The sequence below is a fragment of the Dactylosporangium sp. CS-047395 genome (genome assembly GCF_050942185.1).
Taxonomy (GTDB): domain Bacteria; phylum Actinomycetota; class Actinomycetes; order Mycobacteriales; family Micromonosporaceae; genus Dactylosporangium.
In genome coordinates this window covers 3564037-3675289 of record NZ_CP192015.1, presented here as the reverse complement: position 1 = coordinate 3675289, position 111253 = coordinate 3564037, and the positions used below count along the sequence as shown (strand labels likewise).

Below are 111253 nucleotides of genomic sequence, written 5' to 3'. Positions count from 1 at the left end.
GGCTGCGAGGCCGACCACACCGCCGCGCCCGGGGGTTCCGCGTCCGCGAAGGCGCCGCCGCTCACGCAGGCCTGGCAGCGCACCGATCTCAAGCCCGCCGGGCAGTTCACGGCCGTCGGTGGGGTCGCCGTCGGGTACGTCGCCGACGCCGGGCGGCTGCAGATCGTCGCGCTCGACCCCGCGACCGGCAAGACGCTCTGGGGGCGCGCCGCGTCGCCCGGGGAGGTGGCGCTCGGCACGCCCGTGGTGGTGCACGTCGTGGACGGGAAGGTGGCGTACTTCCGGGCCGATCCCAAGGGGAACCTGTTCGCCCAGCTGGTGGTGGCCGATCCGCGCACCGGCGACGACGTCGCCGTCACCGCGCCGACGCTGTTCGGCTCGCCGCCGCTCGCCTGCTCGAACGGGACCGACGTGTGCACCACGTCGCGGGCCTCGTACAAGGACAAGGCGACGCCGCACCGGCTGCGGATGAGTGACAAGCAGTACGTCGCCGAGAACACGGGCGCGCCGGCCGGGTCGCGGTCGGTGGGCAGCAAGGGCCTCACCGATCTCGGCACCCGCGATCCGGAGAAGGTCGCCCTGATCCGCGACGGGAAGCTGGTGTGGCAGCGCAACCTCGGCGACGCGTTCCCGGCCGGGTTCACGTCCGACCTCGGGTGGAGCTGGTCGCTGTACTCGCAGCCGAAACTCTACGTCGGCTCCGTCTACGGTGGAGAGACCAGCTCCGGCGCCGGCGGGTTCACCCGGGACCTCGCGGCCGGGTCGGCCACCGCGGCGCTGTCGGAGGCCGACGGCTCGGTGGTGTGGCGCGACGCCGGCAGCGCGCTGGGCTGCCAGGGCACCGTCGAGGTGCCGGTCGACCCGGCGAACCCGGAGAGCGAGAGCATCCCGGTGCGGTGCCGGTACAAGGGCACCTCGACCTGGTCGGCGGCGTCGAAGTCCATGTCGCGCTCCGGGCTCGACGTCGTCGTCGAGGGCTTCGACCCGGCCACGGGCAAGACGACGTGGTCGGTGCCGGTCGGCGCGGCCGAGGAGCTCGTCACGCTGACTGCGGGACGGGCCCTGACCGGCCCCGGGCGGCTGCTGGTCAGCGGCGGGACCGGCCCGATCGTCATCGACCTGACGACCGGCCGGACCGAGAAGCCGGCCGCCGACGCGACGTTCTGGTGCGGGACGCGCGCGGAGTTCGAGTACGGCGAGGCCTACTACATCGACGGCAAGCCCGAACATCAGCGGATCGGCGGCGAGCTCGGCGCCCCCTGCGGCATCGACGCCAAGCCGGCCGACCGCGTCCCCAGCCCGGAGTCGACCCGCGCGTTCGGCACCGTGCTCGGCGCCGACGTGCTCGTGGCCAAGTCCGGCGGGGTCATCGGCTATCACCAGGGCTGACGCCCGTCCGGGGAGGGCGCCGGAGGGCGGCCCGGCCGGCCAGGAGCAGCAGCAGGACGTACACCACCGTCATCGCGGCCGACGTCCAGGCGTACGGGTCCGCGAAGCCGATGTCGGCCGTCCAGGAGCCGTCGTCGTCCGGGGAGAGCGTGGTGGAGGACGACGAGCCGAGGAAGCCCAGCGGCAGCAGGGCCGGGCCGCCGTACATGGCGATCAGCGCGAACGGCCACAGGCAGACGGACAGCACCGCCGTGCGCAGCGGGCCCGAGCCCGTCAGCCCGAGCAGGGCGGCGGTCGTCAGCAGCAGCACCGTGCGCATCACCATGAACCCGGGGTTGTTCAGGTGCAACAGGTCCAGCAGCTCGTACGTGTCGTTCGCGAGCAGCGTGTAGCGCGCGGCGAGCAGGCGGTACACAGTGGACAGTAGGCCCGTACACGCGACGGCGGTGAGCAGCGCGACCGTGAACTTCCTTGCCGCCCAGGCGATCCGGGACACCGACTGGGTTTGCACGAAATCGGCTCTATCGGTGGCGAACAGCGGGATGCCCAGGAGCAGGCCGAGCACGGACGGGACGAACGCCGCGATCAGTTCCATGACGAGGATCGCGCCGCCGCTGGAGTAGCAGCGGTTGGGGTTGACGCAGCCGGGCAGGCCGCGCGCGTCGAGCTGGTGCTGGACGACGGCCGAGCCGGCCACGAGCGCCACAGTGGACAGTGCGGTCAGCGCCGCCGCCGTCAACAGCCAAGGGCGCAGCAGTCGTACCGCCAGCCAGATCACGACTGCCCCGCAGGTAGGCGAGCACGAGGTCCTCCAGGCTCGGATGGTGCCAGGCGAGGGTGCCGGCCGGGACGGTCTCGCCGATGCGGACCAGCGCCGTGAAGCCGGTCCGGTCGCGGCGCAGCTCGACGACCTCGGCGCCGTCGAGCGCGGCGAAGTCGTCGGCGGCGCCGTTGACGAGGCGGTGGCCGGCCAGGGCGGCGTCGACCTCCACCGCCGCGCGGACGTGGCCGTGGTAGAGCACCACCACGTGGTCGCACACGCCGGCCAGGTCCGCCACCGCATGGGTCGACAGGACCACGGTGGTACCGCACCCCGCCGCGGCCCGCAGCAGCGTGGTCTTGCCGGCCCCGTTGCGCCCGACCAGGGCCGTGACCGAGCCGGCCGGAACGGCGAACGAGCAGTCGTCGAGGGCCGTGCGGTCGCCGAAGCGGTGCGTGACGGCGTCGACGATCAGGGCCGGCTCAGCCGTCGACACGGCAGGCCTCGTCGAGCAGGGCGTGCAGGTCGGCCCGGTCCAGCCCGGCCGCGGTGGCCCGGGCGACCCAGGCGGCCAGCTCCTCGCGCAGGTCGCCCAAATCCAACGGCCGTTGGTCGAGCACGTAGGTGCCCGAGCCCTGCCGGGCCTCGACCAGCCCGGCCGCCTCCATCTCGCGGTAGGCCTTGAGCACCGTGTTGGGGTTGATGCCCAGCCCCTCGGCGACCTCGCGGGACGTCGGCAGCCGATCGCCCGGCCGGAGCCGCCCGACCCGGACGGCCTGGCGGACCTGCTGGACCAGCTGGGCGTATACGGCCGTGCCGCCGCGCCGGTCGACGCGGAACAGCGTCAAAACCGTCATTGCACTAGTGAACTAGCGCAATTTCGGATTGTCAACGCTTGCGCAGGGCGTCCGCCAGCAGCTCGACCAGGTGCTTGCCCGGTTTCTGGGCCAGGTCCTCGGCCTGTGTGCGGCACGAGAAGCCGTCGGCCAGGAACACGTCGCCGGGCTCCGCCCGGTCCAGGGCGGGCAGCAGCTGCTGCTCGGCGACCTGCACCGACACCTCGTAGTGGCCGCGCTCGACGCCGAAGTTGCCGGCCAGGCCGCAGCAGCCGCCGAGCCGCTCGACCGTCGCGCCGGTGGCCTTGAGCAGCTTGGCGTCGGCCTCCCAGCCCATGACGGCGTGGTGGTGGCAGTGCGGCTGGGCGACCACCTTCACGCCCTCCAGCGACGGCGGGGTCCAGCCGGGCGTCCGGGCGAGCAGCTCGGCCACGGTCACGGTCGCCGCGCTCACGGCCCGGGCCGCGTCGGAATCCAGCAGCTCGACGAGATCGCTGCGCAGCACCCCGGTGCACGACGGTTCGAGGCCGACGATCGGGATGCCGCGGTCGACGGCGCCCTGCAGCGCGCCGACGGTGGAGCCGAGGATGCGCTTGGCCGCGTCGAGCTGGCCGGTGCTGATCCAGGTCAGCCCGCAGCAGGCGGACTCGCTGGTCAGCTCGGGCGCGTAGCCGGCCGCGGTGAGCACCTCGACCGCCGCCTTGGCGATGTCCGGCGCGAAGTGGTCGGTGAAGCTGTCCACGAACAGCAGCACCGGCTTGCCCTCGAACGTGCGGCGGCCGAACCAGCGGCGGAACGTCTTGCCCGCGAACCGCGGGATCGAGCGGCGGGCGTCGACGCCGGCGGTGTACAGGGCGAGGTTGCGCAGGCCGGGGGCCGAGGTGAGCGCGTTGGCGATCCGCGGCATGCGCGAGGCGAGCCGGGACCACATCGGGAGCTTGCCGAGGGAGTAGTGCGAGCGCGGGCGCAGCCGGCCCTTGAAGCTCTGATGCAGCACCTCGGCCTTGTAGGCTGCCATGTCGATGCCGGTCGGGCAGTCCGAGGCGCAGCCCTTGCAGGACAGGCACAGATCCAGCGCGTCGTGTACCGCGGGCGCGCGCCAGTCGGGGGCGAGGTCGCCGTCGAGCATCTCCTGCAGCACCCGGGCCCGGCCGCGGGTGGAGTCCTTCTCGTTGCGGGTGGCCAGGAACGACGGGCACATGACGCCGCCGAGCGCGGTGGTGTCGGCGCGGCACTTGCCCACGCCGGTGCAGCGGTGCACGGCCTGGTTGAAGTCGCCGTGGTCCGCGTGATATCCGAACGCCAGCGGCTGCTTGACCGGCCGCCCGGCCGCCACCCGGATGTCGGCGTCGACCGGGTCGGGCTCGACGAGGACGCCGGGGTTGAGCAGGTTCTCGGGGTCGAACGCGTGCTTGATGGCGCCGAAGAGGGCGATGGCCTCAGCGGAGTACATCCGCGACAACAACTCGCTGCGGGCCCGGCCGTCGCCGTGCTCGCCCGACAGCGAGCCGCCGTAGCTGACGACGAGGTCGGCCGCGTCCTCCAGGAACGCGCGGAACTTCCCGGGGCCGCCCGGCTTGTCGAGCGGGAAGTCGAGCCGGACGTGCACGCAGCCGTCGCCGAAGTGCCCGTACGGCATGTTGCTCAACCCGTGCCGCTCGCACAGCACGTCGAAGTCGCGCAGGTAGTCCCCGACGCGGGCCGGCGGCACGGCCGAGTCCTCCCAGCCGCCGTGCGCGGGCAGCCCGGACGGCGCCCGCCCGGCCAGCCCGGCCCCGTCCTCGCGGATCCGCCACAGCGGCGCGGCCAGGGCGGCGTCCTCGACCACGAGCGCGTCGACCGCCCCGGCCCCCTCGGCCAGGCGGCGGGCGCGGTCGCGGCACTCGTCGAGGTCGTCGCCGGCGATCTCGACGAACAGCCACGAGGTGCCGCCCGGCAGCGGCGGGACGGCATCGGGGCCGCGGCGGCTGCGCACCACGTCGACGATGCGGGAGTCGATGCCCTCGCAGGCGGTCGGGTCGAAGCCGAGCACCGTGGGAGCGGCGTCGCCGGCCGAGCCGATGTCCGGGTACCCGAGCACCACGAGCAGGCGGTGCCTGGGGTCGACGACCAGCCGTACCGTCGCCGAAGTCACGATCGCCAGGGTGCCCTCGCTGCCGACGAGCAGCCCGGTCAGGTCGAAGCCGCGCTCGGGCAGCAGATGCTCGACGGCGTAGCCCGACACCTGCCGCGGGAACGTGGCGAACTCGGTGCGGGCGACGGCGAGGCTGCCCTGCACGACGGCCTGCAGCTGGTCGGCGATCGCCTTGGCGCCCTCGAGGGTGGGGCGCCCGCGCTCGTCACGCCCGGTCGACAACCGCTCGCCGTCGATCGTGAGGGCCTCCAGCCCGACGACGTTGTCCGAGGTCCGCCCGTAGCCGAGGGTGCGCGACCCGCACGAGTTGTTCCCGATCATCCCGCCGATCGTGCAGCGGGTGTGGGTGGACGGGTCCGGCCCGAACCGCAGCGCGTGCGGGCGGGCGGCCGCCTGGAGGGTGGCGTGCACGGCGCCGGCCTGGACGCGGGCGGTGCGGCTGCCCGGGTCGACCTCGAGAATCCGGTCCATGTGCCGGCTGAAGTCCAGCACGACACCGCGGCCGATCGCGTTGCCGGCGACCGAGGTGCCCGCCCCGCGCGCGGTGATCGGCACGCCGAGCGCCCGGCACACCTCGAGGGTCGCCGCGACCTCCTCGTCGGAGCGGGGGCGGACGATGGCCCGCGGCACGACCCGGTACAGCGAGGCGTCGCTGCCGTACGCGGAGCGATGGGCCGCGTCGGTGAGCACGTCCCCGACCCCGGCCCGGGCGAGGCGAGCCACCAGGTCGTCAGCAATGTCGGGCGCCATTTCGGCAATCGTACCGGCTCAGCCGAACGGCCCTCCTAGCACCCGTCGTGCGGCTAATGTACCATTTTTGCACTTTGTCGCAATCATGCTCGCCGCCGCCGCGATCGTCGGCGTGCCCGGCACCCCGGCCCTGGCCGCCGAGTCGGCGACCCTGAAGGGGTACGCCGGCAACACGTTCGGCAACTCGGTGTCGGTCATCGACCTCGCCACCGGCGCCGTGGACACCACGATCGCCCTCGGTAACGGCCGCCGCCCGCAGGACGTCGTGGCGCTGCCCGACGGTTCCAAGGTCTACGCGATGAACTACCGCGACGCCGACGGCAACAGCTCGGTGTCGGTCATCGACCCGGAAACCGACGCCGTCGCGACCACCCTCCCGATGAGCACCATGGTGACGAGCGGCGCCGCGCTGCCGGACAGCTCCCGGGTGTACCTGGTGGAGCCCACCGCGAGCAAGGTCCAGGTCCTCGATACCGCGACCGACACGACCGGCCCGAGCATCCCGGTCGGCACGCTGCCGGTCGGGGTCGCGCTGTCCCACGACGGCAGCCGGCTCTACGTCGCCAGCCAGGTCGGGCAGAGCGTCACCGTCATCGACACCACCACGAACACGGTCACCGCGACGATCCCGATCGGCGCCGCGCTGTTCGGCATCGCCGTCTCCCCCACCGCCCCGCGCGCGGTCGTCACGCGCACGGACGGGACGATCTCGGTCATCGACACGGCCGCGAACCAGGTCATCGGCAGCCCGATCACGGTCGGCGCCGCGCCGGTGCGCGCGGCGTACACGCCGGACGGCTCGATGCTGTACGTCAACAGCCAGACCGGCCACGAGGTGATCGAGATCGAGGTGCCCTCGTACTCGGTCATCGGCAGCATGTCCACGGGCGCCGGCGCGCCGTTCGGCCTCTCGGTCAACCCGGCCGGCGACACGCTGTACGTCACGTTCCCGCAGCAGAACGCCATGCGGAAGATCGACATCGGCGGCGGCACGGTCGGCGCGCCGATCACGCTGGGTGACTCGCCGTACGGCGTCGCGGTCGCCGCCGTTCCTGGCCTGACCATCGCGCCGGCGTCGCTGCCGGCCGCCGTGGCGGGCACCGCGTACAGCCAGCCGCTCACGGCCAGTCACGGCAGCGCGCCCTTCACGTGGGCCGTCACCGCCGGCACCCTGCCCACCGGCCTGTCGCTGAACCCGGCGACCGGCGCGCTGACCGGGACGGCGACGAGCGACGGGACGTACCACTTCACGGTCACCGTGACGGACGCGGCGAGCCGGACCGCGCAGCAGGCGTACACGTTCACGGTCTCCGAACCGGCCGTCCCGGACGCCCCGACACAGGTCACGGCGACCGGTCAGGTGTCGTCGATCCTGGTCAGCTGGGCGGCGCCGGCCGGCTCCGGAGTGACCGGATACACGGCGACCGCCGCGCCGTCGGGGTCCACGTGCGCGTCGACCGCGCAGACTCCGACGTCGTGCGTGCTCGGCGCGGAGGCGGGCAAGCCCCAGACGGTCACCGTCGTCACGCACTCGGCGGCCGGGGATTCCGCGGCCAGCGCGCCGTCGGATGCCGCAACCGCAACCGCGCCAGTTGTACCGACTGTGCCCCCGGACACGTCGCTCACGCTCACGAGCGACCGCGGCAGCCAGGTGTCGACGATCGGCGCCGGTGAGCGGATCACGTTCCTGGGGACCGGGTTCGCGCCGCACTCCACGGCGGTGGTCACGATCTGGTCGGCGCCGGTGAACCTGGCCACGGTGCTGACCGACGCGAACGGCGACTTCTCGGCGCCGGTGACGATCCCGGTGGGGCTCGCGTCGGGGCAGCACCGCGTGGTCGCGCAGGGCGTCGCCCCGGACGGCACGGCGCGCGCGATGGCCCTGAGCGTTTCGGTCGCCGGCACGGTGCCCGCGGCGGGCGGGCGGCTGCCGGTGACCGGGGCCGGGGTGGTGCCGATGGCGCTGACCGGGCTGGCGCTGGCGGCGCTGGGCCTGGCGCTGGCCCTGTTCGGGAGGCGTCAGTCGCTGCCGGTGTACCGGTAGACGCTGAACACGTAGTCGGGGCAGACGAGCTGGCAGGCGGTGCATCCGGTGCAGCCCTCGTGCAGCAGCGGGAACCGGTAGCCCAGCTCGTTCACCTCGCTCGACATGGCCAGGACGCTCGGCGGGCAGGCGGCGATGCACAGCTCGCAGCCCTTGCACTTGTCGGCGTCGATGACGAGCGTGCCGCGGCTCGTGCGGTTCATGCGTCACTCCCTTCCACGACGCGCGCCGCGTCGTCCCAGCCGTCGTCGTCCGCAGTCGGGTGCTCGGGAAACACGCCACGGTTGCGCAGCGCGGCGATCGCGTTGCCGGCGGTGAGGCGGATGTGGGCCAGGGCCGCCTCGCCCGCCGCGGCGGGGGCCCCGGAGCGCAGCGCCAGAAACTCGGCGTGCAGCGCGGCCCGCTCCTCGGCCAGGTTGTCGTCGATGGCGAACCGGGCCGCGACCGGCACCAGGCCCGAGAACGTGCGCAGGAGCGCGCGGAGGTGGTTGCCGGCGCCGGCCACGTTCACCACGCGGCGGAACTCGCGGGCGAGCGACTCGTACTCGTCCGGGTCGTCGCAGCCGGCCAGCGATTCGTCGAGCTTGGTCAGCGCCTCGAGCACCTCCGGGTCGCGGCGGCGGGCGACGCGGCGGTTGGTGAGGGCGCTGAGCATGCCGTACAACTCGAAGGCTTCCCGGACGGTCGCGTCGTCGAACTCGGCCACGAACGCGCGCTTGTAGTGTGCGCGTTCGACCAGTCCGTCGCGTTCGAGCTGGATGAGCCCCTCCCGGACCGGCACCCGGCTCACCCCGAGCTCCTCGGCGATCGCGTCGAGGTCGAGGCGCTGGCCGCTCCTGAGCTCGCCGGCGAAGAGCCGCCCCAGCACGTACGCCGCGACGGCCTCGCTCGTGTTGGCCCGTTCGAGTTTCATGATGTCCGCAGTTCTCCCAGCCGGTAGGTCTGCTCCATCGTGCCCTGCTGATACGACGGGCCTTCGGCGGTGGGCACGAACCAGCCCGTCGGGCACATCGTGAGGATCTCCACCAGCGAGAACCCGCCGCCGGCCAGCTGCGTCTCGAACGCGCGCTTGATCATGCGCTTGGTCTGCAGGACGGCGCCGGCGGTCGAGACCGCGCCGCGCGCGACGTAGCCGACCCCGCGCAGCGAAGCGATCAGGTCGGCCACCGGAATGGGGTAGCCGTGCGTCTCCGGGTCGCGCCCGTCGATGCTCGTCTTCGTGCGCTGGCCGAGCACGGTGGTCGCGGTCTGCTGCCCGCCGGTGTCGCCGAACACCCCGTTGTTGAGCATCACGCAGGTGATGTTCTCCCCCCGCGCGGCCGCGTGCAGCACCTCCTGCAGCCCCTCGTTGACCATGTCGCCGTCGCCCTGCAGCGTGAACACCGCGACGCCGGGCCGCACGCGCTTGATCCCGGTCGCGCAGGACGGTGCCCGGCCGTGCAGGCACTGCAGCACGTCGACGTCCATGATCCGCACGAAGCTGCCGTAACAGCCGTGCCCCACCACGCCGATGGTCTTCTGCACGATGTCGAGCTCCTGCAGGACCTCCAGCAGGATGCGCAGCGCGACGGGCTCGCCGCAGCCGGGGCACAGCGAGTGCTCGCCGAGGATGAGGCTGGGCTTGAAGTCGGCGACCTGCTTGGCCTCCCGGGTGGGGGGCCGCGTCGTGTCGATGTTCACAGGGCCCCCAGGATGCGTTGGCGGATGACCGGGGCGTCGAGCAGCGGACCGTACGAGAGCCCCGACTCGGCGATGCTGACCCCGCCGATGAACTGCACCGCGCGGCGGTCGTGGGCGTGCATGCGCACATCGTCGAGCATCTGCCCGCCGTTGAGCTCGAACACGAGCACCTTGCGCGCGTTGCGGGTGGCCGCCGCGAGCGCGTCGCCCGGGAACGGCCACAGCGTGATCGGCCGGAACCAGCCGATGTCGTGGCCCTCCGCGCGCAGTTCGCCGGCGACGTGCTCGACGAACTTGGCGGCCGAGCCGAACGCCACGACGACCGTTTCCGCGCCGGTGTTGTCCGACTCCTCGAACCGCTGCTCGAGGGCGCCGATCCGGTCGAACTTCTCGGCGATCGCGCGCCAGTGCCCGTCGGGCCCGGGTCCCGGGTCGGTCGCCTTGCCCATCGCCCACGTCCAGATCTGGCGGCTGTGTCCGGTGCCGCCGCCGGTACCGTCGAGGGCCCAGTCCTTTTCGGGAAGCGCGCCGAAGTCCTGGCGCGCGATGTCGACCCCGACGCGGGTCTGCGCGAGGAGCGGGTCGCCGTAGAGCACGACGGGCGCGCAATGCTTGTCCGCGAGGTGGAACAGCAGCTGCGTGTGCTCGACCGCCTCCGGGATGTCCTTGGGCGCGAGCGTGATCGTGCGGTAGTCGCCCCAGCCGCCGCCCCGGGTCGCCTGGAAGTAGTCCTGCTGGTTGCGCGCGAGGTTGAACACGACGAACGGCGTCTCGTTCAGCGCGGCCTCGGCGATCGCCTCCTGCATGAGCGCGATGCCCTGCCCGCACGAGCCGGTGGCCGCCCGCGCCCCGGCCGCGGCCGCGCCGAGGGTCATGTTGACGCCCTCGATCTCGCTCTCGGCGTTCAGGCAGACCCCGCCGGCCTTGGGCAGCCGCTGCGACATCTGCTCCAGCAGCCCGGTGAACGGCGACATCGGATACCCGGCGAAGAACCGGCATCCGGCCGCGATCGCCGCCTCGGCCATCGCCGCCGACCCTTCGAGCAGTTCGAGCGTCATACGGTCACCCCCTCCAGGGCCTGTTCGCCGGCCTCGATCGCGCGGGCGTTGGCGGCGGCGTGCTGGCGGCGGTACGGCGGCAGCAGCTCCTCCATCGCCGACACCAGCGCGGCCGGCGCGACCATGCCGGTCAGCGCGTTGTACGCCCCGAGCAGCACGAACCCGGACGCGTTGGGCGCCTCGACCCCCTTGGCCACGGCCATCGCGTCCACCGCGAACACCCGCAGGTCCGGGCGGAACGCCGCGGGATCGACCAGCGGCGTGTTGGCGAGGACCAGCGCACCGGTCCGCAACCGGTCCTCCACCCCCTCGCTGTGCCGGTGGTGCGCGAAGATGGCCGACCACGCCGACGGCAGGATGGGCAGCGCCTTGAGCGGGGCGTCGCCGATGACCACGCCGGCCTTGGACGGCCCGCCGCGCATCTCCCCGCCGTAGTCCGCCGCGAGCATCGCGTAGCGCCCCTGCCGCGTGGCGGCGAGCGCCAGCGTCTTGGCGAGCAGCTGGATGCCCTGCCCACCGATGCCCGTGACGAGCACTTCCCGCTCCACGCGCGGCTCCCTTCGCCGTCGCCCGCGATCCGGCCTTGACGCCGTTTGAATATTGAATACAAAATCTGATTCAGGCGTCAAGGGAGGTCGTGGATGCGGGCACTGGTTCTACGCGGATTCGGCGACGCGGCCGTCGAGGAGGTCCCCGACCCGGTCCCGGGCCCGGGCGAGGCCGTCGTCGACGTGTCCTGCGTCCAGCCGAGCGTCACCGAATGCATGCTGCTGGCCGGCGAGCCGATCGCCATGCACACCGTCCTCGCCGCGCGGCTGGAGGCCGGCCCGACCCGGTTCGGCGGGCACGAGTTCGCGGGCGTGATCAGCGCGGTCGGTCCGGACTCCGGCGACCTGGCCGTCGGCGACCGGGTCACCGCCGTGGAGACCGCGCCCTGCGGGCGGTGTGCCGCCTGCCGGCGGGCGCGGCCCGACGCGTGCCCCTCCCCGGCGGTGCTCGGCTTCACCGGGCCGGGCGCGTTCGCCGAGCGGGTCCTCGTTCCCGCGCGGACCGTCGTGCGCGTGCCCGACGGGGTGTCCGCGTCGCACGCGGCGGCCGTCCAGCCCCTCGCGGGCGCGATCCACGGGCACGCCCTCGCGAACGTCAAGCCCGGCGACACGGTGCTCATCCTCGGCGCCGGGGTGATGGGCGTCCTGCACACGCAGGTCGCCCGGCTCGGCAACGCGGGGCTGATCATCGTCACCGGCCGCAGCGCGGCCAAGCGCGACCTGGCCAAGCACTCCGGGGCCGACCTGGTGCTTGACGTCGGCCGCGATGACGTGCACGCGGCCGTGATGGAGGCGACCGACGGGATCGGGGCCGACGTCGTGTTCGAGTGCGCGGGCGAGTTCACGCAGGCGGCCCGCTGCGTCCGGCGCGGTGGCACCATCGTGATGGTGTCCGTGCTGCCCGATCACCATCCGGCTCCGCTCGCCCTGATGCGCGAACGGTCGGTCCTGCTCGTCCATCCGCGCTCGGGCGCCGGCGGGTACGCGCCGGGCAGCACGGTGTTCGAGCACGCCCTGCGCCTCGTGCAGCGCGGCGACGTGGACGTGCAGGGGCTGATCAGTCACCGGCTGCGGGGCGTGGCGGCGCTGCCGGAGGCGCTGGAGATCACCCGGCACAAGTCGCGGTACGGCACGCTCGGGCCGGCCCAGGTGGACCTCTTCGACTGGGGGACGCGCGCGTGAGCCTGCTCATCGGGGACATCGTGACGACGGCGGCGCTGACGGTGCCGGACGGGATCGCCGCCACCCTCGGGCCCGACCAGCTGACGTTCCGTGAGCTCGACGCGCGGGCCGACCGCGCCGCGAACGCGCTCGCGGGCCTGGGCGTGGGGCGCGGCGACACGGTGCTGTGGTGCGTGACGCCGACCCTGCGCTCGGTGGCGGCGTTCGTCGCGTGCGCGCGCGTCGGGGCGGTGTTCGCGCCCGTCAATCCCGGCCTGCCCGGCGAGGAGCGGGACCGCATCCGCTCCTACGTGGACCCGAAGGTGGTGCTGTCCGATGTGGACTTCTCGGCCGCGGTCCTGCCACCGTCCACCCTCGACGGCGGCGCGCCTGGCTTCGCCCGGGTGGCGGTGGACGACCGGGAGCCGCACATCCTGTACCTGACCAGTGGCAGCACCGGCGCGCCCAAGGGTGCCCTGGTCAGCCACCGCGCGAGCTGGCTGCGCGCGGCCCCGGGCGGCGGCACGTTCACCAGCGGCCTGCGCGGCGACGGCGGCGTCGTGTGCACGTTCCCGCTGTACCACTACGGCGGCTGGCACTACGTGATGGAGGCCTGGCAGCACCGCACCGCTGTGCACCTGGTCCGCCGGGCCGACGCCGCCGACATGATCGACGTCGTGGAGCGCCGCCGGCCCTCCGCGCTCTACTGCATCCCGGCCGTGTGGGAACGGCTGCTCGACCACGAGCACCGCCACGCCGACCTGCGCTCGCTGGTGCACGCCGACACCGGTACGTCCGCCGTCGCCGCCGACCTGGTCGAGCGCATCAAGTCGCGGCTGCCGGGGACGACCACCACGATCCTGTACGGCTCCACCGAGGCCGGCCGGATGGCCGCCCTGCACGACTGGGAACTGCGCCGCCGCCCCGGCAGCGTCGGGCGCCCCGCGACCCCGAACGCCCTGTGGCTGGACGCCGACGCGGAGGTGTGTACGAGCGGCCCGGCCCTCATGAACGGCTACCTGGGCGCCGAACCCCTCGACGGCGTGTACCGCTCCGGCGACGTCGGCCGCCTCGACGACGACGGCTACCTGTACCTGACCGGCCGCACCCGCGAGGTGATCCGCACCGGCGGCGAGTCGGTCGGACCGGCCGAGGTCGAGCACGCCCTGCGCGGCCTGCCCGGCGTCCTGGACCTGGCCGTCGTCGGCGTGCCGGACGCGCGCTGGGGCGAGGTGGTCTGCGCGGTCCTGGTCGTGCCGCCCGGCACCGAACCGCCCACGGTCGCCGACGTCCGCGCGCACGTGGCCGGCCGGCTGGCGTCGTTCAAGCAGCCGCGCCGGGTGTCCGTCGTGGCCGCCATCCCGCGCACCCCGGCGACGGGCCAGATTCAACGCACCCGCCTGCGCGCGATCGTGCAGGACTAGGGCCGGTCGAGCCAGGCCGTGAGGCCGTCGACGTACTCGGGCACGTACTCCGGGTTCCACCTGGCGAAGTAGACCGCCGTCGCCAGGTTGTGGATGGCGGTGCCGAGCCGGACGCGCGCCTCCCAGTCGCCGGGCAGCGGCAGCACGGCGTCGTAGGCGCGCAGGAACGGATCGCGGCCCTCTGGATACGCGGCGAAGATGTGCTCGTCGAGCTTGCCGAAGTCCAGGAACCGGTCCCCCCAGCGGCCGTGCTCGAAGTCCAGGACGCAGCCGATGCGCCCGTCCCGGAGCAGGAAGTTGGGGCGCCACAGGTCGCCGTGGACGAGGGAGGGCACCGCATCGGACGGTACCGACGAAATGGCCGCGTGCAGCGCCGGACCTGCGCGGTCCAGGAGGTCCGCGGCCAGCACGCCGGGCGCCTTGGCCAGCTGCGCGTCGACCCGCGCGCGCAGGAAGTCGTGCACGGTGGTGAACGCCTCGCCGCCCGCGAGGATGTCGCCGAACCACGGCCCGGTGCACGCGTGGATGCGCCCGACGACGGTGCCGAGCTCGGCCGCGAAGCCCAGCCGCGCCGCGGGCGACATCGACTCCCAGGCGGCATCGGCGGGCGTTCCGTCCTGGAACTCCTGCACGAGCAGCGGCCCGCCGACGAACGCGGAGTGCGGCACCAGCGCCCGGAACCGCACCACCGGCACACCCCCGTCGGCGGCCCGGCGGGTCGCGGCGATCAGCCGGCGCATGTGCGACGGGTCGGGATTGCGCACCGGGGTCTTCGCGAGCAGCGGCCCCTCGTCGGTGTCGGCGACCCACTGCCGGCTGGTGTACCCGGCCTCGAGCGGGCGGATGTCCGCGACCACCAGCCCGGGACACGCCTCGAGCAGGGCCGAACGCACGTCCTCGAGTCCGATCACCGAGCCATCCTAGTGGCGCTGGTCCGCGGCCGCGGCACCCCCGATCTTGCGGTTGCGTCGCCGGCGTGGAGGATTGGCGGCGACACGTTCCCGGGAAGGAGCCCCCATGCAGGTCGGCGACGTGGTCGAGGACTTCGAACTCCCCGATGAGACCGGCACTCCGCGCAAGCTCAGCACCCTGCTCGAGGACGGCCCCGTCGTCCTGTTCTTCTACCCGGCCGCGCTCAGTGCCGGCTGCACCCGCGAGGCCTGCCACTTCCGCGACACCGCGGAGGAGCTGCGCGCGGCGGGCGGGCAGCCGGTCGGGATCAGCGGCGACGAGGTGGAGCGGCAGGCCCAGTTCGCGGCCAGACACAGCCTCGGCTATCCGCTGCTCGCCGACCCGGCCGGCGCGGTGCGCGAGCAGTTCGGGGTGAAGCGCTCGATCGGGCTGATCCCGACCAAACGCGCGACGTTCGTCATCGACACCGACCGCCGCGTGCTGGCCGTCATCAAGAGTGAGATCCGCATGGACGTGCACGCGGACAAGGCCATCGAGGCGCTCAACGCCCGCGCGGCGTCCTGAGCCTCAGCCGGTGCGGAGGCGCTGCCGCAGCTGCGCCTTCGCCACCTTGCCGCCCGAGCCGCGGGGCAGGTCGTCGACCAGTTCGAGGCGCTCGGGCCAGTTCTCCCGGGAAACCCCGCGCGCGTCCAGGTGCGCGCGCAGGCCGTCCAGGTCGAGCGTGGTGTCCGGGCGGAGCACCACGAACGCGCACACCCGCTCGCCGAAGGTCGGGTCCGGGACCGCCACCGCGGCGACCATGGCCACCGCCGGGTGGGTGCCGACCTGGTCCTCCACCGCCGCGGCCGAGATGTTCTTGCCGCCGCGGATGATGAAGTCGGACTTGCGGTCCACGACCCGCAGATAGCCGTCCTCGTCGACGGTGCAGATGTCGCCGGTGAGCATCCAGCCGTCGGCGGTGAAGAGCTTCTCGTTCGCCTCGGGGTCGTTGAAGTAGCCCAGGCAGGTGGCCGGGCCCGCGCACGCCGCCTGGCCCGGGCCGCCGATCGCGGTGACGTCGGTGCCGTCCTCGGCGAAGAGCCGGACGCGCATCTCGTCGATGACCTTCCCGGCGGTACGGAGCCGCTGGTCGACGGTGTCCGTGACCGAGGTGCGGGACAGGGCGCCGGTCTCGTTCGAGCCGAAGAACTGCAGGACCCGCGCGCCGGTGCGCCGCTCGAACTCGGCCGCGCGCTCGAACGGCACGGCCTCGCCGCCGGTGAACATGCAGCGCAGCGAGGACAGGTCGACCTGTTCGAGGATGGCCGAGTTGAGCATCATGATGAACTGGGTGCTCACGCAGCAGACCACCGTCACCCGCTCGCGCTCGATGAGCCGCAGCGCCTCCTCGGCCGAGAACCGCGGCATGACGACGGTCGGGGAGCCGAGCAGCGTCGGGGTGAAGTTGGCCGTCCACTGCGCGAAGCCGTACGGCGCCGGGATGAGCGTCAGGAACACGTCGTCGTCGCGCAGGTCGCCGCACTCGACCGCGAGCTCGTGGTAGTAGAACCAGCGGTTCTGGTTGTGCACCACGCACTTGGGCATCCCGGTGGTCCCGGACGTCGAGTTGAGCAGGTGGATGTCGCCCAGGCCGAGCTGCCGCCCGGCGAGCCCGGCGTCCGCCGGAGCCGCGTCCAGGGCCGAGGCGGCGCCGAACACGATGTGGGTGGCGATCCCGAGCCCCTCGACCAGACCGGCCACCGGCTCGCCGCGGTGGGTCTCCTGGCTCACCAGGGCCGTCGCGCCGCCCACGGTCAGCAGGTGCCGGACCTCCAGGCGCGCGGCCCGCGGGCCGATCGCGACCACGACCACGCCGGCCTTCATCGCGGCCAGGTACACCACGTGCACCTCGACGCCGTCCGGCAGGAGCACGCCGACCCGCGCGCCCCGGTCCAGGTCGGCGTCGACCAGGCGCTGCGCGAACGCGGTCGACCACGCGTCGAACTGCTGCCACGTCATGCGATCGTCGCCGGCGATGAATGCGGCCCCGTCGGGGTTCTTGGCCGCGTGCCGGCGTACGACGTCGGGGAGCGTCTCGTCGCCCCACCGTCCGACGTCGGCGTTGCGGTCCGCGACATACCGTTCGTGGACACTGCCCGCCACCGGAGCCGTACCGGGTGGGAACTGCACGAGCCGCCCCTTCCGCACTACCAAACAAGCGCTTGGTTGTGCCATTCTGTGTCGGTCGGAGAGACGGTGTCAAGGCGGGAGGGTGCACGTGGTCGACATGTGGGAGGCCCCGATCGGTGAACCTCTGGAGCTGGCGGTGACGGCGGGCCTGCCGCCGGTACCGCTGCCGGAGCACTGCCACGTCGAGCAGCTGATCTGGCACGGGGACCCGCTCACCGGCCCGCTGCGCGTGTGCGTCGCGGCCCGCGGCGCGAACGTGCTGACCCTGCGCATCGCGAGCCCCGACCGGATCGTCGCCGACGTGCGGGTGCGCCGCGGACCGGCCCGCACGCCGCGCCCGCACGCCCTGTTGCGCACGGACCTGCGCCCGGGCGTGCAGTACACGCGGCTGTTCGCGGTGACCAAGGACGTGACGACGGACCACGTGCCGGACGCCGAGCCGGTGCTGAGCACCCCGTCGCTGATCGCGTTCATGGAGGACACCGCGGCCGACATCCTGCGCGCGGTGTTCGCCCCCGGCACCGCCTCGCTCGGCACCTGGATCGGCATCCGGCACTCGGGACCGGCCAGCGCCGGGCAGTCGGTGACGGTCACCGCGGTCCTCGCCGACGTGCGCGGGCGCCGCTACCTGTTCGACGTGCGGGCCACCGTGGACGGCCGCGAGATCGGCGACGGCCAGGTGGCCCAGACCCTGATCAGCCAGAATCCGTGACCCCGTAGCGGGCGGCGGCGTCGGCGCGCAGGGCGGCCTTGTCCACCTTGCCGCCGGTGCCCAGCGGCAGGGCCGGCAGCTCGACGAGGTGCTCGGGCCAGTTCTGTTTGCCGACCCCGGCCGCGTCCAGATGCCGGCGCAGGTCGTCCAAAGTGAGCGGACCGCGGGTGACGACATACGCGCAGGCGCGTTCGCCCAGCACCGGATCGGGCGCGGCGACCACCGCGACGGCCGCGACCGAGGGATGGCCCGCGACCGCCTCCTCGACGACGAGGGCGCTGACGTTGTGCCCGCCGCGGATGATGAAGTCGGCGATCCGGCCGGTGATGGACAGGTACCCGGCCGCGTCGATGGAGCCGATGTCGCCGGTGCGCAGCCAGCCGTCCGGACCGAACAGCACCGCGTTGGCCGCCTCGTCGTCGAGGTAGCCGGGCGTGCAGCCGGGCCCGTTGACGGTGATCTGCCCGCCGTCGGCCAGCCGCAGCCGCATCTCCGGAACCGGCCGCCCGGCCGTGGTCAGGCGGGCCTCCGGCGGGTCGTCCACCGTGGTCACCGAGATGGGGCCGGCCTCGTTGGAGCCGTAGAACTGCAGCACCGCGCAGCCGGTGCGCTGTTCGAACTCGCGGGCCCGGGCGAGTGGCACCCGCTCGCCGCCGGTGAACATGACGCGCAGCGAGGACAGGTCGGTCGTCGCGAACGCCGGGTCGTTGAGCAGCATGATGAACTGGGCGGTGACCGCGCACAGCACGGTCACCCGGTGCCGTTCGATGAGCCGCAGCGTCTCGGCGGCGTCGAACTCGGCGGTGAGGACGGTCGGGTAGCCGTACATGGCGGGGACGACGTGCGCGCTCCACAGCCCGAACCCGTAGGGCGCCGGCAGCACGCTGGCGAACACCTCGTCCGGCCCCATCCGGCCCGCGGCGTGGGCGAGCGGCCCGAAGTACTTGCGGTTGTCCAGGGTCTGCCGGACCACCTTGGGCAGGCCGGTCGTGCCCGAGGTCGAGTTGAGGAAGAAGATGTCGCCCGGGCCCAGCGGAGCCCGGCCGTCCGGCAGCGGCCCGGACGGCAGCGCGGGCAGCGCGTCCAGGTCCAGCACCAGGTGCCGGGCCGCGCCGCAGCGGGCCGCGATCTCCGCACCGGGGCGGCCGCGGTGCGTCGCGCGGGTCGCGAGGGCGGCCCCGGTCTTGCGCAGCAGGTGCGCGATCTCGGCGTCGCCGGCCCGCGGGCCGATCCCGACCGTGACCAGACCGGCCTTCTGGGCGGCCAGGTAGGCGATGTGGGTCAGCGCACCGCCCGTCAGCAGCACCGCCAGCCGCGAACCCGGGACAAATCCCGTATCCACATAGGACCGCGCCAGCCGGGAGGACAGGTCGTCGTACTCCGCCCACGTGAACGTGCCCTCCGGCGCGTGGAACGCCACCCCCGCGTTGCGCGCCACGTAGTCGGCGATCGTCTCGTCAGACACCCGCTCCCCCGTCCAGCCGCAGCACGGCCCCGGTGGCGAACCGCGCCTCCGCCGACCCCAGATACGCGATCGCGGCCGCGACTTCGGCCGGATCGGCCACCGGCGGGTCGATGAGCGCACCGCCGATTCCCGCCAGACGCGGATGCGGATTCGGTACCGGACTGAGCCCCGCCCGCAGCGGCGTGTCCACCGACCCGGGGCAGACGCACGTCACCCGCACGCCGGACGGCGCCAGTTCGACGGCGAGCGACCGGGTCAGCGCGACCACGCCGCCCTTGGCCGCCGAGTACGCGGCGCTGTACCGCCACCCGCGCACCCCGGCCAGGGACGCCACGTTGACGATCGCACCGCGCGCGGCCACCAGCGGATCGAGCGCCGCCCGGGCGACCAGGAACGTGCCGGTCAGGTTGATGCCGATGATCCGCTGCCACTCGGCCAGCGTCACCTCGGACGTGTGCTGGTAGGACGCCACCCCGGCCACGTTGGCGACCAGGTCGAGCCGCCCGCCCCAGTCGGCGGCGGCCCGCACGGCCTCGGCCACGGCGGTCTCGTCGCGCACGTCGACGCGCAGCGGCAGGACGTCCGCGGACTCCTCGACCGGGTCGACGTCCAGCGCCGCGACCCGGGCACCCTCGCGCACCAGGCGGCGGACGGTGGCCGCCCCGATGCCGGAGGCGGCCCCGGTGACCAGGGCGACGCTCCCGCGGTACCGGAGCGCGCTCATGACGACGTGTCGCGCATGGACCTGGCGTCGTGCCCGCCGAGCGCGTCCTTGCCGACCTCGGCGTTGTGCGCGTGCGCGACGTGGTGCAGGCCGAACACCGAGTCCATCCCGGCCCGCAGCCCCATGAGGTCCTCGGCCTGGTTGACCGCCTTCTTGGTCAGGGCCAGGCCGAGCCGGGGCATGGCCGCGACGCGGTGCGCGATGTCCATCGTGGACGATTCGAGGTCGGCCCGCGGCACGACCCGGTTCACCATGCCGAGCGCGAGGGCGCGGTCGGCGGGCACCCGCTCGCCGAGGAACAGGAACTCCTTGGCGTAGCGCGGGCCCATGACCCACGGGTGCGCGAAGTACTCGACACCGGGGATGCCCATCCGCACCACCGGGTCGGCGAAGAACGCGTCGTCGGCCGCGACGAGCAGGTCGCAGCACCAGGCCAGCATCAGCCCGCCGGCGATGCAGGCGCCCTGCACCATGGCGATCGTCGGCTTGGGCAGCTCGCGCCAGCGGCGGCACATCCCGAGGTACACCTCGGACTCCCGGGCGTAGCGGCTCTCCGCGCCCTCCTTGCCGACGTGGTCCCACCACAGGCCGGCCCGGCGCTCGAAGCTGGTGTCGATGTCGCGGCCGGGGGTGCCGATGTCGTGCCCGGCCGAGAAGTGCTCGCCCGAACCGGCCAGGACGATCACCTTGACGTCGTCGTCGGCGGCCGCGCGGTAGAACGCGTCGTCGAGGGCGTAGGTCATGGCCGAGTTCTGCGCGTTGCGGTACTGCGGCCGGTGCATGGTGATGACCGCGACCGGGCCATCGGTGCGGTACAGCACGACGTCGTCGCTCATTGGACGTCCTCCAGGAGGGATACGGCGAGGCGGTCGAGGCGGGTGCCGGTGTCGGCCAGGGCTTCCAGGGCCCAGGCGCGTTTGAGGTACCGGTGCAGCTCGTACTCCACCGTGTAGCCGATGGCGCCGTGGCACTGCACCGCGTGCCGCCCGGCGTCGTGCGCGGCCTCGGCGGCGAGCACCACGGCGGCGTCGACGGCGCGCCCGGCGTCCACGTCGTGCTCGATCGCCCAGGCCGCCGCGAGCACCTCGGGCGCGGCGAACTCCAGGCCGAGCAGCGCGTCGGCGAGGTGGTGCTTGACGGCCTGGAAGCTGCCGACGGGCGCGCCGAACTGGTGGCGCTGCTTGACGTACGCGACGGTCAGGTCGAGCATCCGCCGCCCGAGCCCGACCAGCTCGGCGGCGAGCGCGAGCCCGGCCCGCAGCCGCGCCGCGCGCACGAGGGCGGCGTCCTCGGTGAGCACGCCGGCGCCGGTCGAGACGACCGCGTGCAGGGCGGTGTCCACGGTGGACACCGGCGCCCCGGCCGCGGCGCCGATCCGGGCGACGCCGTCGTCCAGATGCAGGATCCAGTCGGCGTGCGCCCCGAACGGGGTGAGACCGCCCGGCCCGGCCAGCGCGATGCGCGAGCCGTCGGTGCCGCGCGGATCGCCGAGCGCGGCCAGCAGCGGGCCGGCCACGAACGCGGTGGCGGAGAACGGCGCGTCGATCGCCGCATAGCCGGCCGCCTCGAGCACGCCGACGAAGTCGGTCGGTGCGAGGCCGAGGTCGGCGAAAACGTCCATCGCGGCGAGGGCCTCCCAGTCCCCGGCCGCGAGGGGGGCCCGGACCGCGTCGGCGAAGGCGAGCTGCTCGTCAGTTGGCGCGAAACGCATGGCGGGCCGACCTATCGGGGCAGGCCGAGCACCCGCTCGGCGACGATGTTGCGCTGGATCTCGTTCGTGCCCGCATAGATCGGGCCGGCCAGCGAGAACTGGAACCCGCGCGTCCACGGGGAGTCGAGCAGCGCCTCGGCGCCGAGCAGCGCCAGCGCGACCTCGTGCAGGTCGATGTCGAGCTGCGACCAGTACAGCTTGTTCAGGCTCGCCCGCGCGCCCGGCGGCCGCCCCTCGACGAGGCCGGTCACCTGGTGCAGCGTGAAGTGGCGGTACGCCCGGGCGCGCAGCCACACCCGCACGATCCGCTCCCGCAGCGCCGGCCGCAGCCGGTCGGGGTGCGCGACCGCCAGCGCGATCAGGCGCTCGGCGGCGTGCAGGAACCGGCCCGGGGAGCGCAGGGTCAGGCCGCGCTCGGAGCCGGTGGTCGCCATCGCCACCTTCCAGCCCTGGTCGACGCCGCCGAGGACGGCCGCGTCGGGGACGAACACGTCGTCGAGGAACACCTCGGCAAAGCCCTCGTCGCCGTCGAGCCGGCCGAACCCGCGCACGGTCACGCCGGCGGCGTCGAGCGGGACGAGGAAGTAGGTCAGGCCGCGGTGCCGGTGCGCGTCCGGGTCGGTGCGGAACAGGCCGAACAGGTGCGTGCAGAAGGCGCCGCGGGTCGTCCAGGTCTTCTGGCCGGACAGCCGCCAGCCGCCGTCCGCGCGCACCGCCCGGCTGGCGATCGCGGCCAGGTCGCTGCCGGCCCCGGGCTCGGACCAGCCCTGCGCCCACAGGTCCCGCGCGGCCGCCATCCGCGGCAGCAGGGTGTCCCGCTGCTCGTCGGTGCCGAACTCGAACAGCGTCGGCGCGAGCAGGAAGATGCCGTTCTGGGTGACCCGCTGCGGGGCGCCGGCCGCGTAGTACTCCTCCTCGAAGATCAGCCACTCCCACAGCGACGCGTCGCGCCCGCCGTAGGCCTCGGGCCACGACACGACCGCCCAGCGCGCGTCGAAGAGCCGCCGTTCCCATTCCAGGTGTACGGCGAAGCCCTCCCGCGTGTCGCCCGACGGCAGCGGCTCGGCCGGCACGTTCGCGCGCAACCAGTCGCGCGCCTCGGCCCGGAACGCCGCCTCGGCGGGCGAGTCGGCCAGGTCGACCGTGCTCATTGGCCGAACTCGTCGCGCACCCGGTCGGCGACCCCGGTGAGGTTGAGCTCGAAGGTGAAGCCCTGCTCGTACCGGTACGACCGCTTCGGATCCCACGGGTCGATGCCGTTGAGCGACTCCTTGGCCGCCCGGATCACGGTCGGGTCCTTGGCCGCGATGTCGCGCGCGATCGTCAGCGCGGCGTCGCGCAGCTCGTCGCGCGGCACGACCCGCAGCACCGACCCGAACGCGTGCAGCTCGGCGGCGGTCGCGGTGGCCGAGGTGTACATCATGGCGCGCATCTTGTGCTGCGGGACCAGCCGCGACAGGTGGGTGGCGGCGCCGAGCGCCCCGCGGTCGACCTCGGGCAGCCCGAAGGTCGCGTCCTCGCTGGCCACGATGATGTCCGCGTTGCCGCAGAGCCCGATCCCGCCGCCGAGGCAGAAGCCGTGCACGGCCACGATGACCGGAACCGGACAGTCGTACACGGCGGCGAACGCGGCCGCGCAGCCCTTGTTCACCCCGACGAGCGCGCCGAAGTCCTTGGCCGCCTGCAGCTCCTTGATGTCGACGCCGGCGTTGAAGCCGCGCCCCTCGGCCCGCAGCACGACGGCGCGCACGGCCGGGTCGGCGCCGGCGACGTCCAGGGCGGCCGCGAGGTCGAACCAGCCCTTGACCGGCAGCGCGTTGACCGGCGGGTTGTTCATGACGATCTCGGCGACGCCGTGCTCGTCCACAGTGGACTCGATCATTCGGTACCATCCGTTGCGAAGGTCGCCCAGCCGTACACGGCGACGGTGCCGTCCTGTGTGGTGCAGGTCATCTCGACGTCGAGCTCGCCGGGGCGGCGTGCGGTGATCGCACCGTCGCACGTCACGGTGTCGCCGGGAAACACCCGCGCGGCGAACCGGACGCGGAACGCGCGCACGTTCTCGGCCCCGAACCGGTCCGTGGCCCAGGTGGCCAGGAATCCGGCCTGCAGCATCCCGAGGGCGAGCGGCGCGGCCAGCCCGGACGCGCGCGCGAACTCCTCGTCGTGGTGGATCGGGTTGAAGTCGCCCGAGGCGCCCTGGTACCTGACCAGATCCGTCCGCGTGAGCGGCCCGACGACGAACGCGCTCATCCGGCCTCCACCCCGGTCAGCCTGGCCGTGGCGACCAGGCGGCCGGTGTCGTCGCGGAACTCGGTCACCATGACGGCGAACGCGAGCGGCCCCGAGCGGCCCTCCTTGCGCGTGACCGATTCGATCCGGGACACGCCGGTGAGCCGGGTGCCGGCCCGCGGCGGCGGGCCGTGGAAGACGAACTCCTGCTCGGCGTGCAGCCCCTTGTGCTGGTCCATGGCCACGGCCTGCCACGGGTCGGCCGCGCCGTGCTGCCAGAAGAACGCGGTGGTGAGGAACGTCGCCGGTACCACCGGATCGTCGCCCTCCAGATACGCCGGATTCGCCGAGTGCGTGGCCCGCGCGAACTCGCGGATCTTGCCGCGCTCGACGTCGAGCGTGAACGGTTCGCCGGTGCGGCCGGCGGCGCTGTCGTCAACCATGCGGTTCCCCTGCCTGCCCGACCCCTACGGATGCTGACTGCTGACCGAGACGACCTCGCCGGTCATGTACGTGCTGTAGTCGCTGGCCAGGAAGACGATCACGTTCGCGACCTCCCACGGCTCGGCCGGCCGCCCGAACGCCTCGCGCTGCGACAGCTCGGCGAGCAGCTCCTCGGTGGTCACCTTGGCCAGGTGCGGGTGCATGGCGAGGCTGGGGGCGACGGCGTTGACGCGCACCCCCGCCCGGGCCGCCTCGACGGCGGAGACCCGGGTCAGCGCCATCACGCCGGCCTTGGCCGCGGCGTAGTGGGCCTGGCCCTCCTGCGCGCGCCAGCCGATCACGGAGGCGTTGTTCACGATGACGCCCCGGCCGCGCGGCATCATGTGCCGCAGCGCCGCGCGCGTGCACCGGAACGTGCCGGTGAGGGTCACGTCGAGCACCGACGACCACTGCTCGTCGGTCATGTCCACGATGTCGGCCGTGCCGCCGAGCCCGGCGTTGTTCACCAGCACGTCGAGGCCGCCCAGCCGCTCGGTGACGGTGTCGAAGAGCCGCTGGACCTGGGCCTCGTCGGTCACATCACACGGTACGGCGAGCGCACCCAGCCGTTCCGCGGCCTCGGCGAGCCGCCGCTCGTGCCGGTCGCTGATCGCGACGGTGGCGCCCTCCTCGACGCAGCGCTCCGCCGTCGCGTACCCGATGCCGGTGCCGGCGGCCGCGGTGACGAGCACCGTACGCCCGGCGAGCAGCCCGTGAGCCGGGGGTTTCTCCACCATGGCGGTCACTCTACCAAGCGCTTGCTTGGTTCACCAGAGCCGCGGGCGACGTCCAGTGGCACCGACGTCCCGGCCCCGGTGGACAGGGACGGGCGGTCCGGCTCGATCGCCGCCAGGGGTGCACATTCGCGCAGGGAGGCGCGGCTGCGGGCGGCGAGTTCGCGGTACACCCGCGTGCCGTTGGCCTTCCAGGCGAGCTCCTGGGCCGTCAGCTCCCGGACGACCCGCGCGGGCGACCCGGCGGCCAGGGTGCGCGGCGGCACCACGAACCCGGCCTTCACGAACGCGTGCGCGCCGACGAACGCCTCCGCGCCGACCTCCGCGCCGTCCATCACGACCGCGTTCATGCCGACGAGCACGCCGTCGCCGATGGTGCAGCCGTGCAGGATCGCGCCGTGGCCGACGTGGCCGTGCCGGCCCAGGACCGCCTCGGTGCCGGGGAACGTGTGGAACACACAGGAATCCTGCAGGTTCGAGCCGTCGCGCAGGACGATTCGGCCGAAGTCGCCCCGCAGGCTCGCGAGGGGGCCGACGTAGCAGCCGGCCCCGACGTGCACGTCGCCGATGAGCACGGCGGTCGGGTGCACGTAGGCGTCCGGGTGGACGACCGGGATGACGCCCTCGAGCGAGTACGCGGGCATCAGGCGAGCCGTTTCAGCGCGGCCTCGGCCTCGGCCATGATCCGGTCGATCAGCTCGGCGCAGCTGGGCAGGTCGTCGATCAGGCCCGCGACCTGCCCGCTGGCCATCACGCCGGCGTCGGGACGGCCGTCGACCATCGCGTTGCGGATGAGCATCGGGGTGTTGGCGGCGGTCAGCACCTGGTCGTAGGAGAGGCCGTGGCCGCGCATCGCCCGCCCCTCGCGCAGCAGCGAGACCCACGAGCGGCCGGAGAGCTTCCGGAACGCGCGGGCGCTGCCGAACGCGCGCAGGAGCCGGCGACCGGGCACCGCCGGCGCGGACAGCGTGTCGACGAACGGGGTGCGCAGCACGCGCTGCGGCACGCCGTCGAGGCGGTCGGTGACGACGGTGTCGGTCACCGAGGCGGCCAGGTAGCGGCGCTTGACGTCCTCGGCGATCGGGCTGTCCGAGGTGAGCAGGAAGCGGGTGCCCATGGCGATCCCGGCCGCGCCGTACGCGAGCGCGGCGACCAGGCCGCGCCCGTCGTGGTAGCCGCCGGCCGCGACGACCGGGATGCCGACCGCGTCCACGACCTGCGGCAGCAGCAGCGAGATGGGCACCGGGCCGGTGTGGCCGCCGCCCTCGCCGCCCTGCACGACGACAGCGTCGGCGCCCCACGCGGCGACCTTCTCCGCGTGCCGGCGCGCCCCGACGGACGGCACGACCACGACGCCGGCCGACTTGAGCTTGTCGATGAGCTCCGGCTTGGGCGCGAGCGCGAACGACGCGACCCGCACCCCCTCGCGGATGAGCAGGTCCGCACGGCGGGCGGCGTCCGGTGCGTCGGCGCGCAGGTTCACCCCGAACGGCTTGTCCGTGCGCGCCCGCACGTCGGCGATCGCGGTGACGAGTTCGTCGTACGAGAGGGTGGCGCTGGCGAGGACGCCCAGTCCCCCGGCTTCGGCGGTGGCGGCGGTGAGCCGGGCGTCGGAGACCCAGCCCATGCCGGTCTGCACGATCGGGTACCGGATCCCGAACAGCGCGCAGATCGGCGTGTCGAGCGCCGCAGCACTCACCCGGCCACCTCCCGCTGGCGAGCGCCGCGGGGATCGATGACCTCGCGGATGAGGGCGAGTTCGGCGTCGGTGGGGGTGCGGGTTTCGGGGAGATCGGGCGGTACCACCAGATCGAACGCGGTGGCGGCGAGCACTTCGGCCACCGTCACGCCCGGATGCACGGACACGACGCGCATCCGGTGGTCGTCGGTGTTGAAGTCGAACACGCCCAGGTTGCTCACGACCCGGCGCAGTTCGTGGAACTTGGCCGCCGCCGGCGCCGTGGCCGCGCGGTCGTACCCGACGCCGCTGACCATGTCGACGGCCGCGACGAACGAGCGCGGGCCGTGCTTGGGCACCCAGTAACTGGTCGGGTGGCTGACCGTGTTGCCGGGCGCGCCGCGCACCCCGAGCAGCTGGCGGGTCGGGCGCGCGAAGTCGCCGATCGCGGAGATGTTCGCGTTGCCGTACTGGTCGATCTGGCTCGGCATCATCATGACGTGCCGGTGCCCCGTGTAGAGCAGGTCGAACACGGCGCGGAAGGGGATCCAGCCCTCGATCCCGGGCGGCGCCTCGCCCAGCGCCCAGGTGCCCCGCGCGAGCATCGCCTCGCCGTCGGAGAGCAGCAGGTCGGGCGCGAACGTGGCGCGGGCGAGGCGTACGCCGATGGTGGGCACGACCCCGGTCGGGCTGGCGAGGATCTCCCCGTCGCCGAGCCACGCCTCCGCGCACGCGATCGCGCAGATCTCCGCGCGGGTGACGTCGCTCATGCGGCCACGCTCCTGGACTCGACGGCGGCCCGGTAGGCGGCCTCGTCGCCGTTGAGGTAGCGCTCGTAGAACGCCTGCCACTCCTGCGGGTCGCCGGCGGCCTTGACGTACTCGCGCTGGAAGGCCTCGTCGCGGCCGTAATCGGGGTCACACGAGGTGAAGTGCGCACCGCCGGGCGCCTCGACCACGCCGTGCACCATCCAGCGCTGCAGCAGCAGGCTCTGCACCGGCGCGGCGCGGGTCAGCTCCTCGGTCGGCACGATGCGCTCGACGGAGACGTACGCCTGCTCGGCCGCCGTGCAGAAGAGGTCGTCGAAGTACGGGTCCGGCCCGAGGTACTGCGCGTTGCCGAGCACATCCGCGCGGTTCAGGTGGACCAGCGCGGCGTCGAGGTGCAGCGCGGGCACGGCGAGCAGTTCCTCTCCGCCGTACGGCGAGGCGACCGTGCGCAGCGCCGGGTTGACGGTGAGCACGTCGGAGCCGAGCCCGACCCGGCTGGGCAGGAACGGCAGCCGGCAGGTGGCCGCGTAGAGCGCCCACCTGAGCATGCCCTCGTCGTACTCGCTCACCTCCACCGAACCCGTCTCGCGCGCGGCGCGGAAATGCGGTTCGAGGGCGATCGAGTCGAGCGACACGAACCCGTAGATCAGGCGCCGGACCTTCTTCGCGGCCAGCAGCAGGCCGACATCGGGCCCGCCGTAGGTGACGATCGTGAGGTCGGTGAGGTCGGAGCGCAGGATCGCCCGGACGAGGGCCATGGGCTTGCGCCGCGACCCCCAGCCGCCGATCCCGATGGTCATGCCGGAGCGTAACCGGGACACGACCTCGTCGGGGGACATCTGCTTGTTCGCCATCGCTGTGTTTGGCCGCCTTACTCCCGCAGGCTGACTTGCCCCACGACCGTACCAAGCGCTTGCTTGATTACGCTACACTCGTTTTCTCGCGGGGTCGGTACACTCCGGCGGGATACATCTCCTTCTCTGTAAAGGACCATGGGATGGCGCGGGAGTCTGGGGAACGACGCGAGCGGATTCTCGCCAGCGCCGCAGCGTTGTTCGCGAACAAGGGCGTGGCGGCGACCACGGTGCGTGAGATCGCCGACGAGGTCGGCATCCTCTCCGGGAGCCTGTACCACCACTTCGAGTCGAAGGAGGCGATGGTCGACGAGATCGTCACCTCCTACCTCGAGGACCTGCGCACGCGCTACAAGCGGGTGCTCGCCGCGGACACCGATCCGCGCACGCGGCTGCACGACCTGATCGTGGCGTCGCTGGAGGTGGTGGAGGCACATCCGCACGCCACCGAGATCTACCAGAACGACGTCAACTATCTGATCCAGATCGAGCGGTTCGGCTACCTGCGCAACGCCGGCAAGGAGGTCCAGGCGGCCTGGCTGCAGGTCATCGAGGCCGGCATCGCCGACGGCGTGATCCGCTCGGACCTGGACCCGAAGATTTTGTACCGCCTGATGCGTGACGCCGTGTGGTTGTCCGTGCGGTGGTTCAAGCCGACCCGGGAGTACCCGATCACGCGCCTGGCCGAGGACTGCACCTCCCTGTTCCTGGACGGCCTCGCCCGCCGCTGACCCGGCTCATATCGCCAGCAGCCAACCGGCGCCGACGGCGCTCGCGACCAGCAGCCAGCGGACCAGGTGCTCGGCCCGGCCGCCGGTGCCGAAGCGCAGCAGGCGCGGGGTGCGCAGCCGGCGCCAGCGACGGCCGCCGATGGGCAGCGGGAACAGCGCCGGGACGCCCGTGTTGGTCATGGCGTCGCCGGCGATGTGCGCGAGGCAGCCGAACGCGACGGGCAGGCCGAGCCACCACCAGCCGTCCGCCGGCCCGAACGTGACCAGGGCGGCCGCCGTGAGCAGGCCGCCCAGGGTCGCCCCGAGCGTGCCGCGCTTGCGCTTGGGCCACAGGGCGCGGATGGCCAGGCCGGTCGTGGCGAACGTCACCACCGCGGCCGCCGCGATCCCGCCGAACCACCCGCCGACCGCCGCCAGCAGGCCCGTGACCAGGGCGAACAGCACGGTGTGGGTCAGCGTGCGGTGCCCGTCGAGGTCGCGCACGTCGAGCGGGGTGCGGGTGCGCGCGTGCAGGACGGCGCACGCCCGGCCGATCCGCCGGCACAGGAACCGGCTGACCGGCCCGAAGGTGTACGCCACGCACGAGCTCGGGTGGTCACAGTCCGGCAGCAGCGCGGCCCCGGCGGCGATCACGGTGCCCACGACGACGACCGGCGGGCCGACCGGAGCACCGGCCGCGGCCAGCAACGCACACCCGCCCAGCCAGCCGGCCGCCCCGGACACCGCGTGTGAGGATCCCATCACGCCCTCGATGGTGATCCATCAATGCAAGTCTCACGCCCGGTGCAGCCCGACCGGGCTGAGCGGGCCGACCTCGCCGGCCGCGAAGGCCGCGGCCACCGACGAGACGGTCCAGGCCGGGTTCAGGGTGCCGTGGCCCTGGACGGTCGGGTGGGCGACCATCGACAGCTCGTCGCCGTCGATGCGCACGATCTGCCCGTGCAGGCCGGCCGCGGCGTCCGAGAGCAGGTACACCACGGCCGGGGCGTTCTGGGCGGGCGGCTTGGCCACGTTCTGGCCCTGGGCCGCGGCGCCCAGGTAGGCCTCGTAGGCGTCGGCCATGCGCGTGTGGGCGTTCGGCGAGACCGCGTTCACCCGCACGCCGCTGCCGGCCAGGTCGGCCGCCCAGCAGTACGTCAGCGAGGCCACCGCGCCCTTGCTCGCCCCGTAGGCGCCCATCGCGGCCGAGCCCGCGTGCGAGCCCGAGGTCACGTTGACGATCGAGCCGGAGCCGCGGGGCAGCATGGCGCGGATCGCGTGCAGCCCGCAGTACGCGGTGCCGAGGACGTTGACCTCCAGCACCGCGCGGAACTCGTCCGGGTCCTGCTCGGCCGGGTTGGCGAGGCGGAAGATGCCGGCGTTGTTGACCAGGCCGTCGATCGCGCCGAACGCCTCCACGCAGGCGCCGATGATCGCGCCGGCGGCGTCCCAGTCGGCGACCGAGCCGGCGAACCCGGCCGCGGTGCCGCCGGCGGCGCGGATCTCCGCCACGACCCCGTCGGCCAGGTCGGCGTCGACGTCGTTGACGAGCACCGCGGCGCCCTCGGCGGCGGCCAGCCGGGCGTAGGCCGCGCCGAGCCCGCGGCCCGCGCCGGTGACCACGACTGCCTTGCCCGCGAGGTTCATGCCAGCCGCTCCAGGATCAGCGCCATGCCCTGGCCGCCGGCGGTGCACATGGTCTCCAGGCCGAGCTGCTTGTCCCGGAAGGACAGTCCATTGAGGAGGGTGGTGGCGATCCGCGCGCCGGTCATGCCGAACGGGTGGCCGACCGCGATCGCACCGCCGTGCACGTTGACCTTCTCCGGGTCGGCGCCCATCTGGCGGTACGACGGGATCACCTGCGCGGCGAAAGCCTCGTTGATCTCGATCAGGTCGATGTCCGAGATGGACATGCCGGCGTGCGCGAGGGCGCGGCGGGTCGCCTCGACCGGGCCGAGACCCATGATCTCCGGGCTGAGCGCGGACACGCCGGTGGCGACGATGCGGGCGAGCGGGGTCAGCCCGAGCTCGCGGGCCCGCGACGCGCCCATGACGACGACCGCCGCCGCGCCGTCGTTCAGCGGGCAGCAGTTGCCCGCCGTGACGGTGCCGTCGGGGCGGAACGCCGGCTGCAGCGTGCTCACCTTCTCCAGCGTGACGCCGGCGCGGGGGCCGTCGTCGCGCGCCAGCTCGGTGCCGTCGGGCCGGGTGACGGGCGTGATGTCGAGCTCCCAGAACCCGTCGGCCTGCGCCTTCTCGGCGTTGTTCTGGCTGCGCACGGCGAACTCGTCCTGCTCGCGGCGGGTGATCCCGCACATGCCGGCGACGTTCTCGGCGGTCTCGCCCATCGCGATGTACACGTCCGGCAGCTCACCCGCCGCCCGCGGATCGGTCCAGGTGAGCGAGGACGTGTGCTCGGGATAGCGCGGGTTCTTGGTGCCGGGCATGCCGTCGGCCTTGCCGGCCGGGTAGTGCGAGACGACCTCGGCCCCGGCCGCGACGAACGCGTGCCCCTCCCCCGCTTTGATCGCGTGGAAGGCCATCCGGATCGCCTGCAGCGACGACGCGCAGTAGCGGTTCACGGTGGTGCCGGGCACCATGTCGAGGCCGAGGTGCATGGCGACCTGGCGGCCGAGGTTGTACCCCTGCTCGCCGGCCGGCTGCGCGCACCCGAGGATCAGGTCGTCGAGGGTGGCCGGATCGAGCGCGGGCACCTTGGCCAGGGCCTTGGTGACGATCTGCGCGGCGAGGTCGTCGGCGCGCACCTCGGTGAGCGATCCCTTGTAGGCGCGGCCGATCGGCGAGCGCACGGCGGAGACGATGACGGCGTCCACAGTGGAACACCCCTTTCATTGGGAGACGGTCCAGCCCCCGTCCACGGGCAGCAGGACGCCGTTGACGTACGCGGCGGCCGGGGAGAGCAGGAACAGCACGGCCGCGGCGACGTCCTCGGGCCGCCCGGCCCGGCCCATCGGGTTGCGCTCGATGAGCGAACGGCCAAGGGCGGAGTCGGCGAATCCGGCCATGCGCGGCGTGTCGATGAACCCTGGTGCGACCGCGTTCGCGCGCACCCGCGGCGCGATCCGGGTCGCCAGATGTCGCGTGTACCCCGCGATCGCCGCCTTCCCCGCCGAGTACCACGCGGAGTCGGTGCCCACCAGGTTGCCCGCCACCGAGGCCACGTTGACCACGGCCGAACCCTCGGGCGGCCCGGTGGCCAGCCAGGCCGACGTCACCAGCTCCATGCTGCCGGCGGTGGCCGCGAGCCCGTCGGTGAACGCCAGCGCCGGGCCGCCGCTGGCCGGGCCGGCGTTGTTCACGAGGTAGCGCACCGGTCCGGCCGCGGCGAACGCCGCCGCGACCGCCTCCGGATCGCGCACGTTGACGACCGAACCGCCGTCGACCGCGACGAGATCCCACACGACGGCGCGCAGCCCCTGCTCGGCGGCGAGCCGGGCGACGGCGGCCCCGATGCCGCTCGCGCCGCCGGTGACGATGACGGTGTCCATGTCATGCCCTCCGGAGGGTCGTCTTGAGCACCTTGCCGCTCGCGTTGCGCGGCAGCGCGTCCACGAACACGAACGAGCGGGGTTGCTTGTAGTTGGCCAGCCGCTCCTTGCAGTACGCGGCGAGCGCGTCGGCCTGCACGGGCCCGCGCGACACGACGAAGGCGCGGGCGACCTCGCCCATCCGCTCGTCCGGCACGCCGATGACGGCGACCTCGGCCACGGCCGGATGGCGGGCGATGACCTGCTCGATCTCGGCCGGGTAGGCGTTGAACCCGCCGACGATGAACATGTCCTTCAGCCGGTCGGTGATGCGCAGGTAGCCCCGCTCGTCCAGGACGCCGACGTCGCCGGTGTGCAGCCAGCCGTCCGGGTCGATGGTGTCGGCGGTGGCGGCGGGGTCGTTGAAGTACCCCCGCATGATGTTGTAACCGCGGATCAGCACCTCGCCGCTGGCCTCGTCGACCCGCACCTCCACCCCGGGGACGGCGGCGCCGCAGGTCGTCGACACGGTGACCGGGTCGTCGTCGGGGCGGCACATGGTGGCGGTCCCGCACGACTCGGTCAGCCCGTAGGCGGTGAGCACGGTCTCCAGCGCGAGCTCGGCCCGCAGCCGCTCGATCATGACCACCGGGACCGTCGTCGCGCCGGTGATCGCGACGCGCAGCGTCGACAGGTCGTAGGCGGAGCGGGCGGGGTGGTCGAGCATCGAGGTGTACAACGTGGGCGGTCCGGGCAGCACCGTGATCTTCTCGCGCTGCACGAGCTCGAGGCTGGTCGGCACGTCGAACACGGCCTGCGGCACGATGGTCGCCCCGCGCAGGAGGCACGCGATGACCCCGGCCTTGTAGCCGAAGGTGTGGAAGCAGGGGTTGATGAGCAGGTACCGGTCTCCCTCGCGGAGTTGCGCGAGGTCGCTCCACGTGACGTACAACTGCGTCGTCTGGCTGTGGGTGATCATGGCGCCCTTGGGCCGCCCGGTGGTGCCGCTGGTGAAGAACAGGTCGGACAGGTCGTCGGGGTAGACCACGGCGTCCACGGCCTTGCCAACGGCCATGAACCGGTCCCACTCGGCGAACGGGACGATGTCGGTGAGGTCCGGGGTCGGCGTCTCGGTCGCGGCCTCGGCGAGCGCGGCGACGTAGCGGTTGCCGAGGAACCCGTCGTCGACGAGCAGGAGCCGCGCACCGCTGCGGGCGAGGATGTACGCCGCCTCGGGACCCTTGAATCGGGTGTTCAGCGGCACGAGGACGCCGCCGGCTGAGACGATGCCGAGGGCGGCGACGATCCACCGCCAGCCGTTCGGGGCCCACAGCGCCACCCGGTCGCCCTTGGCGACGCCGCGCGCCGCGAGCGCCTCGGCGCACCGGGTGACCTCGGCGCCGAGGTCGGCGTAGGTGAGCCGCACGTCGCCGTCGACGACGGCCTCGCGGTGGCGGTAGTGCGCGGCGCCGGCCCGTACCAGATCGGGAATGGTGCGGGCGTCCAGCGGTTCCATGCGAGGCACCTTACCAACCAAGCGCTCGCTTGGTAAGGTCTCGACCATGACGGAGGCTTATCTGGTCGAGGCGGTCCGCACGCCGGTCGGCCGGCGCGGCGGCGGGCTGAGCGCGATCCACCCGGCCGACCTCGGCGCGCATGTGCTCAACGCGCTGGTCAAGCGCAGCGGCGTGGACCCGGCGGCGGTCGACGACGTGATCTTCGGCTGCGTCGACGCGCTCGGCCCGCAGGCGGGCAACATCGCGCGCACCAGCTGGCTCGCGGCCGGGCTGCCCGAGCACGTGCCGGGCGTGACCGTCGACCGGCAGTGCGGCTCGTCGCAGCAGGCCATCCACTTCGCCGCGCAGGCGGTCATGTCCGGCACCGCCGACCTCGTGGTGGCCGGGGGCGTGCAGAACATGAGCGCCATCCCGATCTCGGCGGCGATGCTGGCCGGGCAGCAGTACGGCTTCGACGACCCCTTCCGCGGCTCGGCCGGCTGGCACGCGCGCTACGGCACCCAGGAGATCAGCCAGTTCCGGGCGGCCGAGCTGATCGCCGCCGAATGGGCGCTGACCAGGGAGGAGATGGAGCGGTACGCGCTGGAGAGCCACCGCCGGGCCGCCGCCGCCATCGACAGCGGCCGCTTCGAGCGGGAGATCGAGCCGATCGCCGGGGTGACCGCCGACGAGGGCCCGCGCCGCGACACGACGCTGGAGAAGATGGCGTCGCTGCCCACCCTCAAGCCCGGCGGCGTGGTGACGGCCGCCCTGGCCAGCCAGATCTCCGACGGCGCGGCGGCCGTCCTGGTCGCCTCCGAGCGCGCGCTCGCCGAACACGGCCTGCGCGCCCGCGCCCGCATCCACCACCTGAGCGTCCGCGCGGACGATCCTGTCTACATGCTCACCGGCCCGATCCCGGCCACCGAACACGCGCTGCGCAAGGCGAAGCTCACCATCGACGACATCGACCTCATCGAGATCAATGAGGCTTTCGTACCCGTAGTGCTCGCCTGGCACCACGAGACCGGCGCGGACCTGGCCCGCGTCAACCCCCTCGGCGGCGCCGTGGCCCTCGGCCACCCGCTCGGCGCGACGGGGGCGCGGCTGATGACGACCCTCCTGCACGAACTGGAGGCCCGCGGCGGCCGGTACGGTCTGCAGACCATGTGCGAGGGCGGGGGTACGGCCAATGTCACCATCATCGAACGCCTCTGAACCCCGCGCGGCGCTCGTCACCGGCGGCACCCGCGGCATCGGCCGGACCATCGCCACCCGGCTCGCCGCCGACGGCTACCAGGTCCTGGTCTGCGGCCGCAACGACCCGGGCGACCTGCCGTTCTTCCACCGCGCCGACGTCCGCGAACCGGACCAGGCGGCGGCCCTGGTCGCCGCGGCCGTGGCCACCTTCGGCCGGCTCGACCTCGTGGTGAACAACGCGGGCGGCGGCCCCCCGGCCCCGGCCGCGACGGCGTCGCCGAACCTGGTCACGGCCGTGGTCCGGCTCAACCTCCTGGCCCCGTTCTTCGTCGCGCAGGCCGCGAACGCCGTCATGCAGCAGCAGCCGTCCGGCGGCCTGATCGTGAACATCGGCAGCGTCTCGGCCCTGCGCCCGGCCCCGGGAACGGCGGCGTACGCGGCAGCCAAGGGCGGCCTCGAAGTGCTCACCCGCGCCCTCGCGCTGGAGTGGGCCCCGCGCGTGCGCGTCAACACGGTGACGGCGGGCGTGGTGCGCACCGACGACAACGCGGCCCACTACGGCGACGAGGCGGCCCTGGCGGCGGTCGCGGCGACGGTGCCCCTCGGACGCATGGCCACCCCGGACGATATCGCCGACGCCGTGCTGCTGCTGGCCTCCCCGCTGGCCGGCTACGTCACCGGCGCGTCGCTGCTCGTGGACGGCGGCGGCCAGCTGCCCCGCTACTCGGACGCGGCACACTCGTAACCTCCCGCGCCGCACGGCTGATCGCTGCGTCGCACGCGCGGCGACCCGGTGCTGGGGGCGTGGGGCGGCCATTACGATCCCGCGCATGGTTCGGTCCTCGCCGCTCGCGGTGCGCGTTGATGCGTTGCTGCGGGCCGTTGCCGCGTTCGACGTCGACGGGTTCTACGCTGCCCTGCCCGCGATCGCGCAGAGTGCCGAAGAGGCCGCGCCGGAAGAGATTCAAGCGGCTCTGGTACGGCTCGAGCCCGCCCTCCGCCCCGCCACGTTCGCGCTCGGCGGCGGCCTGGCGGGGCTGCTCGGGCAGATGGCGTGGAACGGCACCGATCCGGCCGCCGTCATGCCGCTGCTCGCCGATCGGGCGGCCGATGTGCTCGAACAGGCCGTGCGGTTCCGCGCGCTGTACCGCGACGCGTTCGGCGAACCGCCCGCGCCCCGCGAGCAGGAGGCGGCCGGCGCGGTGCTCGAGCGCTTCGCCGGGTCGGCCCGGCGGCGCGGGCTCGACCCCGACGCGGCCGAGATGCTGGTCCAGGCGTGGTTCTGCGCCGAGGAGTGGGTGCAGCCGGTGCTGTACCTGTGTCAGCGGGCCGAGGTCCGGGCGACGCTGCCGCAGCGCGAGCGGCTGACCGCGGCCGTCGCCGCCGCCCGTGAGCTCTACGGAACGGCATCCTGGCTGTGGGGCCTGCTGCGGGTGGTCGACCACGAACAGCTGATCGTGGTCGATCGCGATTTCGCTCGTACCGGCCGTGGTTTCCGGGTCACCGTCGGCGGCATCGGCGACAACTTCCAGCTGCACATCCTGCTCGCCGCGACCCTCATCGGCGACCCGGGCCGCGGCCTGCTGCCCGGACGGCGCCCGACCGCCGCCGAGTTCGCGGCCGCCACGGACGGCAACCCCCAGCCTCCGGGCGGCATCCGCGGCTGCTGGAACCTCGTCGACGCCCGCGGCGAGTGGATCTGGAACGAGGGCACCCCGGCCGACATCCCCCGCCTCGACGGGGTGCGGCTGATCGCGCTCGACCGCGAACCGTACGCCCGGACCTGGAACGCCGGCCGCTCCTATCCCCGCATGGCCCCGCGCCTGCTCATCGACGGCGCCCTCGCGCCCGGCGAGGCGGCCCACTGGCTCGCCCGGATCGGCGCCCCACGCGCCTGAATCCGGCTCCGCGGCGGCCTTCGTAACCAAGCAAGCGTTTGGTAGAGTACCGGCCGTGGAGCTGAAACTCGGGGTCATGCCGTCGCACGGCGGCGCCGATCCGGCCACCGTCGCGCGGTTCGTGCGGCTGCTGGAGGAGCTCGGCTGCGAGTCGGTCTGGGCCGTCGAGCACGTGGTGGTGCCGGACGCCTACGACAGTTCGTACCCGTACGATCCCACCGGCCGCATGAGCCTCGGCCCGGACGACGACATCCCGGACCCGCTGCACTGGCTGACGTTCGCCGCCGCGCACACCACCTCGCTGCGGCTCGGCACGGCGATGCTGATCCTGCCCGAGCACAACCCGGTCGACCTGGCCAAGCGCCTGGCGACCGTCGACGTGCTCAGCGGGGGCCGGCTCCTGGCGGGCATCGGCGTCGGCTGGCTGCGCGAGGAGTACGACGCGCTCGGCGTACCGTTCGCCGAGCGTGGTGCCCGCGCCGACGAGTACCTCGAGGTGATGCGAGCGCTGTGGACGCAGGCGCCCGCACGGTACAACGGCCGCTTTGTCGCCTTTGGCCCTGTGCACTCGCGGCCTCGCCCGACGCGCGGCACGGTCCCGATCGTCGTCGGCGGCCACAGCCTCGCGGCGGTGCGGCGCGCGGCCCGGCTGGGCGACGGCTGGTATCCGCTCGGCGTGCGCGGCGAGGAGTTCGCCCGGCTGCGCAAGGCCCTGCGCGAGGAGTGTGCCGCCGCCGGCCGCGACCCGGACGAGGTCGAGGTGACCGCGCGGGCCCCGGGCGACCGCGGCGAACTGGAGATGCTCCGCTCCCTGGGCGTCGCGCGGGTCGTCATCCGTGCGGACCCGAACGACCTGGTCGGGGTGCGGGACAAGGTGCGACGCTACCAGCGGGAGGTCCTCGGAGCATGAGAACGGTCATCATCACCGGCGCCGGCCAGGGCCTCGGCCGCGCCCACGCGCTCGCGTTCGCCGCGGCCGGCCATCACGTCGTGCTCAACGACCTCAGCGCGGAGCGGCTCGATGCCGTGGCCTCCGAGTGTACGCGCGGCAAGGTGACCGTCGCGCCCGGCGACATCGCCGACTGGTCGTTCGCGGCCGCGCTCGTGCGGACGGCGGTCGATGCGACCGGCCGCCTGGACGCGCTCGTGAACAACGCCGGGCTCGCGCGCGACCGGATGACCACGAACGTGACCGAGGACGAGTGGGACTCGGTCATCCGGGTCAATCTCAAGGGCCACTTCGCGCCGCTGCGGCACGCGTCGGCGTATTGGAAGGGGCTGGCCAAGGCCGGCACCCCGGTGGCCGCGCGGATCGTGAACACCACGTCGGGCGCCGGGCTCATGGGCAGCGTCGGGCAGGTCAGCTACAGCGCCGCCAAGGCCGCCGTGGCCGCGATGACACAGGTGGCCGCGGTCGAACTCGCGCGGTACGGCATCACGGTGAACGCGATCGCGCCCAGCGCGCGCACGCCGATGACCGAGGACGTGTTCGCCGACGCCATGCGGGCGCCCGCGGCCGGGTTCGACGCGATGGCCCCCGAGAACGTGTCGCCGCTGGTGGTGTGGCTCGCCTCCGAGGAGGCCGGGTTCGTCACCGGCCGGGTGTTCGAAGTCTCCGGCGGCAGCGTGAGCCTCGCCGACGGCTGGCAGCACGGTCCGGCCGCCGACGCCGGGCGCCGTTGGGACCCGAACGAGCTCGGCCCCGTCGTGCGCGACCTGCTCGCCCGCGCGCCCGAACCGGCGGCCGTCTATGGCGCCTGAGCACGAGGCGTTCCGGGCCGAGGTGCGGGCCTGGCTCGGCGAGCATCTCACCGGCCGGTTCGCGCCGCTGATCGGCACCGGCGGCCCGGGGCGCGAGCACGAGCACCTCGACCTGCGCGCCGAGTGGGAGCGGGAGCTCGGCGCCGGAGGGTGGATCGGGCTGGGCTGGCCGCAACCGTACGGGCGCGGCGCCTCCATCGCCGAGCAGGTCGTGTTCTTCGAGGAGTACGCGCGCTCCGGCGGGCCCGGGCGGCTCAGCCACATCGGCGAATACCTCCTTGCGCCGACGCTCATCGCGCACGGCACGCACGAACAGCGGGAACGCTTCCTGCCGCCGATCGCGCGGGCCGAGGAGTTGTGGTGCCAGGGGTACTCCGAGCCCGAGGCCGGCTCCGACCTCGCCGGCGTGCAGACGCGCGCGGAACTCGCCGGCGACCGCTGGCGCATCAGCGGCCAGAAGGTCTGGACGTCGCTGGCCCACATCGCCGACTGGTGCTTCGTGCTCGCCCGCACCGGGCCGGAAAAGCGCAAGGCCGGCCTCTCGTACCTTCTGGTGCCGATGCGGCAGCGCGGTGTCGAAGTGCGCCCGATCGTGCAGCTGACCGGCACCTCGGAGTTCAACGAGGTCTTCTTCGACGGCGCGGAGACCGGCGCCGACCTGGTCGTCGGCGCGCCCGGCGACGGCTGGCGGGTCGCGACGAGCACCCTGGCGTTCGAGCGCGGCGTGGCCACCCTCGGGCAGCAGCTGGGGTTCGCCCGCGAGCTGCAGTCCATTGTGGATCGTGCGCGCACCGTCGGTACCATCGAGGATCCTGTTTTTGCCGACCGGCTCGTGCAGGCCTGGGCGGGGTTGCAGGGCCTGCGCCACCACGCGTTGCGCACCCTGTCCGCGACCGGGCCCGACCCGACCGCGGCGTCGGTGGCCAAGCTGCTGTGGGCGAACTGGCACCGCGACCTCGGCGAGCTGGCCATGGCGGCGGAGGGGCCGGCCGCGACGGTCGCGCGGGCCGCGCCGTACGACCTGACCGACGCCCAGCGGCTGTTCCTGTTCACCCGCGCCGACACCATCTACGGCGGGTCGAACGAGATCCAGCGCAACATCATCGCCGACCGTCTCCTCGGCCGCGTCCCCCGATCGTAGGAGTGTCCACAGTGGAGCCGTTCGCCGGGGAGTTCACACCCGAACAGATGGCGCTGCGCGAGTCGGTGCGCGGGTTCCTGGCCTCGCCCGGCTACAGCTGGGCGCGGCTCACCGGCGAGCTCGGCCTCACCGCGCTGGCCGTCGGCGAGGAGCACGGCGGTTTCGGCGCCACCGCGGTCGAGGCCGGCATCGCCCTGGAGGAGGCCGGCGCCGCCCTGCTCTCCGCCCCGCTGCTGTCGACCACGGCCGCGATCCTGGCCCTGGACCCGGCCTCCGACCTGCTCCCGGGCCTGGCCGAGGGCACCTCGATCGGCGCCCTGGCCCTCGGCGGCACCGTCGAGGCGAGGCCGACCGCGCAGGGCACGGTCCTCGACGGCCGCGTCCACCACGTCCTGGACGGCGACGCGGCCGACCTGCTGCTGGTCGAGTGCGACGGCGACCTCTTCGCGACGGACGCCGCGGTCGTCCAGCCGGTGCCCACTGTGGACACCACCCGCAGCCAGGCGACCGTGATCCTGACCGCCGCCCCGGCCCGCCTCGTCGCCCCCGCCGGCGCCGCGCACGGCCTGGCCGTCATGTACGCGCTGCTCGCCGCGGAGTCGGTCGGCGTGGCCCGCGCGGCGCTGCAGTCCACCGTGGACCATCTGCGCACCCGGCGCCAGTTCGGCGTGCCGCTCGCGTCGTTCCAGGCCCTGCGCCACCGCGTCGCCGACCTGTACGTGCTGCTCGAACAGGCGACCTCCACCGCGCGCTACGCCCTGCGCGCGTACGGCACCGCCGAGTTCGCCCTGGCCGCGCCCCTGGCCAAGCTCTCCGCCACCGAGGCCGCCTGGACGGTGACCCGCGAGTCGATCCAGCTGCTCGGCGGCATCGGGTTCACCTGGGAGCACTCCGCGCACCGGTACCTCAAACGCGCCACCGCCAACCACCTGCTCTTCGGCGACCCGCCAACCCTCCGCCGCCTCCTGCTGGCCCGCGCCTTCACCTAGCTAGATCGGCTCACATCGATATACTCCGGCGCATGAGACGTATTCTGCTCACCGCCGGAGCGGCCGCGCTCGCCGTCGCCGCCGCGGCCGCGCCCGCGTCCGCCGCCACCGTGCGCACCTTCGGCTCGGTCGTCGAGGCCGAGTCGTACGACGCGCAGCACGGCGTCCGCACCTTCACCGACCCGGCCGCCTCGGCCGGCCGCGCGGTCGCGTTCTCCCCCGGCGACCGCCTGCGCCTCTCCGCCATCGACTTCGGCGCCCCGGGCCAGGCCAGCGGCTACGCGACCTGGCGCTCCTGCTCGACCGGCCCCGGCACGATCGACCTGCGCCTGGACTCGCCGACCGCCACCCCGTTCCTGACGTTCACCATCGGCACGACGGGCAACTGCACCCAGTGGTACCAGTCCAGCCTCCGCCTCGGCCTCGCCACCACCCCGACCGGCGTCCACGACCTGTACATCACCGCCGCCGGCACCGACCGCTGCGACTTCTACCGGCTCGACAGCTTCCAAATGATCAAGCAGACCAGTCCCCCGATCCCGTAGCCCGGCACCGCCGCGTCGCCGCCGTGAGAGGCTGGCCGGCATGCGAGCGATCAACGAGCGGTACTTCGAGGACTACGTGCCGGGCGCGGTGCACGAATACACGCAGGCGGTCGAGACGGTCGACGAGGCGGAGATGCTCGCGTTCGCGCGCCGGTTCGATCCGCAGCCGATTCACGTCGACGCCGGGTACGCGGCCGGCGGGCCGTTTCAGGGGCTGATCGCCAGCGGCTGGTTCACGGCCGCGCTGCTCATGCGGCTGTTCGCGGACAACTACCTGTCGCGCGTGGCCAGCCTCGCCTCGCCCGGCGTCGACGAGCTGCGGTGGCCGGTGCCGGTCCGGGCGGGCGACCGGCTGTGGCTGCGCGCGACGGTCGACCTGGCGCGGCCCTCGAACAGCAAGCCCGACCGCGGGATCGTGCGCACCCGCTGCGAGCTGGTCAACCAGGACGGCCGGGCCGCGCTGACCTGCGTCGCGGTCAACCTGCTGCTGAAACGTCCGTAGGCAGCCCGGAGCGGCGCAGGGTGAGCACGTCGGTCGTGGCGCGCAGGACCGCCACCACGGTCGCGTCCACTGGACGCGCCGGGACCGCCGGCCGGGGAAAGTGCGGTCGCAGGTTCGCGGCGGGACCCGGTCCGTGGTGGCCCGGGAAACTTTCAGCAATGAGCAGGAGCGATGCGCGGACCCGCGCGCGGGCGTTGACGCGGCGGCCCGGCGCGGCGGGACACTCGGCCGCGTGGACATCGTGGTGGCGTTCGAGGGCGAGGGGTCCGGCATCGCCGAGCTGACCTGGGGGCAGCGCGACGTGTGGGACCTGATGCGGCGTACCGGACGGACGATGAACATCGGCGGCACCGTCCCCGCCGCCCCCGGCGAGACCGTCGAGCACCTGGCCGCCCTGCTGCGGTTCATCGTCGGCCGGCACCAGGCCCTGCGCACCCGGCTGGTGCACACCGAGGGTGGCCCGCCGCGGCAGGAGGTGCACGCCGCGGGCGAGATCGTGCTCGAATGCGTGGCCGCCGGGCCGGACCCGGACGTGACCGCGGAGGAGCTGCGCGTCCGCTACCAGACCACGCACTTCGATCCGTTCGCCGAATGGCCGGTGCGGATGGGGGTCGTGCTCGACGGCGGGACGCCGACGCACGTCGTGCTCATGTACTACCACGTCATCGTCGACGGCTTCGGCATCGACGCGATCGTGCGCGACCTGGCCAACCTCGGCGAAGAGCGCGCGCCCGTGCAAGGGGTCCGGCCGCTGGAGCTCGCCGCGCAGCAGCGGGAGCCGGCGGCGCTCCGGCAGAGCGAGAAGGCGCTGCGGTACTGGGAGCGCCAGCTCGACCACGCGCGGCTCCCCGCCCCGCCTGAGCCGCGCGACCCGGGCCTGGACCGCCCGCGGCACTGGGAGATCGTGTGCGAGTCGCGCGCGCTGGCGCTCGCGGTGCGGGTGGTCGGGGCGCGCACCGGGCTCGCGTCCGGCCCGATCCTGCTCGCCGCGTACGCCAGGGCGCTCGCCCGCGCCACCGGGGCCGGCTCCGCCGTGGTGCAGGTCGTCGTCAGCAACCGGTTCCGGCCCGGGTTCGCCGACGCGGTCACGAGCCTGCGCCAGTTCGGCCTCTGTGTCATCGACGACGACGCCGACTTCGACGCGATGGCGGCGCGGGCGTGGGGGGCGACGCTCGCGGCGTACAAACACGGGTATTTCGATCCGGCCGGGCTGTCCGCGATCGGCGAGCCGACGTGCGTGCTCAACGATCGGCGGCGGGCCGTCGACGACAGCGGCGGCGAGGTTCCGGCGGCGGCGGAGATCCGGGCCGCGCGCGCGGACACCAGCGTGCGGTGGGGTGTGCGCGAGGAGACCTACGACGCCACGTTCTACCTGCACCTCGAGGATGAGCCGGGCCGGATCATGTACACCCTGTGGGGCGACACGCACCGCTTCGCGCCCGAAGCCATCGAGCGGTGCGCGCGGGACCTGGAGACGGCGGTCATCGATGCGGCGCTCGCGGCCGCTACCGTGGACGCGTGAGGAGCAGAGTGGTGGCCTGCGCCGTGCTCGGCGCCGGCTGGCTGGTCGCGGTCGCGGTGCTCACTCGCGCGGTGCTCGCCCGGGTCGTCGCCGGGCTGGACGCGAAGCCCGATCCGAGCACCGGACGGCTGCAGTTCGTGCTCGCGATCGTGCTCGTCGCCGGGCCGCTGCTCGTGGCCGGGGTCGCCCGCGGGCTCCGGGTCGCCCGGTTGCCGCGGATCGCGCTCGTCGTCGCCGGGGTCACGGTGCTGCCCGCGGTCATCCTCGGGCTGGCCGGGTCGCGCACGCTGCAGACGCCCGAGCCTGAGCCGACCCGCCAGCGGTGCGTCATCCTCAGCGGCGGCACCAACACCTGTCCGGGCGGCTGAGAGCGAACGCGCGCATACGTACGGTCGCTAAAGAAGATTTAAGAACGGAATTGCCAAAAAATGTAATCGGGTCCGCGCACGGGGCCTGACAACGATCTTCCAGAGAGCGCTCTCTAAGTTTTCCTTTGGTCTCTTGAACTGCATATGGGCGCTTTGAATACTGGCTGCGCACCCGAATCCAGGAAAAGGATCGATATGCGCAGAACTCGCGTCCTGATCGCGGCGGCCGCGGTCGCGGTCGTCGCCGGCGCCGGCGGCGTCTACATGGCGACCGCCAGTGCGGAGGAGAACTCGGCGCCGAAGCTGGAGGCCGAGGCGTTCGCGGCCCAGTCCGGCGCGCAGACGGAGGGCACCCGCGACGCCGGCGGCGGCAAGAACGTCGGCTGGCTCGCCAACGGTGACTGGCTGCAGTACGACAACGTGACCCTGAGCGGCGCGGACCTGAGCGTCCGCATCGCCGCCCAGAACAAGGCCGGCGGCTCGATCGAGCTGCACCTCGGCTCGCCGACGGGCCAGCTGCTGGCGTCGTTCCCGGTGACGTACACGGGGAACTGGCAGAGCTGGAAGACCGTCACGGCCACGGCCACCAGCGTCCCGGCCGGCAAGCAGACGCTCGTCGCGGTGATGAAGAGCGCGCAGCAGTCGGACTTCGTGAACGTCAACTGGTTCACCCTCGGCAGCGGCGGGCGCCCACCCGCCACGGCGACGGTGGCCCCGCCGACCACGAGCGCGCCGTCGCCGACGACCGGCACGACGCCGACCAAGAGCACCGGCACCAGCACCGGCACGGCCGGCTGGGTGGACGTCGACCAGGCCGCCTGGCAGCAGCAGCTCGCCGCGTTCGACAAGCTGCAGCAGCTGCCCGTGCCCGCCGGTACGACCAGGGTCTCGGAGTTCCACACCGACTGTTCGGTGGCGAACGAGGCCCCGGACGACCCGATCGTGTTCCCCGGGCTCGCCGGCGCGTCGCACATGCACACGTTCTTCGGCACGAAGGTCACCGCGAACAGCAAGCCCGCCGACCTGTTCGCGCAGACCGCGAACTGCAACGCCCCGGGCGACAACAGCGCCTACTGGGTGCCGCAGCTGCAGCGCAACGGCCAGCCGGTCAAGATGAAGAGCTTCCGGGTGTACTACGGGTCGCGCCTTCCGGACCCGTCGGTCACCAAGCCGTTCCCGCCCGGACTGGTCATGATCAGCGGTGACGCCAAGAAGCAGACGCCCACCCAGAAGGGCGCGCCGGGGCAGTTCTGGTGCGCGGGCAGCGCGGAGGTCGGCCGCAGCGCCGACGGCAACTGGCCGGTCTGCGCGGCGGGCGGCAACCTGATCTTCCAGCTGACGTTCGCGGACTGCTGGGACGGCAAGCACATCGACTCGCCGGACCACAAGTCGCACATGGGCAACGCGGTCAACGGCAAGTGCCAGGGCGACTACCCGGTCGCGATCCCGAACCTGTCGTTCATGGTGAACTACGACTCGCTGGGCGGTGACGGGCTGGCGCTGTCCTCCGGCATGGCCTCGTCGATGCACGGCGACTTCATGAACGCGTGGAAGCCCGAGAACCTCGGCCCGCTGGTCAAGGTCTGCCTCGACGCCCACGCGAAGTGCGGCACCACCCCCTCGTTCACCGGCGGCTGATCGTTGCACCGAACGCGGCGGGCGTCCCCACCCAGAGGGGGCGCCCGCCGCACTTTTCATCTACCGGAAACCCAGGTCGGGCGGACAGAGGGTAAGGTCCCGTCATCTTTGACGACGTAGATCCTTTCATCGGTACCGCCGCGACCGACCTGCCCAAGGCGCATGGTCTGGCCGCCAGTTGGTGGTGGCCGAAACCTCAGGTCGGCAACACCCATCCGGGCGCCACCTCGCCGCTGGGCATGGTCTCCGCCTGCGCGTACTCCGGCGCGTACCCGACCGGCTACGGAAGGTACAAGAAAAACACGGAGGGTGTGCCCGAGCTCCTCTTCGACCGGTTGCAGGCGTCCGGCTTCACGCACTTCCAGCAGTCCGGCACCGGCGCGATCCGCAAGTACTACAACTACGTGCGCGTCACGCCGATGGTCCAGCAGCTCGACGCGCTGGGCGAGTCCTGGCCGCTGCGCGACGAGGTGGCGGAGCCGGGGTACTACGCGGCCACCCTCGACACCGGCGTGCGCTGCGAGATCACGGTCGGCGAGAAGGTCGCCGTGCACCGCTACACCTTCCCGGCCAGCAGCTCCGCCCGCATCGTCATCGATCTCTCGTGCGGCGGGCTGGCGATCGAGCTCGGCCGGACGGTACCGCTGCGGGCCCATGCGGAAAGCCTCGGGCACGGCAAGGTGCAGGGCACGGTCGTGATGGAGGGCGTGCCGCTGTCGGTCCATGCCGAGGTGGAGAGCCCCGGCTGGCGGCAGATGCTCTGGTACGACCGGCGGCTCATCGACGGCGGCACCCGCCTGGACTTCGACAGCATCCGGCACACCACGATGCGCCCGTTCGGCATGCTGTTCATGGGACCGACCAGGGCCGGGCAGACGGTCGAGATCCGGCTGGGCTTCTCGCTGCGCGGCTGCGAGCAGGCCGCGCGCAACCTGCACAAGGAGTGCGGGGAGGAAGAGGAGGCCTTCGACACGGTACGGGAGGCGACCCGCGACCGCTGGCGCGAGCACCTCGGCCGGGTGTGGGTCGACGGTGGCACGCCGGCCCGCCGCCAGGTCTTCGCCACCGCGCTGTACCACTCGCTGATCAAGCCGTGCTTCGCCGACGACGAGAGCCCGTTCTGGCCGAACTCCGGCCCGTTCGCGTTCGACGTCTGCACGATGTGGGACATCTACAAGACGCAGCTGCCGCTGCTCGCCGCGATCGCCCCCGACCGCGCCTCCGACCTGCTCGAGTCGCTCATCCGGGTGTGCGAGGAGGAGGGCAACTTCCCCATCGGGTACCGCATGGCCCGCGGCGCCGACCGCTTCTTCCGGCAGGCCAGCACCCTCGCGCACACCGTGCTCGCCGACGCCCACGCGCTGGGCCGCACGCCGCTGGACTGGAACTGGGCCCTCGTGCACATGGTCGACGACCTGCGCCGCATGTACGGCGAGGACTTCTTCGAGCACGGCATCGTCCACCCGATCAGCCATACCCTCGACCTCGCCTACGCCCATCACTGCACGGCCAAGGTGGCCCGCGCGCTCAACGACGTGCACCTGGCCGAGGACCTGGAGCGGCGCAGCCGGCACTGGATCAACGCCTTCGACCCGGTCACCGGCCTGCTGCGGGACTCGGAGTTCTACGAGGGCGGCAAGTGGAACTACTCGTTCCGCCTGCTGCACGACATGGCCGCCCGGATCGCCCTCGGCGGCGGCGACGCGGAGTTCATCGAGAACCTCGACAAGTTCTTCGGCTTCGGCGCCCCGCCGGTCACCCAGCCCGGCCGCCGCCCGCAGCCCGCGGAGATGCTCGCCGGCTACGCCCTGAACCGCTTCGAGGGCCTGAACAACGAGCCGGACATGGAGGCGCCGTGGGCGTACCACTACGCCGGCCGCCCCGACCGCACCGCCGAGATCGTGCACGCCGCGCTGACCTGGCAGTTCGGCACCGGCCCGGGCGGCCTGCCGGGCAACGACGACTCCGGCGGGCTCAGCTCCTGGTACATCTGGGCGTCGCTCGGGCTGTTCCCGATCGCCGGGCAGAGCCTGTTCCTCGTCAACGCGCCCGCCTTCGAGCGAGCTGCCGTGCAGGTCGACGGCGGGGAGTTCATTGTGGAGACAAGCGGACACCGCTCGACGCCCATCGGCGCGGACGGGATCGACGGTGCCGCGCCCCCGCAGTACGTGCAGTCGGTGAGCCTCAACGGCAAGCCGCTGGACGCCACCCACATCAGCGCCGCCGAGATCCACCGCGGCGGCCGGCTGCACGTGCGGCTCGGCCCGGAACCGTCCGGCTGGGGCCGCACGCACCGGCCGCCGTCAGCCTCCGACCAGGCGTTCGCAGCGAAGGAGACCAGGTGACGTACATCAACCGCCGCCTCGTCATCGTGGTCCGGGCCGATCCGGTCATCTGCGGCCACTCCGGCGAGGCGCGCAACCTCGCCGAGGTGGCGCTGCAGCGGGGCTTCGACGACGTGCGGCTGCTGACCTGGCCGATCCCGGCGCTGCAGGCGGCCGGCCTGCCGCTCAAGCCGCTGGACCGGCTGCTGCCGTACAGCCCGGGGATCACCGTCGAGCGGCCCGAGCCGGTCGGCGACTACCGCGTGCCCGACGGCCGGTTCCTCGCCGGGCTCACCGGCCGGCTCACCGAGCTGCTCATGGAGCCGGTGCCGACCACGTGCCTGTCGATGTACCTGGTGCCGCACTCCACCGTCGTCGCCGACGCGGTCGCGGCCACCCGCGCGGCCGGCTTCAACCCGGACGTGCGTACCGTGGCCAAGGCGGTCGGCTCCGACGTCACCAACGTGATCCGCTCCTGCCTGCGCGAGGGCCGGATGGGCGCCGCGGTCGCCCTGTTCACCACATTCCTGGGCAACGACGAGCTGGTCGCGGTCTCGGAGTACACCCGCGACGAGATCGTGGCCGCGGCCGAGCAGGTCGACGCCCGCTGCGGCACCCGCTTCGCCGAGCAGTGCCGGCGCCGGGTCACCATCGGCTACCCGCCCATCGACGCCTCGGCCTACCTCGATCTGGACCCGGCCGCCGTCGACCTCGAACTGGCGCGGCGGGGCCTGGAGCGCGACGGGTACATCCTGTTCCTGTCCCGCGTCGCCCGGGCCAAGGGCATCCACGACCTGATCAACGCGTACCGGAAGATGCGCTGCCGCCCGAACGTGAAGCTCGTGGTCGCCGGCAACGGCCCCGCGCTGGAGGAGGTCCGCGCCCTGGCCGCCGGCGACGACCGGATCATCTTCCTGACCGACGTCGACGACGCCGAGAAGCCGCTGCTCATGCGGGGCTGCGCGGCCTACGCCCTGCCGACCCGCCCGGAGCCGGACTTCGTGGAGACCTTCGGCATCGCCCTGGCCGAGAAGATGCTGGCCGGCGGCGGCCCGGTGGTCACCACGCTGACCGGCGGCACCGGCGAGGCGGTCGGCGACACGGCGGTCATCGTCGAGCCGTTCGACGTCGACGGCCTGGCCGCGGCCCTGGACCACGTCATCCTGGAGATGCCGGCGGCCGAGCGGGCCGAGCGGGAGACCAAGGCCAGGGCCTTCGCGATGGCCTTCGAGCGCACCGCGGTCTTCGATCGGCTGTTTCCGGATACGGTACCGTCCGTGCGGTGACCGACTACCGCCCGCTCGCCGAGTCCGCCTGGTCCTGGGTGCTGGACCAGGTTCGCGACGACGACGGCCCGTGGCTGCCGGAGACGGTGCCGGGAACGCTCAAGGACGACCGGGACTCGCTGTACGCCGGGATCGCGGGACTGGCGCCGGTGCTGGCCGAAATCAGGCAGTACCGGCCGTGGTCGTCCGCCGAGTCGGCGCTCGCGGACGCGATCGTGGCCCGGCTGTCCCGGGAGGCCGCGACGAGGACGGACGTGTCGCTCTTCGACGGGCTCGCCGGGGACGCGCTGGCGCTGCGGCTGCTGGCCCCGGGCTCCGAGGCGGTGGCCGTGTCCCGGCTGGGCGCGGCGCCCGAGTACCACGACGTCATCTCCGGCACGGCGGGCGTGCTGCTGACCCTGACCTGGCTCGGCGCCCCGACCGGCGCGCTGGCTGCTTCCCTTGTGGACGGCGGCGAGCCGGCCGAGGGCGGCCTGGACTGGCGGATGCGGCCCGGCCACCCGTCGAGCAGCCCGAACTACTCGCACGGCACCGCGGGGGTGGCGGCCGCGCTGGCCCTGTCCGGTGCCGTCGACGCCGCCGTCCTGGGCGCGTCGCATCTCGTGGCCGTCGCGGACCTGTCGGACGGCGGGTTCGTGCTGGAGCACACCATGCCGCGCTCGAAGCGCGAGGTGGAGCCGGTGACGTACAACTGGTGCCACGGCCCGGCCGGCACCTCCCACGTCTTCGCGGCGCTGGCCCACGCCGGCGTCCCGGCGGTGGGTTCGTACTCGGTGGAGGACCTGCGGCGGCGGTGCCTGCGTTCCGAGCTCACCTCGGGCATTCCGGAGCGGCTGCGGCCGGGCTTCTGGGACAACGACGGCCGCTGCTGCGGCACGGCGGGCGTCGGCGACATCCTGCTCGACGCCTTCCAGTCGCTGGGCGACGAGCAGTACCTGGCGGGCGCCCGCACGATGGCCGACGCGCTGGTCGCGCGGGCCGTGGACGGGCGCTACTGGCGGTTCGTCGAGTACCGGATCGAGGAGCCGCTGCTGCCGCCGGGCACGGGCTGGATGCAGGGCGCGGCCGGCATCGCTGCCTTCCTGCTGCGCCTGGCGCGGGTGCTGGAGACCGGCGCGAACGCCCCGATCGTGGACCGGCCGGACAACTGGTTCGCGGTGCCGTCCTCATTGCGCACGGCCTGACGACAGCCGCCGCCAGGCCAGGATCGCGCACAGCCCGAACCCGAGCGCGTTGGCCAGCCCGTGGGTGGCCACCATCCACGACAGCGACAGGTGCGGCACCGCGGTGGTCACGGGCCCGAGGGCCCAGTCCAGGGCCAGCAGCATCGTCACGGCGAGGACGGCCGACGACACCACCATCAGCGCCCGCGTGACAGCGTCGGAGACCCGCAGCCGCACCGTGATCCAGGCCGTCAGCCACATCCCGGCGGTCAGCACCGCGGCCCCCGCGAGCTCGACCCACTCCCCCACGAAGAACCCGGCCAGCACCAGCCCGGTCCCGGCCGGCACGGTCAGGGCGGCGAGCCGTCCCAGCCGGCCGTCGTGCGCCTGCACCAGCCCGGCCACGAGCGCCGCGGCGAAGCCGGCGTAGTGGAAGTGGGCCTCGGTCAGGGCAAGAACATCAAGCCGGAAACCCATCAGTGTGTACTCGGCCCGCTCCGCCACCAGCGCCCCCGCCGCGATCGACGGGGTGACCAGGGCCGTGCACACGGCAACGCCCAGCCGCGGCCGGGCCCGGGTCAGCAGCGCGAGCGCCACGAGGAGGTACAGCGCCGCGAGTACCGCCGCCACCGGTCCGCGCGGCAGCCACAGGGCGACCGCGCCCGGGACGGCGCCAACGAACCACAGCCGGCGCCACGGCCACGCGCCCGGGATCAGACCGAGGCCCACCGGTACGACGACCAGCATGCCCAGCCCCACCAGGGCGGCGACGAGCACGCGGGCCCACTCCGACAATCCCATGACGACCCCCGAGTTTGAACGTGTTCAAGTTCGAGGATAGACAAGGGTGAGCAATTGGCAACGGACAACTCGCCCCCCAATGTGAGGCCCGCGTCACCAGGCGTGGCGCTTAGCTTCCCGTGTTCTTGCCATCAAGCCATTGGGAGGCTTCATGTCGCGGCTCGCAGTCCGCGTGTTCGTGCTCGCCGGCGTCGGGATCGCTCTGCTGATCGCCGGCCCGGCAGTGCTGCCGAGCTGGTCCGGCGTCACGCCCGCCACCAACACCACCACCGATCCCGCGGATGAGGGCTGGCAGCCCAAGCCGACGAAGACCTGGGATCGCCACACCAAGTCGCCGTCGCCCTCGCCGACGCGGACGCACTCGAAGTCGCCCTCGCCGTCGAAGTCGCCCTCCAAGTCGCCGTCGAAGTCGCCGACGACGTCGCCCGCGGCCTCGGTCACGGCGACCTCGCTGCCGGTCACCGGCGGCGCCACCAGCGGCACGCTGACCGGCATGGTCGTCGGCGGCATCGCGCTCACCGGTGTGGGTGGCCTGCTCTACAAGTTCGGCCGCCGGCGCATGCGGCTCCAGTAGTCACACGGCGCTCTTGAGGACGCCCATCCGGGCCTGGTACTCCGAGTCCAGCGCCCGGCCACCGTCCTCGCACACGGCCACGATCTCGCCACGGACCAGGACGTAGCCGCGGTCAACGGCACCGCGCACCGCGCCCAGGGCCGGTTCGGCCATGAGCACCGCCACCCCGTCGCGGGCCAGCTGCGTCACCGTGCGCAGCAGCTCCTGGACGATGAGCGGGGCGAGACCCGTCATCATCTCGTCCAGCAGCAGCACCCGCGGGGAGCCCATCAGCGCCCTGGACACCACGAGCATCTGCTGCTCGCCGCCCGACAGCACGCCCACGAGGCTGCGCAGCCGGGTCCGCAGGATCGGGAAGCGGTCGATGGCGGTGTCCACGGCCGAGCGGGGCAGCCGCAGCAGCTCGGCCATGACCATCAGGTTGTCGGCCACGTTGAGCTTCGGGAAGAGCTGACGGCCCTGCGGTACGACGGCGATGCCGGCCCGGGCCCGCGCGGCGGGCTTGAGCCGGCTCACGTCCTCGCCGTCGAGGAACACCTTGCCGGTCGAGCCGACCGAGCCGTAGGCGGCCAGCAGCGCGCTGCTCTTGCCCGCACCGTTGGGGCCGACGAGCGCGGTGACCTGGCCGCCCGGCGCGGTCAGGTCGAGGGCCTTGACGGCGCTGGCGTGGCCGTAGCGGACCGTCAGGCCCTCCAGCCGCAGTTCATGAGACGACATGCGGGACGTCCTCTTCGTCGGACTCTTCGTCGGACTCGGCGTCGGCGTCGACCACACCGAAGTACACCTGCTGCATTTCCGGGCTTGCGAGGCATTCCTGCGGTTCGCCGTCGAACACGGCCCGGCCCCGGTCCAGGAGCATGATCCGGTCGACCAGGCCGGCCACGAGGTCGACGTTGTGGTCCACGAGGATGACGGCGTGGCCGCGGCGCTGCACGGTGCGCACCACCTCGGAGATGCCGTGCACGCCGTCCGCGTCGGAGCCGGCGAACGGCTCGTCGAGCAGCAGGACCAGCGGGTCCTGGCCCAGCGCGCGGCCGACCTCGACCAGGCGCTGCTCGCCCAGGGAGAGGTCGCCGGCCGGGCGGTCGAGCCGGTCGATGCCCAGCTCGTCGGCGAGCTTCCGGACCGCCTCGGCGTCGGCCGGGCGGTGCGGGCGGAACGCGCCCGCGAAGCTGCCCGCGATCATCTGCCAGGCGGTGCCGTGCCGGCGGGCGGCCCGGCCCAGCAGCAGGTTCTCGGCCACGGTGAGCTCGAGGGCCAGCTGCGGGTACTGGAACGTCCGCGCGAGCCCCGCCTTGGCCCGCCGCGCGGCCGGCCCGGCGAGCCGCTGCCCGCGCAGGGTCAGCTCGCCCTCGGTGGCGGGCTGGGCGCCGGAGATGAGGTCGACGAGCGTCGTCTTGCCGGCGCCGTTCGGCCCGACCAGGCCCAGGATCTCGCCCGCCCGCAGCTCGAAGGAGACGTCCTGCAGGGCGGTGACGCCGCCGTACCGCTTGGCCAGCCCCTTCCCGACGAGCAAGGTCTCAGCCACGTCTTCCCCCCACGAGTCGGGCCAGCCTGGTGGCGTAGCCGATCACGCCCTGCGGCGCGAGCAGCAGGATCACGAGCACCCCGAGCGCGAGGATCAGCGTGCCGCTGGTCTCCACGGCCGGGAAGTTCAGCGTCAGCTCGACGGCGATGACGGCGCCGAGCACCGCGCCCCACGGGGTCCCCGAGCCGCCGATCAGGGGCATGAAGATGGCCAGGAACACCAGGTTCAGCGTGAACGTGTCCGGGGTGACGCTGCCGGCCGAGTAGGTGAACAGCCCGCCGCCGACGGCCGCGATGGCCGCGCCGATGGCCAGCGACACCAGGTTCATCACCGAGACGCGCACGCCGGCCGCCTCGACGGCGCGGGGCGCGTCGCGCATGGTGCGCACGATGACGCCCCACGGGGACATCCGCAGCCGGTCGAGCAGGAACGCGATGACGCACACGACGAGCAGCGAGCCCACCACGATCTGGTAGTGCGACGGCTCCCAGCCCAGGATGTTGAGCTTGCGCAGCGAGCCCAGGCCGCCGGAGCCGCCGGAGAGCCCCTCGGCGTCGACGAGCAGCGCGGTGAAGGCCATCCCGAACAGCAGCGTCACGGCGGCCAGGAAGAACCCGGACAGCCGGCGGGTGGCCAGCCCGAGCAGCACCGCCACGACCGCGGCCACGACCGGGCCGGCGATCCAGGCCAGGATCAGCGGCAGGCCGGTGCGCGAGGACAGCAGCCCCACGGCGTACCCGCCGATGCCCGCATAGGCGCCGTAGGCCATCGAGAGGGAGCCCGCCATGAGGTACGGCACGTACATGCCCAGCGCGATGAGCGCGTAGGTGGCCGTGGTGGTGACGAGGGTCTGCTTGTAGCCGTCGGCGCCGACCCACAGCAGGATCAGCACGGCGCCGACGACCCCGAGCACCAGCCCGAAGGAACCGGGAACGCGTTTCATGTTCGGATCCTCCGCACGAACAGGCCGCTGGGTTTGAAGGCGAAGAACAGCAGGGCCACCAGGAGCAGCCCGTAGACGTGCGACTGGCCGCCGAAGTAGTACGGCACGAACACCTCGACCAGGCCGAGCAGCAGGCCGCCGACGAGCGGGGCCCAGACCGAGCCGGTGCCGCCGATCACCATCGCCAGGAAGCTCGACAGCGCCCAGCTCAGCCCGGACAGCGAGCTGACCCCGGCCTTGGGGGCGAACAGCAGGCCGGTGATGCCGGCCAGCAGCCCGGAGATGATGAAGGCGATGAGCCGCACCCGGTTCACCGGCAGGCCGAGCAGGCCCGCCGCGTGCGTGCTGTCGCCGACCGCCCGCAGCAGCCGCCCGGTCCGGGTGTACCGGATCCACAGGGCGGCCACCGCGAACGCGACGACGGTGAAGCCGAGCAGCACGATCGTGCTGGGCTGGACCACGGTGTCGCCGACGGTCACCGGGTCGAAGGTGAACAGCGCCTGGCCCGGCAGGGTGGTGTACCCGAAGAGGTACCCGGCGAGCTGCTGGATGGCGAACATGATCGCGGCGACCGCGACCAGCGCCGGCAGCTCGCCCCGGCCGGAGCGTTTCTGCACCTGCCGGACCACCGCGACCTCGGTGAACACCGCGAGCGCGGCGGCCGCGAGCACGGCGATCCCGGCGGCGGCCCAGACGTTCATGTCCTCGTAGAGCACGAGGTAGGACGCGCACAGGCCGCCGACCATCGCGTACGGGCCGATGGCGAAGTTGAAGAACCCCGCCCCGACCAGCACCAGGTAGTAGGCCAGCGCGAGCAGGCCGAAGAAGCTTCCCATCTCCAGCGCGGACAACCACAGCTGCAACTGGCCCACGACGTCTCTCCTTGCCTGGGTGGAGTTACTTCTTACACGGAGGCTGGAAGGTCGCCCAGGGACCCTTCGGCTTGTTGTCCGAGCCGAATTCCACCAGGGACAGACCGCACGCACCGTCCGCGCCCAGGTGCTTGTCGGCGCTGAAGCTGAGCGTGAAGTTGCTCTGGCCGAACGTGGCCGGGTAGCCCTGGATGCTCTGGATCGCCGCGTTGAGCTTCTTCGGGTCGTCGACCCCGCCGGCCTTCTCGATGGCCTGCTTCAGCACGTGCACGGCGTCCCACGCCTGCGCGTCGTACGCGGTGATGTCGTAGTCCTTGCCGTTCTTGGCCTGCAGCAGCTTGATCAGTTCCTGGGTGCGCGGGTTCTCGGTGTTGATCGAGCCCATGAAGATGAGCCCGTTGAGCGCGCCCGGGGAGGCCAGCTTCCACGAGGAGGGCTGGTTGCCGATCGAGGCGAGCGAGAAGCGCTTGGTGCCGGCCATCTGGGTGCCGAGGGTGTTCTGGGCGAGCACCTCGAACGCGCCGCCGACGCTCGTCACCAGGATCGCGTCCGGGGCGGCGTTCTTGAGCCGGGCCACCTGGGCCGACAGGTCGCTGGCGTTGGCCGCGCCCTTCTCCGTGGCCACGAACTGCACGCAGGTCATCTGCGCGAAGAGGGCCTTGTCGAGCGCGGCGATCGTGGTGGTGTCGTCGGTCAGCACGCCGATCTTCTTGATGCCGGCCGCCGCGAACGCGCCGCAGTACACCTGGGCCCAGTCGTTGGTGGTGTTGGCCAGCATGTAGATGAGCTCGTTGTCCGGCGGCGTGACGAGCGTGGCGGTCACGCCGGTCGGGGCGATCGCCGGGAGCCCGAGCTGGGTCAGCGTCGACTTCGCCTGCAGGATGGCCGCGCTGCCGCTCTGCAGGAACAGCGCCTTGGCACCCTGGCTGGCGAGCTTCTGCAGCGTCGCCGGCACCTTGGTCGGGTCGGACTCGTCGTTCTCCACGACGAGCTTGATCGGCCGGCCGAGGACGCCGCCCTTGTCGTTGATGTCCTGGATGGCGAGGCGGATCGTCTTGCCGGCGATCACGCTGTACGCGGCGCCGGAGCCCGTGCTGTCCTCGTCCATGCCGATGATGATCGGTTCGCCGGTTGCCGTGCCGTTGCTCGGCTTCTCGTCGCCGGCCTTGTTGCCGCAGCCGGCCAGCGCCAGCGTGGCGACCGCGAGGCAGGTGACGATCCGACGAGACCTCGTCGCTAAAACGCCCATGTGTACCCCTGTCGGAATTGTACGAATCGTCAGCCTTGGGCCGTATTGTCCACTCGATTCAAAACCTAACAAGCGCTTGGTTTTTACATCTTGGCGAGGGCCGACGAGCGTGTCAAGGACACGCCGGACACCTGGACGTAACAGAACCGTGAAGGACCGACCGCCCTGAGCAGCACATCGACGGTGCTGTACAACTGCGGCATGATGCTGATCAAAACCTTCCCGGACGACCGCTTCGCCGGGGCGCTGGAGTCGTGGCAGTGGGCCGGCCTGGCGGGCAAGGAACCCGCGTTCGCCTCGCTCTTCGGCGACGTCTTCCTGCGCGCGGAGGACGGCATCTGGTGGCTGGACACCATCGGCGGCGAGTGCACCCTGCGCTGGCCGAGCATGGAGGCGCTCTCGGCCGAGCTCAACACCGAGGAGGGCCAGCAGCGCTACCTGCTGGCGGGCCTCGCCGCGGAGCTGGCCCGCCGCGGCCTGACCCCCGGACGACGAGCAGGTCTACGACTTCACCCACCCGCCGGCGCTGGGCGGCGCCCTCGACCCCGACAACGTCGACGTCATCGACTTCGTGGTCGGCGTCAACGTCGCCGGCCAGCTGCACGACCAGCTGCGCGCCATGCCCGCGGGCACCCAGATCAAGGGCGTGACCTTCGACGACGGCCGCCTGGTGGTCGACTACTAGTCGCCGATGCGGCGGACGGTCTCCGTGGCCCAGCGCACGGCCTGCAGATAGGGCGTGACCAGGTCCCCGGCACTCACCGGCGGCGGAGTCCCGTGCAGATAGGCGTTCACGGCCGAATAGGTCGGGCCGAGCGGGCCGGACCCGTCGGCGAGGGCCGATCGGGTGGCATCACTCAAGGGCAACTGCTGCGACAGTACTGCCGGTGCCTGCCCGATCAGCTCCGCGACCGACGAGAGCAGGCCGACCACGAACGCCTCGTCGCCGGGCTGTCCCGCCTGCTCGGCGACGAGCCGGCACAACTGGGCGCGGATCAGCGCGTCGGCCATCCGCTCGTCGCCGGCCAGGGTCAGGTCGCCGACCAGCATGAGCATGACCCAGTCGCGGACCTGGGCGATGCCGAGCAGCATCACCGCACCGTGCACCGTGGACACCGTGCGGGCCGAACCGTTCCACGCACAGTTGGCCGCCCGCAACAGCCGGTAACTCAGGGCCGGGTCGGCCGACACGTGCGCCACGATCGCCGGCACGTCACTCTCGGCCTCCATGAACTCCCCGAGCAACTGGATGCACCGCATCCGCGAGGCGCTCAGGCTGCGGGTGCTGGCGACGACCGGGCGGTCCAGCGCGTACCCCTGGAACAGCTCGTACCCCAGCCCGCGCGCCTCGGCGATGTCCGGCTCCGTCTCCAGCCGCTCGGCCACGAACCGGAGGTGCGGGTGCCGCTCGCGCAGGCTGCGGATGATCGCCCGCCCGCCCGCGTCGAGCCCGAGAAAGTCGATCTTCACGTAGCTCGCGACCGGCAGCAGGCGCTCGTGCTCGGAGCCGGGCACGAAGTCGTCGAGCGCGATCGCGTACCCGGCCGCGGCCAGCGCCCCGACCCCGTCCACCACCCGATCGTCGACCTGCACCGTCTCCAGGACCTCGAGCACGACCCGCCCCGGCACCAGCGGCACGGGCAGGTCGCCGCGCAGGAAGTCGTCGGTGAGGTTCACGAACCCGGGCAGCCCGCCGGTCAGCTCGTCGAAGTCGAACGCGGTGAACGCGCTGACGATGACCTGGCTGGTGGCGGCGGCCCCGCTGCGGCTGGCCTCGACGGCCTCGGGCCCGGAGCGGAACAGCAGCTCGTAGCCGAAGACGGCGCCGGCGGTGTCGTAGATCGCCTGCCGGCCGACGACCACGTCGGGCGAGACCGGCTCGGTGGTGGTCCGCGCGTGTGGGTGCCCCATGTTCCGCCCTGTCAGAACGCCGCCAACGATGTTGCTCCAGGCTCGGCTCCGCTGGTTGCAGGGTGGCGGCCGGGCCGGTTGCCGCTTGGTTGCGGCGACTTGTCTGACCTATCGGCAGCGGCGCTTGCTTCTCGCGCACTTTGGGGTCCGATAAGTCGGGCGCTGCGCGCCGCGACTTATCGGATTTTTCGCCTGTCAGGCGATATTGCTGATATGTCGGTTTCTGCTGCTATGTCGCTTTATGGTCAAACAAGCGCTAGGTCGGCCCGCCGGTTCTCCGCGGCCTCGATCAGGGCGTCGATGTCGGCGTCGGTGTCGGCGTCGGTCTCAGTCTCGGCGTCGGCGTCGGCGTCGGCGTCGGCGTCGGCGTCGGTCTCGGTCTCGGCTTCGGCTTCGGCTTCGGCGGTCGCGACCACGCCCGGCTATCGGCTCAGGCGCTCGACCGCGGCCTCGATCAGGGCGTCGGTGTCGGCGTCCGTGAACACGCCCGGCAGCGTGAGCCGGTCCAGGATCAGCCAGTTCAGCGCCAGGTAGAGCAGCCGCACCGTCGTCGCGTCCCCCGGGTGCCCGGCGGCGCGATGGAAGGCCTCGTTCGCCGCCAGGTCCGCGCCGATCATCTCCGTGAGCACCGAGCGCAGCGCGGGCCGCCGCATCGCCTCCAGGCGCAGCTCGACCAGGGCCAGGTACCCGCTCGGGAACGCGGACAACCGGGCCACCAGGTCGCGCATCAGCGCCGTGAGCTTCGCCCGGTCGGCCGGCCCGGCCTGCGCGGCGACCAGTTCGGCGTCGGAGGGCCGCAGCCGCTCGTACACCCGGCCGCCGGCCTGTTCGATGAGCGCGTCCCGGCTCGCGAAGTAGTTCGAGCCCGTGCCCGGCGGGACACCCGCCTCGAGGTCGACCGCGCGAAACGTCAGCCCGCGCGAGCCGTCGCGGGCCAGGACCTCGATCGCCGCGTCCAGCAGGGCCGCGCGCCGGGCCGGGTTCTGCCGTGCCATCGCACCTCCGATTGACATCACTACATCCATAGTACTACGTTCAAACCACTACGGACGGAGTGATTTGCATGCGAGCATTGACGTACTACATCGGGGCCACCATCGACGGCTACATCGCCGGACCCGGCGGCGAGACCGAGTTCTTCCCCCTCGAAGAGGACGTGCTGGGACACATCGCCGCGCGGTACCCGGAGACGCTGCCCACCCACGTGCGAGCCCGGTTCGGCATCGACGCACCCAACCAGCGGTTCGACACCGTGCTCATGGGCCGGGCCACCTACCAGCCGGCGCTCGACGCGGGGATCGCCGAGCCGTACGCCCACCTGCGCCAGCACATCGTGTCCACCACCCTCCCGGGCGCGGTCCGCGACCCGCTCCCGCTGGTGCGGGAGCTCAAGGCGGGCGACGGGCTCGGCATCTGGCTCTGCGGCGGGGCCCGGCTCGCCGGCACGCTCCTGCCGGAGATCGACGAACTGGTGATCAAGCAGTACCCGATCGTCGCGGGCGCCGGCATCCCGCTGTTCACCGGCGCACCGTTCGGCCCGCTGCCGTTCGCGCTGGAGGACGCCGAAACCTTCAAGAGCGGCGCGGTGATCCTGCACTACTCGCGCCGGTCCTAGACGCCTCCGCCGGCGCTGCGCACACCGCATGGCGCACACTCGGCGCGCCCGACCGACCGGCGCTACTCACGCACGGCGTAAGCCACCAGCCCGCCGACCGCCAGCACCCCGGCGCACAGGGCGGCCACGACGCTGCTCGCCGGCTGCACGGGCCACGCGGCGAGCTGCACCCCCACGTCGTCACCGGGGCCGACGAGGGGTAGCACCGCGACGAGCGTCCACAGCAGCGGCGCGATCCAGGCGTGCGCCGCCCCGACCACCGAAGCACCCAACGCGACCAGCCCAGCCAGCCCGGCCGCGTCCCGCACCACCACGGCCGGCGGCCCGAACCCGGCGGCCACCACGGTCGGCGGCCCGAACCCCGCGCCCACGACCGTCGGCAGCCCGAACCCCGCCCCCACCACGGCCGCGACAACCAGCGCGACCCCGGCGACGTGCGCGGCCCGGCGCGGCGGCCAACGCACGGAGGCGGTGCGCTCCAGGACGATCCCGCCGAGGGTGGGTGCGAACGCGACCGCCGCCAGCATCGCGGTCAGGGCCGCCACCCGAACGTCCGGCGACACGAGACGCACCAGCACGGTCGCGCCCACCGCCACGGCGAGCGCCCGCGGAACGCGCCGGCACCGCAGGTACAACCGAAGCCACCTCACGGCAGCAGTCCCGCGAACGCATCGGGATCGCAAGCCAGCACGGCCGAGCGGGCTTCGGCCAGCAGGCGGCGCCGCTCCGGCCCCGGGTCCGAGCGCAGCCAGCTCACCGCGACCCGCCGGCCCGCGAAGGCGTCCGCCGGGGACGGGTCGCAGTGCTGCTCCCACGCCGCGCCGAGAACCAGGTCCGGGAACGTGCCGTCGCGCAGGTCCGCGTGGCCGGTCGGGCCGATCGGCGGGGCCGGGAACTCCAGCGTGTCGGCGGCGTGCGGCGGCCCGCCCGGCCCGCGGCTCTCCACCGCCCGGGTCGGCGCGCCCGGCACCCCCGCGGCCAGGACGGCCAGCGCCGCACGCACCGGTCCGGCCACCCCGGGCAGCAGGGCCGCGTGCACCCGGGTCACACAGACCTGCGGGCCGCGGTCGTCGCACACCAGGTCCACGGCCCGCGGATCGGCCACGGCCACCGCCGCATAACCCCCCAAAGGCAGCAGTTGTACCGCCAGTGCCGCCCCCACCACCGCCGGCACCACCGCCGGGAGGATCGCCCGCCGGCTCGCCGTCGCCAGCAGCAGCCCGGTCGCGGCCAGGGTCGCCAGCCATCCCGCCTGCACCGCGCTGACCCGCGGCGCCACCGTCGCGAAATCGTCGATCGCCCCGCTGAACACCGGCGACAGCAGCAACGCCCGCGGCCGCGCCCGTCCGACCTGCACCCACTCCGGCAGCATCCCGACCAGGAAGATCCCGAGCACCGCGACCACCGGCGCCGTGACGAACCGCGGCACCGCCCGCCCGGCCGCCAGCCCCAGCCACCCGCCCGCAACCAGAGCGAGCGCCCCGACCCCGGCGACGGCCAGGGCGGCCAACGGAAAGTACCCGGCGGACGGCACCACCCAGACCGCCCCGACCGCGAACAACAGCCCATAGGCGGCCACCAGCCCGATCGCCAACGCGGCCGCGGTGACCAGCAGCCGGTGCGACCGCGGCCGGGGCGTACTGGCGAACAGCTCACCGACCCCCGCCCGAGCCTCACGCCGCCCCAGCGCCGCCCCACCGGCGAGCGCGACCGGAAACAGGAACACGAGCAGCAGCCGAACCGCAACGGCAAGCTGCAACCAGCGCCCGGCAAACCCCTGCGGAAACGACACCAGCAGCGCCGCGCCGACAACCAAACTCAGCCCGCCGACAACGACGACGCTGGTACGCCGCAACTCGAAGCCGATCACGCCGCCACCGACCCGCGACAAGCCCGCAGCAGCGCGGCGTAGCCCCGCCCGGCGCAAACGACAACGACGACCCCGGCACGCCGCAACTCGAAGCCGATCACGCCGCCACCGACCCGCGATGAGCCCGCAGCAGCGCGGCGTAGCCCGGCTCGGTCACCTGGTCGGCGGGACCCTGCCAGACGAACCGGCCCTCGTCGAGCAGGACCGCGTCGGTGCAGGCGGCGGCGACGTCCTCGACGAGGTGGGTGGAGACCAGCACGCAGCCGTCCTCGCCGAGGTCGCGCAGCAGGTCCCGGAACGCGATGCGCTGCTCCACGTCGAGCCCGGCGGTCGGCTCGTCGAGCAGCAGCAGCCGCGGGTCGTTGACGATGGCCTGGGCGATCCCGGCCCGGCGCAGCATGCCGCCGGACAGGGTCTTGAGCCTCGTGTCGGCCCGGGTGGTCAGCCCGACCCGGTCGATCGCCCGCTGCACGGCGCCGGGGATGTCGGCCCGCGGCATCTCCTTGAGCCACGCCACGTACTCGACGAACTCCCGCACCGTGAACCGCGGGTAATGTCCGAAGTGTTGCGGCAGGTACCCGAGGGCACGGCGCACCGGCCGCGGGTCGGCCCCGGCGGTGACGTCGGCGCCGAGCAGCACGAGCCGCCCGCCGGCCGGGCGCAGCACCGTGGCCAGGGCCCGCATGAGCGTGGTCTTGCCGGCCCCGTTGGGCCCGAGCAGCCCGTGCACCCCGGCCCCGAGCGCGAGGTCGAGCCCGTCCACGGCCAGCTGCCGCCCGGCCTTCAGCCGCAGACCTTCGGCGACAACGTTCATTGCGGCTCCTCCAATCGAGCGCGGCACCGCAGCACCACAACAACGCCACGGCGAACAGGACGGTCATCACGGCGACCCAGGCCGCCGGACCGGAGCACCGAGCCACATCGCAAGACCTGCGATCCGCGCTGGACTCGCAGCAGCGCCAGGCCGAGGCGACGAGCCTCATCGCGGGACCACCGACCGGTGGCGGGCCCGCAGCAACGCCACGGCGAACAGCACAGTCGTCACAGCGGCCCAGGCCGGCCAGGCCGAGGCGGTGAGCAGGGCCGGCAGCCGAGCGGCCGCGATGCTCGGCGCCACGACGAGCGCCGCCCAGCCGAGGGCCAGCCCGCCCGCGGCGCGGTCGACGCCGGTCAGCCCGCCGAGGGCCAGCGCGGCGGCGGTGAAGGCGAGGCACGGCAGCAGCCACAGGGCCGGCGCGTGCCCGGTCACCCAACCGGCCAGGGCGAGCAGGGGGATGACGGCGGCGAGTGCGGTGAGCGTACGGCGCAGCAGCAGACCCAGCCCGAACCGCGGCGCCGTGGCGATGAGCTCCCAGGCCGGGTCGGTCCGGCGGCTCCAGGCGGCGGCCACCGGAAGGAGCGGTGCGATGGGGGCAACGAGGAGTACCAGCGAAGGAAGGCTCTTGAAGCTCTGCTCCAGGGCGACCGCGACGAGCATCAACAGTGCCGCGGCGGCCAGCCGGGGCAGGGTCAGGCCGGTCGGGCGGAAGCGGCGGCGGCGCGCCGGGCCGGGTCCGGTGGCCATTCCGGCGGCGATGCCGGCCGCCGCCCGCTCGATGATCGCGCGGGTTTCGTCGTCGACGGTCATGACAGCGCCTTCCGCAGTGCGATCCGGGCCCGCCGCGCGCGGGTCTTCACCGTGCCCTCCGGCATGCCGAGCAGGTCGGAGGTCTCGCGGACGGTGAGCCCGTCCAGGACCATCGCGCGCACCACCGCCCGCAGCTCCGGCGGCAGGGCCAGCAGGGCCGCGCCGAGCTCGCCGCCGAGGTCGGCCGCGAGGGCCTGGTCCTCCGCGGCGGGCGCCACGGTCGGAAGTTCCGGCGGCGGTACCCGCACCGCCCGCGCCCGCCGCCGGAAACCGTCGACGAGCCGGTTGGCCGCCACGGTCCACAGCCAGCCCAGGGCGTTGCCGCCGTGGGCCGGGGCCGAGCGCCACACGGCCAGATAGGTCTCCTGCAGCACGTCGGCGACGAGGTCGTCGTCGGCGCAGCGGTGCCGGAGCCGGACGGTCAGCCAGGGCGCGGTACGCCGGTAGAACTCCTCGAACGCGCGCCGGTCGCCGCGGGCGCTGCGGCGCAGCAGTTCCCCGTCGTCGAGCGCGTCGAGTCCTCGTCCCACACCACTCCTGACGATCGGCCCCGCGCCCCAGGTTCTCGCCGGCCTGTGATCCAGGCCACAGACCGAGCGTTCCGATCGGTGGGCATTCCGGCCAGCAGGGTGGGGGCGGGGGTGATTGCGCTGGCACGCTCGTCCGGATGCGCCGAGCCATTCCTATCCTCGCAGTCGTGTCCGTACTCTCCGTGCTGCTGGTGTTCGGATTCCTCAAGCACCGGCCGTCCGCCGCCAGGCCCGTGGCCGCCCCGGCGCCGGTCGGCGGGCTGCACGTCAAGGGGGCGGACGTCGTGGAGGGCGGCGGCGAACGGTTCGTGATGCGCGGGATCAGTCACCCGTACGCCTGGTTCAAGGACCAGGGCCGCGCGTTCGGCGACATCAAGCGGCTCGGCGCCAACACGGTCCGGGTGGTGCTGACCGGCGACACGGCCGCCGGCGAGGTGGCCCGGATCGTCGCGCAGTGCAAGGACAACCGGCTGATCTGCGTGCTGGAGAACCACGACACGACCGGCTACGGCGACCGGGAGGGCGCGGTCACCCTCGATCGCGCGGCCGGCTTCTGGACCGGGCTGAAGCCGGTGCTCGCCGGGCACGAGGACTTCGTCGTGATCAACCTGGGCAACGAGCCGTACGGCAACGGCGACACCTCCGGCTGGACCGACGCCACCGGCGCGGCCGTCACCAAGCTGCGCGCCGCCGGGCTGCACCACCTGGTGATGGTGGACGGGCCGAACTGGGGCCAGGACTGGTCCGGCGGCATGCGCGACGGGGCGCCGGCCGTGCTGGCCCGCGACCCCGAGCACAACGTGGTGTTCTCCGTGCACATGTACGGCGTGTACGGCACGCCCGACAAGGTGACCGGCTACCTCGACGCGTTCCGGCGCAACGGGCTGCCGCTGGTGGTGGGCGAGTTCGGCTGGCAGCACACCGACGGGCCGGTCGCCGCGGACACGATCATGCGCGAGGCCGACGCGCGCGGGGTCGGCTACCTGGGGTGGTCGTGGAGCGGCAACGGCGAGGGGGTGGAGTACCTCGACGCGGCGGACGGGTTCGACCCCGCCCGCCTCACCGAGTGGGGCAAGCGCCTCTTCGCCGGCATCCGGGCGTCGGCCAAGGAGGCGGCCGTGTTCACGACGGCTTCGCGATGACCATGAAGCGGTTCGGCGTACGGCGGGCGAACTTGACGAAGCCGCGCAGCCCGGGCAGGCCCTCCATGAGCCCGAAGACGGGTATCAGGGCGATCACGGCGACCGGCTCCCACCAGCGGCGCCGGCCGTCCGCCGAGACGCCGGCGTTGACGCGCAGGCCCTCCCAGTACATCCACACGACATAGGCCATGTTCACCGCCCAGAGCGGAATGATGAGCACGGTCGTCGGTGACGTGTTGGGATCGGCGATGAGCAGACCGACCAGCAGTACAACGGCGACGTTCTGCAGGGGTCCGATGACCCACGACAGCACGGAGTAGCCCAGCAGCACCCGGTTGCGCAGGGGCAGCGACCGGTTGAAGACCAGCGCGGCCAGCCCCCACGACCAGCGCTCACGCTGCCGGAAGAAGTCGCGCATGCTGGCCGGGGACGCCCCGTAGCAGCGGCCGCCGAACCAGGCGCTGCGGCCCGGATAGCGCTCGCTGAAGATGAGCGCGAACTGGGCGTCCTCGACCAGGCTGCGCGGGCCGAAGTCCCAGCCGATGGTGGCCTCGATGGAGGCCCGCACCAGCAGCAGCTCGCCGTGCACGCCCGCGCGCGGGGTGCCGCTGCCGGTCCAGGCGGAGAACCGCCCGACGTCCTCGGCCGGGCGGGCCGAGTCGGCGAGCCAGGTGAGCCGGTTGACGGCGTACTCGCGCGGATAGGTCAGGATGCCCTGGGCCAGGTGCTTGGCGTCCGGGCCGGCCACCCGCTGCTCCTCGATGAACCAGGCCATGGCCAGCGCGGTGTCCGGGCCGACGCCGGTGTCGTCGTCCATGTGCAGCACCCAGACGTCGTCGCGGGCCTCCCCCTCGTGCACGCGCAGCTCGTGCGCGTAGTGCGCGGCCCGGGCCTTGAACCGGGTGCCGTTGGGGGTGACATAGTCCGACGGGACGGCGACCACCCGCACCCGGTCGCTGTCGGCGGCCAGCTGCTTGATCCGCGCCTCCGCCTCGCAGCCCTCGTCCACCACGATGTCGACGCGCACGTTCGGAAAACAAGGCGGAAGCCAGCTCGTGTACGAGTGGACCGAGCGCTCCAGCGCCGGATGCGTGTCGTCCCGGCCGACCGTGGGTACGACCACGACCAGCAGCTCGTCGGAGCGCGGCGGATCCTGCCCGTGCCACCGCTCCGCCGCCGCGCGCAGGCGCTTGCGGGTGCGGCTCAGGCCGAAGATGCCGGTGAGCGTGGTGAAGATCGGCCACGTCCACAGGACCGTCAAAGGCCAGCCGAGCATGCCCGGATGGGGCTGGGTGAGCCAGGTCTCGCTCACGACGATGATGAGATACGCCAACACCAGTGGCAGGTAGGCGGGCCGCCAGCGGGCAAGCCGGCGCTGCGAGGCTCCCACCGAACGCAGCTACCCGGGAAAACACGGGGGTATGCCTTCCGGCACACCCCCGTCTTCAAAAGGTCAGAACGTGTTTTTGTCGAGGGTCAGAACTGGCCGGCGGTGTTGCACTTCGCCTTCTGCCGGATGCAGTCCTTGACGCGCTGGCCCATGGCCGTGTTGTCCCACGCCAGGAACGAGTCGCCGTGGATCGACGAGGCCATCCCCGACGCCAGGGTGAAGCCGGCGGTCGAGCCGTGGGTCGGGTACGCGATCACGAACGAGATGTTCGGGACCGCCACCGGGTACTGACCCTGGCACTTGCCGTTGACGGCGTTGCCCATGTGCGACTTGTGGTCCGGGCTGTCCAGGTGGACGCCGTCCCAGCAGTCCGGGAAGACCAACTGGTAGTTGAGGTACGCCGTCTGGGCGCACCGCGGCCAGTTGCCGTCCGCGCTGCGGCCGATCTCGCCACCCGCCCCGGCGCACCAGAACTGGTTCGGCGAACCGGCCGGGGTGGCCGTCTGCAGCTTGGCGTCACCGGAGATGATCCGCAGCCCCTGCGGGAACGGCATGGTCACGCTCGGGTCCGGCAGGCGGGAACCGTAGTACACGGTCACGCCGCTGGGCTCGACGGCCACGCCGTTCTCGTACAGCGTCGGGATCCAGTACGCCGACAGGTCGTTCGCCGGCCCGCAGCTGGTCTGGGTGTACGCCAGCAGCGACTCGGTCGTCGAGTTGGCGTTCGCGCTCTTGTTGCCCAGGAAGCTGTGCATGTGCGACGCACCGGCCAGCCCTGGGAACACGATCGGGTCATCCTTGAACGAGTGGTCGTACGTGCAGGCCGCGTTGAACTCCGACACGCGCACGGCGTTGGCCGGGTACGGGTGCGTCGGCAGCGCGTTGAACGCCGCCACCTGCGCGTTCCACTTGTTCATGTCCATGTTCACCCAGCCGGCCCCACTGCTCGGCGGCGTGGTGCTGCCGCCGGTGCCGAAGACCTGGAACTCCCACAGCGACACGCCGTACTGGGTGGCGCGCTTGGTGGTGTTGAGCTTCACGTAGCGGCCGGAACCGCTCACGTTCAGCGTCTGGGTGCCGCCGGTGCCGTTGACCGTCGTGTTCACGGTCGTCCAGGCGGCGCCGTCGGCCGAGGTCTGGACGGTGAAATCCTTGGCGTAGGCGGCCTCCCAGCTGATCACCACCTTGGTGATGGTGGCGCTGGCGCCCAGGTCGACCTGCAACCACTGCGGGTCGCTGAAGGCGCTGGACCAGCGGGTGCCCGCATTGCCGTCGACGGCGTTGGCGGCGGCGGTCCCGCCGTTCTCGCTAGACGAGGCGGTAGCGGTCTTTCCCTGCGAAATTGGAGTCTCGGCAGCGTCGGCGGAACGCAGCGCGAGCCCCGTGATGAACGTGGCGACGAGCGCGGTGGCGGCGGCGCCGAACGTGATCGTGCGCAGCCGTGATCGGCCCGCGCGTGCGGGTCGGGGCATGAAGCATCCTCCGGGGTTTGGCGGGTCAACCGGGGGCGGAGTCCGGTCGATCTTGCCAGAGAGCGCTCTCTGAGATTCCCACTGTGAACCGCCGGGTAGACCTATGTCAATAACTCTTACGAATCGGAGAGCGCTCTCCCAAGGTCAGTGTTGCTGAGAGGGTGGGGGAGCTTCGCTCCACCCACACCCCCTCAAAACCGCGGCCGGTCCTACGAGCGCCACTCAGCTCGCGGCGGTCGTGGCTCGCCCGGGCAGGACGTTCGCCGGGAATGCGTTCGCTGCCTTGCCTTAGGCCGACCGCTCGCCTTGTTAAGCCGACCGCTCGCTATTTTTGGCCGACCGCTCGCCTCTTGGGCCGACCGCTCGCCTATGAGCCGACTGCTCGCCTCTTAGGCCGAACGCTCACCGGCCGCGCGTTCCTGGGCGGCGAGGACGTCGTCGCCGTAGCGCAGTGCCCATTGCCCCATCGCCCGCATCGGTTCGAGGAGCGCCTGCCCCGCTTCGGTCAGCGCGTAGTCGACCCGCGGCGGCGCCTCCGCGAACGAGGTCTTCGCGACGAGCCCGTTGTATTCAAGGCGCCGCAACGCATCATGCAGCACCTTGGCCTTGATCCCACCGATCCGCCCGGCAAGCGCGGACGGCCGCATGGGTCCCGAGGCGCCGAGCGTGAACACGACGACGCTGTCCCACCGGTTCGCGAGCACCTCGAACGCGATCCGAGCCTGACAGTCGGCACTGAACTCGTCCTCGTGCTGCTCCATCCCCCGATTCTCCCCCGCCCGACGGACACCGCGCGGTGTGCATCGGCGCACCTAGCGTTCTCCGCATGAAGATCGGCATCATCGGTACCGGCAACATGGCCACGTCCCTCGGCGCCGCCTGGACCCGAGCGGGCCACGACGTCCTCACCCGCGGCCGCGGCTCCCACCACGAGGCGGTCCAGCACGGCGACCTCGTCCTGTTCGCCGTACCCGCACCGGCCGCACCAGCGCTGGCCGCGGAGCTCTCAGATCTCCTGGCCGGCCGTACCGTGCTCGACTGCACCAACCCCATCGCCCCAAGCTCGTCCGGCCCGATGCTCACCGTGCCGCCCGGCTCCTCGATCGCCGCCCAGATCGCCACCGCAGCCCCGAACGCGTCGGTCGTGAAGGCGTTCAACGTCGTGCACTCAAGCATCTGGACCGCCGACGACCTCGCACTGACCGTGCCGTTCTGCGCCTCGGACGCGCACGCCGCCGACCAGGTCTCATCGCTGATCGCATCGATGGGCTGCACCCCGGCCTCCTGCGGCGACCTGTCCCGCGCCCCCTACCTGGAGGCAACCACGGCCCTGGCAATCGGCATCTGGTTCGCAGGCGGCTCGGTCCGCGGCATCTTCCCGGAACCCGCCCAGCGCTGACCTTCGCTTGGTTCCCCCGTCGCTCCTGGTTTTCCGGTCGCGCGCAGCAAGACGACCCGCCTAGGCTTGGCGATCGTGCTGGCCGATCTCATCTCCGCGTACCGTCCCGCCGACCCCGCCGAGTCCGCCGACGTCGACCGCGTACGCGAGTTGCTCGCGACCGGCGGGGACGTGTGGTCACGGGACACGCCGCTGCACGTGACCGCGTCGGCCCTCATCGTCCACCCCCCGACGGCCCGAATTCTCCTGCGCTGGCACGCCCGCCAGGAGGCCTGGCTCCAGGTCGGCGGCCACGGCGACCCCGGCGAGACGGACCCGGTCGCGGTCGCCTTGCGCGAGGGCGAGGAGGAGACCGGACTCGCCGACCTCGCCCAGTTCGGCACCGGCATCGTGCACGTCGTCGTGGTACCGGTGAAGCCCAAGGGCAACGAACCCGCCCACGAACACGCGGACGTGCGGTTCGTCCTGTCCACCGGCACCCCCGACGCGGCCCGCCCCGAAAAGCCCGACGCCCCGCTGCGCTGGCTGACGCTGCCCGAGGCGCTCGACCTGGCCACCGAGCCGAACCTGCGCGAAACCATCGCCCGCGTGGGCCACCTGCTCCACGGCTGATCCACAACGGTCATCCGCCCACCGGACCGCACCCCCCGCCGCGCTCCCCCGGCTCTAAACCGGCCCTACACGGCAACCACCACCCGGCCGGCCAACCGTTCGACGGCGACGAACGCCCCGTATCCCAGCACCCGCACCAGTTCCTCGTCCCCGCGCGGCCCGACCGTGCTGCGCCACTCGGCCACCGCGCTCTCCGTCAACCGGTACGGGGCCAGCGCCGCCAGCACCGCCAGCCGCGCACCCGGCCGCTCGTCCTCGGGCACCGCGCCGAGCACGCTCCCCGGCCACCCGCCGAGCTCGGGATGCTCGCCCCGCCACCGGCCGACCGTCTCGTGCAGCACCGCCCGCGCCGTCTCCCCGAGCAGTGCACCGCCGGCCTCCGCGACCCGCGCGAACGCCGTCCACGCCACCCCGACCGGCCCGTCCCCCGCCCAGGCCGCCGTCGCCGCCGGCACCGGCACCGGCACCGGCGCTGGCGCTGGGACCGGCGCTGGCGCTGGGACCGGCACCGAAACTGGAACCGCCCCGGACTCCAGCAGCGCCAGACTCTCCCCCGGCGTGACGCTCCGCTTCACCGTGCGGGCCAGCGCCAGCCCGGCCGCCCGTCGCGACGGCGATCGCAGCGCCCCGCCCGGCAGCGGCGATCCGGGCCGCAGCGCGTCCACCATCCGGTTGATGAAGTGGTTCGCCAGCGCCGTGCCCACGAACTCGGGCGCCTGCGAAGCCGGGAACGGCCACGGATCCGGCTCGGCCGAGCGCGTCGACCGGGCCCAGGCGACCAGCGGGTCGGGCGCCTCGCCGCGCAGCACCGCGCCCGCGAGGTCGTGTTCGCCGGTGGCGTGCAGCATCGCGGCGTGTGCGTCGATGCAGAACGGGCACCGGTTCGCCACCGCCACGGCCGCCGCGACCGCCTCCTTGCGCGCCCGCGGGACGGTGCCGGCGACCAGCGACTCGCGCAGCACCGCCCACAGGGCGGCGTGCAGGTCCGGTGCGGGTGAGAGGTGCGGGGCGAAGCGGGCTCCGAGCTCGCGGGCGGACGCGGCGTACACCGCGGCCACCATGCCGGTGGCGGCGCGCTTGGGGACCGGGGTGACGAACCGGTAGGGCGTTGGCATCGGGACCTCCTCGGCTATGAGGAAATCCTGCCGATCGCGGGCCCGGCCGTCGTCAACCCAGCGACGTCACTTTCGCCTACACCCTGGGTCGTACTCGGGCCGTCAGCCTGCATCGGACCAGGGTCGTCAGTTTCGGGTCCACCCTGGGTCGTACGCAGCAGCCCGAGCACGGCCAGACCGCCGAGCACCGCGATCGCCGCGCTGATGACGAAGATCCGGTCGAGGCCGTCGGCGAACGCGGCCGCCGACGCCCCGCCGCGCAGCACGTCGCCGGCTCCGGAGGCTAGGACCGTGGCGTAGACGGGCAGGGCGAGCGCATAGCCCATCTGCCGGAACGTGTTCGAGGCGCCGGTGGCCATGCCGGCACGATCGGGCGGGACAGCGGCCAGGGTCGCCGACGCGAGCACCGGCGTGCTCAGCCCGACGCCGACGCCGGCCACCGACAGGCCGGGAACCACCGCGGACCAGCCCGAGCCGGGGCCCACCAGCAGGCACAGCGCGTCGCCGGCGCCGACGAGCAGCAGGCCGATGCCGATGCTGTACCGCGCGGGAACCGCATGCAGCAGCCGCCCGCCCGCACCCGCGACGACGAACGCGACCACCGCCATCGGCGCGAGGACGAGGCCGGCGTCCATCGCGTCGAGCCGCAGGACCGACTGCGCCCACACTGACACGAACACGAGCCCGGCGAAAGCGGACGCGGTGAGCGCGGCCGCACCGAACATGAGCACACTGAACGCGGGGCGGCGGAACAACCGCAGGTCGAGCATGGGTTCGCGGCGGCCCCGCTCCAGGAGCACGAACGCGAGGATAGCGATCCCGCCGGCCACCAGCGCACCGACGGTCAGAAGGTCGCTCCAGCCGGCGTCACCGGCTCTGATCAGGCCGTACACGAGAAGGGTGGCGGCGGCCGTGAAGCTCGCGACGCCGGGGAGGTCGAGGCGGCCCGCGCGCCCGGCCCGCTGTGCGGTAACGTGCCGGGCGAGCCACAGCGCCGCCGCCGCGACCGGCAGGTTCACCAGGAAGATCGCGCGCCAGCTGACATGCTCGGTCAGCAGCCCGCCCAGGATCGGCCCCGCCGCGGCCGCCGCACCGTTCGCCGCGCCCCAGACGCCGAACGCGATCGAACGATCCCGGCCCTGGTACGCGAGGCCGAGCAGGGCGGCGTTCGTGGCGTACATGGCGGCCGCGCCGAGCCCCTGCACGCCCCGCGACGCGATGAGCGCGCCCACGTTCGGGGCGAACCCGCAGGTCAGCGACGCGACGGCGAACACGATCAGCCCGGCCACGAACACCCGCCGGTGCCCGACCCGGTCGGCGAGCGAGCCGGCCGCCATGAGCAGCGCGGCGAGGACGAGCACGTACAGGTCGACGGTCCACTGCAGCGCGCCGAACGACGCGTGCAGATCCCGGGCCAGGGCCGGAGCGGCGACGCTGACGATCGTGATGTCGATCAGCAGCATGAGGGTGCTCAGCGAGACCGCGAGCAGTGGCAACCATTTGCGCATGCCGGGAGCCTGCCGCCGGACCCGCCCGAGCGACGTGTGCCGGGCGGATCATGGCGGTATCCGGCACACGGTACCCTCGAAGCGGTGGATCCACTCACGCTCGACGAGCTCGACCGGCGCATCGCGCACGCGCTGCAGGTCGATGCCCGCGCCCCGTTCAGCCGCATCGGCGAGGTGCTGGGGATCTCGGATCGCACGGTCGCGCGCCGATACCGCCGCCTCCGCTCGACGGGTATGCTCCGAGTCGTCGGCCTCCCACACGCCGCCGCGCTGGGACACGTCGACTGGCTCGTGCGCATGCGGTGCACACCCGACGCCGCCCCGCCCGTCGCGACCGCACTCGCCCGGCGCCCCGACACCTCCTGGGTGCTGATCATGTCCGGCGGCACCGAGATCTCCTGCGTGACCCGGACCCGGCGGCAGGCCGACGAGGGCGAGCTGCTGCTGCAGAAACTGCCGCGCTCCCCCAAGGTCACCGCCGTGAGCGCCTACTGCGTGCTGCGCGGCGTCGCCGGCCTCGAGGGCTGGCCGGGCCGCACCGCCGCGCTCACCGCCGGCGAGATCGAAGCCCTGCGCCCCGACCCCCGGCCGACGATCGCCCCCGTCACGCCCACCCCGGCCGACAATGCCCTGCTCACCGCCCTGGCCCGGGACGGCCGCGCCGACTTCCCGACCCTCGCGCGGGCCACCGGCTGGTCGGAGACAACGGTCCGCCGGCGCCTCGAAGAACTGCAGAAGAGCCAGATTTTGTACTTCGATGTCGACGTCGAACCCGCCCTGTTCGACTACCACGCCGAAGCCCTGCTCTGGCTCACGGTCGCGCCGTCCGCTCTGACCCCGGTGTCGCGGGCCCTCGCCACGCACCCGCAGATCGCTCACGCGGCGGCGATCACCGGCCCGGCCAACATCAACGCCACCGTCATCTGCCGCGACCTCGACGAACTGTACGACTACCTCGCCGAGGGAGTCGGCGCCCTCGCGGGCGTAACCGGTGCGGAAACCTCGCCGATCGTCCGCCGCCTCAAGGGCGCGGGCACCCTGCTCGTGCCCTGACCGCGACGGCGAACGGCAAGGGCTTCCACGCGGTCGGCGCGCTCTGTCAGGCGTCCGTGAGCAGGCGGAGCAGGATGGCGGCGTCGGGGGTCAGGGCGTACAGGACGGCGTTGCGGGCCCGGTGCCGTTCCACCAGGCCGGCGGCGAGCAGGGTCGCCAGGTGCTGCGAGACGGTGCTAGGTGCCAGGCCGAGCTCGCGGGCCAGGCCGGTGGTGGTCGCCGGGGCGGTCAGCGCGCGCAGGACGGCGGCCCGTGCCGGCCCGGCGAGCAGGGCCAGGCGGTCGTCGGCCCGGCGCTCGGGCCGGTGCGCGGCCAGCACACCGGCGCCGCGGGACTGGTAGCTCACCATGAGCACCTCCGGGTCGTCGGTGGAGCACATGAGCACGTCCTGCGCGAAGAGGACCGGCACGAGCAACAGCCGGCGCCCGGTCGCGTCGACGGCCGACTCGACCGGCTTGATCAGGCCGAGCACCGGAGGCTTCCACTGCACCTGTCCGCGCAGTTCACCGAGCACGGCGCCCGGGCCGGCGGTGGCCAGCGAGCGCGAGCGGGCGAGCACCTCCTCGTCGAGGGCGGTGCGCATCGCCGGCCAGTACGGGGCCATCGCCACCCGCCAGAACGTGTCGACCGCGGTCGCGAGGCGGTCGAGGGCCCCCGCCGGGTCCGCCCGGTACGGTGCCAGGGCCGCCGGCACGCCGTCCGGGTAGTGCTTGGCGAGCTGCGCACGCATCAGCTCCGGCGGGGTCGCCCGCAGTTCGGCGAGCTCTTCGGCGATCGTCGGGCCGGGCGAGGACGGCGGTGGCGAGAACACGTCCGGCGTCGGTCGCTCGTGCCGGTTTCCGTACAGCACACGGTACAAGTGCAGCGGTTGGAAACGCGGATCGTCGCGCAACACGGCGCGGGCGCGCCCGGCCCAGTCGGTGTAGGGCCACGGCACGGCGCCGGGGCTGCGCGTGAGCAGGTAGAGGGCGCCGACGACCTCGTGCAGGGGGCTGACCGCGAGCCTGGTGCGGGCCAGCGCGCGCCCGTCGAGCCGGATGCGGATCACGCACCCACCGTACGCACGCGGGCAACGGTGATGCCATCGGCGACGGGCAGCATCACCGAGTCCACCCGCGGATCGGCCAGCACCTGCCGGTTGAACGCGGCCACGGTACGGCTCGGCTCGTCCTCGGGCGCCAGCACGCGCCCCGCGCGCAGCACGTTGTCGACGACGATGACGCCGCCGGCGCGCATGCGCGGCACGACCTCGGCCCAGTACCGCGGGTACGACACCTTGTCGGCATCGATGAACGCGAGATCGAACCGCGGCTCGGCGGGCATCGCGGCCAGCGTCTCGGCCGCCGGCCCGATCCGCAGCTCGACGCGGTCGGCGATGCCGGCGCGGGCCCAGTACCGCCGCGCGACCGCGGTCCACTCCTCGGAGATGTCGCAGCAGACGAGCCGCCCGTCCTCCGGCAGCACCCGCGCGACCGCCAGCGAGGACAACCCGGTGAAGGTCCCGATCTCCAGCGCGTCCCGGGCGCCGGTGATCCGGGCGAGCATCGCGAGGAACCCGGCCTCCTCGGAGGAGACCTGCAGGTCGTACTCGTCGGGCAGGGCGGCCCGCGTCTCGGCGATCAGTTCGGCGCTGAGCGCGTCCCGCGAGCTGTCGTGGGCGGCGACGTAGTCGAGCAGCGCGTCGGACAGCTCGATGGTTCGTGTGGTCATGCCCCGGACCGTACGAGCGCGCCCGGACCCTCGTGAAGCCTTTCGGCTCCGACCGAATGTCAACCAGGGTTGACGCTCGCCGACCTGTCAACTACGGTTGACGCATGACGGGGATACAGACTCTGGTGGCGGCGGCAGCGCCCGCCCGGCCGCCCCACCGCCCGAACCGCCTCCTGCGCGCCGGCCTGGTCGCGGGCCCGCTGTTCGTCGCGTTCTTCCTGCTGGAGCAGGCCTTCCGCGACGGGTACGACCCGCTGCGCCACCCGGTGAGCTCGCTCGCCCTGGGCCCGGGCGGCTGGGTCCAGGTCGTCAACTTCGAGATCGCCGGCCTGCTGTGCCTGCTCTTCGCCGTGGGCCTGCGCCGCGCGCTGCGCCCGGGTCCCGGCTCGGTGGCCGCGCCGCTGCTGCTGGCGATCTGGGGCGTGGGCCTGCTCGGCGCCGGGGCGTTCCGGACCGATCCGACCAGCGGGTACCCGGTGGGCACTCCCCCGCTGCCGGACCCGCCGACGTGGCACGGGCAGCTGCACGACCTGGCCTTCTCGCTGCCGGGCTTCGCCGCCCTCGCAGCCGCGATGCTCGTCCTCGCGTACGCGTATGCCCGGCGCCGCTCCCCCGCCTGGTCCATCTATTCGCTCCTCAGCGCCGCGGCGTTCGTGACGCTGTTCGTGCTCACCACGATGGGCTTCAGCCAGCACGCATCGCTGGTCGACGTGGCGGGTCTCCTGCAGCGCTGCACCGTGGGCGTGGGGTGGCTGTGGATGGCGCTGGTCGCCGCCCACGAGATCCGCGCCGACCGGCCGCACTAGCCACCGAAAGCGCCCGGTTTCGTCAGGTCAGCGGTTGCAGTACCACCGTGAACGTCGCCGGGGCCGCATGCAGCACGTACTGCGGCAACACCCCCGGCCCGCACGCGGCGCTCCCCAGCCCGTGATGCGCGTGGTCGAGATGCAGATGGACGCGGTCCGACGGCACGAGATCGGCGCCGTGCCGGGCCGCGTCCAGCGCCGCCGTCGACCACCGCCGCGCCGTGAAGTCGATGCGCGGCAAGCCCTCGACGCGCAGCCCGCGACCGTCCGGCCCGGTGAGCGTCAGCCAGCGCGCATCGGCCCGGTTCCCGTTCTCCTGCGGATACACGTACGGTGTCGCCAAGCCGTCCACAGTGGACTCGTAGCGGCCGATCAGCGCGGCCGTCCGCGAGTCGGGATAGGCCTCGCCCGGTCCCGCGCCGAACCAGGCGACGTCGCCGAGTTCCGGCGGCAGTTCCAGCCGCACCCCGAGCCGTGGCAGCGGGATGTCCCAGTCACCGGTCGGCTCGACCCGCACGGTCAGCTCGAGTGCCCGCCCGCGATTCCGCCACGTGTACCACGTCAGCAGCGCCCGATCCGACGCCGCCGGCGCCACCCGGGTCGCCACCACGAGCGCGTCGTCGGTCAGGTCGACGCCGAGCAGCCGGTGGGTCATCCGGTGCAGCCCGGCCGCGCGCCACCGGTCGGCGACCGGGTCGGGTCCGAGGCGGTCGTTGTCGATCGGCGCCCGCCAGACGTCGAGCACGGGGCCGTTCAGCGCGAGGCCGCCGAGCCGCGTCAGCCGGCCGTACACCGGCTCGAACTCCGCCGGGCCGAACCGGATCAGGCCGCCCTCCCGGCACGGTCCACCCTCGGCGCCGGCCCGGGTCGACGACGGAAGCGCCGCCGAGCCGGGCGCCGCGCGCAGCTGGACCTGGCCGCAGCCGAGCACCAGGCCGTCAGTGCCCACCGCCTCGACGGTCAGCCAGGATTCGCCGGCAGCGGACGGTACCGATGCGATGGGAAGCGACAGCATCTCCGCCTGGCCCGGCGCGATCGGGGGCAACGCGAGCGTGCCCTCGCTGACCGTCATCCCTTCGACGGCGATGGTCCAGCGGAGGTCGGCCCCGGCCAGCGAGCGGAACGCGTAGCGGTTGCGCACCGTCACCTCGCCGGGCCGGGCGGCGAGGCGGACCGGCGCGTAGACGGCGCCGAGCTCGGTCAGGCCCGGTGACGGGGTGCGGTCCGGGAACACGAGACCGTCGATGACGAAGTTGCCGTCGTGCAGCGGTTCGCCGAAGTCGCCGCCGTAGGCGTAGTCGCCCTCCGGCCGGCGGATGCCGTGGTCGAGCCACTCCCACACGAAGCCGCCCTGGCAGCGCGGGTGGCGGTCGAACAGCTCGTCGTACTCCGCGAGGCCGCCCGGGCCGTTGCCCATCGCGTGCGCGTATTCGCACAGGATGAAGGGCAGGTGCGGGACGTGGTCCTCGCCGCGGCCGATGGCGTCGACCTCGGCGTGGGTCGCGTACATGCGGCTGTACACGTCGACGTGCGCGCAGCTGCGATCGCCCTCGTAGTGCAGCGGGCGGCCCGGGTCGCGCTCGCGGGCCCAGTCGGCCATGAGGCCGAGGTTCGCGCCGACGCCGGCCTCGTTGCCCAGCGACCACATGATGATCGAGGGGTGGTTCTTGTCCCGCTCGACCATGCGGCGCATGCGGTCGACGAGGGCGGCGGCGAAGCGGGGGTCGTCGCTGGGGTTGCCGCGCCAGCCGAGCGGCTCGAACCCGTGCGTCTCGTAGTCGCACTCGTCGATCACCCAGAAGCCGAGCTCGTCGCACAGGTCGAGCACCGCCGGGTGGGGCGGGTAGTGGCTGGTGCGGATCGCGTTGACGTGGTGGCGTTTCATGAGCTCCAGCTCGGCGCGCACCACGTCCGGCGGCACGACCCGCCCGAGCTCGGGGTGGAACTCGTGCCGGTTGACGCCGCGCAGCACGATCCGCCGGCCGTTGACGGTGAGGATGCCGCCGACGATCGCCACCGTGCGGAAGCCGACGCGCAGGGTCGCCGTCTCGGTGGCGGTGGCGACCGTCAGCTCGTAGAGCCGCGGGGTCTCGGCCGTCCACGGCTCGACCGGCCCGGCGTCGTGCCCGGCACCGGTGGGCAGGTCGGCGAGGCCCAGCTCGGGGATGCTCACCAGCGCGTCCGCCGGCCCTTCGACGCGCAGCCGGCCGTGGCCGTCGGGCTCGAAGGTGGCGTGCACGAACACGTCGCCGACGCCGCCGTCGGGCCGGGCGAGCAGCGTGACGTCGCGGAAGATGCCGGGCAGCCACCACATGTCCTGGTCCTCGAGGTAGCTGCCGGCCGACCACTGCTGGACCCGCACCGCGAGGACGTTGCCGCCGCCGGGCCGCAGCACGGCGGTCACGTCGAACTCGGCCGGCAGCCGGCTGCCCTGCGTGACGCCCAGCTCGACGCCGTTGAGCCAGACGCGCCCGCACGAGTCGATGCCGTCGAACCGCAGCCGGGCGCCGAGCCCCGCGAACGCGGCCGGGACGTCGAAGACCAGGCGGTGGTCGCCGGTCGGGTTGTCCGTCGGCACGTGCGGCGGGTCGACCGGAAAGGGATAGACCACGTTGGTGTACGCCGGATGCCCGTGCCCGTGCATCGGCCAGCTCGACGGCACCGGCAGATCCGACCAGCCGGAGTCGTCGAAGCCCGGCTCCCAGAATCCCTCGGCCGACTCGGCCACGCTCGGCGCGAGCCGGAACCGCCAGGTCCCGTTGAGGCTCAGCCGCGGCGCGTCCGTATCGAACGCGGCGCGCGGGGCGCTTGTTCCGATGGGTTGGCCGAAGCCGGTCCGGTGGTCCACGCGATTAACTTACGCGCCGCCAGGGACCGGTGCGCCACTACGTTGCGGTGGAAGGCTGTGAGGGTGTCGGGGAGGTTCGGTGTACGTCGCCCGACCAGCCGCCGCGGAAGCCTAGCTTCGGAAGGGTGGAGACGATTGACGTGCTCGTTGTCGGTGCTGGGCTCGCGGGGCTGCACACCGCTCGGCTGATCGCTCGCCAGGGGCTTTCCGTCGTCGTGGTGGACAAGCGGCGGTCGCTGGCCGCCGGGGTGCGTACGACCGGGATCTTCGTCCGGCGGACGCTCGAGGACTTCGACCTTCCGGAGCATCTGCTCGGACCGGGGGTGCGGGACGTGGTGCTGTATCCGCCGTCGCGGCGGGAGCCGATCCGGCTGACGAGTGACCGGGTCGAGTACCGGGTGGCGGACATGCCGGGCGTGTACGAGCACGCGCGGCGGCAGGCGGAGGCGGCCGGGGCCCGGGTGCGGCTCGGGATGCGGTACGACGGGTCGGTGCGCGGGCCCGTCGGGGGGTGGCGGCTGGTGCGGTTGGCGGGGCACGAGCCGGTGCGGGTGCGGTTCATCGTGGGGGCGGACGGGGCGCGGTCGCGGGTGGCCCGGGACCTCGGGCTGGACGTCAACCGGCGGCTGCTGGTCGGGGCGGAGATCGTGCACGCGGTCGACGCGCCCGCGAGTGTGCCGACGTTTCACTGCGTGCTCGATCCGCGGGTCGCGCCGGGGTACCTCGGGTGGGTCATCGAGGACGGGCGGCACGCGCACATCGGGGTGGCCGGGTACCCACGGGCCATGCGCAAGGGGGTGCGGCATCTGCTCGACGACTTCGCGGCCGACGCGCCGGGGACGCATGCGCCGGTGGGGCCGGTCGAGCGGCGGGGCGGGCCGATTCCGGTCGGCGGGGTGCTGCGGCGACTGGCCGGGCCGGACGGGCTGCTCGTCGGGGACGCGGCGGGGGCTGTGTCGCCGCTCACGGCGGGCGGGCTCGATCCCTGCCTGCGGCTGTCGGAGCTGGCGGCGGTGGTGACCGTGGCCTATCTCCGGACCGGGGACGCGAGGGAGCTGAGGAGGTACGACGGGGGGACGCTGCGATCGAGGTTCCGGGGGCGGTTGCTGCTGCGGCGCGCCTTTGCCGGGCTGACGTCGCCGGCGTTGGTGGAGGCGGCGGTCGCGGCGATGCGGGGGCGGGCCGGTCGGGCGGCGGCCGCGCGGGTGCTGTTCGGGGACGGGTCGTTCCCGGACGTGGAGCCGACGACCGGTGGCCGGACGCTCTCGCGCCCGGCCACCGGATGAAGAACCGCCGAGCGGAAGTGTCAGAGGTCGCGGCGGGAGAAGGCGGTCGCGGCCAGGCCCAGGATCACCGCCAGCCAGACCAGTGACCAGGCGAGGTACACACCGGTGACGGGGTCGGCGCTCAGGAACGGGTGGCCGGCGAACGAGGCGTCGGCGCTCATCACGCCGGGGCTCTGCAGGCCGTGCATCGCGCCCCGCCACAGGCCGTCGGTGGGGAGCAGGACGCGGGACACCTCGCCGACGCGGGCGACGCTGTCGTTGTGCAGGGCCGTGCCGATGCCGCCGACGACGCCGGCGACCCAGGTCGCGCCGAACAGGCCGACCGCGACGACGCCCGACGCCATCGGGGAGATGACGGCGGAGAGGAGGAGACCGAGGGTGAGCAGCACCGTTGTCTGGCCGGCCAGCAGGGCCAGGCCGGCGATCGGGTGCGGCGGCCAGTAGTCGACGGTGACCTTGACGATGATGAGCTGGGCGAGCCCGGCCAGGACGACGAAGCTGCCGCCGAAGACGACGAGACCGAGCCACTTGCCGAGGAGGACGGCGTAGCGGCGTACCGGGCGGGCGAGCATCGACAGGGCGATGCCGGACTCCATGTCGCCGGCGAGGGTCGGGCCGGCCAGAAAGGCCGTGCCGAGGGCGGCGATGAGCGACAGGCCGAACATGACGAGGTTGAGCACGATCGACGCGGCGATGCGGGCCTCGCCGGTCGTGAGGCCGCCGAACTCGGCGTTGAGGCGGTTGAAGCCCCACGCGCTGAGGCCGAGCAGGATGACGGTGAGCACGGCCAGGGACCGCAGCACCTTGCGCCGGGCCGCCTCGTGCAGCGTCAGCGCGGCGATGGTGAAGACAGTGCTCACCGGTCGTCTCCCTTTCCGGTCCGCAGGATGTCCAGCAGGCGTTCCTCGAGGGTGATGCGGCCCGGCTCGACGGCGTGGACGCGTACGCCGAGGCCGACCAGGTCGGCGATGAGACTCGGCACCGTGGACTCGTCGGGTTCGGCCGGGAGGGTCACCGTGTAGGTGTCGCCGTCCTTGGTCACCGGGCCCGCGGCGGCGAGCCGGGCCGAGGCGTCGACGCCGACGTCGCCCAGGCGCAGGCGGAGTTCGCGGCGGCCGAGGAGCTCGGCGAGGGTACCGGCGGCGGCGACCCGGCCCTGATCGAGGATCACCACCCGGTCGCAGACGCGTTCGACCTCGCCGATCAGGTGCGAGTTGAGCAGGACGGCGACGCCGCGCTCCTTGAGGGAGAGCAGCAGGTCGCGCACGTCGGCGCGGCCGATCGGGTCCAGGGCGCTGGTCGGCTCGTCGAGGATCACGAGCTCGGGCCGGGCGACGAGGGCGACGGCGAGCCCGAGGCGCTGCTGCATGCCCTTGGAGAAGCCGCCGACGCGGTCACCGGCGCGATCGGCGAGACCGACGAGGCCGAGACTCTCACGCCGCTCCGCTTCCGGGACGCGCAGGCCCGCGAGCCGGACATGCAGGTTGAGGACTTCGGTGGCGGTGAGCCACGGCTGGTACCGGAAAAGCTCAGGGAGATAACCGACGCGCTCGCGCGACATCGGGTCGGTGGCGGGGCGCCCGAGCAGCAGCACCTCACCGGCGTCGGCGCGGACCAGCCCGAGCAGGATCTTGATCGCGGTGGACTTGCCGGCGCCGTTGGGGCCGAGCAGACCCAGCACCTCGCCGCGCGCGACGGTGAAGGAGACGCCGTCGACGGCGGTGCGCTTGCGGTAGCGTTTGCGCAGGCCGGAGCACCAGACCGCGGCGGACGGCTCGGTCACCACCGCAAACCCCGGGCGGCCGCGAGGACCTCGTCGGCGCTCATCGATCCGGCGACCGCGGTGACGATGCCGCCGTCGACCCACAGTACCGCGGACATCGAACCGTCGCGCAGGCTGAGCACGAGCGCCTGGACGCCGTCGACGTCGGCGGTCGCGTTCGTCTCCTGCCCCGACTTCACGATCAGCGGCAGGGTCGTGCCGTCGCCCGTGAACGCGCGCAGCTGGGCCGCGACCGACTCGGGCAGGCCGGGCAGCGTCAGCATGTAGTCGCGCGCGGTCGCGAACGGGATGCCGGACGAGTCGGCGGTCGGCGCGAACGCACGCCCGACGATCAGCGCCGGCGCACCCGACGCGGAGGTCCACACCACGGCGAGCCCCGGCCCGGCGGTGAGCCGGAAATGGCTGCCGTCGAGCCCGGCAGGTGGCGGCGGCAGCGGCTGGCCGGCGGCCTCGGCGGTGCGGGCGGCCTTCGCGGCGGAGAAGGTGAAGACCGCACTCGTTCGATCCCCGATATTGTACCGCGGGCTGCCCGTCACCCCCCGCGGCGTCGACGCCAGCCGGGGCACGGCGAGCCCGGTCGCCGCCTTCGCCGCGGCGGCATCGGGGACCTCGCGGACGCGGGCCCGTTCGGTCATCACGACGTCCCCGTACGCGGACAGTTCCGGCAGCCGCACCAGATCCGCCGGCGTGACGGTCACCGGCGCGACCCGCTCGGTGCGGAAGATCGGCAGCCAGTTCGTGGCGGCCGCGGCGGTGGCCCCGGTCAGCAGCGCGACGGCGGCGGTCGCGGCGATCACGGGACTGCGCCACGCGGTACGCCAGCGCCCGGGCCTCTTGACGCTCGCCGTGCTGGCCTCGGGGTTGTCGAGGTTCGCCGCCAGCCGCCGCCACCCGGCGTCGATGTCGACCTCGGGCTCGGCGTGCAGCAGTGTCTCGGCCATGGTGGCGTCCTCCTCGGCGGTGGCCAGGGCGGCCCGGCAGACGGGGCAGCCCGCGACGTGTTCACGATCGGCGTCGGCGACGCCGTCCGGCTCGTCCAGGAGCCGGCGCAGCGTGCCGTCATTGGGATGGCGCATGACGGTTCACCTCCTCGCTTCGCGCCGATTCGGCGCAACGACCAACGGCGCTCGTTTTGGCGCGACGGACAACAGCGCTCGATCCAGCGCGACGGACAATGTCGCCCGGCCCGGCGCAACGACCCACAGCGCTCGTTTTGGCGCGACCAACGATGGCGCCCGGCCCGGCGCAACGACCCACAGCGCTCGTCTTGGCGCGACCAACGATGGCGCCCGGCCCGGCGCAACGACCCACAGCGCTCGTCTTGGCGCGACGAACGATGGCGCCCGGCCCGGCGCAACGACCCACAGCGCTCGTTTTGGCGCGACGAACGATGACGTCCGGCCCGGATGCGACGGATGACGGCGAAGGCCTGCGAGCGTTAGCGTGCATGGCGGTCCAGCTCCTTGCGTAAGGCGGATTCGGCCCGCCGCACGATGGTGCCGACACTGCCGGGCGAGAGTTCGAGGGCGGCGGCGACTTCGGCGTAGCTCAGGCCGCTGTGCCGCAGTACGAGCGCGACGGCCTGTCGCCGGGGCAGCCTGGCCAGCGCGGCCCGCACCCGCCGGCGCTCGTCGCGGGCCACCACGTCGTCGGCGATGTCGGGTGCGAACGCGTCCGCCCCGCCGGCCGCCGACTCGCGGGTGGCGCGGCGGCGACCGGAGCGCAGCAGGTTGAGCGCGGTGTGCGCGGCGGCGACGCAGAGCCAGCCAACTGCCTCCCCCGCCGGTACCGTCGAGCGGCCGAACGCCAGGAACGCCTCCTGAGCCACGTCCTCGGCCTGATCACGCGAGCCGAGAACCCGCGCGGCGACGGCGACGACACGCGGGTACGCGGTGCGGAACACCTCTTCGAGGTCGGCCCGCACGGCCGGTCCTCGCCTCGGCGGACTCGACACGGGTTCGGCGTCCCTCCGCTCGGCCGGCAGCACATCCTGCTTCACATCTACCAAGCACCGCCGCGCCAGGGAATGTGACAGCCCAAAAATGCCATCAAACCGCGCGAGTCCCCTGACGGGGTATAAGTCCGAAAAGTCGCGGCGCGCCAGCGCCCGACTTTTCGATCAACCAGCCGCGACCACACAGCCGCGACCACACAGCCGTGATCCGCCGGCCCCGTCAACCAGCCGCGACCATCCAGCCGACCACCAACCGCCGCGATCACACAGCCGCGATCGAACAGGCGACGACCAAACAGGCGCGATCGAACAACCGTCGATCGAATGGCGGCGGTCATCAACCGCGATTTACCAACCGCGCGATCGCCAACCGCCGCCGGAGCAGTGATCAACCAGCCTGTCGCAGCTCCGCGGCGGTCTGGCGGTGCCGGCGCGCCCGGGACTTGTGGCCCGCGGCCTCGTCCAGGGCGGCGATCCGGTCGTGCACATCCGCCTGGGACAGTAGCGACGCGGTGTCCTCCGGGTCGAGCGCGGCCCGGCGGCGGCGGCTCGACAAGGCCTGGCGGTACAAGGCCCGGGCCGCCACCGCGTCGCCCGTGTCGCGCAGCCAGTCGCCCAGTCGCTCCCGGGCCGCGGCCAGGTCGCGGTGCAGGGCGCCGGTCCGGGGGAAGCGGTGGACCAGCGCCTCCGTCGTCTCCGCGGCGCGTTCCAGGTAGCCGCGGACCTCCTCCGGATGTTCGGCGGCCAAGGCGAAGTCGGCCTGCCGGCCGAACCCCGAAGCCAGGTCCCGCTGGGCGTCGGCGCTGGCCGGGTCGCCGTCGGCCAGGCGCTGGGCCAGGACCGCCGCCGCCTTCACGTGGCCCTCGGCGCACGCGAGGTCCCCGGCGCGCACGTCCAGGTCGGTCAGGCGCCAGTACGACTGGAGGAGTTTGCGCTGGTACCCCGCGTTGCCCTCGTCGGCGTCGGTCAGGCGGCCGGCGATCGCGGCCGCTTCCATGGTCAGCTCGCGGAAGTGCTCCTCGTCCACATTCGACAGTTCGTCCGACAGTGCGTCCAGGCAGTCGAACTGGTGCTCCAGCAGGGTGCCGTTGTCCGGGTCGGCGGCGGCGAGGGTGCGCCAGATGGCGAGGGCCTCCTCCAGGAGCGGGCGGGGCTGTGTGACCAGGGCGGCGGTACCGAGGCAGACCGCCAGATCCCACTGCAGGCCGACGTTCGACGGGTCCGAGGCCAGCAGCTCGCGGCGGATGCGCAGGGACTCGGTCGCCGCCGCCGCGGCGCGGTCGGGGTCGGAGTCGTCCAGGGCGACGCGGACGAGCTTCTGGTGGCTCAGGCCCAGGTTGCGCCGCAGGACCACGTCGTCGGGGTCGGCCGCGGCCAGCTCGGTGTCGATGGCCAGGGCCCGCTCGTAGTGCTCGCGCGCGTCGGTCAGCCGGCCCAGGCGGTGCAGGATCCGGGCCTGGCTGTCGAGGGCGGCGCTCAGCGCGACCGGGTCGTCCGCCGTGAGCTCGAGGACGAGGGCGCCCTGGGCGGCGGCTGCGGTGGTGCTGCCGGATGCGGCCAGGGCGTCCCGCGAGCGGGTCAGCAGCTCCAGGTACGCCGGATGCTCCCGCGGCAGCGCCTCCGTCACGTCGCCGAGGAAGGCCGCCACCGCGACCTCGCCGGCGAGCTTGGGCAGCACGGCCTCGGCGAACGTCGCGAGATCGTCGCCCTGCAGGTGGTACACGCCCTCGAGCACGGTGGCGAAATCGGCCTCGCCCGCCTCGACGCGGTGCCGGCACACGGCGCCCGCGCGGCCGTGCCGTTCGGCGAGGCGGTCGCCCTGGGCCTTGGTGAGTGCCTCGCGCAGCCAGGGTTCGACGGCCGCGCCGCCCTCCCCCGCACCCGCGCCCGCACCCGCACCCGCACCCGTGCCCGCGCCCGCGCCCGCGCCCGCGCCCGCACCCGCGCCCGCACCCGCACCCGCACCCGCGCCGATCAGGGTCAGGTCGCGCAGGCGGTCGAGCCGTGTCGAGACGGCCTCGACGTCCTCAGTGGACAGCGCGAAGGCCAGATCGGCGGCGCTCACCGGGATGCGGAAGACGGCCGCCTGCAGCAGGGTCTGGCGCTCGTCCGGGGTGACGAGGTCGAGCAGCTCGGTGAGCAGCACGTCCTGGGCGCCGAGGGCGATCGCCTGGCGGGCCGCCTCGCCCGCGTCCGACTGTCCGATGTGGTCGAGCTTCGTCAGCCTACGCAGGCGCTCGGTCACCTCGGGCAGCCGCGCGCCGCCGTGCAGCAGGGCGTCGACGAACTCGACGAGGCGCGGGTGGCCGCCCACGGTCGCCACGATCAGGCTGATGTCCTCAGTGGACAGTCCGCGCACGGCGGGCAGGCGCAGCAGGAGCCTCGACAGCTCGGCGTCGGTCAGGGGCGGGACGTCGATGCGGGCCAGGAGGGCGGCCTGCGGTACCGGATAACGGCTTGTGACAAGGATTTTGCCCCGTTCGGCGGCGGCGGTCAGCGTGGTGAGCAGCTCGCCGAAGCCCGGGTCGGCGAACGCCTCGCCGCCGACGGTGAGATTCTGCTCGAAGTCGTCGAACACCAGCAGCACTCGGCGGGTGCGCAGGGCCTCGGCGATTGCGCCGGGATTGTCGGTCTCGACGCCGGCCGCGGTAAGGTCGGCGAAGAGCTGCGGCGGGTTCCAGACACCGGCGTGCACCACGATCGTCCACGGGTCGTCGACGTCGTCCCGGAGGCGGCCGACCACCCGGCCCGCGAGCGCCGTCTTGCCGATGCCCGCCGGCCCGGTGAGCACGACGCCGTTGACGAGCGGCTGCCCGGCGGACTCGTCGCGCAGCAGCTGCGTGACCGTGCGCAGCAGCGCGCGCCGGCCGACCAGGTCGCCCAGCAGCATCTCGCGAACGCCCGCGCCCGTTGGCAGTTCCGTCGGGTTCCGCAGGTGTACCTCCCGTGCCCCCGCATCCCACAACGGCCCGTCGGAAGCGGCGAAGAGCGCCGGCACCGCGTACTCGGGGCGCCGGCCGGCCGACTCCTCGAACAGCGCGGCCCGCGAACGGGCGACGGCCGCCGCCACGCTGACGTTGTCCTCGGCGAGAGCCCGGTACACGCCGGTGAGCAGGCGCGTCGCGTACCAGTCGGTGATCGAGGTCTGCATCGCCAGCACCCGGTCGGCGCCGTGCCGCAGCAGGGTCACGGCCAGCCCGGCGTCCGCGTCGGCGGCCCCGCCGCAGCTGGACAGCACGATGAGCGGCAGCGGCCGGCCACCCCGGCGCAGCGCGCGCACCAGGTCCTCGGCGCGCACGTCGACCGCGTTGCCGTCGCGGTCCTCGAGCTCCACGCCGTACGGCGAGCCGTGCGCCGACAGGTGCAGCACATGATACGCGTCGCCGCGCAGCGCCTCGGCGATCTCCCGGACCCCGGCGACCTCCAGGATCGTGATCTCGGCCCGCCCGACCTCGCCGACGACGGACACGATGGCCTGCATCTCGGCCTCGACGTCCAGCGGCGGGTTCTCGGTCCGGTCGGGCGCGCCGACCGCCACGAGAATCTTCAGCGGCCCGGGTTCCGTCTGCTTCGCCGGTACCCGTACGCCGGCCACCATCCGCGTCAGCCGCACGCCGTCCACCGCCACCAGCGCCCGCTGATCGGTGAGCCGCAGCAGCTCGAACGGCAGCTCGTGGGCGGGCCCGTCGGCCTCGACGAGCACATCGAGCACGGTCCCGGCGACGCCCTCGCTCAGCAGCACCGTCACGTAGTCGAGGGCGTCGGCGTCGAACAGCGCCGCCGAGAGCCGCTGCCCGAGCCGGGCCACCCGCGCCTCGGCGTCGGGCAGGTCGAGCAGATCCCACACCTCGTCCCGGCCGAACGGCAGCGGCTCGTCGCGCTCGCACAGCACCTCACCGGCGAGCGTGACCGTGCTGCGCACCCGCCCGCCGCCGACCCCGACCGCCAGCCGCAGCTCGTGCGTGCTCGCCGGGGCCGCGTGGTGCTCACGCAGCCAGGTCAGGTCGTCGCCGGCCAGCGCGCCGAGGGCCACCTCGCGCCGATGGTCGCCGATTTCGAGTACGATGGAGTCGGTACTCAAGCCGTCGCGGGACTGCACGCGGGCGTCGAATCCGGCCGCCCGCAACAGAATCCACAGGTCCCGAACCGCGTCGACGTGCCCCGCGTCCCCGGGCGCGCAGGCGACCGTGACCACTGCCGTGTGAGCCATGCGCGACATCATGCCGGTTGCGCCGGATGTCCCGATTCCGGGGTACGGCCACCCGCCCTCACCTGCGAACACGCGCCAGCCGTCCCGGGCGTTCGAAATCCCACCGCGCGTCGCCAATACGGGCGCGCACCGGCGCTCGTCGTCAACACGGGCGCGCGCACCGGAGCGGCCCCGGCTTCGCAGCACCGTCGCGCTCGCAGCGCCGCCGCACGTCGTCGACATGGGCGCGCACGGAGCGGCCCGGCTTTCGCGTCGCCGTCGCTTTGCAGCGCCGTCGCTTTGCAGCGCCATCGCTTTCGCAGCGCCGCCGCGCACCGTCAACACGGACGCGCACCGGAGCGGCCCCGGCTCTCACAACGCCATCACTTTCGCAGCGCCATCACTTTCGCAGCGCCATCACTTTCGCAGCGCCATCACTTTCGCAGCGCCATCACTTTCGCAACGCCATCACTTTCGCAACGCCATCACTTTCGCAACGCCATCGCTTTCGGAGCGCCGCCGGAGCGTCGTCAGCTGCGGTGCGCGATCCCCCAACGCGGCCGGTCCGCCGCCGGTGGTGTCAGGTCGTCCGGGAGATCGGCGAACGCGGCCGAGTCGTCGACGGGGTGGTAGCCGGGCAGCGTGCAGCCGTAGACGCGCGGGGTGTTGGCGGAGATTCCGTGGTACACCCCGAAGCGCACGTCGGCCGCGAGCGCCGCGGCGACGAGGCGGTTGAGGTCACCCGGGCTCAGCCAGCCGCCGCGCCAGCTCGCCCCGAGCGGTCGCTCCGCCACGCCGCCCAGCCGCAGGCAGACGGTGGACAGGCCCCACACGTCGGCGTAGCAGCGGGCCAGCTGCTCGCCGAGGACCTTGCCGGCGCCGTAGGGGCAGCAGGCGTACGGCGGAAGGTCCTCCGGCACGAAGTCGCGGCCGGCGTCGATGTGGCCCGCCATCGCGTGCAGCGACGAGGCGAGCACGACCCGGCGCACCCCGGCGGCGACCGCGGCGTCGAGGACGTTGGCGGTGACGTCGGCGTTCGGCACCCGCAGCCCCGGCCAGGGCGTGCTGGGATCGGCCTGGCCCGCGAGGTGCACGACCGCGTCGGCGCCGGCGATCACCGCGCGCGCGAACCCCGGATCGGCGAGGTCACCCGCGACGATCCCCGGTCCTTCGATGATATCGGTACGCCGAAGCTCCCCATCCAGGCGCAGCCGGCCCGCCACGCCGCCCGCGGCCCCCGTGATCACGATCATCGCCCGACCCTACGGCACCATGGAACGGTGATAAGCATCGAACTCGCCACCGAACTGCGCGAAGCCGGCCTGGCCTGGCGCCCCGCCCCCGGCGACCGGTTCGCCATCCCGGACCGGGGCCTCGACGACCAGGCCTTCGTGCTCAGCGACATGATCATCCAGGTGCACGACCTGCCCGGCGGCGAGACGGTGATCGGTTTCAACGGCACCACCGAGTGGGCCCTGGACGACATCGAGCGCGACGAGGCGATCTGGTTGCCGCACGAGCACCAGCTGCGCGCGCTGCTGGGCAACGCCTTCCACGCCCTGGACCGCTCCGGCGACGGCTGGCGGGTGCGCGTCGCCGACCGCCCCGACTCGTTCGGCGCCACCCCGGAGGACGCGTACGCCCTCGCCCTGCTGCGGGTGCTGCTCGGATAATTCGGACATGTCCCTTTCGCCGCGTGCGTGTGCGTGCGATAGCCTTCGCCACGTGGATCTTCCCGATGGCCTGCGCGACCTGCTCGAGCGCAACAGTCTCTGCTACCTGACCACTCTCATGCCCGACGGCTCGCCGCAGATCACCCAGACCTGGGCCGACACCGACGGCAAGCACGTCCTCATCAACACTGTCCGCGGCCACCAGAAGGTCCGCAACATCGAGCGCGACACCCGCGTCGCCGTCGCGATCGGCGACCCCGACGAGACGAGCCGCTACTTCCAGGTCCGCGGCCGCGTCGCCGCCGTCACCGAGGAGGGCGCCGCCGAGCACATCGAGGTCCTGGCCCAGCGCTACCTGGGCGGCCCGTACCCGTGGTACGGCGGCCGCGACCAGGTCCGCCTCCTGCTCACCATCGAGCCGGAGCACATCACCGGCCGCTGAAACTCCACAGTGGATGGATCCGGTACCCGGGGAGGGAGTCGAACCCCCAGTACGCCGGGTCTGAGCCGACGGCCTCTTCCATTGGGCCACCCGGGCAGGGTGTGTTGCTGGTGCATGGAGCTGCCGCCCCACCGGGCCAACGGGGAGAGTCGAACTCCCTCCTCCGGGTTACGAATCCGGTGCACCACCACTCGTGCTGCATTGGCAGGTCCATCCACTGTGGAGCTCCGGGGGCAGGAGTCGAACCTGCGGGTGCCGCGTTCAGAGCGCGGCCACGGACGCCGGCGCCGTACCCCGGAACGAATCTGAGCCATCGACGGGACTCGAACCCGTTACGCTTGGGTGGAAGCCAAGTATGTAGCCTGGAACACCTCGATGGCCTGGTAGCGAGTAGGGGAGTCGAACCCCTGTTTCCGCGCTGAGAACGCGGCGGCCTGACCGCTGGCCGAACCCGCCATCAAACGATCCATCCGCTGTGGAGTTGTCAACGAACACGCGTGCGCAGGGGTGACAGGACTCGAACCTGCAACCTTCGGTTTTGGAGACCGACGCTCAGCCAGTTGAGCTACACCCCTAGGGCAGATACAGCAAACCGCCCGGGTCCCTGAGCGGGGCGGGCGGCTGGAGGGGGCCTGTCGAGGCCTTACCCTTGCCACCGTCCGCGCTCCAGCCACTCGGCCAGGGCGACGAGCGCACCGCCGAGCGCCGGCTGTAGCCGGGTCCCGGTCGTGGTCCACGTCGTCGTCATCGTTCTGGCCTTTCGCTGGGGGCTTCCGTCGGGGCTCGCCCGTTTCGCTTGTGACACCAACGGTACGCGCGGGGCCGGGGCGCGGGCAACGCATTAACTGCGTAAGGTCGACGACATGGGCGGCGACGGGTACACGGTGCGGCTGGCACCGCGGTGGAAGCGCCTGCTCGTCGTGGGCTCCGTCGTGGTGTCGGTGCCGGTGCTGGTCTTCGACGGGCCGCTGTGGGTGCGGGCGGTGGCGTGCGGGCTCATCGCGGTACAAGCGGCGGGGCTCTGGGTTCTTGACGTGCGACCGCGGGCCGGGACCGCGATCGTGCTCGCCGTCAGCGCCGGGTTTCAGGTGCTGGTGCCGGCGTTCGGGCCGGGCGTGGCGTTCGTGGTGCTGTGCACGTTCGCGTGGCTGCGACCGGCCGGGGAGTCGCTGTGGATGCTCGCCCTCGCCGTGGTCGCGGTGTGCGGGCCGCCGCTGGCGCAGCAGCGCTGGTTGCCGGCCGGGCTGTGGCTGGTGGCGTGCCTGCTCGCGTGGAGCTGGGGCGCGCAGGCCCGGGCGCGCGGGGCGCGGCGGGTGGCGGAGCGGCGGCAGGCGGCGCTGGAGGAGCGGGCCCGGATCGCGCGGGAGTTGCACGACGTGCTCTCGCACACCGTGTCGGTCATGGTGGTCCAGGCGGCTGCGGCCGACGACATCTTCGAGGTGAACCCCGGCAAGGCCCGGGAGGCCCTGCGCCGCACGGAGGAGGCGGGACGGCAGGCGTTGGCGGAACTGCGATGGTTCCTGCGTACTGTGCGCGACGACCAGAACGGCGAGAGCGGGCCGCAGCCGACGCTGGACGACGTGGCCGAGCTGGGGCGGACGGTGAGCGCGGCCGGGCTGCCGGTCGAGGTGCTGCGGGAGGGCGAGGGCGAGGTGCCGATGGCGGTGCAGCTGGGGGCGTACCGCATCGTGCAGGAGGCCCTCACCAACGCGCTGCGGCACGCCCGCGGGTCGTCGGCGACGGTCACCGTGCGGGTCGGGGACGGGGCGGTGGAGGTGCGGGTGCGCGACGACGGCAACGGCGGGACGGTGCCGTCGGCGAACCGCGGGAGCGGGCAGGGCCTGGCGGGCATGCGGGAACGGGCGGCGCTGCTCGGCGGGGCGTTCGCCGCCGGGCCGCATCCGGGCGGCGGGTTCGAGGTGTCGGCGCGGCTGCCGATCGACGAGGGTACGGGAGGACACGCGTGACGATCAGGGTGCTCATCGCGGACGACCAGGCGCTGGTCCGCTCCGGCTTCCGGATGATCATCGAGGCGCGCGACGACCTCGAGGTGGTCGGCGAGGCCGGGGACGGCGCGGAGGCGGTGCGCCTGGCCGGGGCCACCGACCCGGACGTGGTGCTCATGGACGTGCGGATGCCGGGCACGGACGGGGTCACGGCGACGGCCCGGCTGACGGCGGCCGGGGAGCGGCCGCGGGTCATCATCCTCACGACGTACGACCTCGACGAGACGCTGTACGCGGCGCTGCGGGCAGGGGCGAGCGGGTTCCTGCTCAAGGACGTGCGCCCGGCCGAGCTCGTCGAGGCGATCCGGGTCGTGGCGCGCGGCGAGGCGCTGCTGGCCCCGACCGCGACCCGGCGGCTGCTGGACCGGTTCGTGGCCACCGACACCACTCCCCCGGCGCCGGTCGGGGCGCTCGCGCAGCTGACCGAGCGGGAGCGGGAGGTGCTCGGGCTGCTGGCGCGGGGCGCGGCCAACGCGGAGATCGCGACCCAGCTGGTCGTGACCGAGGCGACGGTCAAGACCCACGTGTCCGCGATCCTGCGCAAGCTCGGCGTCCGCGACCGGGTGCAGGCGGTCGTGCTGGCGTATGACCTCGGGCTCGTGAAACCTCGGCCGTCAGCCTAAGGTGTTGCGGTCCCGCCGTCCTCGGCCAAAAGACTGAGAAAAGAGACCGGTCTGCGGGCCGAGGTGCTCGCCGTCCGGATTCCATAGCGTCGATGGCATGACAACCCAGCAGCGCAACGCCATCCGCGTGGTGGTCGGGCTGCTCATCGCCAGCCTGACGGTGAGCGTCACCATTGCCGTGCTCACGCTCGTGTTCCACCCGGGCGGCCTGACCGCCACCACCTGGACCCGCTCCGCGATGGTCCTGGCGCTGGCCGGGCTCTACGTCTGGCTCGCGCCCCGGTTACTGCGCGGGGTGGCCACCGCCCACCGGCGGGTGCGCATCGCCTCCGCGGCGGGGTTCGTGGCGGTGGCGTTCGTGTTCCTGACCTCGCAGAACCCGGCGTGGCTGCGGGGGCTGCAGGGGGTACAACTGGGGCTGTTGGCGGTGTTGATCGTGGCCGTGAACCGCCCGGTGGTGCGCTCCGCGTTCCCCGCCGTGGTCGACGAGCGGCCGCGCAACCGCCGGGCCGCGTGGCTGCTGGTGCTGGCCGCGCCGGTCGTCGCCGAGCTGACCCTGGGCACGATCCCGCTGCGGCAGGAGTGGGCGCTGCTGGTGTTCACGCCGATGTACGGCGGCGGCGCGCTCCTCGTGCGCGAACTCGTCCGGCGCACCGGCGGCGGCTACGCGAACCTGCTGCTCATGGGCGTCGCCTACGGGGTGGTCGAGGAGGGGATCGTGCTGCAGAGCTTGACCAGCCCCAACCTGTACCACGCGGCCGAGTGGGCGCCGCGGCTGTTCGGCCTGAACACGGACTATGCGCTGCTGAACCTGGTGTACCACGCGGTCTTCAGCGTCACGATCCCGGTGGTGCTGGTCGAGCTGTGCTTCCCGGCCCACGGGACCCGGCCGTACCTGCGGCGGGGCGGGCTCATCGCGACGGGGCTCATCGCGGCGTTCGGCGCGTTCGTGGTGCGGGTGAGCGTGCCGCCGTCGCAGGACCCCGGCTACACCATGCCACTGGCGCCCGCGCTGGTCTTCGCCGCGGTCGCGCTGCTGCTGGCGGTGGTGGCGCTGCGGGTGCACCTGCGGCCGGCGACGGCACTGCGGCTGCGGTCGGCGCTGGTGCCGCCGCGACCGCTGGTGGTGGGGCTGGTGACCGGGGTCGGTGCGCTGGCGTTCTTCGTCCTGGTCTGGCCGTTCGGTGGGGCGCATCAGCCGCTCTTCACGCGGGGTGCGTGGGCGCTGCTGCCGATGCTGGGCGCGACAATCGTCGTGATTTCGCTGGTGTACGTCATGAGCCGCTGGTCCGCCGCCGCCGGTTGGACCAGAGCGCACGTGATCGCGGCGTGCACGGGCGCACTGGCAGCGCACACGACGTTCGGGCTGATCGGGCAGGCATCGGGCGCGCTGGACCGCGGGTTCCTGGCGGCGGTGGTGCTGGCGACCTTGGCGCTGGGCACGGTAGCGGCCCGACGTTCACCGGCCCCGGCCCCGGCCCCGGCCCTGCAGCCAGCCTGACCCGGCCGGCGATCGGGCCCAGCGGCGGGCGGGCAGCGGGCGGGCACGGCGGACGGCGACGGCGGGCGGGCACGGCGGGCGGGCACGGCGGGCGGGCACGGCGGGCGGGCACGGCGGGCGGGCACGGCGGACGGCGACGGCAGCCGGGCACGGCGGGCGGCCACGACGGACGGGCACAGCGGACAGCGGGCGGTCACGACGGACTGGCACAGCGGACAGCGGGCGGCCACGACGGACGGGCACAGCGGACGGCGGACGGGCACTGCGAGCGGCGGGCGGTTGAGGGACGGCGGCGGGCGGACTTGGGCCGTTCGCCGTCGTCGCGTCCGCAGTGGACCGTTCGCGCGGCTCGTGGAAAACGCGATCGGGACGAGCTGTGGACGGCAGGGCGGTCGCCGGGCGCGGCTGGAGCGGGCAGAAGCGGGCGCGGGCGGAAGCGGGAGCGGGAGCGGGAGCGGGCGCGGCGGGCGCGGCGGGCGCGGGCGGAACGGGAGCGGGAACGGGCGACGCGGGCGGGAACGGGCGGGAGCGGTGGGTGTGGCCGGGCTCACGGGGCAGGTGTCAATTGGGTGAATGAGTTGAACCGGAGGTGAACGGCAGACTGAGAGCAACTTACGGAACGCAGGCCAAAGGAGCATCTCATGTCGATCGAAAGCACCGTTCGCAAGCCCAAGGCGGCCTGGACGACCCGGCGCACGGAGAAGGGGCGCACCGAGCTCGTCATGCGGTGGGAAACGCCGAAGCGCAGCCTTGACTGAGACGAAGCGCGGGCCGGGCCCTGGAAGGGCACGGCCCGCGGTGCGGTGGGAGTTCAGACGATGGCGCGGCAGTTCATGGCTGCGTCCTTCGTGACCAGGTACTGGGCCGCCTTTGCGTAGTTCTCGCCCTTGTGGACGGCGAAGACGCTGAAGTACACGACGCTGTCCTTCGGCATTTTCGCCGGGTTGATGATCAGGTCGTAGCGGGACTCGCCGGCCTCCTCGACTCGCTTGACGCGGAAGACGGTGTCGGCGCCGGGGAGTTCCTTGGCCTGGGGGGTGCACAGGACGCCGGCCTTGACGACGGCGGGGATGCCGGCGTCGGAGAGGGCCTTCTGCAGGGCGTCCGGGTTCAGGATTTTTTTGTAGTCCAGGACCAGCTCGACCGAGCCGTCCGCCTGCTTGGTCACCGCGAAGGCCGCCGGCTCCAGGGCCGGGGCCTCCGCTGCGCCGCCGGTCTCGGGGGCGGTCTGCGTGGGGGCGGCCGGGTCGCCGCCGAGCAGGGGCACGGCCACCGCGACCGCGGCCAGCGCGGCCAGGCCGGCGCCGGCGGCTACGCCCAGCAGGCCACGGTTGCGCCGGCGGGTCCGCCCGCGCTGTTCGATGGTCTCGATCGGCCGGTCCATCTGTACGTCGGCCAGAGTCTTCTTCACCGCGTCCAACACCTCGTCGTCTGTCATGGTCGATTCCCAATCCGGGCCACGGGCGCGCTCGCCCGCAGGGTTGCGATGGCACGGGACAGATGCACGGCGACGGTGCCGGGCGAGATGCCGAGCACCTCGCCCACGACGGCCGTGTCCAGGTCGAGCCAGATGCGCAGCACGAGCACCTCGCGCTGGCGCGGCGGCAGTCGCCGGATCGCGGCTAGCAGGGCCCCGTCGATGCCGGCGGCCTCCTCGGCGGGCTGGGGCCGGTCGTGGCCGTCCAGGGCGACCTCGCGCCGCAGCCGCCGCCACCATGACACCCGCAGGTTGAGGGCGGTGCGCACCACCCATGCCGCGGGGACCGGATGCCGGCTCACCTTGGTCCAGGACGCCCAGGCCCGCGCGAACGCCTCGGCGACCAGGTCCTCGGCCAGCACCCGGTCGCCCTCGGTGGCGAGCACGGCGCGCAGGCACGAGTCCCTGGACCGCGCGTAGAAGTCCGCGAAGTCCTTCCGTTCACGTTCCACACCTGCCTTACGCATGGGCGCCCCGATTCCTTTACACGGGTCTTGCGGTGCCGCCGTCCTTGCTGTCTATAGTGTCCATGTACAGTCGGGCACCGGATGGAGGGCCGTCGTGCGGGTGGTGTTGTCCAACAGTGCGGGCGTACCGCTCTACGAGCAGATCAAGGAACAGGTCGGGATGGCCATCCTGACCGGTGAACTGTCCGAGGGCGAGGTCCTGCCGTCGGTCCGGGCGCTCGCGCGCGACCTGCGGATCAGTGTCATCACCACGACCCGGGCGTACGCGGAACTGGCGAACGCCGGGTACATCGCGACCGTCCCCGGCAAGGGCGCCTACGTGCTGCCCCTGGACACCGCGCTGGTCCGCGAGCAGCTGCTGCGCCAGGTCGAGGACGGGCTGCAGGCCGCCCTGGACGCCGCGCGCCGCGCCGGGCTCGGCCGGGACGAGCTCATCCACCTGCTGGACGGCCTGCTGGCCGCGGAGGAGGAGGTCCCCAGTGAGCGATGAGGATCTGGCGTTCGCGCTGCGCGGGGTCGGCACGCCCGAGGAGGAGGTCCGCAGTGAGCGATGAGGATCTGGCCTTCGCGCTGCGCGGGGTCGGCACGCAGGCGGTCGGCAACGGCTTCGCGCTGCGGGACCTGAGCTTCGAGCTGCCGACCGGGTACGTCATGGGGCTGATCGGCGCCAACGGGGCCGGCAAGACGACCGCGATCCACTGCCTGCTCGGCATGCGCCCGATCGGCTCCGGCGCGATCGAGCTGCTCGGGCGGCCGGTGCCCGGGCCGGTGGCGTTGCGCCAGGACGTCGGCGTGGTGCTCGACCACGCGTTCCTGGTCGGCGACTGGCGGCTCAGCGAGGCCGAGCGGGCGCTGCGGCCGTTCTACGACCGCTGGGATCCGCACCGGTACCGGCAGTTGCTCGACGAGTTCGGGCTCGACCTGCGGGCGAAGGTGCGGGAGCTGTCGCGCGGCATGTCGGTGAAGCTCATGATCGCCGTGGCGCTGTCGCACGGGGCCCGGCTGCTGGTGTTCGACGAGCCGACCAGCGGGCTGGACCCGGTCGCCCGGGACGAGCTGACCGGGATCATCGGCGAGTTCCTGCTGGACGAGGGGCACAGCGTGCTGTTCTCCACGCACATCACCGCCGACCTGGACCGCATCGGCGACTACGTGACCCTCATCCACGGCGGGCGGATCGTGCGGACCGGGACGAAGGACGACGTGCTGGCCGCGTACCGGGTGGTCCGCGGCGGCCCCGACGACCTCGACGGCACGGGCGTGCACCTGATCGGCGTGCGGCGCACCCCGACCGGCGCGCAGGCGCTCGTCCCGGCGGAGGAGGCGGACCGGCTCGGCGGCCACGTCCTCGTCGAGGCGCCGACCCTGGACGACATCGCCGTGCACATCGGCGCCCGCCCGACCCGGGCACGGACCACGTCCGCGCCCACCGGAAGCGCCGCCGCATGAAAGCCGTCGAACGGCGCCCGCCCGCCTCGAGCGCGGACCACGTCCGCGTCCACGGGAGGCGCCGCATGAGAGCCGTCGCGCGGGTCACCGCCGCGAGCAGTGGGAGGGGCGTATGAACGGCGTTGCCAGGATCGCGGTGCTGGATCTGCGGACGATCATGCCGTACAAGATGCAGGCCTTGTTGTTGTTCGGGGTTGGCGTGCTGATCTTCGCGAACAAGCCGGCGGTGTTCGTGCCCGCGCTGGTGCTGCTGTTCACGGCGCAGTATGCGGGGATGCCGTTCAACGTGGCCGACAAGGCTGGGCTGGAGACATTGTACGCGGTGCTGCCGGTGCCGCGGCGGGCCGTGGTGGCCGGGCACTATGCGTGGGCGGTCGGGCTGTATCTGGCCATCGCGGGGGCCGGGACGGTGCTCGCGGTGGTGCTCGCCCGGGTGCAGGGGGTGGCGCTCGGGGCCGGGACGCTCGCGGATGCCGTGGTGCTGTCGTGGGCGGTGTTCGCGGTGAATGTCGCCCTGCAGTTTCCGCTGCTGATCCGGTTCGGGTACACCCGGTCGAGCGTGCTGGGCACGGCGCTGCCGATGGTCGCCGTGGTCGGCATCGTGTACAAGACGCACGTGACGATCGCCTCGATCGGCGACTGGCTGCCGTTCATCGCCGCCGCCGGGATCGCGCTGCTGGCCGGGTCGGCGGCGGTGGCGCAGGCGGCCGACCGGCGGCGCGGGCAGCCGCGCCGGGTCACCGCCTCACGTGCGTAGCGTGCGGCTCGGCAGGTTGCCGTAGACGTTGCGGTACTCGGCGGTGAAGCGGCCGGGGTTGGCGAAGCCCCAGCGGCGCGCGATCGCCTTGACCGTGGCGCCCTCCCCCGGTTCGGCGGCCTGCAGTTCGCGGTGGACGCGGTCCAGGCGGATGCGGCGCAGGTACTCCAGCGGCGTCTGGTCCAGGTGCCGGCGGAACGCGACCTGTAATCCGCGCACGCCGATGCCGGCCGCGGCGGCGATGGTGGCGGCGGTCAGGGGCTCGTCGGCGTGGGCGTCCATGAAGGCGATGGCGCGGCGCACCGCGGCGGGCGGGACGCGGCCGGGATCCGGCAGGCGCGTGGCGGTCATCGTGGTGTTCGGGAACACCGACAGCAGCGACGCGGCGGCCAGGCGGCGCAGCTGGTCGAGCAGCAGCGGGGGCAGGTTCGCGTCCGGCGCCGCCAGGTGCCGGGTCAGGTGTACGGCGGTCGCCGCCCAGTAGCGCCGCATCGACTCCGACACCGGGGTGACGGCCTCGAAGCGCAGGTCGGCGGCGGGCAGGCCGGTCGCCGCCTCGGCCACCTGGGCGATCACCGGGAGCGGGATGCGGACGGTGGCCAGCGTGGCCTCCTCGTACTCGGCGGCGAAGGGGATGCCGGTCGGGTACAGGAAACCGCCGTGCCGCGGGATCTCGCTGCTCGTGTCGCGGGCCTGCACGGCGCCGCGGCCATCGACGATGAATCCGGCGAGCAGGAAGTCCATCGGGTCGACGGCGGCACCGTAGTGCAGCCCGCCGAAGCGCATCAGGTCGGCGCCGAGGCCGTCGAAGTTGGCGTTGCGCAGCGACACCGTGACCGCCTCGGGGTCGGCGAAGCGCATCCGGGGCCGGTGCGCGGCGACGCGTTGCAGCGCGTCGGCGGCCACCTCCCGGTCACGGGTGCGGACCTCGAAGTACCCCGGACCTGCCAACGCCGACCTCCCGTCACGGTGACCCCGTTGGATTCATGGTGCCGTAATCGTTGCCCGCGCGGGAACACCGCGCCACGTGAGCCACCCGGCGGCGAGCGCGGCCGGCAGCGCCACGAGCGCCGCGGCCGGACCCACGTGACCGGCGGCCAGGGCGGTGACCAGGGCGAATGTTCCGTAGCAGGGCAGCGAGCGGACGAGCCCGGCCAGGGCGTGCCCGGCGGCGCGGATTCCGGCCGTTCGGGCGACCGCGACGGCGAGGGTGGCGCTCATCGCCGGGAACGCGGCCACGGCTCCGGCGGCGACGGGCCCGGCGACCGCGGCGGCCCCGATCGCGGCGGCGACGACGGCGCCGCTGGCCGCGCAGGTGAGCAGCGCACCGCCGGACCGGCCGGGTTCGCGGGGGCCGGCCGGGATCAGCCGCGGTGCCAGGACCAGGGCGGGCACGGCCAGCGCGAGGCCGACGACGGCCGGCATCCAAGCCAGGACAAAATACGCGCCGGTACCGGCGGCAAGCCCGGCGATCAGCCCCCGGCGGGCCAGCGCCAGGGCGAAGACCACCGCGAATCCGACCTGGGCCGGCACGTGCCCGGCGGCGGAGTACGCCATCGCGCTCGCCGCGCCCGGACCGGCCCGCAGCCCGACGGCCGTGACGGCGACCGCGAGGCTGACCGGCAGCGCGGCCACCCAGCCGGCGGCGGACGGGCCGAGGCGGCGCTCGGCGAGCGTGGCGAGGGCCATCAGGAACGGTGCGAGCAGTACGGGTACCAGAGCCATGGTCTTAGGTTCGTCCTGACCCATTCGTGGGGACAAGCGCACGTTTTCGACGGGAAAGCGTGGAAGAATCCGAACGATGGAGCTGCGACGGTTGCGGCTGCTGCACGAGCTGTCCCGGCGGGGCACGGTCGCGGCGGTCGCGGAGGCGTTGTCCTACAGCCCGTCGTCGGTCTCGGTGCAGCTGGCCGAGCTCGAACGGGAGGCGGGGGCGCCGCTGCTGCGCCGGGCCGGGCGCAACGTCGAGCTGACGGCGGCCGGCTGGCGACTCGCCGAGCACGCCGCCGAGGCGCTGGCCGCCGACGAGTCGGTGCGCACCGAGCTCGCGCACCTCGGCGGTGGCCCGCGCGGGCGGCTGCGGCTCACGCTCGTGCAGTCGATGGCCCTGGCGCTGCTGCCCGGGGTACTGGCCCGGCTCGGCACGACCGCGCCCGGGCTGGAGGTCGACGTCATCCAGCGCGAGACCGCCCCGGCCCTGGACGAGCTGCGGTCGCGGGCGGTCGACGTGGTCGTCGGCATCGAGTACGAGGCGGTGCCGGTCGGGCGGCACCGCGACGTCGACCGGCGGGACCTGCTGCGCGAGGACGTGCTGCTGGCCCTGCACCCGGCGCATCCGGGGCTGCCGGTGCGCGGGCCGGCGCGGCTGGCCGCCTGCGCCGGCTCGCCGTGGGCGTCCGGGCATCCCGGCACCGGGCTGGACGCGGTCATCCGCAACGTGTGCAACCGGCTGGGCGGGTTCGCGCCCGACATCCGGCACCGTACCGACGACGGCCTGATCCTGGCCGCGCTGGTCTCCTCGGGCCGGGCGGTGACGCTGCTGCCGGCGCTGCTGGCCACCGGCGTGCCGCAGCTGACCGCCCGGCGGCTGCGCGAGGAGCGGGTGCAGCGCACCGTGTTCACCGCCGCCCGGGCCTCCGCGGCGGGCGCCCCGGCGGTCGAGGCGGTCCGGGAGGCGCTGGTGCACACGGCCAGGCCGATCGCGGCCCGGCGCCGCGTCCTGGAGCTCTGCCCCTGATGTCCGCAGTGTCCGCAGTGTTCGGGGTGTCCGGAGTGTCCGGTGTGGACGTTCAGGCGAGGTACCCGGCGGCCTGCAGGCGGAACAGCTCGCTGTAGCGGCCGGCCCGCTCGATGAGCTCGTCGTGGGTGCCCTGCTCGACGATCCGGCCGTGGTGCAGCACGTAGATCCGGTCGGCGTGCCGGACGTTGGCCAGCCGGTGGGTGATGAGCAGCGTGGTGAGCCGGCCCTGCCGGTCGCGGATCGCCTGGAACAGCGCGTCCTCGGCGCGCGGGTCGAGGGCCGAGGACGGCTCGTCCATGATGAGCAGGTCGGCGGTGCGCAGGAAGCCGCGGGCGGCGGTGATGCGCTGCCACTGCCCGCCGGAGAGGTCCTGGCCGTTGGCGAACGTGCGGTCGAGCAGCGTCTCGTACCCGTGCGGCAGTTCGACGATCATCTCGTGGGCGGCGGCCCGGGCGGCCGCGGACTCGATGCGCGGCTGCGACGGTTCGGCGGCGGCGTCGCCGATCGCGATGTTCGTGGCGGCGGTGAACGGCCACTTGTGGTACTCCTGCGTGACGACGGCCATGCGGGCCTGCAGCGCGTCCGGGTCCCACGCGGACAGCGGGCGGCCGTTCCACTCGATCGTGCCGGCGTCCGGCGTGCGCAGCCCGGCGATCATCGAGGCCAGCGTCGTCTTGCCGGAGCCGTTCTCGCCGACGAACGCGACGGTCTGCCCGGCGTACACCCGCAGCGACACGTCGTCGACGGCCGGCGTGTCGCGATCCGGGTAGGCCAGACACACCCCGCGCACCTCGAGCGTCCGCAGCGCGTCCGGCCGGCTCCGCTCGGTGGTGTCGGCGCCGTCCGGCAGGTACTGCGCGGCCCGCTGCATGAACCCGGTGTAGTCGCCGAAGTGCCGCCCGTCGGTGTAGATCCGGTCGATCTGCAGCGTCACCGTGGTCAGCGAGCGCTGCGCCGCCTGCACCGCGATGACGCAGGTGGCGGCGGCCGCGATCGGGATCTGCCCGCGCAGCAGGAGCAGGCCCAGCAGGGTGTACACCCCGACGGTGGCCAGGCCGCCGATGACCGATCCGACGCTGGTGGTCGTGGTGACCCGCCGGGCCAGGGCGAGCTGGATGTCGGTCTCGGCGCCCATCACCCGGTCGTACTGGTCCAGCAGGAACCTGCGCAGCCCGTAGGAGCGCAGTTCGGTCGCGGAGTCGCGCTCGGCCATGAGCCGGTGCAGCAGCCACAGCCGCCGGCGGCGCACCGAGCCCGCGATGAACGTCCGGTACCGCTGGTGCCCGGCCCGCAGCGACGCCCACGCGTTCGGCACCGTGGCGACCAGCAGCGCGAGCAGCAGCAGCGGGTGGACCACGAGCACCGCGGCCGCCACGGCCAGCAGCCCCGCGAGCCCGGCGAGCAGGTTCATCGCGCCCTGCACCAGCCCGACCGCGGAGTCGGTGCCGCGCGAGGCCCGTTCCATGTCGTCGGCGAACGCGTCGGCGTCGAAGGCATCGAGCCGTACCGCCGTGGTGACCTCGAACAGCGAGCGCTCCACCTCCCGGTCGACCCGCGGGGTGAGCCCGTTCTGCGCGTAGCCGCTGGCGATGCCGAGGGTGGCCCGCAGCCCGGTGACGGCGGCGAGCGCGGCGAGGGCGGGCAGGGCGGCGGTCACCCGGTCCGGGGTGGGCCCGCCCGCGAACAGCTCGACGAGGACCTGCCGGGTCGCCAGCAGCCCGAAGGAGGCGAGGACCCCGGAGCCGACGGTGGCCACGCCGACGAGCAGGGTCCGGGCCTTGTCGGCGCGCCAGCTGAGGCGTACCGCCGCGGAGAGCAGTTTCGGCAGCTCGGCGAAGACCGCCCAGGTGCCGGCCTCGGCCCGGGCGCGCACCCCGCTCTCCCACCACATCTCGCGCAGTTCGGGCAGCACCGAGTCGGCCGGCCGCGGTGCTTTCGCCTGCTGCGGCACGGTTCGGTCACGGGTTTCGGTCACGGTGGGCCTCCGTCCGCTTCGACATCCGACGATGCCTGATGCCGGTACCGCGGACAAGGCGGCTCAACCGGAAGGGTGCCGTTGTTCATGTGTTCATTCACGAGTGGCCTTTACGCACCGGCTTCGCTGTTGCCAACGAGTTGCGATAGCGGAAGACTGCACGGTGTGCACATTCCCGACGGATACCTGAGCCCGCAGACCAGCGCCGTCTTCGGCCTCGCCATGCTGCCGCTGTGGTGGCAGTCCGCGGCCCGGGTGAAGAAGGTGGTCAAGAGCCGGTACGTGCCGCTCGTGGCCCTCGGCGCCGCCTTCTCCTTCGTCGTGATGATGTTCAACATCCCGATCCCCGACGGCACCACCGCGCACGCGGTCGGCGGCGGGTTGATCGCGATCCTGCTCGGGCCGTGGGCCGCGTGCATCGCCGTGTCCATAGCCCTGCTCATCCAGGCGCTCTTCTTCGGCGACGGCGGCATCCTCGCGTTCCCGGCCAACGCCTTCAACATGGCGGTCGTCCTGCCGTTCGTCAGCTACTGGGTGTACCGCCTGCTGACCCGCAACACCGCCCTGACCTCGACCCGGCGGGTGTGGGCCGGCGCCGTCGGGGCGTACGTCGGGCTCAACATGTCGGCGCTGGCCGCGGCGATCGAGTTCGGCATCCAGCCCGACCTGTTCCACAAGGCCGACGGCACCCCCCTCTACGCGCCGTTCCACCTGTCGCAGACGATCCCGGCCATGATGCTCGCCCACCTGATCATCGCCGGCGTCGTGGAGGGCGCGCTGACCGGCGGCGTGGTCGCCTACCTGCAGCGGGCCAACGTGCCGCTGCTGCGCATCAACGCCCCCGAGGTGCCGCTGACCGAGGCCGAGGTGCGGCGCAAGCCCGTCTCGCCGGTGCGCGCGGCGCTCGTCACGCTCGGGATCATGGCCGTGATCAGCCCGCTGGGGCTGCTGGCGCCGGGGGGTGCGTTCGGGGAGGACGCGCCGGAGGACCTCGATCTGGGTAAGTACGGGCTGTCGGCCGTGCCGTCCGGGCTGGCGAAGTACACCGACTTCTGGGGGAGCACGCTGCTGCCGGACTACGGGGGCGGGAGCTGGTGGCAGTACATCGTGAGCGCGCTGATCGGGGTGGTCGTGGTGGCCGCGCTGGTGTTCGGCCTGACCTGGCTGATCGGGCGGCTGCGCGGGGGCGAGCGGGAGGCGGCCGACCTGGACTCGCCGCCGGTACGGTCATGACCGCTCCTGCCTGGCTGCTCGAGCCCGAGGTCGGGCTCTGCCCCTGCGGCTGCATCGGGAGGCGGCGCAAGGGCAGCTTCGTCGGCAAGACCCTGGCGGGCGCCTCGGGGGTGCTGCGGCAGGCGATCTTCTCGGAGGACGTCGCCGCCGGCCGGGGGCTGCTGCAGCGGCTCGACCCGCGGGTGAAGCTCGTGTCGATGGTCGGGCTGCTGATCGTGGTGGCGCTGGTGCACTCGCTGCCGCTGCTGGCCGGCGCGTACGTGGCGACCGTCGCCCTGGCCGTGGCCTCCGGGCTGTCGCTGGGCTTCTTCATCAAGCGGGTCTGGCTGTTCATCCCGATCTTCACCGGGATCGTGGTGCTGCCCGCGACGCTGTCCGTGGTCACACCGGGCAACGTGCTGCTGCCGCTGTGGACCTGGCACGGGCACGCCGAGGGCATCACCGAGCAGGGCCTGCACGGCGCGGGCCTGATCATCGCCCGGGTCGCCACCTCGATCTCGCTGGTGGTGCTGCTCACGCTGACGACGCCGTGGGTGCGGCTGCTGGCGGCGCTGCGGGCGCTGGGCGTACCGAAGATCTTCGTGCTGATCATCGGGATGGCCTACCGGTACCTGTTCCTGCTGCTCGACGCAGTCGACGACATGTACACCGCGCGCAAGGCCCGGACCCTGACCGGCGACGGCGGGCGCCGCTCCACCGCGGCCGGGCGGGCGTTCGTGGCGGCGGGGGCCGGTACCCTCTTCGGGAAGGCCCACCAGCTCTCGGAGGAGGTGCACCAGGCGATGACGGCCCGCGCGTACACCGGCAACGCCAGCACCCTTGCCGGGTTCTCCCTGCGGCGCGTCGACGTCGTGTTCGTGGTGGCCGCCGCGGCGTTCGCGGCGGCGCTGCTGCTGGCCGACCGATGAGCGTCGTCTTCGAGTGCCGGGACCTGCGGTACTCCTACCTCGAGCGGTTCCCGGCCCTGGACGGCGTGAGCGTGACCGTCGCGGCGGGCGAGACGGTGGCGCTGCTGGGGGCGAACGGGTGCGGCAAGTCGACGCTGCTGAAACTCCTGGACGGGTTGCTGTTCGCCGATTCGGGCACGTTCACCGCCTTCGGCGAGGAGGTGACCGAGGACAAACTGGAGGACGAGCAGTTCAACCACGGCTTCCGGGCGCGGGTGGGGTTCGTGTTCCAGAACTCCGACGCGCAGGTGTTCTCTCCTTCGGTACGGGAGGAGATCGCGTTCGGCTGCCTGCAGCTGGGACTGGACCGTGCGACGGCGGCGGCGCGCGTGGATGACGTCATGGCGATGCTCGACATTTCGGACATTTCGGACAGGGCGCCGTTTCAGCTTTCGGGTGGGCAGAAGAAACGGGTGGCGATTGCTTCGGTGCTGGTGATGAACCCCGAGGTGTTGCTGTTCGACGAGCCGACGGCGGCGCTCGATCCGCGGACCCAGTTCTGGTTGATCGAACTGCTGGAGCAACTGCGTTCGGCGGGGAAGACGATTGTGCTGGCTACGCATGATTTGGAGTCTTTGCCGGCTTTGGCCGACCGCTGCGTGGTCTTCGGCGAGGACCACCGCATCTTGTCCGACGCGGCTACCTCGTCGGTCCTGGACGACCGCGATCTGCTGCTGCGCGCCAACTTGATCCACGCCCGCAGCCCGTTCGGCCGGACTTCCGCGCACTCCTGAGGGTTCCGCGCGTTGCTGAGGCTTCTGCGTGGCATTTGTGACGATTTGTTCCTTTTGCGTATTATATTGCAATCAGGCCGGACCTGGACCGTTCGCGACGATGGCGCAAGGCGCACGAGCGCCGAACGCAGGACGCGGGTAGCGCAGGACGCGGGTAGCGCAGGACGCGGGTAGCGCGGGACGCGGGTAGCGCGGGACCGCAGCATGCGCCGCCGGTGACGCGGGGCGCAGGTAGCGCAGGCCGCTAAGGGGCCTTCCGTGCGCGGGGCGGGGCGGGCAGGGCCTTCCGTGCGCGGGGCGGGGCGGGCAGGGCAGACTGCGCGGCATGAGCATCGAGGTCCACGAGTACGACCCGGCCTGGCCGGACCACGCGCGCGCCGTGATCGCTGAGCTGCGAGCCGCGCATCCCGGGGTGTTCTCCGCGATCGAGCACGTCGGCAGCACCGCGGTTCCCGGCCTGCCGGCGAAACCCGTCATCGATCTCATGGCGGCCGTCCCCAGCCTCGACGCGGCGCCGCAGGAGGTCGGCGACGGGTACGTGCTGATCGAGACCGGGATGCCCGAGCGGCTCTTCTTCCGGCGGGAGCCGATCGCCGGGCCGGCGGTGCATCTGCACGTCGTGACCGAGGACTCGTGGGGCACTCGCAACGAGCGGATCCTGCGTGATCACCTCCTGCAACATCCCGCCGATCGGGACGAATATGGGCAGCTCAAGCTCGCGCTCGCCGACGAGAATCTTGACGGGGCGGCCTACACGCGCGCGAAGACCGAGCTCATCCAGCGGCTCGTGGACGCCGCTCGAACCGATCGCTCACTGCCGCTCGTGTCTGTGTGGGAGGAGTGACGTCACGCGGGTACCTCGGTGGGGCGGGCGGTTCTTGGGGCCAACCGTAACAACTGAACGAAATTCACATCCCTTCCGTGACCGACGGTGAGATGTCGCCGCACTGGCGGTCACCGGAGGGTCGCTGCGCCCCAGACCGGTCAACAAGTGTGCTAAGGGCGTCACCATCGTCGGCCGCGACCAGAGTCGGAGATGTTGAGGGGGTGTGGGTGGAGCGGAGCTCCCCCACGGAAGGGGAAAATAGCCAAAAATTACCCCCTATAGGGTGATACTGGCGGGCATGAGCAGTACGGTAATCGCCGAAGATGCTCCGCACGCGCCGACGGTGTTGAGCCGGCGTCAGGTCAATGTCGTGTTCACCGCGATCCTCCTCGGCATGCTGCTCGCCGCGCTCGATCAGACCATTGTGTCCACCGCGCTGCCGAGGATTGTGGCGGATCTGGGCGGCGCGGGGCACATGTCGTGGGTCGTCACGTCGTACCTGCTCGCCGAGACCGTCGCCACCGTGCTTGCCGGGAAGTTCGGGGATCTGTTCGGGCGGAAGCTCGTGTTCCAGGTCAGCACCGTCGTGTTCGTGGCCGGGTCGGCGCTGTGCGGGCTCGCGCAGGACATGATCATGCTGATCGCGTCCCGGGCCGTGCAGGGCATCGGGGCCGGGGGGCTGATGGTCACGGCCATGGCGCTCATCGCCGACGTGATTCCGCTGCGGGATCGGGGGCGGTACCAAGGGGCGCTGGGTGCCGTGTTCGGGGTCACCACCGTGGTCGGGCCGACCCTCGGCGGGCTGTTCACCGATCATCTCAGCTGGCGCTGGGCGTTCTACGTGAACGTGCCCGTCGCCGTCGTCGTGCTCGCGATGTCGGCCCGGGCGTTGCCGGCGATCCGGGCGGCCGTCAAGCCGGTCATCGACTACGTCGGGATCGCGCTCGTCGCCGCCGGGGCGTCCAGCATGATTCTGGCGCTGTCGTGGGGCGGCAACCAGTACGAGTGGAGCAGCCCGGTCATCGTGGGACTGTTCGCGGCCGCCGTGGTGCTGCTCGCGGCCTTTGTCGTCGTCGAGCTGCGGGCGGCCGAGCCGATGCTGCCGATGCGGCTGTTCCGCAACTCGGTGTTCACGGTCTGCTCGGGGCTGAGCTTCATCGTCGGGTTCGCGATGCTCGGGGCGATGACGTTCCTGCCGACCTACCTGCAGTACGTCGACGGGGTCTCCGCCACCGCGTCGGGGGTGCGGACGCTGCCGATGGTGCTGGGGCTGTTCACCACGTCGATCATGTCGGGGACGCTGATCAGCCGGACCGGGCGGTACAAGGCGTTCCCGATCGCCGGCGGGGCCGTGATGGCGGCCGGGCTGTACCTCATGTCGACCATGCGTCCCGGCACCAGCGTGTGGCTGGAGTCGCTGTACATGTTCGTGCTCGGGCTCGGGATCGGGCTGTCGATGCAGGTGCTGACGATCGCGGTGCAGAACACCGTGCCCTACGCCGATCTGGGGACCGCGACGTCCGGGGTCACCTTTTTCCGTACCCTCGGCAGCTCCTTCGGCACCGCCATCTTCGGCACCCTGTTCTCCAACCACTTCGGGCCCGCGCTGGCCCGGGCGATGGCCGGCGACCCGGGTGTCACGCCGGCCGCGGCCGAGAACCCCGAGCTGCTCAACCGGCTCCCGCACGCGCAGGCCGCGCCGATCGTCGCCGCGTACGCGGACAGCATCACCGACGTGTTCCGCTGGGTGGTGCCGATCGCGCTGCTCGCGTTCGTCATCGCCTGGTTCCTGCGGGAGGTGCCGCTGCGGGACAGCGCCCGGGCCGCCGTGACCGATGTCGGGGACGGGTTCTCCGCGCCGCCGGCCGACCGGGTCTGCCGCCTGGAGCGGGCGATCAGCGACACCATCCGGCAGGAGCGCGGCACCGATCCCGGCTTCCTCAACCGCATCCTGGTCGACGCGGGCGGGGAGCTCAGCCCGTCGCAGGCCTGGGCGGCCGGCCAGACCCACCTGCACGCGACGGTACGCGGGGAGGCCACGCTGAGCGCGATCGCCGACCGGCACAAGCTGCCCCGCGAGGTGCTCGAGCCGACGTTCGCCGACCTCGCCGGGGCCGGGCTGGCCCGGGTGGAGGGCGACAGCGTGGAGCTCACGCCGGCCGGGCAGGCCCAGCTCGACCGGGTCCAGACGGCCTGGAAGCAGTGGCTGGACGCGAAGCTCGACGACATCACCCTCACCGACGCCGAGGACCGCGTCCTGCTGGACCGGGCGCTGTCCAACATCGCGACGAAGCTGGTGGGCGAGCAGAGCGAGCTGCAACCGGCGGCACGCTAAAACAGAAACGCCGGGTGCCGGGCCTGCAGCCAGAGTTCGAGGTCCGCGGCCGGCATCGGCCGGGCGTAGTGGTAGCCCTGGGCGATGTCGCAGCCGAGGGAGCGCAGCGCCAGCACGTGCGCCTCGCGCTCCACGCCCTCCGCGACCACGGTCAGGCCCAGGTTGTGGCCGAGCTCGACCGCCCCGCGGACCAGGATCGCGTCGTCGTGGTCGGTGTCCATGTTCATCACGAAGGTGCGGTCCACCTTCAGCTCGTCGACGGGCAGCTGCTTGAGGTACGCCATCGAGGAGTACCCCGTGCCGTAGTCGTCGATCGACAGCCGCACCCCGAGGTCGTGCAGCTGCTTGAGGGTCGCCGTGGCCTGGGCCGGGTTCGCCATCACGGCCGACTCGGTGACCTCCAGGCGCAGCCGGGCGGCCGGCACCCCGTGCGTGGACAGCAGCCTGGTCACGTCGTCGACCAGCCCGGGGTCGAGCAGGCAGCGCGGGGACAGGTTCACGGCCACCGTGAGCTCGCGGCCCGCGTCCATCCAGGCCCGCGACTGCGCGACGGCGTGCCGCAGGACGTACAAGGTGAGGCGGTTGATGAGGCCCGTCGTCTCCGCCACCGGGATGAAGTCCCCGGGTGCGATCGGGCCGCGCTCCGGGTGCCGCCACCGCACCAGGGCCTCGACGCCGCAGACGGCGCCGTCGGCGAGGGACACCTTCGGCTGGTAGTGCAGCGAGATCTGGTCGTCGGCGTCCAGGGCCCGGCGCAGGTCGCCCAGCAACTGCAGGCGCGAGGTGTCCTCGGTGTGCATCGCCGGGTGGTAGGCGACGATGCCCGCCTTGGTCTCCTTCGCGGTGTACATCGCGATGTCCGCGCACCGGACGAGCTCGTCGGCTGTACCGGAGGCGGAAGAGGCGACCCCGATCGACACCTCGATGTCGACGGTCACGGTGCCGAGGTCGAAGCTGCGGTGCAGGGCGGCCTGGACCCGCCCGGCCAGCCGGGCCGCGTCCTCGGCGCCGGTGGCCGGCAGCAGGATCGCGAACTCGTCGCCGGCCAGCCGGGCCACGGTGTCCGACGTGCGCAGCGCCGCCGCCGTGCGGGCCGCGACCTGGCGCAGGAGCTCGTCGCCGTACTGGTGGCCAAGGGTGTCGTTGACCTCCTTGAACCGGTCCAGGTCGACCATGAGCACCGACGGGCCGCCGGCAAGGGCGTCGGCGGTGCGGGCGATGAACACCGAGCGGTTCGGCAGCCCGGTGAGCTCGTCCTGCATCGCCTGGCGCACCAGCCGCCGCTGGTAGCCGGTGGCGACCAGGGCGAACACCACGATCATGCCGAGCCCGACGGCGAAGGACGACAGGGTCGCCACGAACACCCACCGCTCGACCTTGTCGAGCCGGTCGCTGGCGGCCAGCGCCGCCGCGTCCTGGGTGTCCTCGGCGTCGTGCAGGCTCGTGGCGATCTGCTGCTCGATCGGGTCGACCTCGTCCAGGTCGATGCGGCGGATCTCGACCGGGTCGGCGCGGTCGACCGCGAGGAACAGGGTCTCCATCGCGGCGAGGTACTGCCGCTGCAGCACCCGCAGGCGCACCACGAGCGCCCGGTCCTCGGCGTCGCCGCGCGCCTCGATGTCGGTGAGGGCGACGAGCAGCTGCTGGCTGGCGTCGGCGTGTTCGGCGCGGGCGTGGCGCTCGGGTTCCAGGCGGTACTGCTGCTCGGCGATCTCGCCCAGCGACACCGCCTCGTGGGCGCGGTGGTACGCCTCGGCCAGCAGCGACGCCGTGCGGGCCGAGGTGGCGACGTGCCGGGTCGCGACGGTACCGAGCACGCTCACCCCGGTGAGCGCCAGCAGTACCGCGCCCAGGCCGATGAACGCGGCCCGCCGCCTGGCTTGCGATCGTGGCACCGCCCGCTCCCGTCCGCGCCCCGCGCCGGGTCGCACACCGGAATCGTCGGCACCACACCCGATCCGGTTGACCTCAAAGCCGGTTGCCAAACGGGATCACCGCGGCGCAAACTTCCTAGGATCCTAG

106 protein-coding genes and 6 tRNA genes (1 of these 112 cut by a window edge) are annotated in these 111253 nt (G+C 73.0%); 44 read left to right on the top strand and 68 right to left on the bottom strand.

The features are described 5' to 3' along the window. Positions 1-1389: the 3' portion of a hypothetical protein gene (locus ACQP00_RS17255; RefSeq protein WP_433220178.1), read on the top strand. The gene continues 42 nt to the left of window position 1, outside the view; only the last 1389 of its 1431 coding nucleotides appear in the window; its start codon lies beyond the left edge, outside the window; the stop codon is at positions 1387-1389. Positions 1390-1910: 521 nt separating this feature from the next. Here ACQP00_RS17255 and ACQP00_RS17250 read toward each other — a convergent pair. Genes ACQP00_RS17250 through ACQP00_RS17240 form a run of 3 tightly spaced genes read right to left on the bottom strand, consistent with a single transcriptional unit; the run spans position 1911 to position 5869 of the window. After that, the gene (locus ACQP00_RS17250) at positions 1911-2645 is read right to left on the bottom strand and encodes an ATP-binding cassette domain-containing protein (RefSeq protein ID WP_433220176.1); all 735 of its coding nucleotides are present in this window, start codon (positions 2643-2645) and stop codon (positions 1911-1913) included. Beyond that, on the bottom strand, positions 2632-2997 hold the full coding sequence (locus ACQP00_RS17245; RefSeq protein WP_433223882.1) for a GntR family transcriptional regulator: 366 nt from the start codon (positions 2995-2997) through the stop codon (positions 2632-2634). Before ACQP00_RS17245 ends, ACQP00_RS17250 begins: the two co-directional genes overlap by 14 nt. Before the next feature lie 40 nt (positions 2998-3037). Beyond that, complete coding sequence (locus ACQP00_RS17240) at positions 3038-5869, bottom strand: FAD-binding and (Fe-S)-binding domain-containing protein (protein ID WP_433220174.1); 2832 nt, start codon at positions 5867-5869, stop codon at positions 3038-3040. A gap of 67 nt (positions 5870-5936) precedes the next feature. On the opposite strand from ACQP00_RS17240, the gene ACQP00_RS17235 reads away from it, so the two are divergent. Further along, positions 5937-7913 carry a putative Ig domain-containing protein gene (locus ACQP00_RS17235; RefSeq protein WP_433220172.1) on the top strand — a complete coding sequence of 659 codons (1977 nt, stop codon included), beginning with the start codon at positions 5937-5939 and terminating at the stop codon, positions 7911-7913. On the opposite strand, the gene ACQP00_RS17230 is transcribed toward ACQP00_RS17235, so the two are convergent. Genes ACQP00_RS17230 through ACQP00_RS17210 form a run of 5 tightly spaced genes read right to left on the bottom strand, consistent with a single transcriptional unit; the run spans position 7889 to position 11199 of the window. Beyond that, positions 7889-8116, bottom strand: coding sequence for a 4Fe-4S dicluster domain-containing protein (locus ACQP00_RS17230; protein WP_433220170.1), 228 nt, complete (start codon positions 8114-8116; stop codon positions 7889-7891). The two genes, ACQP00_RS17235 and ACQP00_RS17230, sit on opposite strands and share 25 nt — an antisense overlap. Further along, complete coding sequence (locus ACQP00_RS17225; RefSeq protein WP_433220168.1) at positions 8113-8826, bottom strand: GntR family transcriptional regulator; 714 nt, start codon at positions 8824-8826, stop codon at positions 8113-8115. The genes ACQP00_RS17230 and ACQP00_RS17225 overlap by 4 nt, the downstream gene beginning before the upstream one ends. Next, the gene (locus tag ACQP00_RS17220) at positions 8823-9593 is read right to left on the bottom strand and encodes a thiamine pyrophosphate-dependent enzyme (protein ID WP_433220166.1); all 771 of its coding nucleotides are present in this window, start codon (positions 9591-9593) and stop codon (positions 8823-8825) included. The genes ACQP00_RS17225 and ACQP00_RS17220 overlap by 4 nt, the downstream gene beginning before the upstream one ends. Further along, positions 9590-10651, bottom strand: a complete 1062-nt coding sequence (locus ACQP00_RS17215) for a hypothetical protein (RefSeq protein ID WP_433220164.1) — start codon at positions 10649-10651, stop codon at positions 9590-9592. The genes ACQP00_RS17220 and ACQP00_RS17215 overlap by 4 nt, the downstream gene beginning before the upstream one ends. After that, positions 10648-11199 carry a 2-oxoacid:acceptor oxidoreductase family protein gene (locus ACQP00_RS17210; RefSeq protein ID WP_433220162.1) on the bottom strand — a complete coding sequence of 184 codons (552 nt, stop codon included), beginning with the start codon at positions 11197-11199 and terminating at the stop codon, positions 10648-10650. Before ACQP00_RS17210 ends, ACQP00_RS17215 begins: the two co-directional genes overlap by 4 nt. Positions 11200-11292: 93 nt before the next feature. On the opposite strand from ACQP00_RS17210, the gene ACQP00_RS17205 reads away from it, so the two are divergent. Further along, a complete protein-coding gene (locus tag ACQP00_RS17205) occupies positions 11293-12381 on the top strand; it encodes a zinc-dependent alcohol dehydrogenase (RefSeq protein ID WP_433220160.1) in 1089 nt (362 codons plus the stop codon). Continuing rightward, complete coding sequence (locus ACQP00_RS17200; RefSeq protein ID WP_433220158.1) at positions 12378-13784, top strand: class I adenylate-forming enzyme family protein; 1407 nt, start codon at positions 12378-12380, stop codon at positions 13782-13784. The genes ACQP00_RS17205 and ACQP00_RS17200 overlap by 4 nt, the downstream gene beginning before the upstream one ends. Here ACQP00_RS17200 and ACQP00_RS17195 read toward each other — a convergent pair. Next, positions 13781-14695, bottom strand: a complete 915-nt coding sequence (locus ACQP00_RS17195) for a phosphotransferase family protein (RefSeq protein WP_433220156.1) — start codon at positions 14693-14695, stop codon at positions 13781-13783. The genes ACQP00_RS17200 and ACQP00_RS17195 overlap by 4 nt on opposite strands. Positions 14696-14801: 106 nt before the next feature. Here ACQP00_RS17195 and ACQP00_RS17190 point away from each other — a divergent pair, with 106 nt between their 5' ends. Further along, on the top strand, positions 14802-15260 hold the full coding sequence (locus ACQP00_RS17190; protein ID WP_433220154.1) for a peroxiredoxin: 459 nt from the start codon (positions 14802-14804) through the stop codon (positions 15258-15260). A 3-nt stretch (positions 15261-15263) separates the two neighbouring features. On the opposite strand, the gene ACQP00_RS17185 is transcribed toward ACQP00_RS17190, so the two are convergent. Beyond that, positions 15264-16865: a class I adenylate-forming enzyme family protein gene (locus ACQP00_RS17185; protein WP_433220152.1), complete on the bottom strand. Its 1602-nt coding sequence runs from the start codon at positions 16863-16865 to the stop codon at positions 15264-15266. An 82-nt stretch (positions 16866-16947) separates the two neighbouring features. Between ACQP00_RS17185 and ACQP00_RS17180 the strand changes: the two genes are divergently transcribed. Continuing rightward, positions 16948-17577, top strand: coding sequence for a thioesterase family protein (locus ACQP00_RS17180; RefSeq protein ID WP_433220150.1), 630 nt, complete (start codon positions 16948-16950; stop codon positions 17575-17577). On the opposite strand, the gene ACQP00_RS17175 is transcribed toward ACQP00_RS17180, so the two are convergent. From ACQP00_RS17175 to ACQP00_RS17115, 13 genes are read right to left on the bottom strand one after another with little or no spacing between them, the layout of a single operon-like run. Further along, the gene (locus ACQP00_RS17175; RefSeq protein ID WP_433220148.1) at positions 17561-19042 is read right to left on the bottom strand and encodes a class I adenylate-forming enzyme family protein; all 1482 of its coding nucleotides are present in this window, start codon (positions 19040-19042) and stop codon (positions 17561-17563) included. The genes ACQP00_RS17180 and ACQP00_RS17175 overlap by 17 nt on opposite strands. Further along, positions 19035-19766 (bottom strand): SDR family NAD(P)-dependent oxidoreductase, encoded by a 732-nt coding sequence (locus ACQP00_RS17170; RefSeq protein WP_433220146.1) that lies wholly within the window; start codon positions 19764-19766, stop codon positions 19035-19037. Before ACQP00_RS17170 ends, ACQP00_RS17175 begins: the two co-directional genes overlap by 8 nt. After that, positions 19763-20602, bottom strand: a complete 840-nt coding sequence (locus ACQP00_RS17165) for an enoyl-CoA hydratase (protein WP_433220144.1) — start codon at positions 20600-20602, stop codon at positions 19763-19765. The genes ACQP00_RS17170 and ACQP00_RS17165 overlap by 4 nt, the downstream gene beginning before the upstream one ends. After that, on the bottom strand, positions 20599-21477 hold the full coding sequence (locus ACQP00_RS17160; RefSeq protein WP_433220142.1) for an acyl-CoA dehydrogenase family protein: 879 nt from the start codon (positions 21475-21477) through the stop codon (positions 20599-20601). The genes ACQP00_RS17165 and ACQP00_RS17160 overlap by 4 nt, the downstream gene beginning before the upstream one ends. An 11-nt stretch (positions 21478-21488) precedes the next feature. Continuing rightward, entirely contained in the window at positions 21489-22628 is a 1140-nt protein-coding gene (locus ACQP00_RS17155) for an acyl-CoA dehydrogenase family protein (protein ID WP_433220140.1), read from the bottom strand. Beyond that, positions 22625-23359 (bottom strand): enoyl-CoA hydratase family protein, encoded by a 735-nt coding sequence (locus tag ACQP00_RS17150; protein ID WP_433220138.1) that lies wholly within the window; start codon positions 23357-23359, stop codon positions 22625-22627. The genes ACQP00_RS17155 and ACQP00_RS17150 overlap by 4 nt, the downstream gene beginning before the upstream one ends. After that, positions 23356-23730, bottom strand: coding sequence for a MaoC family dehydratase (locus ACQP00_RS17145; RefSeq protein ID WP_433220136.1), 375 nt, complete (start codon positions 23728-23730; stop codon positions 23356-23358). The genes ACQP00_RS17150 and ACQP00_RS17145 overlap by 4 nt, the downstream gene beginning before the upstream one ends. Further along, complete coding sequence (locus ACQP00_RS17140) at positions 23727-24152, bottom strand: FAS1-like dehydratase domain-containing protein (RefSeq protein ID WP_433220134.1); 426 nt, start codon at positions 24150-24152, stop codon at positions 23727-23729. The genes ACQP00_RS17145 and ACQP00_RS17140 overlap by 4 nt, the downstream gene beginning before the upstream one ends. Before the next feature lie 24 nt (positions 24153-24176). Beyond that, complete coding sequence (locus ACQP00_RS17135; RefSeq protein WP_433220132.1) at positions 24177-24929, bottom strand: SDR family oxidoreductase; 753 nt, start codon at positions 24927-24929, stop codon at positions 24177-24179. Positions 24930-24934: 5 nt separating this feature from the next. After that, a complete protein-coding gene (locus ACQP00_RS17130) occupies positions 24935-25570 on the bottom strand; it encodes a hypothetical protein (RefSeq protein ID WP_433220130.1) in 636 nt (211 codons plus the stop codon). Beyond that, complete coding sequence (locus ACQP00_RS17125; protein WP_433220128.1) at positions 25570-26625, bottom strand: NAD(P)H-dependent flavin oxidoreductase; 1056 nt, start codon at positions 26623-26625, stop codon at positions 25570-25572. The genes ACQP00_RS17130 and ACQP00_RS17125 overlap by 1 nt, the downstream gene beginning before the upstream one ends. Continuing rightward, positions 26622-27374 (bottom strand): CoA-transferase subunit beta, encoded by a 753-nt coding sequence (locus ACQP00_RS17120; protein WP_433220126.1) that lies wholly within the window; start codon positions 27372-27374, stop codon positions 26622-26624. Before ACQP00_RS17120 ends, ACQP00_RS17125 begins: the two co-directional genes overlap by 4 nt. Further along, positions 27371-28228 carry a CoA transferase subunit A gene (locus ACQP00_RS17115; protein WP_433220124.1) on the bottom strand — a complete coding sequence of 286 codons (858 nt, stop codon included), beginning with the start codon at positions 28226-28228 and terminating at the stop codon, positions 27371-27373. Before ACQP00_RS17115 ends, ACQP00_RS17120 begins: the two co-directional genes overlap by 4 nt. A gap of 143 nt (positions 28229-28371) precedes the next feature. On the opposite strand from ACQP00_RS17115, the gene ACQP00_RS17110 reads away from it, so the two are divergent. Continuing rightward, complete coding sequence (locus ACQP00_RS17110; protein ID WP_433220122.1) at positions 28372-28959, top strand: TetR/AcrR family transcriptional regulator; 588 nt, start codon at positions 28372-28374, stop codon at positions 28957-28959. Positions 28960-28965: 6 nt separating this feature from the next. Here ACQP00_RS17110 and ACQP00_RS17105 read toward each other — a convergent pair whose 3' ends face one another. From ACQP00_RS17105 to ACQP00_RS17085, 5 genes are read right to left on the bottom strand one after another with little or no spacing between them, the layout of a single operon-like run. Continuing rightward, a complete protein-coding gene (locus ACQP00_RS17105; RefSeq protein ID WP_433223880.1) occupies positions 28966-29700 on the bottom strand; it encodes a metal-dependent hydrolase in 735 nt (244 codons plus the stop codon). A 33-nt stretch (positions 29701-29733) separates the two neighbouring features. Next, positions 29734-30585 (bottom strand): SDR family NAD(P)-dependent oxidoreductase, encoded by an 852-nt coding sequence (locus tag ACQP00_RS17100; RefSeq protein ID WP_433220120.1) that lies wholly within the window; start codon positions 30583-30585, stop codon positions 29734-29736. Beyond that, positions 30582-31772 carry an acetyl-CoA C-acetyltransferase gene (locus tag ACQP00_RS17095; protein ID WP_433220118.1) on the bottom strand — a complete coding sequence of 397 codons (1191 nt, stop codon included), beginning with the start codon at positions 31770-31772 and terminating at the stop codon, positions 30582-30584. The genes ACQP00_RS17100 and ACQP00_RS17095 overlap by 4 nt, the downstream gene beginning before the upstream one ends. 15 nt (positions 31773-31787) lie before the next feature. Beyond that, positions 31788-32447 carry an SDR family NAD(P)-dependent oxidoreductase gene (locus ACQP00_RS17090; RefSeq protein WP_433220116.1) on the bottom strand — a complete coding sequence of 220 codons (660 nt, stop codon included), beginning with the start codon at positions 32445-32447 and terminating at the stop codon, positions 31788-31790. A 1-nt stretch (position 32448) separates the two neighbouring features. Further along, positions 32449-33942, bottom strand: a complete 1494-nt coding sequence (locus tag ACQP00_RS17085; RefSeq protein ID WP_433220114.1) for a FadD3 family acyl-CoA ligase — start codon at positions 33940-33942, stop codon at positions 32449-32451. Positions 33943-33988: 46 nt separating this feature from the next. Between ACQP00_RS17085 and ACQP00_RS17080 the strand changes: the two genes are divergently transcribed. The 15 genes from ACQP00_RS17080 to ACQP00_RS17010 all read left to right on the top strand — a co-directional run bounded on the left by ACQP00_RS17080 (position 33989) and on the right by ACQP00_RS17010 (position 50280). Then, positions 33989-35140: an acetyl-CoA C-acetyltransferase gene (locus ACQP00_RS17080; RefSeq protein WP_433220112.1), complete on the top strand. Its 1152-nt coding sequence runs from the start codon at positions 33989-33991 to the stop codon at positions 35138-35140. After that, positions 35115-35867: an SDR family oxidoreductase gene (locus ACQP00_RS17075; RefSeq protein ID WP_433220110.1), complete on the top strand. Its 753-nt coding sequence runs from the start codon at positions 35115-35117 to the stop codon at positions 35865-35867. The genes ACQP00_RS17080 and ACQP00_RS17075 overlap by 26 nt, the downstream gene beginning before the upstream one ends. A gap of 85 nt (positions 35868-35952) precedes the next feature. Then, positions 35953-37020, top strand: coding sequence for a hypothetical protein (locus ACQP00_RS17070; protein ID WP_433220108.1), 1068 nt, complete (start codon positions 35953-35955; stop codon positions 37018-37020). 55 nt (positions 37021-37075) lie between these two features. Then, entirely contained in the window at positions 37076-37930 is an 855-nt protein-coding gene (locus ACQP00_RS17065; RefSeq protein ID WP_433220106.1) for an LLM class F420-dependent oxidoreductase, read from the top strand. Then, the gene (locus tag ACQP00_RS17060; protein ID WP_433220104.1) at positions 37927-38781 is read left to right on the top strand and encodes an SDR family oxidoreductase; all 855 of its coding nucleotides are present in this window, start codon (positions 37927-37929) and stop codon (positions 38779-38781) included. Before ACQP00_RS17065 ends, ACQP00_RS17060 begins: the two co-directional genes overlap by 4 nt. Further along, entirely contained in the window at positions 38771-39922 is a 1152-nt protein-coding gene (locus ACQP00_RS17055; protein ID WP_433220102.1) for an acyl-CoA dehydrogenase family protein, read from the top strand. The genes ACQP00_RS17060 and ACQP00_RS17055 overlap by 11 nt, the downstream gene beginning before the upstream one ends. A gap of 2 nt (positions 39923-39924) precedes the next feature. Beyond that, entirely contained in the window at positions 39925-40911 is a 987-nt protein-coding gene (locus ACQP00_RS17050) for an acyl-CoA dehydrogenase family protein (RefSeq protein ID WP_433220100.1), read from the top strand. Between the two features lie 32 nt (positions 40912-40943). After that, positions 40944-41456 carry a carbohydrate-binding protein gene (locus ACQP00_RS17045; RefSeq protein WP_433220098.1) on the top strand — a complete coding sequence of 171 codons (513 nt, stop codon included), beginning with the start codon at positions 40944-40946 and terminating at the stop codon, positions 41454-41456. Between the two features lie 40 nt (positions 41457-41496). Continuing rightward, a complete protein-coding gene (locus ACQP00_RS17040; protein WP_433220096.1) occupies positions 41497-41958 on the top strand; it encodes a MaoC family dehydratase in 462 nt (153 codons plus the stop codon). Between the two features lie 232 nt (positions 41959-42190). After that, positions 42191-43480, top strand: a complete 1290-nt coding sequence (locus ACQP00_RS17035) for a condensation domain-containing protein (protein WP_433220094.1) — start codon at positions 42191-42193, stop codon at positions 43478-43480. Continuing rightward, a complete protein-coding gene (locus ACQP00_RS17030) occupies positions 43477-43848 on the top strand; it encodes a hypothetical protein (RefSeq protein ID WP_433220092.1) in 372 nt (123 codons plus the stop codon). Before ACQP00_RS17035 ends, ACQP00_RS17030 begins: the two co-directional genes overlap by 4 nt. A gap of 195 nt (positions 43849-44043) precedes the next feature. After that, complete coding sequence (locus ACQP00_RS17025) at positions 44044-45486, top strand: DUF1996 domain-containing protein (RefSeq protein WP_433220090.1); 1443 nt, start codon at positions 44044-44046, stop codon at positions 45484-45486. Between the two features lie 104 nt (positions 45487-45590). Next, entirely contained in the window at positions 45591-47831 is a 2241-nt protein-coding gene (locus ACQP00_RS17020; protein WP_433223878.1) for a GH92 family glycosyl hydrolase, read from the top strand. Next, positions 47828-49096 (top strand): glycosyltransferase, encoded by a 1269-nt coding sequence (locus ACQP00_RS17015; RefSeq protein ID WP_433220088.1) that lies wholly within the window; start codon positions 47828-47830, stop codon positions 49094-49096. The genes ACQP00_RS17020 and ACQP00_RS17015 overlap by 4 nt, the downstream gene beginning before the upstream one ends. Next, positions 49093-50280, top strand: coding sequence for a lanthionine synthetase LanC family protein (locus tag ACQP00_RS17010; protein ID WP_433220086.1), 1188 nt, complete (start codon positions 49093-49095; stop codon positions 50278-50280). Before ACQP00_RS17015 ends, ACQP00_RS17010 begins: the two co-directional genes overlap by 4 nt. Here ACQP00_RS17010 and ACQP00_RS17005 read toward each other — a convergent pair. Beyond that, positions 50263-51060 carry a YndJ family protein gene (locus tag ACQP00_RS17005; RefSeq protein ID WP_433220084.1) on the bottom strand — a complete coding sequence of 266 codons (798 nt, stop codon included), beginning with the start codon at positions 51058-51060 and terminating at the stop codon, positions 50263-50265. The genes ACQP00_RS17010 and ACQP00_RS17005 overlap by 18 nt on opposite strands. Positions 51061-51211: 151 nt before the next feature. On the opposite strand from ACQP00_RS17005, the gene ACQP00_RS17000 reads away from it, so the two are divergent. After that, positions 51212-51634 (top strand): hypothetical protein, encoded by a 423-nt coding sequence (locus ACQP00_RS17000; RefSeq protein ID WP_433220082.1) that lies wholly within the window; start codon positions 51212-51214, stop codon positions 51632-51634. Here ACQP00_RS17000 and ACQP00_RS16995 read toward each other — a convergent pair whose 3' ends face one another. From ACQP00_RS16995 to ACQP00_RS16960, 8 genes are all read right to left on the bottom strand, one after another. Further along, entirely contained in the window at positions 51635-52351 is a 717-nt protein-coding gene (locus ACQP00_RS16995) for an ABC transporter ATP-binding protein (protein WP_433220080.1), read from the bottom strand. It lies immediately after the preceding gene. Beyond that, positions 52338-53162 (bottom strand): ABC transporter ATP-binding protein, encoded by an 825-nt coding sequence (locus ACQP00_RS16990; RefSeq protein ID WP_433220078.1) that lies wholly within the window; start codon positions 53160-53162, stop codon positions 52338-52340. The genes ACQP00_RS16995 and ACQP00_RS16990 overlap by 14 nt, the downstream gene beginning before the upstream one ends. Further along, positions 53155-54105, bottom strand: coding sequence for a branched-chain amino acid ABC transporter permease (locus ACQP00_RS16985; protein ID WP_433220076.1), 951 nt, complete (start codon positions 54103-54105; stop codon positions 53155-53157). Before ACQP00_RS16985 ends, ACQP00_RS16990 begins: the two co-directional genes overlap by 8 nt. Then, the gene (locus ACQP00_RS16980; protein ID WP_433220074.1) at positions 54102-54977 is read right to left on the bottom strand and encodes a branched-chain amino acid ABC transporter permease; all 876 of its coding nucleotides are present in this window, start codon (positions 54975-54977) and stop codon (positions 54102-54104) included. The genes ACQP00_RS16985 and ACQP00_RS16980 overlap by 4 nt, the downstream gene beginning before the upstream one ends. 25 nt (positions 54978-55002) lie before the next feature. Beyond that, positions 55003-56226: an ABC transporter substrate-binding protein gene (locus ACQP00_RS16975; protein WP_433220072.1), complete on the bottom strand. Its 1224-nt coding sequence runs from the start codon at positions 56224-56226 to the stop codon at positions 55003-55005. A 681-nt stretch (positions 56227-56907) separates the two neighbouring features. After that, a complete protein-coding gene (locus ACQP00_RS16970; RefSeq protein ID WP_433220070.1) occupies positions 56908-58137 on the bottom strand; it encodes an EAL and HDOD domain-containing protein in 1230 nt (409 codons plus the stop codon). A gap of 245 nt (positions 58138-58382) precedes the next feature. Then, positions 58383-58553, bottom strand: a complete 171-nt coding sequence (locus ACQP00_RS16965; RefSeq protein ID WP_433220068.1) for a hypothetical protein — start codon at positions 58551-58553, stop codon at positions 58383-58385. A 6-nt stretch (positions 58554-58559) separates the two neighbouring features. Further along, positions 58560-59132, bottom strand: coding sequence for a TetR/AcrR family transcriptional regulator (locus ACQP00_RS16960; protein WP_433220066.1), 573 nt, complete (start codon positions 59130-59132; stop codon positions 58560-58562). Positions 59133-59200: 68 nt separating this feature from the next. On the opposite strand from ACQP00_RS16960, the gene ACQP00_RS16955 reads away from it, so the two are divergent. Next, positions 59201-59752 (top strand): dihydrofolate reductase family protein, encoded by a 552-nt coding sequence (locus ACQP00_RS16955; protein ID WP_433220065.1) that lies wholly within the window; start codon positions 59201-59203, stop codon positions 59750-59752. 62 nt (positions 59753-59814) lie between these two features. Here ACQP00_RS16955 and ACQP00_RS16950 read toward each other — a convergent pair whose 3' ends face one another. From ACQP00_RS16950 to ACQP00_RS16930, 5 genes are all read right to left on the bottom strand, one after another. Next, positions 59815-60402 carry a hypothetical protein gene (locus tag ACQP00_RS16950; RefSeq protein ID WP_433220063.1) on the bottom strand — a complete coding sequence of 196 codons (588 nt, stop codon included), beginning with the start codon at positions 60400-60402 and terminating at the stop codon, positions 59815-59817. Continuing rightward, a complete protein-coding gene (locus tag ACQP00_RS16945) occupies positions 60399-61622 on the bottom strand; it encodes a hypothetical protein (RefSeq protein ID WP_433220061.1) in 1224 nt (407 codons plus the stop codon). The genes ACQP00_RS16950 and ACQP00_RS16945 overlap by 4 nt, the downstream gene beginning before the upstream one ends. Before the next feature lie 97 nt (positions 61623-61719). Then, complete coding sequence (locus ACQP00_RS16940) at positions 61720-62436, bottom strand: ABC transporter ATP-binding protein (RefSeq protein ID WP_433220059.1); 717 nt, start codon at positions 62434-62436, stop codon at positions 61720-61722. 165 nt (positions 62437-62601) lie between these two features. Next, positions 62602-63249, bottom strand: coding sequence for a hypothetical protein (locus ACQP00_RS16935; protein ID WP_433220057.1), 648 nt, complete (start codon positions 63247-63249; stop codon positions 62602-62604). After that, the gene (locus ACQP00_RS16930) at positions 63246-63779 is read right to left on the bottom strand and encodes an RNA polymerase sigma factor (RefSeq protein ID WP_433220055.1); all 534 of its coding nucleotides are present in this window, start codon (positions 63777-63779) and stop codon (positions 63246-63248) included. Before ACQP00_RS16930 ends, ACQP00_RS16935 begins: the two co-directional genes overlap by 4 nt. Positions 63780-63946: 167 nt before the next feature. On the opposite strand from ACQP00_RS16930, the gene ACQP00_RS16925 reads away from it, so the two are divergent. Then, positions 63947-64921, top strand: a complete 975-nt coding sequence (locus tag ACQP00_RS16925; protein ID WP_433220053.1) for a glycoside hydrolase family 5 protein — start codon at positions 63947-63949, stop codon at positions 64919-64921. Here the strand turns inward: ACQP00_RS16925 and ACQP00_RS16920 are convergent. The 3 genes from ACQP00_RS16920 to ACQP00_RS16910 form a co-directional block, all read right to left on the bottom strand. After that, complete coding sequence (locus tag ACQP00_RS16920) at positions 64902-66311, bottom strand: glycosyltransferase family 2 protein (RefSeq protein ID WP_433220051.1); 1410 nt, start codon at positions 66309-66311, stop codon at positions 64902-64904. The genes ACQP00_RS16925 and ACQP00_RS16920 overlap by 20 nt on opposite strands. Positions 66312-66397: 86 nt before the next feature. Next, the gene (locus ACQP00_RS16915) at positions 66398-67783 is read right to left on the bottom strand and encodes a DUF1996 domain-containing protein (RefSeq protein ID WP_433220049.1); all 1386 of its coding nucleotides are present in this window, start codon (positions 67781-67783) and stop codon (positions 66398-66400) included. A 389-nt stretch (positions 67784-68172) separates the two neighbouring features. Further along, positions 68173-68544 (bottom strand): winged helix-turn-helix transcriptional regulator, encoded by a 372-nt coding sequence (locus tag ACQP00_RS16910; RefSeq protein WP_433220047.1) that lies wholly within the window; start codon positions 68542-68544, stop codon positions 68173-68175. A gap of 65 nt (positions 68545-68609) precedes the next feature. Between ACQP00_RS16910 and ACQP00_RS16905 the strand changes: the two genes are divergently transcribed. Beyond that, positions 68610-69182, top strand: coding sequence for an NADPH-dependent F420 reductase (locus ACQP00_RS16905; protein ID WP_433220045.1), 573 nt, complete (start codon positions 68610-68612; stop codon positions 69180-69182). 75 nt (positions 69183-69257) lie between these two features. Further along, positions 69258-69794 carry an NUDIX hydrolase gene (locus ACQP00_RS16900; RefSeq protein ID WP_433220043.1) on the top strand — a complete coding sequence of 179 codons (537 nt, stop codon included), beginning with the start codon at positions 69258-69260 and terminating at the stop codon, positions 69792-69794. Between the two features lie 65 nt (positions 69795-69859). On the opposite strand, the gene ACQP00_RS16895 is transcribed toward ACQP00_RS16900, so the two are convergent. Beyond that, positions 69860-70909 carry a carboxymuconolactone decarboxylase family protein gene (locus ACQP00_RS16895; RefSeq protein WP_433220041.1) on the bottom strand — a complete coding sequence of 350 codons (1050 nt, stop codon included), beginning with the start codon at positions 70907-70909 and terminating at the stop codon, positions 69860-69862. A 14-nt stretch (positions 70910-70923) separates the two neighbouring features. Beyond that, on the bottom strand, positions 70924-72417 hold the full coding sequence (locus tag ACQP00_RS16890; protein WP_433220039.1) for an MFS transporter: 1494 nt from the start codon (positions 72415-72417) through the stop codon (positions 70924-70926). Between the two features lie 84 nt (positions 72418-72501). On the opposite strand from ACQP00_RS16890, the gene ACQP00_RS16885 reads away from it, so the two are divergent. Continuing rightward, the gene (locus tag ACQP00_RS16885; RefSeq protein ID WP_433220037.1) at positions 72502-73470 is read left to right on the top strand and encodes an Lrp/AsnC family transcriptional regulator; all 969 of its coding nucleotides are present in this window, start codon (positions 72502-72504) and stop codon (positions 73468-73470) included. Between the two features lie 46 nt (positions 73471-73516). On the opposite strand, the gene ACQP00_RS16880 is transcribed toward ACQP00_RS16885, so the two are convergent. Next, positions 73517-74518, bottom strand: coding sequence for an ArsR/SmtB family transcription factor (locus ACQP00_RS16880; protein WP_433220035.1), 1002 nt, complete (start codon positions 74516-74518; stop codon positions 73517-73519). Further along, on the bottom strand, positions 74515-75180 hold the full coding sequence (locus tag ACQP00_RS16875) for an O-methyltransferase (RefSeq protein ID WP_433220034.1): 666 nt from the start codon (positions 75178-75180) through the stop codon (positions 74515-74517). The genes ACQP00_RS16880 and ACQP00_RS16875 overlap by 4 nt, the downstream gene beginning before the upstream one ends. A gap of 104 nt (positions 75181-75284) precedes the next feature. Here ACQP00_RS16875 and ACQP00_RS16870 point away from each other — a divergent pair, with 104 nt between their 5' ends. Next, positions 75285-75986, top strand: a complete 702-nt coding sequence (locus tag ACQP00_RS16870) for a DUF998 domain-containing protein (RefSeq protein WP_433220032.1) — start codon at positions 75285-75287, stop codon at positions 75984-75986. Between the two features lie 22 nt (positions 75987-76008). Here the strand turns inward: ACQP00_RS16870 and ACQP00_RS16865 are convergent, their stop codons facing one another. Further along, positions 76009-78834 carry a glycoside hydrolase family 2 TIM barrel-domain containing protein gene (locus ACQP00_RS16865; protein WP_433220030.1) on the bottom strand — a complete coding sequence of 942 codons (2826 nt, stop codon included), beginning with the start codon at positions 78832-78834 and terminating at the stop codon, positions 76009-76011. A 125-nt stretch (positions 78835-78959) separates the two neighbouring features. On the opposite strand from ACQP00_RS16865, the gene ACQP00_RS16860 reads away from it, so the two are divergent. Then, positions 78960-80120, top strand: coding sequence for an NAD(P)/FAD-dependent oxidoreductase (locus ACQP00_RS16860; RefSeq protein ID WP_433220028.1), 1161 nt, complete (start codon positions 78960-78962; stop codon positions 80118-80120). A 20-nt stretch (positions 80121-80140) separates the two neighbouring features. Here ACQP00_RS16860 and ACQP00_RS16855 read toward each other — a convergent pair whose 3' ends face one another. The 6 genes from ACQP00_RS16855 to ACQP00_RS16830 all read right to left on the bottom strand — a co-directional run bounded on the left by ACQP00_RS16855 (position 80141) and on the right by ACQP00_RS16830 (position 89299). Beyond that, entirely contained in the window at positions 80141-80980 is an 840-nt protein-coding gene (locus ACQP00_RS16855) for an ABC transporter permease subunit (protein WP_433220026.1), read from the bottom strand. Next, complete coding sequence (locus ACQP00_RS16850) at positions 80977-81903, bottom strand: ABC transporter ATP-binding protein (protein ID WP_433220024.1); 927 nt, start codon at positions 81901-81903, stop codon at positions 80977-80979. The genes ACQP00_RS16855 and ACQP00_RS16850 overlap by 4 nt, the downstream gene beginning before the upstream one ends. Further along, positions 81900-82979 (bottom strand): hypothetical protein, encoded by a 1080-nt coding sequence (locus tag ACQP00_RS16845; protein ID WP_433220022.1) that lies wholly within the window; start codon positions 82977-82979, stop codon positions 81900-81902. Before ACQP00_RS16845 ends, ACQP00_RS16850 begins: the two co-directional genes overlap by 4 nt. A gap of 362 nt (positions 82980-83341) precedes the next feature. Next, the gene (locus tag ACQP00_RS16840) at positions 83342-83902 is read right to left on the bottom strand and encodes a sigma-70 family RNA polymerase sigma factor (protein WP_433220020.1); all 561 of its coding nucleotides are present in this window, start codon (positions 83900-83902) and stop codon (positions 83342-83344) included. 343 nt (positions 83903-84245) lie between these two features. Beyond that, complete coding sequence (locus ACQP00_RS16835; RefSeq protein WP_433220018.1) at positions 84246-88067, bottom strand: CHAT domain-containing protein; 3822 nt, start codon at positions 88065-88067, stop codon at positions 84246-84248. A 509-nt stretch (positions 88068-88576) separates the two neighbouring features. After that, on the bottom strand, positions 88577-89299 hold the full coding sequence (locus tag ACQP00_RS16830) for an NAD-dependent epimerase/dehydratase family protein (RefSeq protein ID WP_433220016.1): 723 nt from the start codon (positions 89297-89299) through the stop codon (positions 88577-88579). Between the two features lie 27 nt (positions 89300-89326). On the opposite strand from ACQP00_RS16830, the gene ACQP00_RS16825 reads away from it, so the two are divergent. Beyond that, the gene (locus tag ACQP00_RS16825) at positions 89327-89719 is read left to right on the top strand and encodes a pilus assembly protein CpaE (RefSeq protein ID WP_433220014.1); all 393 of its coding nucleotides are present in this window, start codon (positions 89327-89329) and stop codon (positions 89717-89719) included. A gap of 52 nt (positions 89720-89771) precedes the next feature. Then, positions 89772-90161 carry a PPOX class F420-dependent oxidoreductase gene (locus ACQP00_RS16820; RefSeq protein ID WP_433220012.1) on the top strand — a complete coding sequence of 130 codons (390 nt, stop codon included), beginning with the start codon at positions 89772-89774 and terminating at the stop codon, positions 90159-90161. A gap of 23 nt (positions 90162-90184) precedes the next feature. On the opposite strand, the gene ACQP00_RS16815 is transcribed toward ACQP00_RS16820, so the two are convergent. The 6 genes from ACQP00_RS16815 to ACQP00_RS16790 form a co-directional block, all read right to left on the bottom strand. Continuing rightward, positions 90185-90257, bottom strand: a tRNA-Leu gene (locus ACQP00_RS16815). Between the two features lie 38 nt (positions 90258-90295). Then, positions 90296-90367, bottom strand: a tRNA-Thr gene (locus tag ACQP00_RS16810). A gap of 19 nt (positions 90368-90386) precedes the next feature. Further along, positions 90387-90460 (bottom strand) — tRNA-Gln (locus tag ACQP00_RS16805). A 9-nt stretch (positions 90461-90469) separates the two neighbouring features. After that, a tRNA-Gly gene (locus ACQP00_RS16800) sits at positions 90470-90541 on the bottom strand. Between the two features lies 1 nt (position 90542). Then, positions 90543-90617: transfer RNA gene (locus ACQP00_RS16795), tRNA-Glu, on the bottom strand. Between the two features lie 46 nt (positions 90618-90663). After that, positions 90664-90736, bottom strand: a tRNA-Trp gene (locus tag ACQP00_RS16790). 288 nt (positions 90737-91024) lie between these two features. Between ACQP00_RS16790 and ACQP00_RS16785 the strand changes: the two genes are divergently transcribed. From ACQP00_RS16785 to ACQP00_RS16775, 3 genes are all read left to right on the top strand, one after another. After that, positions 91025-92128, top strand: a complete 1104-nt coding sequence (locus ACQP00_RS16785) for a sensor histidine kinase (RefSeq protein ID WP_433220010.1) — start codon at positions 91025-91027, stop codon at positions 92126-92128. Continuing rightward, complete coding sequence (locus ACQP00_RS16780) at positions 92125-92790, top strand: response regulator (RefSeq protein ID WP_433220008.1); 666 nt, start codon at positions 92125-92127, stop codon at positions 92788-92790. The genes ACQP00_RS16785 and ACQP00_RS16780 overlap by 4 nt, the downstream gene beginning before the upstream one ends. A gap of 97 nt (positions 92791-92887) precedes the next feature. Then, positions 92888-94291: a hypothetical protein gene (locus ACQP00_RS16775; RefSeq protein WP_433220006.1), complete on the top strand. Its 1404-nt coding sequence runs from the start codon at positions 92888-92890 to the stop codon at positions 94289-94291. Positions 94292-95102: 811 nt separating this feature from the next. Here the strand turns inward: ACQP00_RS16775 and ACQP00_RS16770 are convergent. After that, positions 95103-95729, bottom strand: coding sequence for a hypothetical protein (locus tag ACQP00_RS16770; RefSeq protein ID WP_433220004.1), 627 nt, complete (start codon positions 95727-95729; stop codon positions 95103-95105). Then, positions 95726-96220 carry a SigE family RNA polymerase sigma factor gene (locus tag ACQP00_RS16765; protein ID WP_433220002.1) on the bottom strand — a complete coding sequence of 165 codons (495 nt, stop codon included), beginning with the start codon at positions 96218-96220 and terminating at the stop codon, positions 95726-95728. The genes ACQP00_RS16770 and ACQP00_RS16765 overlap by 4 nt, the downstream gene beginning before the upstream one ends. Positions 96221-96329: 109 nt before the next feature. Between ACQP00_RS16765 and ACQP00_RS16760 the strand changes: the two genes are divergently transcribed. The 3 genes from ACQP00_RS16760 (at position 96330) to ACQP00_RS16750 (ending at position 98441) form a co-directional block, all read left to right on the top strand. Next, entirely contained in the window at positions 96330-96725 is a 396-nt protein-coding gene (locus ACQP00_RS16760) for a GntR family transcriptional regulator (RefSeq protein ID WP_433220000.1), read from the top strand. A gap of 53 nt (positions 96726-96778) precedes the next feature. Then, positions 96779-97684: an ABC transporter ATP-binding protein gene (locus ACQP00_RS16755; protein WP_433219998.1), complete on the top strand. Its 906-nt coding sequence runs from the start codon at positions 96779-96781 to the stop codon at positions 97682-97684. 112 nt (positions 97685-97796) lie between these two features. Continuing rightward, the gene (locus ACQP00_RS16750; RefSeq protein WP_433219996.1) at positions 97797-98441 is read left to right on the top strand and encodes an ABC-2 transporter permease; all 645 of its coding nucleotides are present in this window, start codon (positions 97797-97799) and stop codon (positions 98439-98441) included. Here ACQP00_RS16750 and ACQP00_RS16745 read toward each other — a convergent pair. Further along, the gene (locus ACQP00_RS16745; RefSeq protein WP_433219994.1) at positions 98430-99392 is read right to left on the bottom strand and encodes an AraC family transcriptional regulator; all 963 of its coding nucleotides are present in this window, start codon (positions 99390-99392) and stop codon (positions 98430-98432) included. The genes ACQP00_RS16750 and ACQP00_RS16745 overlap by 12 nt on opposite strands. A 33-nt stretch (positions 99393-99425) precedes the next feature. Next, positions 99426-100166 carry a hypothetical protein gene (locus ACQP00_RS16740; RefSeq protein WP_433219992.1) on the bottom strand — a complete coding sequence of 247 codons (741 nt, stop codon included), beginning with the start codon at positions 100164-100166 and terminating at the stop codon, positions 99426-99428. A gap of 76 nt (positions 100167-100242) precedes the next feature. On the opposite strand from ACQP00_RS16740, the gene ACQP00_RS16735 reads away from it, so the two are divergent. Next, complete coding sequence (locus ACQP00_RS16735; protein ID WP_433219990.1) at positions 100243-101178, top strand: LysR family transcriptional regulator; 936 nt, start codon at positions 100243-100245, stop codon at positions 101176-101178. Between the two features lie 52 nt (positions 101179-101230). On the opposite strand, the gene ACQP00_RS16730 is transcribed toward ACQP00_RS16735, so the two are convergent. Next, positions 101231-103156 (bottom strand): ABC transporter ATP-binding protein, encoded by a 1926-nt coding sequence (locus ACQP00_RS16730; RefSeq protein ID WP_433219988.1) that lies wholly within the window; start codon positions 103154-103156, stop codon positions 101231-101233. 165 nt (positions 103157-103321) lie between these two features. Here ACQP00_RS16730 and cbiM point away from each other — a divergent pair, with 165 nt between their 5' ends. The 5 genes from cbiM (at position 103322) to ACQP00_RS16705 (ending at position 109231) form a co-directional block, all read left to right on the top strand. Further along, a complete protein-coding gene (gene cbiM / locus ACQP00_RS16725; protein ID WP_433219986.1) occupies positions 103322-104389 on the top strand; it encodes a cobalt transporter CbiM in 1068 nt (355 codons plus the stop codon). Next, entirely contained in the window at positions 104386-105297 is a 912-nt protein-coding gene (cbiQ, locus tag ACQP00_RS16720) for a cobalt ECF transporter T component CbiQ (protein WP_433219984.1), read from the top strand. Before cbiM ends, cbiQ begins: the two co-directional genes overlap by 4 nt. Beyond that, positions 105294-106070, top strand: coding sequence for an energy-coupling factor ABC transporter ATP-binding protein (locus tag ACQP00_RS16715; protein ID WP_433219982.1), 777 nt, complete (start codon positions 105294-105296; stop codon positions 106068-106070). The genes cbiQ and ACQP00_RS16715 overlap by 4 nt, the downstream gene beginning before the upstream one ends. A gap of 325 nt (positions 106071-106395) precedes the next feature. After that, positions 106396-106914, top strand: coding sequence for a GrpB family protein (locus ACQP00_RS16710; protein ID WP_433219980.1), 519 nt, complete (start codon positions 106396-106398; stop codon positions 106912-106914). Positions 106915-107194: 280 nt separating this feature from the next. After that, positions 107195-109231 carry a DHA2 family efflux MFS transporter permease subunit gene (locus ACQP00_RS16705; RefSeq protein WP_433219978.1) on the top strand — a complete coding sequence of 679 codons (2037 nt, stop codon included), beginning with the start codon at positions 107195-107197 and terminating at the stop codon, positions 109229-109231. On the opposite strand, the gene ACQP00_RS16700 is transcribed toward ACQP00_RS16705, so the two are convergent. Further along, positions 109228-111126 carry a putative bifunctional diguanylate cyclase/phosphodiesterase gene (locus ACQP00_RS16700; RefSeq protein WP_433219976.1) on the bottom strand — a complete coding sequence of 633 codons (1899 nt, stop codon included), beginning with the start codon at positions 111124-111126 and terminating at the stop codon, positions 109228-109230. The two genes, ACQP00_RS16705 and ACQP00_RS16700, sit on opposite strands and share 4 nt — an antisense overlap. Between the last annotated feature and the right edge of the window lie 127 nt (positions 111127-111253).

What these genes read in the sequence shown, in the direction of transcription:
- ACQP00_RS17005 (WP_433220084.1), bottom strand. Translation starts at nt 51,060, where the DNA reads ATGGGATTGTCGGAGTGGGCCCGCGTGCTCGTCGCCGCCCTGGTGGGG.
- ACQP00_RS16705 (WP_433219978.1), top strand. Translation starts at nt 107,195, where the DNA reads ATGAGCAGTACGGTAATCGCCGAAGATGCTCCGCACGCGCCGACGGTG.
- ACQP00_RS16975 (WP_433220072.1), bottom strand. Translation starts at nt 56,226, where the DNA reads ATGGGCGTTTTAGCGACGAGGTCTCGTCGGATCGTCACCTGCCTCGCG.
- ACQP00_RS17190 (WP_433220154.1), top strand. Translation starts at nt 14,802, where the DNA reads ATGCAGGTCGGCGACGTGGTCGAGGACTTCGAACTCCCCGATGAGACC.
- ACQP00_RS17075 (WP_433220110.1), top strand. Translation starts at nt 35,115, where the DNA reads ATGTCACCATCATCGAACGCCTCTGAACCCCGCGCGGCGCTCGTCACC.
- ACQP00_RS16895 (WP_433220041.1), bottom strand. Translation starts at nt 70,909, where the DNA reads ATGCCAACGCCCTACCGGTTCGTCACCCCGGTCCCCAAGCGCGCCGCC.
- ACQP00_RS16750 (WP_433219996.1), top strand. Translation starts at nt 97,797, where the DNA reads ATGAACGGCGTTGCCAGGATCGCGGTGCTGGATCTGCGGACGATCATG.
- ACQP00_RS17085 (WP_433220114.1), bottom strand. Translation starts at nt 33,942, where the DNA reads ATGGAACCGCTGGACGCCCGCACCATTCCCGATCTGGTACGGGCCGGC.
- ACQP00_RS17140 (WP_433220134.1), bottom strand. Translation starts at nt 24,152, where the DNA reads ATGGTTGACGACAGCGCCGCCGGCCGCACCGGCGAACCGTTCACGCTC.
- ACQP00_RS17130 (WP_433220130.1), bottom strand. Translation starts at nt 25,570, where the DNA reads ATGCCCGCGTACTCGCTCGAGGGCGTCATCCCGGTCGTCCACCCGGAC.
- ACQP00_RS17165 (WP_433220144.1), bottom strand. Translation starts at nt 20,602, where the DNA reads ATGAGCGACGACGTCGTGCTGTACCGCACCGATGGCCCGGTCGCGGTC.
- ACQP00_RS17045 (WP_433220098.1), top strand. Translation starts at nt 40,944, where the DNA reads ATGAGACGTATTCTGCTCACCGCCGGAGCGGCCGCGCTCGCCGTCGCC.
- ACQP00_RS16955 (WP_433220065.1), top strand. Translation starts at nt 59,201, where the DNA reads ATGCGAGCATTGACGTACTACATCGGGGCCACCATCGACGGCTACATC.
- ACQP00_RS17110 (WP_433220122.1), top strand. Translation starts at nt 28,372, where the DNA reads ATGGCGCGGGAGTCTGGGGAACGACGCGAGCGGATTCTCGCCAGCGCC.
- ACQP00_RS16735 (WP_433219990.1), top strand. Translation starts at nt 100,243, where the DNA reads ATGGAGCTGCGACGGTTGCGGCTGCTGCACGAGCTGTCCCGGCGGGGC.
- ACQP00_RS16845 (WP_433220022.1), bottom strand. Translation starts at nt 82,979, where the DNA reads ATGCGCCATCCCAATGACGGCACGCTGCGCCGGCTCCTGGACGAGCCG.
- ACQP00_RS16740 (WP_433219992.1), bottom strand. Translation starts at nt 100,166, where the DNA reads ATGGCTCTGGTACCCGTACTGCTCGCACCGTTCCTGATGGCCCTCGCC.
- ACQP00_RS17155 (WP_433220140.1), bottom strand. Translation starts at nt 22,628, where the DNA reads ATGAGCACGGTCGACCTGGCCGACTCGCCCGCCGAGGCGGCGTTCCGG.
- ACQP00_RS17105 (WP_433223880.1), bottom strand. Translation starts at nt 29,700, where the DNA reads ATGGGATCCTCACACGCGGTGTCCGGGGCGGCCGGCTGGCTGGGCGGG.
- ACQP00_RS17230 (WP_433220170.1), bottom strand. Translation starts at nt 8,116, where the DNA reads ATGAACCGCACGAGCCGCGGCACGCTCGTCATCGACGCCGACAAGTGC.
- ACQP00_RS17040 (WP_433220096.1), top strand. Translation starts at nt 41,497, where the DNA reads ATGCGAGCGATCAACGAGCGGTACTTCGAGGACTACGTGCCGGGCGCG.
- ACQP00_RS17060 (WP_433220104.1), top strand. Translation starts at nt 37,927, where the DNA reads ATGAGAACGGTCATCATCACCGGCGCCGGCCAGGGCCTCGGCCGCGCC.
- ACQP00_RS17205 (WP_433220160.1), top strand. Translation starts at nt 11,293, where the DNA reads ATGCGGGCACTGGTTCTACGCGGATTCGGCGACGCGGCCGTCGAGGAG.
- ACQP00_RS16870 (WP_433220032.1), top strand. Translation starts at nt 75,285, where the DNA reads ATGACGGGGATACAGACTCTGGTGGCGGCGGCAGCGCCCGCCCGGCCG.
- ACQP00_RS16835 (WP_433220018.1), bottom strand. Translation starts at nt 88,067, where the DNA reads ATGGCTCACACGGCAGTGGTCACGGTCGCCTGCGCGCCCGGGGACGCG.
- ACQP00_RS16890 (WP_433220039.1), bottom strand. Translation starts at nt 72,417, where the DNA reads ATGCGCAAATGGTTGCCACTGCTCGCGGTCTCGCTGAGCACCCTCATG.
- ACQP00_RS16915 (WP_433220049.1), bottom strand. Translation starts at nt 67,783, where the DNA reads ATGCCCCGACCCGCACGCGCGGGCCGATCACGGCTGCGCACGATCACG.
- ACQP00_RS17025 (WP_433220090.1), top strand. Translation starts at nt 44,044, where the DNA reads ATGCGCAGAACTCGCGTCCTGATCGCGGCGGCCGCGGTCGCGGTCGTC.
- ACQP00_RS17090 (WP_433220116.1), bottom strand. Translation starts at nt 32,447, where the DNA reads ATGGACACCGTCATCGTCACCGGCGGCGCGAGCGGCATCGGGGCCGCC.
- ACQP00_RS16875 (WP_433220034.1), bottom strand. Translation starts at nt 75,180, where the DNA reads ATGACCACACGAACCATCGAGCTGTCCGACGCGCTGCTCGACTACGTC.
- ACQP00_RS17145 (WP_433220136.1), bottom strand. Translation starts at nt 23,730, where the DNA reads ATGAGCGCGTTCGTCGTCGGGCCGCTCACGCGGACGGATCTGGTCAGG.
- ACQP00_RS16960 (WP_433220066.1), bottom strand. Translation starts at nt 59,132, where the DNA reads ATGGCACGGCAGAACCCGGCCCGGCGCGCGGCCCTGCTGGACGCGGCG.
- ACQP00_RS16775 (WP_433220006.1), top strand. Translation starts at nt 92,888, where the DNA reads ATGACAACCCAGCAGCGCAACGCCATCCGCGTGGTGGTCGGGCTGCTC.
- ACQP00_RS17160 (WP_433220142.1), bottom strand. Translation starts at nt 21,477, where the DNA reads ATGCGTTTCGCGCCAACTGACGAGCAGCTCGCCTTCGCCGACGCGGTC.
- ACQP00_RS16785 (WP_433220010.1), top strand. Translation starts at nt 91,025, where the DNA reads ATGGGCGGCGACGGGTACACGGTGCGGCTGGCACCGCGGTGGAAGCGC.
- ACQP00_RS17115 (WP_433220124.1), bottom strand. Translation starts at nt 28,228, where the DNA reads ATGGCGAACAAGCAGATGTCCCCCGACGAGGTCGTGTCCCGGTTACGC.
- ACQP00_RS16910 (WP_433220047.1), bottom strand. Translation starts at nt 68,544, where the DNA reads ATGGAGCAGCACGAGGACGAGTTCAGTGCCGACTGTCAGGCTCGGATC.
- ACQP00_RS17150 (WP_433220138.1), bottom strand. Translation starts at nt 23,359, where the DNA reads ATGATCGAGTCCACTGTGGACGAGCACGGCGTCGCCGAGATCGTCATG.
- ACQP00_RS16905 (WP_433220045.1), top strand. Translation starts at nt 68,610, where the DNA reads ATGAAGATCGGCATCATCGGTACCGGCAACATGGCCACGTCCCTCGGC.
- ACQP00_RS17170 (WP_433220146.1), bottom strand. Translation starts at nt 19,766, where the DNA reads ATGAGCGCGCTCCGGTACCGCGGGAGCGTCGCCCTGGTCACCGGGGCC.
- ACQP00_RS17000 (WP_433220082.1), top strand. Translation starts at nt 51,212, where the DNA reads ATGTCGCGGCTCGCAGTCCGCGTGTTCGTGCTCGCCGGCGTCGGGATC.
- ACQP00_RS17080 (WP_433220112.1), top strand. Translation starts at nt 33,989, where the DNA reads ATGACGGAGGCTTATCTGGTCGAGGCGGTCCGCACGCCGGTCGGCCGG.
- ACQP00_RS17135 (WP_433220132.1), bottom strand. Translation starts at nt 24,929, where the DNA reads ATGGTGGAGAAACCCCCGGCTCACGGGCTGCTCGCCGGGCGTACGGTG.
- ACQP00_RS16995 (WP_433220080.1), bottom strand. Translation starts at nt 52,351, where the DNA reads ATGTCGTCTCATGAACTGCGGCTGGAGGGCCTGACGGTCCGCTACGGC.
- cbiQ (WP_433219984.1), top strand. Translation starts at nt 104,386, where the DNA reads ATGACCGCTCCTGCCTGGCTGCTCGAGCCCGAGGTCGGGCTCTGCCCC.
- ACQP00_RS16935 (WP_433220057.1), bottom strand. Translation starts at nt 63,249, where the DNA reads ATGACCGTCGACGACGAAACCCGCGCGATCATCGAGCGGGCGGCGGCC.
- ACQP00_RS16770 (WP_433220004.1), bottom strand. Translation starts at nt 95,729, where the DNA reads ATGACAGACGACGAGGTGTTGGACGCGGTGAAGAAGACTCTGGCCGAC.
- ACQP00_RS16940 (WP_433220059.1), bottom strand. Translation starts at nt 62,436, where the DNA reads ATGAACGTTGTCGCCGAAGGTCTGCGGCTGAAGGCCGGGCGGCAGCTG.
- ACQP00_RS17070 (WP_433220108.1), top strand. Translation starts at nt 35,953, where the DNA reads ATGGTTCGGTCCTCGCCGCTCGCGGTGCGCGTTGATGCGTTGCTGCGG.
- ACQP00_RS16985 (WP_433220076.1), bottom strand. Translation starts at nt 54,105, where the DNA reads ATGAAACGCGTTCCCGGTTCCTTCGGGCTGGTGCTCGGGGTCGTCGGC.
- ACQP00_RS16830 (WP_433220016.1), bottom strand. Translation starts at nt 89,299, where the DNA reads ATGATCGTGATCACGGGGGCCGCGGGCGGCGTGGCGGGCCGGCTGCGC.
- ACQP00_RS17055 (WP_433220102.1), top strand. Translation starts at nt 38,771, where the DNA reads ATGGCGCCTGAGCACGAGGCGTTCCGGGCCGAGGTGCGGGCCTGGCTC.
- ACQP00_RS17120 (WP_433220126.1), bottom strand. Translation starts at nt 27,374, where the DNA reads ATGAGCGACGTCACCCGCGCGGAGATCTGCGCGATCGCGTGCGCGGAG.
- ACQP00_RS17100 (WP_433220120.1), bottom strand. Translation starts at nt 30,585, where the DNA reads ATGAACCTCGCGGGCAAGGCAGTCGTGGTCACCGGCGCGGGCCGCGGG.
- ACQP00_RS17215 (WP_433220164.1), bottom strand. Translation starts at nt 10,651, where the DNA reads ATGACGCTCGAACTGCTCGAAGGGTCGGCGGCGATGGCCGAGGCGGCG.
- ACQP00_RS16715 (WP_433219982.1), top strand. Translation starts at nt 105,294, where the DNA reads ATGAGCGTCGTCTTCGAGTGCCGGGACCTGCGGTACTCCTACCTCGAG.
- ACQP00_RS16970 (WP_433220070.1), bottom strand. Translation starts at nt 58,137, where the DNA reads ATGGGGCACCCACACGCGCGGACCACCACCGAGCCGGTCTCGCCCGAC.
- ACQP00_RS17225 (WP_433220168.1), bottom strand. Translation starts at nt 8,826, where the DNA reads ATGAAACTCGAACGGGCCAACACGAGCGAGGCCGTCGCGGCGTACGTG.
- ACQP00_RS17240 (WP_433220174.1), bottom strand. Translation starts at nt 5,869, where the DNA reads ATGGCGCCCGACATTGCTGACGACCTGGTGGCTCGCCTCGCCCGGGCC.
- ACQP00_RS16710 (WP_433219980.1), top strand. Translation starts at nt 106,396, where the DNA reads ATGAGCATCGAGGTCCACGAGTACGACCCGGCCTGGCCGGACCACGCG.